Origin of the sequence: Halorubrum sp. PV6, assembly GCF_003990725.2 — an archaeon.
GTDB lineage: Archaea > Halobacteriota > Halobacteria > Halobacteriales > Haloferacaceae > Halorubrum.
This window is the reverse complement of record NZ_CP030064.1, coordinates 1,064,669-1,179,334: the sequence shown is the minus strand read 5'-3', so window position 1 is coordinate 1,179,334 and position 114,666 is coordinate 1,064,669. Positions and strand designations below refer to the sequence as shown.

Here is a 114,666-nt window from a genome sequence, read left to right as displayed (position 1 = left end):
CTTGAACTCGCCCATCGCCTGGCCGGTCGACCGAGCGAGTTTCGGGATCTTGTTGGCACCGAAAAGCAGCACCAGCACGAGCAGGATGATGAGGAGTTCCGGGCCCGCCGGAATGCCGCCGATCAGTGGAATCGAAGTTACCATCTCTACACTTCTGTAACTCTCTGGCGATTATAGTCTTTTTGCCTCGATGAACGGGACACAACCGCCGCGCGACCGGCCACACTCTCCTGATCACGGTCGTTTCGACCGAAAGCGAATCGCCGCACCGCCACGCTACCACCCGAGCGTCGGTCCCGAGGTCGAAACGATGATACCGCGGCGCACCGACCGGAAGGTATGACCGACGTTGGCGACGACGCCCCGACGTTCACCGCCTCGCTCGTGACCGACGACATGGAGCCGTTCGACCTGTCCGACCACCTCGGCGACGAGCCGGTCGTCCTCGCCTTCTTCCCGGCGGCCTTCTCGAACACCTGCACGGACGAGATGGAGGCGCTCCGAGACGGGTTCGACCGTGACGACTGCACGCTGTTCGGCGTGAGTACCGACCTCCCGCACGCGCTCGACGCCTACCGCGTGCAGTACGACCTCCCGTTTGCGCTCGTCGCCGACCCGGCCCACCGTGGGATAACGGCGTACGACGTCGTCGATTCGTTCGACCACATCGGCGTCGACACGGTGGCACAGCGCGCCGTCTTCGTGATCGACGGCGACGGCGTCGTGACGCACCGCTGGCTCGCGGACAATCCGGGACAGGAACCCGACTACGACGCCCTGGCGACGGCGGTCGACGAGGCATCGAAGTAAGCGCCGGCGGCGAGTCCCCGTCTCGGGCGGGGAACAGTGACTGTACCGGGGTGAGAATACGAGCGATCGCCGACCGCTGCGACTCGTCTACTTATAAGTAATACCGTCGGCGGACGCGACTACTCGGCGGGGACGCTCTCGTCGTCTTCCGGTTCGTCGGCGTCTCCACCTTCGTCGGCACCGTCCGCTTCGCCCGCGCCGTCCGCTTCGCCCGCGCCGTCCGCTTCGTCGGCGTCACCCGTTTCCTCGGCCGCCTGCTCGGACGCCGTGTTTACCGCCTCGGGCACGATGTCGACGGAGGCGACCGTGTCGTTCGGATCCAGATTCATCACGATGACGCCCTTCGTGTTCCGGCTCACCGTCGAAATCTCCTCGACGCGGGTCCGCATGATCTGTCCGGCGTCGCTCATCGCGAGCAGGTGGTCGCCGTAGGTCACCGCCTCGATGGCGACCGCCTGGCCGTTTCGGTCGCCGGTCTTGATGTCGATCAGCCCCTTCCCGTTGCGGGACTGCAGGCGGTACTCGTCGAGGTCGGAGCGCTTCCCGTAGCCGTTCTCCGTGACGGTGAGCACCCAGTTGTGGTACTCGTCGTCGATGGCCGCCACGCCGGCGACCGCGTCCCCCTCGCGGAGGTCGATGCCGATGACGCCGCGGGCGGTCCGCCCCATCGCGCGCGCCTCCGACTCGTCGAACCGGATCGCCATCCCGTTCCGGCTCCCGATGACGATGTCGCGCTCGCCGTCGGTCACCTCGACGTCGACCAGTTCGTCGCCGTCTTCCAGCCGGATCGCTCGGATGCCGGTCGTCCGGATGTTCGCGAACTCGTCGACGGCGGTGCGTTTGATGTACCCGTCGCGGGTCACCATCGTGAGGAACTCGTCGTCGTCTAAGTCCTCGGTGTTGACGACCGCCTCGATCTCCTCGCCGTCGTCGAGGTCGAGGAGGTTGACCGCGGACTTCCCGCGGGCAGTCCGGGACATCTCCGGGATCTCGTAGGTCTTCAGTTCGTAGATCTGCCCCTGGTTCGTGAACACGAGGAGGTAGTCGTGGGAGTTGGCGGCGAACACCGACGAGACCCGGTCGCCTTCCTTCAGATCGGTGCCGATGATCCCCTTCCCGCCGCGGTTCTGCGCCCGGAAGGTGTCGAGCGACATCCGCTTGATGTAGTCGTCTTCGCTCATCACGACGACGCACTCCTCCTCGGGGATGAGGTCCTCGTGTGTCACGTCGCCCACGTCCTCGATGAAGCTCGTGCGGCGCTCGTCGCCGTACTCGTCTTTGATCTCCCGCAGTTCGTCGATGATCACGTCGTCGAGTTCGTCGGGGTTCGCGAGGATCGTTTCCAGCCGCTCGATCCGCGCGGTCACGTCCTCGTACTCGGATTCGATCTCCTGGGTCTCCATCGACGTGAGCGAGCCGAGCTGCATCCGGACGATGTGGGCCGCCTGCGCCTCGCTGAACTCGTACTCGGCTTCGAGCGCCGCCTTCGCGGCGTCGCGGTCGTCGGAGTCCTGGATCGTCTCGACCACGTCGTCGACCTGTTCGAGCGCTTTCAGGCGGCCTTCGAGGATGTGCGCCCGGTCTTCGCGCTCCGCGAGTTCGTGTTCGGAGCGCCGACGCACCACGTCACGCCGGTGTTCGACGTAGTGGCGGAGCGTCTCTTTTAAATCCAACACCTGCGGCGAGCCGTCGACCAAGGCGAGGTTGATGACGCCGAAAGTGCGTTCGAGGTGGCTCTCTAACAGCTGGTTTTTGACCACAGAGGCCATCGCGTCGCGTTTGAGTTCGACGACGACGCGGATCCCGTCGCGGTCGGACTCGTCGCGCAGGTCGCGGATCCCCTCGATTGCGCCGTCGTTGACGTCCTCGGCGATGCGCTCGACGAGCCGCGACTTGTTCTGCTGGAAGGGGAGTTCGGAGATGACGATGCGGCCCTCCTCCTCGTTGACCTCGAACTCGGCGCGGACGCGGACCCGGCCGCGACCCGTCTTGTACGCCTTGTGGACCGCGTTCCGCCCGACGATGTTCGCGCCAGTCGGGAAGTCGGGTCCTTTGACGTGTTCCATCAGGTCTTCGACGGTGCAGTCGGGCGATTGGATCAGCTCGATCGTGGCGTCGACGACCTCGCCGAGGTTGTGCGGCGGGATGTTCGTCGACATCCCGACGGCGATGCCCGACGACCCGTTGACGAGCAGGTTCGGGAACGCCGACGGCAACACCTCGGGCTCTTCGAGCCGGTCGTCGTAGTTCGACGAGAAGTCGACGGTGTCGCGTTCGATGTCGGCCAGCAGCTCCTCGGCGATGGGAGCCATCCGCGCCTCCGTGTACCGCATCGCGGCCGGCGGGTCGCCGTCGACGGAGCCGAAGTTCCCCTGCCCGTCCACGAGGGGATACCGCATCGAGAAGTCCTGAGCCATCCGCGCGAGCGTGTCGTAGATGGCGCTGTCGCCGTGCGGGTGGTAATCACCCATCGTCTCGCCGACGACGGACGAGGACTTGCGGTGCGAGGAGTTGCTGGTGACGCCCGCCTCGTGCATCGCGTAGAGGATACGCCGGTGGACGGGTTTGAGCCCGTCGCGAACGTCGGGGAGTGCGCGCCCCGCGATCACCGACATCGCGTAGTCGATGTACGACTGTTCCATCTCGTCTTCGATGCGGGCGTTCGTCACCTGCGCGGCGCGGACGCTGCCGGGGTCGACGTCGGGCGCGTCGGAGCTCATATATCCACCCACTCGGCCTCGGTCGCGTGCTCTTTGATGAACTGTTTCCGCGGCTCGACGGCGTCACCCATCAGGACGTTGAACATGCGGTCGGCGGCGGCCGCGTCGTCGACGTTGATGCGCTTGAGGTGTCGGTTTTCGGGGTCCATCGTCGTGTCCCACAGCTGGTCCGGGTTCATCTCGCCGAGGCCCTTGAACCGCTGGACCTGGTCGGGGTTGCGGTCGCACTCTTCGGCGACGATCCGGTCGCGCTCCGCCTCCGTCATCGCGTCGTACGTCTGGCCGCGGTAGCGGACGCGGTAGAGGGGCGGCTGGGCCGCGTACACGTAGCCGGCCTCCAGGAGTGGCTTCATGTGGCGGTAGAGGAGCGTCAGGAGGAGCGTGCGGATGTGGGCGCCGTCGACGTCGGCGTCCGTCATGATGATGATCTTGTTGTACCGGGCGTCGTCGATGTCGAACTCCTCGCCGATGCCGGCGCCGATGGCGGTGATCAGCGCGCGGATCTCGTCGTTCTCCAAGATGCGGTCGAGCCGGTGTTTCTCGACGTTGAGGATCTTCCCTTTAAGCGGGAGAATCGCCTGGTTCTCGCGGTTACGGCCCTGTTTCGCCGACCCGCCGGCCGAGTCGCCCTCGACGACGAACAGCTCCGCTTCCGAGGGGTCGCGGGTCTGACAGTCGGCGAGCTTTCCGGGCAGCGCGGTCGATTCGAGCGCCGACTTCCGCCGGGTCAGCTCCTCGGCTTTCTTCGCCGCTTTGCGCGCTCTGGCCGCCTCGGCGGCCTTGTGGACGACCTTCTGTGCGGTGTCGGGGTTCTCCTCGAAGAACGTGCCGAGCTTCTCGTGGGTCGCGGACTCGACGATGCCGCGGACCTCGCTGTTGCCGAGTTTGGTTTTCGTCTGTCCCTCGAACTGCGGGTCGGGATGTTTCACCGAGATGACCGCCGTGAGCCCCTCGCGAACGTCCTCGCCTTTCAGGTTCGCGTCGAGGTCGTCGACGAGACCGTGCTCGTTGGCGTAGTCGTTGACGGTCCGCGTCAGCGCCGTCTTGAACCCGGTGAGGTGGGTGCCGCCCTCGCGGGTGTTGATGTTGTTCGCGAACGCGTGGACGGAGCCCTGCAGCTCCTCGGTCGCCTGCATCGCGACCTCGACGTGGATGTCGTCGCTTTCGTCCGCGAAGTAGATGACATCGTCGTGGATCGCGGTCCGCGTCTCGTTGAGGTAGCCGACGAACTCTCGGATGCCGCCCTCGTAGCGGAACGTCTCCTCGTCGCCAACGTCGCCCGTCGCCTCCGGGTCGCGCTCGTCGACCAGCGAGACGGCGACGCCGGAGTTGAGGAACGCCAACTCGCGCAGGCGGCTGGCCAGCGTGGAGAACTCGAACTCGGACGTTTCGAATATCTCGCCGTCGGGCCAGAATCGGATGTACGTCCCCGTCTCCTCGTCGCTTTCGAGATCGCGGACGCGCTCGAAGCCGTCCTCGACGGGCTCTCCGCGGGCGAACTCGTGGCGGTAGACCCCGCCGTCGCGTTTCACCTCGACCTCCAGTCGCTCGGAGAGGGCGTTGACGACGCTGACGCCGACGCCGTGGAGGCCCCCGGAGACCTGGTACGACTTGGAGTCGAACTTCCCGCCGGCGTGTAAGACGGTCATGATCACTTCGAGTGCCGGGCGGTCGTACTTCTCGTGGGTGTCGACCGGGATCCCCCGACCGTCGTCGCTGACGCTGACGGAGTCGTCGTCGTGTACCGTGACGGTGATGTCGTCGCAGTACCCTGCGAGCGCCTCGTCGATGGAGTTGTCGACGACCTCGTAGACGAGATGGTGGAGCCCCCGACCGTCCGTGGACCCGATGTACATCGCCGGTCGTTTACGGACGGCCTGCAGGCCTTCGAGAACCTGAATCTGGCCGGCTCCGTATTCGCTCTGCTCTGACATAGAACTTACCGGAGATAGTCGATGCCCGCTTATAAAGCCGGCGCACGCGCGCGGGCGTGTGAGCAAACTACCAGAAGGAAGCTACCTACCGCTCGGCGAGTCGCCGGACGCCGCCCGACCGTCGAGGGCCGGTCGCACCCGATCACGGACCGACGCGCGGAGTCGGTCGGGGTCGACGCCCCTGCCGCCGCCCCCGAACCGAACCAGCGTCTCCCTGGCGATGCTCTCGATGACGCGCTCGACGACGGCGTCGACGGCCGGCGTCGCTCCCTGCCGGCTCAGCGCCGCGACCGCGCGCTCGACGCGCTCGTCGGTCGCGTGGGCTGTAGCGACGGCCTCGGGGGCGGCGTCGGCCTCGGGACCGGCGTCGGGCTCGGCCGCGACGACGGATTCGGAGTCTGGCGTGTCGGACCGACCGCTCGACTCGCCCGCGGCGAGTTTCGCGCGCCCGCCGCGTTTGTTCCGGACGACGACCCCCGCGGCGGGACCGTCGCGCCACGCGGAGGCGGGAACCGCGTACCCGTCCGGGTCGAAGTCCCTGGCGTTCACCTCGCGGGCGACCGCGTTTATCGGTTCGAGGCCGATCCCCTCGAAGATGGCCGCGGCGGCGTCGGGCGGGCGAAACGCGCCGTCGGCCGGGTCGGATTCCGAGCCGATCCACACGTCGGCGCCTAAAAACGGCGGCAGGCGCTCCCAGTCGTAGTCGGTGCCGCAGTGGTGCGTGGCGACGCCGAAGAACTCCACGCGCTCCGGGGTCGGAACCGCGTCGCGGAGGGCTTCGCGGTCGAACCGCTCGCGGACCCACCTGACCGCGGGGCGAAGGGGAAGCGGGACCGCGTCCGGGTCGTCGTACGTCGTCTCCGCGTCGCCGAAACGGAGGAGCCCGGAGTCGTCCATCTGGAACCGGAGCCGCGTCCCGTCGACCAGTTCGAGGAGCCAGAGGTGGCCGTCGAGGACGTCGCCGTCGACGACCTCGCGGATGTCGGGGAGCGGTGGAACGGGGTGCATGGGGTGTCGCGTCGTTCTGACCTGCGTGACGGAAGGGGTTGGCTCTTGGGGGTCGCGTCTCGGCGACGCCGGGGCGTGGAGGTATTTATATACGCCTCAGGTCAGTCGTCCGCGGGTGCGTCCGGGCGGTACGCCTCGCTTATCGCCTTCCACTTCCCGGAGCGGAACCGCCAGTAGTTGATCGCGGCCGGGATCGTCGTCTCGGCGACGAACGCGAGGTAGACGCCCCACAGGCCGATTGCGGGGAGCGCAACGGACGGGAGCGTCAGGGCAGTCCCCGGCACCCCAATCGCCGGCGTCGCCTCGTAGGCCCCGACGTACGCCAGCGGGATCGAGACGCAGAACATCCCGAGGAACTGGCTCGCGAAGGGAATCTTCGTGTCGCCGGCCGCGTCGAGCGGCCCCGCCGCCCCGCCGGAGACGCCCTGAAAGACGACCGCCACGCAGGCCGCGTAGACGAAGGTGACGGCGATCGGTACCTCGGGGCTCTGCGGGGTTTCAGCGAACAGCGCCACGATGTCGGTCGCAAAGACGGCCGTCACCGCCGCGAAGACGACGTAGGTCGCCACCGAAAAGCGGATGATGTCGGTGGCGTACGCCTCCGCTTCGGCGGGGTCTTCGCCGCCGAGCTCCTGCCCGACCAGGCTGGAGGAGGCGAGGCCGAAGCCCCAGCCGGGGGCGTTCATGATCCCCCAGATGCGGCGAGCGATGACGAACGCGGCGACCGTGTTCTCGCCGAACACGTCGAGGATGGCCAACATCGGGAACTCCGCGACCGTCCACACGAGGTTTCGCGCGCCGACCGGGAGCCCGATCTCGACGAGGTCGCGGAACATGTCGGGGTTGCGGTACGACCCGAGCGGGTCGATGGCGATCGGGAACGCGCCCAGGCCGGGGAGCCGCCCGCGCACGAGGCCGACCGCGAACGCGCCGACGGCGAGGACGTTGGAGAGGACGGTCCCGACCGCGGCGCCCTCGACGCCCCAGCCGAGCCCGAAGATGAACGCGGCGCTGAGGACGATGTTCGCGACCGCGCCGCCCGCCCGGACCTGCATCGCGGTGTAGGCGTCGTCACAGCCGACGAGGACGCGGCTCCCGACGAGGTTGAGCGCGGCAAAGGGGACGCCGAGGCCGACGATCCGGAGGTAGTCGGCGCCGAAGGCGATCGCCGCCTCGTTGCTGCTCAACACCCGGATGAGACGGGTGGGTGCGGTCCAAAATATCGCGGAGACGGGGATAGTGATCGCGACGGCGAGCACGACGCTCGCCCGGACGGCGTCGCCCAGTTCGTCGTACGCCTCCGCCCCGAAGCGCTGGGAGACGAGGGCGATGGTCCCGCCGGCGACGCCCCCGCCGAGCGCGAACGCGAGCCCCCAGTACGGGCCGGCGAAGCCGACGCCGGCGACGGCGCTGGTGCCGACGGCGACGCCGACCATCGCCACGTCGACCGCGTTCTTCGACATCCGGGCCACGCCCGTCACGATCCGAGGCCAGGCGAGGTCCGCGGTCCGGACCACGCGGTGTCGGTCGATCAGCCCCACCCTTGCGAGGGCGAAGCCGATGTAGAGGATCAACGCACGGAACGGGTTCGGGAGGTGGACCACTGCGGATACGCCCCTTTTCCCGTGGTCGCTAAAGGGATTTCGTCACGCGGCGGTCGTTTCCGGATCGGTCGTCACGCGGTCGCGGCGGCTCACGCCCCCGACACGAGGTACACGGAGACCGCGGCGAAGACGATGCCGAGCGCCTTCCGGGCGCCGAACGACTCGCCTAAAAAGAGGAAGCCGATCACCGACGAGAAGACGAGAAACATCGCGAAGATGGGCGTCACCACGCTCACCGGCCCCAAGGCGAGCGACCGGTACAGCGAGAGGATGCCGATCCCGAGGAAGACGCCGGCCGCGAGGACGTGGAGCATCTTCGGCGAGGTCAGGTGGGTCGTGAACCCCTGGTCCGTGGACGCGAGGACGCCGACGGCCATGACGATGAGGAGAGAGTTGGAGACGACGACGGCCACGTCGCTCGGGACCGCGTCCGGCCCGGTCGTCGCGACGCGCATCAGCGGCGAGACCAGCGCGTACGCGCCCATCGCGAGCAGAGCGTAGGGCAGATACGAGTTCATGTCCGGAGGTGAGCGCCCCCGAACAAGTGCCTATCGACCGGGGTCAGCGACGACCTCGGACCGCTCGCCCTCCGGCGCGTCCCCCATCGGAGCCGACACGGTGACCACCGTTCCGGTCGGCTCGCGGTCGGCGAAGGAGACCCGGCCGCCTATCGTCTCGACGCCCCACTTGACGATCCACAGGCCGACGCCGCTCGCGTGTTCGAGGGGCGTCTCGACGCCCTGCGTCAGCACGGCCCGCTCGGCCGGGGCGATTCCGGGGCCGTCGTCGGCGATGGAGAGTTCGATCCAGCCGTCCGCGGCCGACGCCTCGATCCACACGGACGGGCGGTCGGCGTCGTTGTGTTCGACCGCGTTCGAACAGAGGTTCTCCACGACCGCCTGAAGCGTCGCCGGGACGCGCACGTCCGGCACCTCGTCGCAGACCGACACCTGGGCGCGGGGCCACCGGTCGCGGAGGTCCGCGGCGGCGTCCTCGATGATCGTCGCCACCGGGAGCGGCGGGTCCGGCTCCGAGACCGGGTCGAACAGGTCGCTCGCGGCCTTCGTCCGCTCGCTGAGCTTATAAATGCGCGCGGCGCTCTCCTTGACGACCGAGAGCGCTCGCTCGTCGCCCGGCGTCGTCTCCAGCCGGTCCGTGTACCCCTGGATCAGATTCGTCTCCGTTCGGATGTCGTGGCGGAACACCCTGTTGAGCACGTTCAGGCGCTGCTGTTGGATGATGTACTCGCCCACGTCGTGATACACCGCGAGACGACCGACCGCTCTCCCGTGGTCGTCGGTCACGTCTCGCACGGTGACCTCGTAGGGGCGCCGACCGTTCTCTCCGACGATCGAGAGCGGCCCGACGTCGCCCTGCCCGGTTTGAAGCTCGTCGTAGTGCGGGACCACCGCCGTCGCCGCCTCGCCGATGGCCGTCCGCCTGTCGACCCCGAAGACCTCCGCCGCACAGCGGTTCAGGTCCAGCACGTACCCCTCGGTGCCGACGACGAACACCGGGTCGTGGAGCTGTTCGAACACGAGCTGGCGGGCTCGCCGCCGCGGCGCTGGGGTCAGGGTCAGCAGCCGGAACCGCGAGAGCGCGAGGAGGTAGGCGACGCCGGAGACCGCGAACGCGAGCGGCGTCGGGTCCAGTCCCGGCACCGGAACCGCTCCCGAGAGGTAGACGATGCTGCTGATCCACGGCGCCGCCGTGCCGACGAGCAGCGCCGCGCTCTGCCCCTGGAACGGGCGGGCTTCGTCGCGGACGAGCTGGAGGATGGGGATCGACCCGATGATCCCCAGCAGGTAGGTGTAGCCGGCCATGACGTAGTACCACGGGCCGGGGTCGACCCGGAGGAACGACCCGACCATGGTGTCGGACACCTCTCGGTCCACGACGACGAGGCCGTACGGGTCGCCCGTCGCGACCACGAGGAGGGTGACTGCCGGGGCGACGCAGGCCGCGGCCACGACGCCCGGTCTCACGTACCGGTCGCGGCCGGTGTACTCCAGCGCGAACAGCAGCCACGCCACGGGCACCAGGACCACTCCGACCCACTGTACGTCGTACCAGAGGGCCTTCGCGGCGAGCGTCGCCGCTTCGAGTTCCAAGACGAGGAACACGGTCCACCACACCTGTCCGGCGAGGAGCAGCGAGAGCCACGTCGCGCCGGCGTCGGGGCGCTCTCGCCACGCGAGTATCGCCGCGGACGTGCCAGTGACCACCGCGGCGAGGAGCGCAACGGAGAGCGAACTCAGCCCGATCACACTTAATTACACGCAAAGGGAATATTAATAATTTTGTTTTCAGCGGTTGACATCCGCGACGCGCCGAGCGCGTCGCCGACGAGCGCCTACCCGATCAGTCGCACCCCCGCGATGACGGCGCCGACCAAGAGGTACGTACCGTCCGGAGCGACGCCCAGAACCGACGCGTCGTCGACGCGCCCGGCGAGCGACGTGACGAAGAGCGACGCCGCCAGACCGACGCCGAGCGCGGCGACCAGCGGCCACGCGAACAGGCCGGCGACGGCGGCGCTCGTCACGACGACCGCGACGACCCCGTCGACGCCGTACAACAGCCACCGGGTCCGGGCGACGCCGAAGACGACGGGAAGCGTCTTGACGCCGACCGCCGCGTCGGCCTCGACGTCTCGAACGTTCGGGAGTTCCGCGTCGACGAACGACCGGAGGAAGAAGTACGCGAAGACGACGGCCACCGCGGGTCCGGCCGTCACTCCGGCGAACGCCACCGGGAGGAGCGTGAGCGCGGCGGCCCACGCCGTGGCGACGACGACCGAGTTCAACACGAGCACGTCTTTCAGCCGCGGCACGTGGCGGTACCCGCCGTCGGCCACCGTCGAGCCGACGCCGGACCCGAGCCGACCGCGGGGAATCACGGCGGCGACCGCACCGCCGACGGCCCGCCCGATGTCGGGGAGCCAGTCGGAGGCGTACACGACCCAGCACGCACCGGGAAGCAGGGTGAGCGCGAGCGCGAGGGGGCCGCCGGCGACCGCGAGCGCGACCGCCAGCCCGTAGCCCAGTGCGGCGGCGACCATCTGCTGGTCCCCGTAGCGCCGGGCGAGGAGCGCTCGGCGGGGCGTCGAGGCGGCGTCCGCGTCCGCGTCGGCGACGTGGTCGACGGTGTACACCGCGAAGGTGACGAGCGCGACCACGAGCGGAGCGACGGTGAGGCCGACGCCCAGCAGGGCGGTCGCGATGAACGTCTCGACGGCCGCGACGAGCGCGATGAACGGCGCGCCCGCCGCGAAGGCCCCGAGAAGGCCCGCGGCGTCGACGCTCGTCGGCGCCGAGCGGAGCGGTTCGCCTGCGGGGGGCGCGGCCTCGCGTCGCGCCGGGGCGTCCGAAGCCGACGCGGACGGCGACGGCTCGGACGCGGGCGGTCGGGAGCGATTCAGCGATTCGGTGCCGTCGAGTGGCTCTGACGGCGGATCTGTGTTTTCTGCCATGGTCGAAGCCGGCGCGCCGCCGATCGGCGTCACCCGCCGTCAGCCACTCGAACCGCCGAACGTATCTATTCACCTGCGAACGTGTTAAATGAATGTATTTTATTAGTAGGTTTAAGTCCCGTTCGGAGTTACTCTTGTCGCGTCGCCGGGCGACCGTTACGCGGCCGCCGGGCGCGTCCGCTGTGATCCGGGTCTGTTGTTCCCCCTTCAGTACGCTTTTGAGGCGAGCGGCGCATCGTGTGGGTATGGACGGAACCTTCGATCACGTGATGATCCGCGTCGAGGACCTAGAGGCGAGCCTCGACTGGTATCAGACGCATTTAAACTACGAGGAGAAGGGCCGCTGGGAGGCCGACACGTTCACCAACGTCTTCCTTGGCCCCGAGGAGATGCACGACGACGGCGCGATGCTGGAGCTCACCTACAACCACGACGACCGCACGTACGACGTGGGCGACGCGTGGGGCCATATCGCCGTGCGCGTCCCGGAAGACGCCTTACAGGAGTCGTACGACGAACTGATGGCGGAGGGCGTCGACGACTACCGCGACCCCGAGTCCTGCGGGAACCGCTACGCGTTCGTCACGGACCCGGACGGCCACGAAATCGAGATCGTCAAGCGCGACTACGGCGCGAAGTGGAGCATCGACCACACGATGATCCGCGTCGAGGACGCCGACGAGGCGCTCGGCTACTGGACCCGCAAGTTCGAGTACGCGGAGCAGCCGAGCGGCCGCTGGGAGGCCGACTCCTTCTCGAACTACTTCATGGCGCCCGAGGACGCCCCGAAGGAGGCGATGAGACTGGAGCTCACCTACAACTACGACGGCCGCGAGTACACGATGGGCGACGCGTGGGGCCACCTCGCCGTTCGCGTCGACGACCTCGACGAGGCGTGGGACACCCTGCTGACCCGCGAGGCGCTCGACTACCGCGATCCGGAGTCGTGTGACCACAACTACGCGTTCACGAAAGACCAGGACGGCCACGAGGTCGAACTGGTCACCCGCGACTGACCGCGCTCACGGCGCCCGACCCGCCGGTGTCGGGGACGTCTGTCTGCCGTCACTTTTAAAAGAATCCCAGTATCGCTCGGAGCGCCCGCACTCACCCGTCTTCCGACCGTGTCGCCGGCACCACGCCCGTGATCTCGAACCGGGCGCCGCCCGCCGCCCCGTCGGTAATCCCGATCGACCACCCGTGAGCCGTCACCACCTGTTCGACGATGCGCAGACCGAAGCCGGTTCCCTCCCGTGAGGTCGAGTAGCCGGCGTCGAACACGTCGTCGCGGGACTCCGCCGGGATCCCCGGCCCGTCGTCCTCGACGAAGAACCCCGCCTCGTCCGTCGGCGAACCGGCGGCGTCCCCGTCGCCGAGCGCACCGACCCTGATCGCCACGTCGCTTCCGCCGTGATCGAGCGCGTTTCGCACCAGATTTTCGAGGACCTGCCTGAAGCGAGTCTCGTCGGCGTGGAACCGCAGGTCGCTCTCGACGGTCAGCGACGCGTCGCCGGTCTCGACGGTCTCCCAGCACGACTCGACCAACTCGGAGAGTCGGACCGGCTGCGTCTCCCGGACCTGTTCGCCCTCGCGAGCGAGCCGCAACAGGTCGGAGATGAGCGTCTCCATGCGCTCGTGTGCCCGCGAGACCGCGTCGAGGTGCTCGCTCTCGCAGTCGACCGCGGCGAGTTCGGTCCGTCCCTGCGCCACGTTGAGGGGGTTCCGGAGATCGTGTGACACGACGCTCGCGAACTCCGCTAACCGGTCGTTTTGCCGCTCTAACTTCTCGCTCCGGTCGTGAAGGCGGCTGGTTCGCGCCGTCGCGTTGAGCGCCGTCTCCGCCGCGGTCGCGAGGATTCGCGCGAGGTGTTCGTCGGTCCCGTCGAACACGCCGGGATCGGTCTCGCCGATGGCGATGGTCCCGTGGTCGCCGACGGGGAGGATCATCAGGCTCCGAAGCCCCGTCCCGTTGTCGACCGCCTCGGTGGCCTCGATGTCGTGGTACACTTCGCCCTCGCCCGACTCGTACGCCGCCCAGTTGAGGCTCCCGTCGTCCGGCGTGAACACCGTCCGCTCGGGGAGGATCTCCGCGACCCCGTCCGAGATGGCGACGGGGACGAGCCCGTCGGCGTCCTCGTCGTAGAGCCGGACGGTGACCACGGAAAAGCCCAACACTCCTTCCGCGGCCTCGACGACGAGGTCGGCGATCTCCGCCGGGGACTCCGCCTGGATCAGCCGCCGAGTCGCGTCGTGGATCTGCTCGACGCTCGTCTCGCGGTCGACTCTGTCGAGCGCGGCCTCCAAGTGGTTCGCGAGGATCTTGGCGATGAGCACCTCGGTCTCGGTGAAACTGTTCGGCTCCGACGACGAGATGACGAACAGCCCGTGGTCGCCGATCGGGTGTAACACGATGCTCTCGGCCGGGGTCTCCTCGTCGAGCTCCTCGTACGCCGACAGCGAGTCGACCACGAGCGCGTCGCTTCCGCAGTACGCGTCCCACGCGACGGCGGCGCGCGTCCCGGCCGGTTCGCCCCGGTCGTAGGTCGGCTGCTCGTCGAAAAACGAGGGGACCGACTCCGCGAGCGCGGCCGGTTCGAGCCGGTCCCCGGCGTCGTCGACGAGGTGGACGCCGCTCAGCCCCGCGCCGATGATCTCCTCTGCGGCGTCGACGGCGATCTGCGTGGTCTCGCTGTAGGTTCGCGCGTAGTTGAGGTCCCGCGTCCACTCGCGGAGCCGCGACAGTTTCTGCTCGCGGTCCTTCCGCTCGGAGATGTCGCGAGTGTTGATCACGAACCCGCTGACCCCGTAGTCGTCGAGGCGGTTGCTCCCGACCGACTCGACCCACACGTAGCCCCCGTCTGCGTCCGCCAGTCGGTACTCGACGGTCGGGTTTATCTCTTCGCCAGCGAGCGATTGCGAGAACCGCTCGACGACGCGTTCGCGGTCGTCAGGGTGGACGTACGAGAACGCGTACTCGCCGATCAGCTCGTCCGGGTCGAAGCCGAGGAGTCGCTCGACGGAGGGGCTCGCGTACTGGAACGCCCCGTTCGCGTCGAGCGCCGTGACGATGTCGCTCGACCGCTCGACGAACGCCTGATGTCGCTCAAGATCCGTCACGTCGCGCATGACGCCGACGAGTCGGCGGTTCCCGTCCTCCTCGAACTCGCCGAACGAGACCGAGAGCGCGAACTCGGTCCCGTTTCGGTGTTTCCCCGGCAACTCGATCCGCGACCAGTCCATCGTTCGCTCGCCGGTCTCGAAGTATCGCCCGAGCGCCCTGCGGTGTGCGTCGTGTTCGCGGTCGGGCATCAGCTTCGCCAACGGTTCGCCCTCCAACTCCGCGGGCTCGTACCCGAAGAGGCGCTCGACCGCCGGGTTCGCGAAGCGGATCCGACTGTCGGTGTCGATGGTCACGATCGCGTCCATCGAGTGGTCGGTGATCGCACGCAGGTGCGACTGCGTCCGGTCGGCCTCGCGCTCGATCCGACGCTTCTCGACGGCGTCGGCGACGCGGTTCGCGAGCATCTGGTACTGCTCGGTGCCGCCGCTCTTCTGTAAGTAGTCCGTCACGCCCGACGATATCGCCTCGCTGGCGACCGACTCCGACCCCTTCCCGGTGTAGAGGATGAAGGGGATGTCCGCGTCGCGCTCGCGGACCGCCTCCAGGAACTCGATGCCGTTTTTCCCCGGCATGTCGTGGTCCGAGATGACGCAGTCGATATCGCCGTCGCCGGCGAGACGGTCGAGCCCCTCCTCGGCGTTCAACGCGGTCTCGACCGCGATTCGCGAGTCTTCACGCTCCAGGAACGACGCGGTGAGATCCGAGAGATCCGGATCGTCGTCGACGTGGAGGACTCGGATCGGTTCACTCATCGAGTCACGGTACTCGTGACGGTGCAATAACCGTTTGGACCGCCGGAAACGAGGCAGTTCGTCGGTCTGTCACTTCGAACATCGCGTGATCGCCGACCCGGCTCCCGCCCGCTACTCGTCGGCGGCCGGTCGAAAGGCGACGAGCGGGTCGCCGTCGCCCCCGCGCTCCTCGACGGTCGCCGTCAGTCGGTCGCCGACCGCGACGGCGTCGGCTTCGGGGTCGATCCCGCGGACGATCCCCGTGAGCCGGACCGGGCCGAAGTCGGCGATGGCGGTGACGTACGGGGTGTCGGCCGCGAAGCGCGGCCCGGCGACGTGGACGACGCTCCGGGTCTCGACCGTCCCCGTCTCGGCGAGCGGTTCCTCCGTGAGCGAGTCGGCCCCGCACTCCGGACACACGCGGCGCGGCGGGAGCGACCCGTGGCCGTCCGGACAGACGAGGGCGTACCCCTCGCCGTCCGCGAGCGCGTCGAGCCACGCGTCGTGGCCCCCGTTGCTCGCGGGCGCGCTCATTCCGCCACCTCCAGCACGTGGACGACCGCGCTGGCAACCGTCCCGCCCGCGTTGTGGGCGACGCCAACCTCGGCGTCGGCGACGCGCTCGCTGTTCGGGTGATCGCCGCGCAACAGCCGGGTCAACTCCGCGATCTGCGAGCCGCCGGTGGCGCCGACCGGGTGCCCCTTCGCTTTTAAGCCACCCGAGAGGTTCACCGGCAGGTCCCCGTCCGCGGTCGTCAGGCCGTCGCGGGCGGCGCCGATCCCCTCGCCGTGGTCGGCGAAGCCGAGCGCCTCCAGTGCGAGGACTTCCGCGATGGTGAAACAGTCGTGAACCTCCGCCACGTCGACGTCGGCGGGACCGATATCGGCGTCGGCGTAGGCCGCGTCGGCGGCGTCGGCGGCGGCCGGGGTGCGCGCGAGGAACTCGCGGTCGGCGAGCGCCATCCGGTCGGTCCCCTGTCCGGTCCCCGTCACCGCGACGGGGGCGTCGACGTCGTTGTCGGCGGCGTACTCCGCGGAGACGATCACGAGCGCGCTCGCGCCGTCCGTGATCGGGCAGGCGTCGTAGAGGTGGAGCGGCTCCGCCACCGGCGGGGCGTCGAGCGCCTCCTCGACCGACACCGCCTCGCGGTACTGGGCGTACTCGTTGGGGACCGCGTTGGCGTGGTTCTTCGCGGCGACGTGTGCCAGGTCGCGGCGCGACCCGCCGTACTGGTCGAAGTAGGCGGTCGTCATCAGCGCGTACGCGCCGGGGAACGTCACGCCGGCGCGCACCTCGAACAGGTCGTCGGCGGCGATGGCGAGCCCCTCCGTCACCTCCTCGGTCGGGAGGTTCGTCATGCGCTCCATGCCGCCCGCGAGGACCACGTCGGCCTCGCCCGAGCGCACGGTCCGAACCGCCTCGCGGACGGCGACCCCCGCCGACGCGCACGCCTCCTCGTAGCGGGTCGACGGGCAGTTCACGCCGGCGGCTTCGGCCATCAGGGGGGCTTGGTGGCCCTGATGCTCTGCGAGCGCGCCCATGAAGTTCCCGTAGTTCAACTCGTCTACGTCCTCGCGGGGGACGCCGGCGTCCTCGAACGCGCGCAACGCTGCCGTCGCGAACAGGTCGCGGCCCGTTCGGTCCGGGTGTCTACCGAACTGCGTGAGGCCGACTCCGGCGACGCGTACGTCGGTCATACACGAACGATAATTTGGGACCGGTTTATCAGTGCCGGATGCGGCGGTACGACGCGTCGGGTCGAACCGAAGTCACCCGATATACCGGAGGTCGTCGTCGGGGACCGCCGGCCCGTCCTGCATCTCGCGGATCTTCCCGACGACCTCTTCCATCTCCTCGGCGCGGTCCTCCAGGCTCTCGTAGCCCACGTCGAACTCGAGGCGAGCCGCGAGCACTTCGAGGACGGCGCGGGCGCTCTTCGGGTCCACGAGGTAGCCGCTCGTCTCGCCCATGAGGCAGGCGGCGTCGAAGCCGCGGCGACCGCCGAGACCGAGGACGAGCCCGGAGACGCCGACGATACCGCCGGCCGGCTCGTCGGGGCGGAACTCGACGCCGGCCGACTCCAACCCCTCGATGAGGTCGCCGTCGGAGACCGCGCCGAGGACGGTGTACTCCTCGACGAGTTCGCCGGTCGGCACGCCGCCGAGCGCGAACGCCCGCGTCGCGCCGAACTCCTCGGCGATGTCGAGGAACGTCGTCGTGAGCGTGTAGTGGCCCGCGTTCGAGCCGGCCTGGTGGTCGCCGGTCAACACGAGCAGGTCGGCGCCGTCGGTCTCGACCGCGTGGAACTCGGCGCAGGTCAGCTCCGCGACGCCGTCGCCGTCGACGCTCACCTGCGGCGGGAACTCGGTGGTGTAGACGCGCCGAACAAGCTCGCCGTCGAACTCCTCCAGTAAGTGTTCGGCCGCGAGTTTCCCCACGTGCCCGACGCCCGGCAGCCCCTCGATCAGCACGGGGTCGTCGAGCGTCGGCGTCGCGACCTCGTCGATCTCGATGTCGTCCATACCGGATCCGTCCGGGCGGCGGTCACAAGAGGGTGGCTATTCCGGCGTCGGACGGGGGAGTCGTCGAAACGGCCGCGAACCGGCTCGCCACCGACGCGCGGTTACGACTCTCGACGACGCGCCCGGCGTCGGTACTCCCCGTAGGGGTCCTCAGGACTGAACGGTGCCGGCGCGCTGTTCGCCGTCGGCCCGTCGCACTCCGGACAGCGGTCGCCGAGCGCGTACACCGGTCGGTCGTGGGTCGTCTCCCAGTTCGCGCAGACGCGGATGTCGGATTTCACAGGTAAAAGGGCGGGCGTTCGCGTCGGTTACTCGTCGTCTTCGTGCCGTTCGCGGTGGAACGCGCCGGTGCCGCCCGTGGCCTCGATGGCCTCGCGAGCGCGTTCGGCTGCGGCCTCGAGCTGGTCCTCGGCCGTCTTGTAGTCGGGCGCGCGGACCTTGATCCGGTACTCGGGCGAGCCGACGTAGCCGACTTCGAGGTCGACGCCGTCCGGGACCTCGCCGTTGCCCTCGGCCGCGGAGAGCGCCTCGCGCACGTCGTCGACGCCGTCGGGGGCCGGGGACTCTAAGTCGACGTAGCCGGTCACGTCGACGTACGGGACGGAGACGTTGTCGCGGGCGGCCTCGACGACGGCGTCGAGCGCCTCGTCGTCGATGTCGATGTCGTCGAGCGCCTCCTCGCCGCTGATCGCGGCCGCCTCGAAGGCGTCGTAGAGGGACTCGTACTCGGCGAGCAGCGCGTTGGCGACCGCGGTGTAGCGGTCGTCGTCGACGTCCTCACCGAGCGCGATCAGCATCCAGTTGTCGGCCTTCTGCGAGTTCTTCCAGGCCTGGATCTTGTCTTTGCGCTGGTGTTCGTTGACGTCTTTGATCGAGAGATCGATCTGGTTCGACGACTCGTCGACGTCGAGCACCTTCGCGACGACCGTCTGTCCCTCACGGACGTGGTCGCGGACGTTCTTGATCCAGCCGGAGGCGACCTCGCTGATGTGACAGAGACCGCGTTTCTCCTCGTACTCGTCGAGGTCGACGAACACGCCGAAGTCGGCGATCTCGTCGACGTCGCCGACAACCAGTTCGCCGGGTTCGGGCCAGCCGCTGTACTTCATACGGGGTTTGTGAGGCGGTTACCGTGCCTCAACGGTGTCGACGATCTCGCCGTGGAGCTCGGCCTCCCCGCCGGTCGGGGTCGCGAGCGTCGTGCCGCAGACCGCACACGAGACCACGGAGGAGGCTTTGCCGAAGACGATCTGTTCGTTCTCGCAGTCGCCGCAGGCGACGGTGTGGAAGCTTCCCGCCATGTTTACTCCTGGAACGTGAGCCGGCCGGCGCGCCAGCCCTCGCGCATGTGGGCCTTGCCGCAGTCGCCGCAGCGGTACTTCAGGTGGGTCTTCTTCGTCGGCTTGTCGCCACCGGGCACCTTCGAGTACCCGCCGGCGTTGCCGATGGTCGCGAGGGCGCGGCGTCGCTGCCGCGCGTCGCGTTTCATTCCGGTCGCCCGGCCCGATCGAACCTTCTCCACTTCGTGCTCCTGGTGGGAGTCACAGTTGGGACAGTACGTGTTGAAACGACGTGGCATTTCCATGGATATCGACCTTGAGTCGCGGTTCGTCGCCGACGCATAAAACGGGTTTGGTCTGTGTCCCGGTCGGCAGTCGCCGGCTACTCGGGGGCGTCGGCGCGCCACTCGGCGACCGCTCGCACCGGCGACCCGTCACCGTCGCGGAGCCGAAGCGGGAACGCGTAGAGCCGGAACCGCTCGGGCAGTCCGTCGAGTTCACACAGGTTCTCGACGATCGGCAGCGAGTCGCTTAACAGGGCGTCGTGAGCGGGCGTGCCGGCGGGCTCGTCGCCGCCAGCGTCCGACGCGGACGGCGTCGGGTCGGGTCCGAACGTGTCGAGGCCGACGCCGGCGCCCAGCTCGCGGCAGCGGGCCGCGGCGCCCGCGCTCAGGTACGGGTGGTCGCGGTAGCGGTCGGTCCCCCAGCGGGCCGCCCACCCGGTTCGGAGCACGAGGAGGTCGGGCGCGTCCTCGCCGGCGTCCTCGGCGTCGAACCGGGTAGGTTCGGGGAGCGCCGCCGGCTCGATCGGCTCTCGCGGGTCCAGCGGGCGGCAGTCGACCAGCATCGCGTCGAAGACGTAGCGTCCGGGGTCGGCCGCGTCGACCGTCTCGCCCTCGGGGAGGGTGTGGCGGGGCGCGTCGACGTGCGTTCCGGCGTGGGTGCCGGCCCGCAGTTCGCTCGTCGCGTACCCGTCCGACTCGTGGGTGGCGTCGGGCGCGAGCGTCACCGCGGGGTCGCCGGGGTACGTCGGCATCCCCGTTTCGATAGGGCGCGAGAGGTCACGGAACACGGGCGAGGGTCGGTCCGCCGGCGGTTAAATCGGTCGCCGGCGCGGTCCGGGGATCGACCCGATCAGTGCTCGACGAACTCGACGAGGATCCCGCCGGTCGAGCGCGGGTGGAGGAACGCCACCTCGTGGCCCCACGCGCCGGGGCGAGGCGTCTCGTCGACGAGGTCGATACCGCGGTCACGGGCCCGGTCTAACGCGCCGGCGATGTCGTCGGTCGCGAGCGCGACGTGGTGGATCCCCGGCCCCTCGCGGTCGAGGTAGTCGGCGATGGCGCCGCCCTCCGTCGGCTCTAACAGTTCGAAGTAGCCGCCGTCGTCGAGTTCGAGGAAGACCACCGACATCCCGTCGAACGTCTCCTCGTGGGCGACGGGCGCGTCGAGCAGGCCGTCGAACAGCTCCGTCAGGCCGGCGGCGTCGCGGGTCGCGACGCCGACGTGGTCGAAACGCATGGCTGTCGGTTCCGCGGCCGGTGACTTATAACAACCGAGCGGGCGACGGCGCGGGCCCCGCCGGTATCCAAAGGTTTGGGTGGCTGCCGACGAAGGTCCGGACAGACACAGACCAGTGAGCGACTCACAATCCGACGCGACAGAGCAGATGTCGTCGCGGAACATCCTCGGTTCGCTGCTCGAGAGCGGGCTCCACGAGATGAACCGCGAGCGGTCCGGACTGCTGCTCTCGGGGCTGTCCGCGGGCCTCGACATCGGATTCGGACCGCTGATGATGGCGGTCGTGTTGACGCTCTCGCCGGGGACGTTCGGCGATCTCACGACCGAACTGCTGCTCGCCAGCGTCTACTCTATCGGCTTCATGTTCGTCATTCTCGGGCGCTCGGAGCTTTTCACCGAACACACGACGCTCGCGGTGATCCCGGTCCTCGACAGGCAGGCCTCGGCCCGCCAGCTCGCCCGGCTCTGGGGACTGGTGTACGTCGGGAACATCGTCGGCGGCGTGTTGTTCACGCTGCTCGTGACCCTGCTGATGCCGGAACTCGGCGTCGTGGACCCGCAGTCGTTCGAGACGATCGCGCTGAAACTCGTCGATCACGACCTCGCGTGGCTGTTCGTCGGCGGCGTCTTCGCCGGCTGGCTGATGGGGCTGTTGGCGTGGCTCGTGACGGCGGCCCGCGACACGACCGCCCGCATCCTGCTCGTGTTGATCGTCACCGGAACGATCGGGCTCTTACACCTCCCGCACTCCATCGCGGGCAACGTCGAGGTGCTGTTCGGGCTGGTCGTCTCGGACGCGATCACGATGGTCGATTACGTCGGGTTCCTCGCGTTGGCAACGGTCGGCAACGCCTTCGGCGGCGCGGTGTTCGTCGCCCTCTTAAAATACGGGCACGTCGTCCGCGGCGCGAACTGAGCGCGCTTCGCGACGCGCCGACCGTCTACGGTCTGAGCGGGCCGAGCGTTCGGGGTTCGGCCCCGAGGCGGCTCACCGGCCGGGCTTGTACTCGCCGAACTCCTCGCGGAGCACGTCGGATATCTCTTGGACGGTCGCGTACGCCTTCACGGCGTCGACGATGTGCGGCATCACGTTCGCCGAGCCCTGCGCGGCCTCGCGGAGCGAGGCGAGCGCGTCGTCGACCGCGTCGCCGTCGCGGTCGGCTTTGACCCCTTCCAGCCGCTCGCGCTGGTTCTGCTCCTGTTCCGGGTCGACCTCTTCGAGGTCCATCTCCGGCTCCTCGTCGACCTCAAACTCGTTGACGCCGACGATGACCCGGTCGCCATCCTCGATCTCGCGCTGGCGCTCGAAGGCGACGTCTTGGATCTGCCGTTGGACCCACTGGCTCTTGACGGCCTCTAGCATCCCGCCCCGGCGGTCGACCTCCTCGATGATCTCGAAGGCGTCCTCCTCGATCCCGTCGGTCAGGTTCTCGACGTAGTAGGAGCCGGCGAGCGGGTCGATCGTGTCGGCCGCGCCCGACTCGTGCGCGAGGATCTGCTGGGTGCGGAGCGCGGTGCGAACGGACTGTTCCGTCGGGAGCGCGAGCGCCTCGTCTTTCCCGTTCGTGTGGAGGCTCTGGGTCCCGCCGAGGACCGCCGCGAGCGCCTGATACGACACGCGAACGACGTTGTTCTCGATCTGCTGGGCGGTGAGCGTGGAGCCGCCGGTCTGGGTGTGGAACTTGAGCTGTTTCGACTTCGGGTTCTGCGCGTCGAACCGCTCTTCCATGATCTGCGCCCACATCCGCCGGGCGGCGCGGAACTTCGCGGCCTCCTCGAAGATGTTGTTGTGCGCGTTGAAGAAAAAGGAGAGCTGCGGGGCGAACTCGTCGACGTCGAGGCCGGCGTCGATCGCGGCCTGCACGTACTCGATCCCGTTGCCGAGGGTGAAGGCGATCTCCTGGGCCGCGGTCGACCCCGCCTCGCGGATGTGGTACCCCGAGATGGAGATGGTGTTGAAACTGGGGGTCTCGGCGGCACAGAACTCGAAGATGTCGGTGATGAGTCGCATCGAGGACTCCGGCGGATAGATGTAGAGGTTCCGCGCGATGTACTCTTTCATGATGTCGTTTTGGATGGTCCCGCGGAGCTGTTCGCGGGGGACGCCCTGCTCGTCGCCCATTGCGACGTACATCGCGAGCAGGACGGCGGCGGGGGCGTTGATCGTCATCGACGTGGAGACCTCGTCGAGCGGAATTCCCTCGAAGACGGTCTCGAAGTCGTCTAAGGTGTCGATGGCGACGCCGGAGCGCCCCACCTCGCCCTCGGCCATCGCGGCGTCGGAGTCGTACCCCATCTGCGTCGGGAGGTCGAACGCCATCGAGAGCCCGGACGAGCCCTGATCGATGAGGTAGTTGAACCGCTCGTTCGTCTCCGCGGCGGTCCCCATGCCGGCGTACTGTCGCATCGTCCAGAGCCGGCCGCGGTGCATCGTCGAGTAGACGCCGCGCGTGTACGGCTCCTCGCCCGGATTCCCCAGGTCCTCGCGGTAGTCGTGGTCGGCGACGTCGGAGGGGGTGTACAGCGGATCGACCTCCTGGCCGCCCGTGTCGGTGGTGAACGACTCCTTGCGCTCGCCGAAGCGATCGACGGTCTCGCCGTAGGTCCCCGACTCCCACGACTCCTTGGCGTCTCTGATCGCGTCCAGTTCCTCAGGATCGTACATTATCAGATCGGTCGCCCGAGCGGGACTTAACAGTTGGCGGTCGTGGTGACATTGCCCAGTCGCCGACGGACGCTCACCCCGCGGTGCGTCCGCACACCGGCGGACACGTCCCGGCCGCCAGCGACCGGTTTCAAGTGTCGTGCGGTCCAATCGCGGACATGGACGTTCTCTCCGACCCGGCCGAGCGCTTCCTCGCCGCGACGGCGCCGGAACACACCGCGACGCAGGCGGAGATGGCCGAACTCGCCGACGAGTGGGGGTTCCCCATCATCGGCCCCGAAGCGGGGGCGGTGCTCCGGCTGCTCGCTCGGCTCACCGACGCCCGCAGCGTCTTCGAGTTCGGGTCCGGCTTCGGCTACTCCGCGACGTGGTTCCTGCGCGGCGGGGCCGAGTCGGTGATCTGCACGGAGTTCGACGAGTCGGAGGCCCAGCGCGGCGTCCGGTTCGCGGCCGACGGCGGCTACGCCGACAGCGTCACCTTCGAGGTGGGCGACGCGATGGAGACGGTCGAGCGCTACGACGGCCCCTTCGACATCGCGCTCATCGACCACCAGAAGGGCCGCTACGTCGACGCCTACCGCGCGGTCCTCCCGAAGGTCCGGACCGGCGGCGTGATCGTCGCCGACAACGTTACGCGGGGACCGATCGACTTCGGCGACCTCGTCGCGCACTTCGAGGACGGCGCGCCCCTCCCGGACCCCGAGGTCGACGGCGAAACGCGGGGGATCGGGGAGTACGTCGGCACCGTGCGCTCCGACGACGCGGTCGAGACGGCGATCCTCCCGGTCGGCTCCGGAATCGCGGTGTCGACGAAGGTGGCGTGAGGTGCGGCTGCCGTGCTGGCTGCGCTTTGGAGGCGATCGCTGCCGACCCACGGGCGGCTGCTGAGACATCGTCGACAGCACCGACGCCCCCGAACTTACCATCCTCCCGAACCCCGTCTCGGCCGAACCTATTCGGGCGTCGGTCCCGTATCCCGACTCGATGAAGGTGGGACTCATTTCGGACGTGCACGCGAACCTGCCCGCGCTCGAAGCCGTCCTCGACGACATGCCGGCGGTCGACCGGATCGTCTGTGCCGGCGACGTGATCGGGTACAATCCCTGGCCGGCCGAGTGCGTCGAACGCGTGCGCGACGCCGCCGTGGCGACCGTGCGGGGCAACCACGACCGGACCGTCGAAACGCCCGAGAGGTACCGGGCGAACCGCATGGCCGAGGCCGGCCTCGAACACGCGAAGGCGTCGCTGTCGGCCGACCAGCGCGCGTGGCTCGACGGGCTCCCCCGCGCCGAGACGTTCGCCGGCGGGCGGTACCTCCTCGTCCACTCCCACCCGGCGGCCGAGCGCGAGGACGCCTACGTCTACCCGGAGGAGTTCCCGAACCTGGACCGACACATGGGCGAGTACGACGGAATCGTCCTCGGGCACACCCACGTCCAGGGGACGCGCGCGGTCGCCGGCGGCGTCGTCGTCAATCCGGGGAGCGTCGGCCAGCCGCGCGACGGCGATCCGGACGCGGGGTACGCCGTCCTCGACACCCAACGCGACGAGGTCGACCTCCGCCGAGTCGCGTACGACGTCGACCGCGTGAGCGAGGCGGTCGCCGACGCCGGGCTCCCGGAGCGAACGGCCGCGAGGCTTTATAAAGGCGAGTGACGGTGCGTCGGGTCGCGCCCGCGGACGGATGTTATTTCACGGCCAGACGCCGACGACGAGGAGGACGTTCCGCGCTGCGGTCGCGAGAGACAGGACCCCGACGCCGGCACACATCAGCGTCGCGACGAGGCGGCGCGTCCCGCCCGCGACCGCGACCGGAACGCCGATGAGGACCATCCCCGCGGCCTTGGTGAGTACCATGCCGGGCACGAGGCCGAACGCCGCGATGAACGCCGCGCCGACCGGGGACCCCTCGACGTACTGGCCGCCAGAGATGGCGACGTACGTCGAGGCGATGTCGGCGGTGGCGCCGACGACGAGGAACCCGACGGCGGCGGCGAGTCGCGAGAACACTGCCACACCGGACGGGTTTATTCGTAATAAACTTCTTGCCGCTCCTGCGCTCGACGAGACCGACGCGTCTCCCGCCGAGCGCTCGAAACGAGGCAACGATATTTTACGTCGGCACGGGACTCGCGGCTCGATCCTACACCGCCCACGGGATGGTCGCGCCGCGCGCACAGCACGACTTCATTTAAACCGCAGCGACGCGTATCCGTGTGTAATGAGTTCGTCCGAAACCGAGTACGAGGTCGCAGTCGTCGGCGGCGGACCGGCCGGGTTGACGACCGCCCTGTACGGGGCCCGACTGGGCCACGAAACGGTGCTCATCGATCGCGGCGGCGGGCGCGCGGCGATGATGGCCGACACCCACAACGTGATCGGCGTCACCGAGGAGGTGTCCGGCAACGAGTTCCTCGCGACCGGCCGCGAGCAGGTCCAGTCGTACGGCGGCACCTTCGAGCGCGGGTTCGTCACCGACATCGAGCGCACCGAGGACGACCGCTTCCGACTCTCGACGAGCGACACCGAACTGGTCGCCGACCGCGTCGTCCTTGCGACGGGATTCTCCGACGAGCGCCCGGACCCGCCGCTGCCCCGGACCGGCAAGGGGCTCCACTACTGTCTCCACTGTGACGCCTACATGTTCGTCGACGAGCCGGTGTACGTGATGGGCCACGGCGAGGCCGCCGCCCACGTCGCGATGATCATGCTGAACATGACCGACGACGTGGACATCCTGACTCGCGGCGCGGAGCCGACGTGGAGCGAAGAAACCGCCGCCCAACTCGACGCCCACCCGGTCGATATCGTCACCGAGGATATCGCGGGCGTCGAGAACGACCCCGACTCCGGCTGGCTCGAAGCGCTGGAGTTCGAAGACGGCACCCGCCGCGAGTACCGCGGCGGCTTCCCGATGTACGGCTCCGACTACAACACCGCGCTCGCGGAGGGGCTCGGCTGCGATCTGACCGACGGCGGCGAGATCGACGTCGACGACCACGGCCGCACCAGCCAGGCGGGCGTCTTCGCGGTCGGCGACATCACGCCCGGCCACAACCAGGTGCCGGTCGCGATGGGGCAGGGCGCGAAGGCGGGGCTCGCGATCCACAAGGAGCTCCGAGAGTTCCCGCGGTCCGCCGACGAGATCGAACGCGACGGCCCGGTCGCCGCCGACGAGGTGCCCGCCATCTCGCCGGAGCTCATGGCGACCGCGGTGGCTCACGAGGGCCACGCCGGCGGACCGCGATCCGATGCGAGCGCCGAAGCCGACGCGGAGCCGCCCGCGGCCGACGACGACTGAGCGCGCCGTCCCGAGTTCGTTCGAGAGAGCTCAGGCACCGGTCGCGACCCCTCGATACCGGCCTTTTTTGATCCGGTGTCTCCGAGCGACGGTATGGGAACCATCGACGCCGACTTCGCCGACGAGACGGTCGTGGTCACGGGCGGGTCGAGCGGGATCGGTCGCGCGGTCGCGCTCGGGTTCGGCGACGCCGGGGCGACCGTGATCAACGCCGACGTGCGAGCGACGCCGAAAGACGTCGGCGCCGAGACGCCCACCCACGAGGCGATCGAGGAGCGCGGCGGGGCCGCCGCCTTCGTCGAGACCGACGTCTCCGAGCCGGCACAGATCGAGACGGCCATCGAGGCCGCCCGCGAGTTCGGCGGGGTCGACGTGATGGTGAACAACGCGGGGGTGCATCGCAGTCGCGAGTTCCTCGACGTCACGCCCGAGGACTTCGAGTTCGTCCACGGCGTCAACCTCAGGGGCGCGTTCTTCGGCACCCAACTGGCCGCGAAAGACATGATCGACCGCGGCGTCGAGGGTGCGATCGTGAACACGTCGTCGACGACGGCCGAGCGCGCGGAGTGGGACCACTCGCACTACGCGACGACGAAGGGCGGCATCCAGATGCTCACCCGCAGCGCGGCGCTCGAACTCGACGGGCACGGGATCCGAGTGAACGCGGTCGCGCCGGGACCGATCGCCACCGAAATTCGGGAGGGCTGGGCCGAGGAGGCGAGCGAAATCGCGGACACCGGCGGGCTCCCGTCTCGCGCTGGGACGCCCGAGGACCTCCCCGCTGCGTACCTCTATCTCGCCTCCGAGGGCGCGGGATACGTCACCGGCGAGACGGTGTGGGTCGACGGCGGCGCGAGTCTGTGATTCCTCGGATGATGGGTGACGCTATCGACCCCTAACGAGCTGTTCGAGAAATGCGCCGGCCGGGACCCTCGCGAGCGAACGGCGTGAGCGAGCGAGGGTACGGGCGGCGCACGACCGAAGGGAGTTTGCTGAGCGAAGCGAAGCAAACGTCGACTGACGAAGTCAGTCGGAAGTGCGCCGGCCGGGATTTGAACCGGAATCAGACGTGCTCGCTCGCCGTCGAGGTGCTCGCTTCGCTCGCACCTCGCACCGCTCGCTGCGCGCGACTGATAGGGTTCAAACCCCTTGGCGCATCCTCTTGCACGGACTCACTCGTCGCTGTCGCTCCTCGTTCGTAGTGTGCGAGAGGATGCGCCGGCCGGGATTTGAACCCGGGCCATGAGCTTGGAAGGCTCAGGTCCTACCACTAGACCACCGGCGCGCGCGGGTGCGTCCGTCGCTGACGCATCTACACGTAGGCCGAACTGTTCTGATAAACGTTCCGTGTTCTCGTTGACGGCGCCCCTCATCGATACTTAAAATCCCACAGTATCGCGGGCCGTTTCCGCCAGCTTAGAAGCGTTTTCAGGCGCTCAAAAGCCGTTTGGGTTCATAAGTACATCCCAGTCCAACGTTCAACCGTAAGGTGACGACAATGTCATACCAATCGAGCAACCCCCTCGTCGACGAAGTGGAGTTCGCCCTGGACGGCCCGTGGGCGGCGTACTGGATCGCCTTCCTGCGTGTCGTCACCGGGTGGTGGTTCTTCCACGCCGGGATCACGAAGGTGATCGAGAACGGGCTGTCGTTCACCTACGGGACGGCATACATGCAGGGGATGACCGGCACCGCCCTGGGCGGGATTCCCGTCTGGATGGGGAACAACCTCGCGTGGCTCATCGAGCCGGGGGTGCCCCTCTTCGAGACGCTGATCGGGCTCGCGCTGATCGCGGGCGCGTTCACCCGGCTGGCCGCCTTCGGCGGGGTCATCTTCATGGTCCTGTTCTGGGTCGGCAACGCCGGCTTCGGTCACGGGCTGGTTAACAGCGACTTCATGGGTCTGCTGCTGATGATGACCATGATCATGCTCTCGGCCGGCCGGTACTACGGCCTCGACGCGGTCATCGAGAAGCTGTCGTTCGTCGAACAGCACCCGAAGCTCCGGTACCTGCTCGGTTAAGAGGTGACATCAAATGACAGACATCATCGAGAAAGCGGCGATGGCGCTGAGCGCGGGACTGATGCTGTTCGGGATCGCCGGCATGGGGCTCATCGAGACCCTCGCCGGCAAACCCTTCAGCCCGGTCCCGGTGACCAACGAGGCGGGCGACGTGATCGCGTCCCCCCTGTTCACGCCGCAGCTGCGGACGGGGCTCGTGCTGGCCGGCATCGCGGTGCTCGGTCTGTACGCGGCCTACCAGATCGTGACGCCGCTCGCCGAGGACGCACAGGCCGGTCACGAGACGGTCGCCGACTGAGGCGACCCCGAACCCGACCGTTGTAGAATCGCGACTACTGTTCTGCGCTTCCGTCCGCCAAACCCTCCAGCGACGGCTCAGAGTCCGGTGTGACGCCGCCGTCGGCGCTCACGGAGGAGTCGCTCTCGCCTGCGGTCGCCGTCCCGAAGGTGAACTCGACGGCCGACTCCCCCTCCGACCCCGATCCCGACTCCGCGAGGGAGTCGTCGCTCGCCGCGTCGACCCCCGCGGCGACATCGAACGCGTCGGTCATCCCCCGGAGGTCGCGCGCTCGCGACGACAGGTCGTGCGCCTGCTCGGAGACCTCCCGGAGCGTCACGGCCTGCTCTTCGGCGGTCGAGGCGACGGTCGTCGCCTCGGCGGTCGTCTGCTGGCTCACACCCGCGAGGTCGTCGACGGCCCCGGTGACTTCGCTGACTGACGACGCTTGCGCGTCCATCGCCGCGGATATCTCTTGGACCCCGTCGTCGGCCTCGGTCACGCGCTCGTCGACCGCTTCGAGCGCCGCCTCCGCCTCCTCGACGGTGTCGACGCCCTCGCCGACGCCCTCGCGGATCGCGGCCATCTCGGCGACGCTCTCGTCGGTGCGCTCCCGAAGCCCGTCGATCAGGGTCTCGACCTCGGCGGCCGACTCCTGGGTCTCCTCCGCGAGCGATTTGACCTCCTCGGCGACGACCGCGAACCCGGAGCCGGCGTCGCCCGCGCGGGCAGCCTCGATCGACGCGTTCAGCGCGAGGAGGTTCGTCTGGTCGGCGATCTCGGAGATCGCCTCGACGATCTCGTCGACCTCCTCCATCTCGGCTTCGAGCCGTTCGACCGTCTCGGCGGCCGACTCGGACCGCGATTCGATCGCGTGTAGTTCCTCGACCGCGTCGCCGGTCGCCTCGCGGCCGCGGTCGGTGAGGTCGCTGGCGCGCTGTGAGGTCGTCGCCACCTGGTCGGCCGACGCGGCGACCTCTTCGACGGTCGCGGACATATCTTCCATCTCCCCGGCGACGTCGGCGAGTTGGCGGCTCTGTTGTTCTGCGCCCGCCGAGATCTCGTCGACCGCGTCGCTCGTCTCTCGCCCGGCCGCGGCGACCTCGTCGGTGCCGTCCGTGACGGCCTCGCTCTTTGCGGCCACCTCCTCGGCGAACGCGTCGACCTCGGCGATCGTCGCCTCCAGTTCGTCCATCGCGTCGTTGAACCCGTCGGCGATCTCCCGGAGCGCCTCGGGGTCGTCCGACCGCGCGTCGAGCCGAGCGGTGAGGTCGCCGTCCGCGCACTCCTCCATCGTCGCGCCGAACGACGCGGCGCGCTCTTCGAGCGTCTGGGCGAAGGCCTCGCTCTCCGCCTTCGCCGACTTCGCGCGCTCCCGCTGGGTCTCCGCGGACTCGATCTGGTCGCGCAGCGAGTCGCGCATCGTGGAGAACGCGCCGTACAGGTCGCCGAACTCGTCGCGGCGGTCGGAGTCGAGGTGCACGTCGAGCGCCCCCTCCTCCAGCGCTCTGGCGCGGTCGCCGAGGCGGTTCAGCTCGATGACGGTCCCCCGACCGAGCGTCGCGCCGAGGAGGCCGAGTCCGACGACGGCGACGCCGACGATCAAGAGGAGGTTCCGGCCGATCATCCCGGAGAGCGCGTACGCCTCTGAACGGGGGACGTGGATCGCGACCGACCAGTCCTCCGAGGGTACCGGCGCGTACGCGACGAAGTACTCGGTCCCGGTGGCGAAGTCGAAGGTCGTGGACGGAACGAACCCGACCGGCTGCTCCGAGTCGAAAAACGCCGACCGAACGCGCTCGCCGTACCGCTGGCCCGCGACGCCCTCGCGGTCGCCGGCGGCGATAGTCCCGTCGGACTGGACGACCGTCGTGAACGTCCCCGCGGTCGGCTCGCGGAACTCCGCGACCACCGGCGCGAGTTCGACCTCCATGACGAGGTAGTCGCGCATCGGCGTCAGGGCGACGTACGCGACTCGCTGGTCGCCGTTGACCTGATACGTCGGTGTCGTGGCGACCTGGTCGCCGTACAGGAGGTTGTCGTCGAACCACGGCTGAGCCGTGATGCCGTTGCCGGCGTACGAGGCCTCCTGACTCGACGCGATCACGGTTCCCTGCTTGCGGTCGACGTGATGGAGGGCGACCACCTCGGAGACCGCCCGCGACATGTGCGAGCTGAGGTAGCGGCTCGTGACCGCCGGCTCGCGGGTGAACGCCTCGTTGTCCGCGATGTCGCTCACCGTCGCGCGGCGCGTGCTGGTCCACACGTCGAGTTCGGTGGCGCTTAACTCCGCGACGGCGGTGAAGTCCTCCTCTGCGGTGGCTTCGAGCTGGTCGGTCGTCTCGGCGTAGGTGACGGCGCCCATCGCGCCGATAGCGGCGATGATCACGACGACGACGATAGCAAACTTCGCGAGATAGCTCCGAGCGATCACGTCGGGACTCACGCGACGCAGGAGGCGCTGTAAACGCGTCGAGCTCATTGTATCGACTCGCTCGGTAGGGGCTATTTAATCCCCCTCCACCAATATCACGGGCGATAACTACGGGGTCGACGCGGTGACCGTCGCATAGCAGTTCCCGCTCGAAACCTCGAACGAGACGGTTTCGAGCGCGCTCTCGGCGAGGTCCGCCTCGAACTCCGACGGCGCGTAGATGTGATAGTACCGCGGGACCGTCTCGCCGCCCGGAAGGGTCCAGTCGACGGTCGTATCGAACCCCGCATCGCGCTCGAAGCGATCGTGAGCCGTGCTCCACGTGCTCACCAGCGCGATCCCGCCCGGCGCGAGCACCCGCGCGAGCTCGTCGAGGCTCCCGATCCGCGCCGCCCGCGACGGGAGGTGGTGGATCGTCGCGACGTACACGGCGAGCCCGACCGCGTCGGTCGCGACCGGGAGCCGCGCCGCGTCGCCGTGGACGAACGACGCCGTCTCGTCGTAGCCTCGCTCGCGGGCCCGGTGGACCGCCCCCCTGAGTAGTTCGCGGCTGAGGTCGACGCCGACCACCGCGTCCGCGCGCTGGGCCAGCAGTTCGGCGTGCCGACCGTTGCCACAGCCAACGTCGAGCGCGCGGTCGGCCGAGCGATCGGTCACGAACGACTCGACTTCGGGCCACGCGTACTCCCGCGTCTTCGAGAAGTGCCCCGCGATGCGGTCGTACGTCGACTGCGGGTCGACGGACGACTCGCCGTCGAGGGTCGGGCGGGAGTCGTCTCGGGAGGCGGCGTCCGGAGACGGCGCGTCGCTTCGCTCAGGATCCATATCGGGCGGTCGGTCCGGATCGGTTTAGGTCTCGTGGGCGCGGCCCGACGGTGTGGGTGTTCTCGACGATTACGCGGGCGACCCGACGCGGCTCACAGCGCGTTGATGACGAGGAACACCGCGAGCGTCAGGAGTAGCAGCACGACGACGTGTTTCACGCCGTCACGGACCGACCCCTCGCCGAGCTGCCCGGCGACGAGCCCCGAGCAGATCGCCTGGATCGAAGCGGCGTGGAAGAACAGCTGTTCGTAGGCGGTCGCGTTGATGTCGCCGAGCCCCTCCGTGATCCCGCCCGGCGCGTTCGGCGTACCGGGAAGGCTCTCCGTGCCGGCGCTGGCGCCCGACATCGCGGCGTCCTCTATCGCGGGGATGAACGACACCGAAAGCGAGGCGATGATCCCGAGGAACACGAGGAAGGAGATGTAGATGACGATGAGGTACGTCACCATCACCTGCTGGCGCTCGCGACGGAGCGCCCACGTCGCGCGCGACTCGTCGGCCGCGATGCGGAGGACGGGCGCGACATCGCCGCTGGCGCGCATCGCGTTGGTGATCAGCGCGACGGCCCGCGAGGTCATCGGCGACCGGACCCGCAGTTCCAGCCGGCGGAGGGCGGTCCCCACGTCGGCGCCCCAGTCGATGTCGCGCCGGGTGCGCTGGAGATCCTCGGACAGCGCCTCCAAGTTCGACTTGGCGACGCGTCGGAGGCTGCCGACCACGGAGGTGCCCGCCTCGTTGACGCTAGCGAAGCGGTCGAGGAAGTCGGGGACCGCCGCCTCGATTTTCCGGACGCGGCGCTTCCGGATCTCGTAGACGATCGCGTAGCTCGCGAGGACGAGCGCGGTCGCGACGACTATCGGTCGCTCGACCTGCGCGACCATGGCCGTGGGCGGGCCGAGGGTGATCGGGAACGCGGTCACGAGCAGGCCGCCGAGCGCGAGCGGCACGGTCAGGAGGAACACCGACCGCGGCGCGGCGAGGACGCTCTCGACCGGCGAGGCGGCCCACTGGCGGAGCCACCGGATCCGGTCGAACAGCTGCAGGCGCTCCCGGCTCGCGTGCCACGGGTCGGTCGCCGCGTCGTGTGCCACGCCGCCGTCCGCCTTCGCCCCGTCGCCGAGGGGGATCGTACCCGCGTCGCGGTCGGCCTCGGAGTCGGTGTCGGCCAGTTTCGAGAGGTTGACGCTCTCCGTCCCGCCGACCCCCTGCGTGACGCTGTCGACGTAGACGACGAACCCGAACGTCGCCAGCGGCACCGCGACGTAGACCACGGCGCGCAAGAGCGGGAGCGTGTCCTCCAACACGAGGCCGATCACGACGAGGATGGTGATGAAAAACAGCGGCCCGGCCACCAGCGCGGTGACGTACGCCTCCGCGAACGTCGAGAGCAGTTCGAGGTAGCGCTGCTGTTTCGCCTCGGCCTCCTCTTGGTATAACTCGTACTGGTCGTTGAGGAACGTCGAGATGGACTGGCCCGTCCCGAGGACGGAGGCGAGGTTCTCCGCGAAGTCGGCCAGGTCTTCGCTGGGCGTGCGCCGGGAGGTGCGCTGGAGCGCGGTCAACGCGTCGGTGCCGAAGGCGTTCATGTCGCGCACGGCGACCGACAGCTCCGTCGCCGCCTCGCCGTACACCGCCTCGTTTTTCGCGAGGGTGTCCATCACGCGCGGGAACGGCATGCCGGACCGCGAGAGCGCGTACATGAACGCGACGGTGCGGGGAAGCGTCGCGTCGATCTCGGTCCCCCGCGCGTGGGCTCGCTGGTTGAGGAGCTCCCACCGCCCGTAGTACACGCCGATCGAGAGCGCGGAGCCGAGCGTCGCGGACGCCAGCGTCAACAGGAGGAACAGTTCGGGGAGTTGCAGCGACGTGAGCCGCGTCAGCCCGGCGACGAACCCGAGCGACGCCGGAAGGGTGGCTCGCAGCGTCGCCTCCGTGACTTCGAGCGCCGAGAGGAGCCCGGCGGCGGCGTAGACCCCGATGACGCTTCCGGCGACGCCGAGGACGGCCGCGTACAGGAGCGTCTTCGCGGCGTACGCCCGGTGTGTCCCCGCGATGTGGGCCGCGCGCAACAGGTCGCGCTGTCGCCGGCGACGCGGGCCGTCTTCGCCGACGTACTCGCCGAAGACGAGCATCGCGATCCGGGTGACGACTAAGTTGGCCCCGTCGTCAACCGATGGCAAGAGCAGGGCGAGACAGGCGGCGACCGCGGCGACGAGCGGGATGTACGCGATCATCCGCCGTCGGGGCGCTGTTCGGTCGGGCCCCTCGTCTCCGGCCGATCGACCTCGCCGTCGGTTCGCTCTTCGAGCTGGTCCATCACGCGCTCGGGGTCGGCGTAGTACTCGTTGACGAGGGCGGTGAACGCCCGGTAGTCGGTGACGTCGAGCGAGCGGAGCAGCGTGAGGAACTGCTCCCGACGGCGGACCTCACGGAGCAGTTCGGACCGAGACCAGCCGCGCTCGTCGGCTATCTCCGTCATGAGCGACGAGTCGTTCCGGGTGAACTCGTCGGTCTCGGGGTTCCACTGGAACGCCGACGAGTAGTCGAGTTCGCCGGTCCGCTGGTCGATGCCGCCGATCTCGCCGATCGTCTTCGCCCGCCTGACCCGCTGGTCGCCCGAGCGGGTCAGCGTCTGGATCGAGAGCATATCCAGCGACTGGACCATCGCTCGCGGGACGTTGATCGGCTCGTTCTCCAGGCGGTTGATCACCGTCTCGATGGAGTCGGCGTGCATCGTCGAGAAGGTGGTGTGGCCGGTGTTCATCGCCTGGAACAGCGTGATCGCCTCGTCGCCGCGCACCTCTCCCACCACGATGTACTCCGGCCGGTGGCGGAGCGCCGAGCGCAGCAGGTCGTACATGTCGATGTCGGCGCCCTCGTAGCGTCGCTCGCGGGTGACGGAGGAGAGCCAGTTGTCGTGGTACAGGGAGAGTTCGCGGGTGTCCTCGATAGTCAACACCTTCGCGCGCGGCGGGACGAACATCGACACCGCGTTCATCGAGGTCGTCTTCCCGGAGGCGGTCCCGCCGGCGAAGATGAGGCTCTTGTTGTGCTCGATACAGAGCCAGAAGTACGCCATCTGTGCTATCGAGTACGTGCCGTACTCGATCAAGTCGATCGGGGTGAACGGGTCCTCGGCGTACTGCCGGATCGTGAACGCAGAGCCGCGCGGCGTCACCTCTTCACCGAGCGAGAGTTCGGCGCGGGAGCCGTCCGGGAGCGTCGTCGACACTATCGGGTCGCCGACGGAGACGTGGCGTCCGGACTGCTGGGCGAGGCGGATGACGTAGTTGTCCAGCGCCGACTCCCCGTAGGAGACGTTGGTCTCGATGTCGGTGTACTCGTCGTGGTAGACGAAGATCGGCAGGTCGTAGCCGTCACACGAGATGTCCTCGATGTGGGGGTCGTTGAGCAGCGGGTCGACCTTGCCGTAGCCGCGGAAGTCGCGGTAGAGGTAGTACACCAACGCGTGGAACGTGTCCATCCCGACGTCGACGCCGTACCCCTCCAACAGCCCCTCGAGTTCGGTCGTGAGCGTCTCCACGTCCGCGCGGCCGGTCCCCTCGCGGTATAAGAGCGGGTCGCGGATGTCGTCGACCACGCGGTCGAGGAGGTCGCGCTCGAAGCGGTCCAGATCCGGTTCCACCGCGTAGTAGCGGTGTTCGCTCTCCTCGTCGTTGTAGGTGATCACGACGAACGCGTACGGCGCGTTCACCCAGTAGCGGTCGACCTCGGTCTCGCCGTCCGGGACGACGAACGAGGAGAGCGGGCCGTCGTCGCCCGGTCTGAAGGGACGCACGTCGATGTCGACGCCTCGAAGCACCTCCAGCGTCCGGGAGAGACGCCTCCGGAGAGCCTCGAAGCGGTCGTCCGTGTCACGCGCGTCACTCGCCATTATCGGTATGCTGTCGTATGTGCCGTGAGGGTTTATAATCCCCCCGGCGGTCGGCGGTATCCGATCCGCCCGTTACGTTCATACGGCGCGACCGCTAATGTGAATATAGGCAATGCGGCGTGATTATTTCGATCTGACGGTCGAGGGCGTGGACGCCGGCGCCGGCCAGCAGGGCACTCCGCTGGTCCGGATCGACTTCCACGGACCGGACGACCTCCTCCGGGACCGACTCGTTGGGACAGGCGGCGACCTCCTCGACGCCGAGGACATCGACGTGGCGTTCCGGCTCCGCGAGCCGCTGTCGTCCGCCGACGACGCGGAGGGCGTGGTCGCCGTGACCAACCGCTACACCGGCGACTTCATCCTCGAACTCAACGAGACCGCGACAGACGTACTCCCCTTCATCCACGCCGCTCGCGACTCGGCGGGCGACGACGACGCGCGCTACCGGGTCGAGATCGAGACCGACGGCGAGCGGCTCGTCGCCTACGACAAGGACACGTTCCTCGTGTACGACCACGAGGGGAACCTCCTGCGGAACGAGAGCCTGATCCCGTCCGGCGTCGAACTCTGACCCGCCCGGTCCGCTATTTATAGGCTGACGTTGTCGGCGACGATTCGCACCGACTCCTCCGGTCGCAGGTCGAAGGTTCCGTCGCCGCGCCCGTCGTTTACGTCGCACTCCACGTAGCCGTGGCTCCCCACGGTGACGAGCCGTTCGCCCGGCTCGACCGCGCCGAATGTCTCCGCGACCGGGGTGAGTTCGTCGTTGACGCGGACCCACTCACGCCCGCGGACCAGCTCGCCGGGCACGTTCGTGACGACGTTGCCGAACCGATCGACGACCAGCACTTCCCCCTCGACGGCGACGGGGTCGCCGTCGTCGTCGCGCTCGACGCTCGGCTCGGGGAAGGCGAGGTCGACCGGGTCCGCCGCCGGCGAGAGGTCGTCCGCGTCGGCGAGCACGGCCGCGACCATCTCCGGCGTCTGTGCCCTCTCGTCGGCGTCGAGCGCCTCCCGAATTCGGGCCGCGACGGGCGCGAACACGTCCCGACCGTGGAACGTCTCGCTGGCGGGGTCGTCGGTGTCGACGACGAACGCCTCGACGCCGTCCTCGCCGGCGAGCGCTCGCGCGGGCGGCATCGCCAGTCCGTTGTCCGGCGCGACGATGACGTGGGCGCCCGCCCGCACGACGAGCGCGTCGCGGTCGGTCCCGACGCCGGGGTCGATAACGGCGCAGTGAACCGCAGGTGGGAACTCCGGGAGGACGAACCGGAGCCAGAAGGCGGCCGCCCGCGGGTCGCCGCGCGGGAGGTCGTGAGCGACGTCGATCATCTCGGCGTCGGTGTGCCGGCGGATCACTCCCTTCATCGCGGCGGGGTACGGGGAGCCGAAGTCGGACGTGAGCGTGAGCATATCGGATACGCCGTCTGGCTCGTTCTTAAATGGCCGCCGTCGGCGCGCGGCGAGTCGCGAGTATTCGCGAGCGAGGCGCCGGTGGTCCGTGGCGCGCGAGTGTCGATCCGACTCCGTTGAAATCCGCCGGAACTGCCGGAATCAGCGTGCGAGATACAGCGTATCTATCCGTTAGAACTCATCTTTGGACCGCTCATCTCTTCAGATACCATTCGCTGTAATGCCGACCGAATATGATAGTTTTTTTCTACCGGATCAGTTTCATCCAACGCCTCTTTGAGATGCACCTTGACCATGGCTTCGCTCATCTGACTTTCCTGTTGGCAAATGTCCATGTCGGCAGTACCATGCTACCAGATATAGTTATACGCGCCTAGTTGAGGAATAGACGGCCCCTCGATGCGCTCCGATGCTACTGTATTCGCGCCCACATGCAGCAGCGCCTCAGTGAACTACCACCGCTGAGGATCATGAGAGAGCCAGGCTAGAGTGGTTCAGCCTCGCCCACTTGTGGGGTCGCTCACTAGCCGAGATGCGTAGTTCGAATTGGGCTTCGGCCCGCTCGGCCAGCGGTCGTTTCGGATACAGCCGTGTCGTTGGCGGTGTGGACACGCGTTTTCGATCACCTCAGTAACGTGTTCATACCGTCATAAGGGGTTACTCTAATGGCTGCTTAGATGACACGACCGTTCGCTTAACGACGGGTTAAGCGTCTGGTTGGGTGTTCATACATATTATCTAACATTTGTATGAGTGGGACACCCGACTCGTGGGCCGTCGGTCATTCGTCCAGACGGAACCACCTAGGCGGGACATCATACCAATGACCAAAGAAACACGATATCATCTCTCGCGGCGAAACGTTCTCGCCGGTCTCGGCACGATCGGCGTCGCATCCGCCGGTGCTGGACTCGGTACGACCGCTTTTTTCAATGACACTGAATCCGTCGAAGCCTCTTTCGAGGCTGGTCGTCTTGACCTCGTCGTCGAGTATTTCACCGCGTTCGATCAGGGCAGGGCGGGGACTGGAAGCGATCAAGGCGTCGTCAACGGGACACAGGAGGCCGAGTACACCTACACGCTCGCCGACGTGAAGCCCGGTGACAGCGGCGTCGTCGCACTCTGTCCGCGAGTCGTCACAAACGACGCGTGGCTCTGGATCGGGAACAACGACGGTCTCGTTGACTACGAAAACGGACAGAACGAACCCGAGGGGGATGTCGACAGCACTGGTGGCGGGTCGATCGGGACGGCAAACACCGGCGCCGGATTCGGCGAACTGAGCGAGGCCATCGAGGTGACGGTCTCGTACGCGGAGAGCGTCTCCCGGTCGGGCGACACGGTGGCGTGTGAAACCACGCGCGAACTAAACAACCCCGAGGGATACACACTGGCGAACCTCGCAAAGGACTTCACCGGTGGATTCCTTCTCGACGGTGATCAAGACGAGCCGTCGCCGGACGACGACCCGACGCCGTATCCCGGCTCGGAAAACGAGACCATCCAACAGGGGCCCTGCCTCTGTATCGAATGGGTGCTCCCGACCACCGTCGGCAACGAGATTCAGTCTGACGGCGTCGAGTTCACCTTCTCGCTCGCGGCAGAACAGGCCCGGCACAACGACGCGCCCGTGACACCGTTCGTCGACGCATTTGTCGGGGCGGGCGGTTCCATTCAAGCCGCAGTCGATGCGGCCTCGCCCGGTGACGTCATCGGCGTTGCGGCGGAGACGTTCACCGAGCAGGTAACCGTCTCGGTGGCTGATCTCACGCTCATCGGTCGCGGAGGGGCGACAATCAACGGTAACGGTGGGAGTGCGCCGGTCACGATTGCCGCAGACGGCGTCCGTCTCGACGGCTTCGAGATCACCAACCCCGGCGGGCTCATCGGCATCGCAGTCGACCCCGGTGTCAACGGCGTCACCATCTGCAACAACCGGATCTTCGACATCGGCCCGACAGGGAGTCTCGGTGTCACCGGCATCGTCTTCGGGACCGAGGCGACCGGCGGGCACGACGATGTCGTCGTCTTCAACAACATCATCGAGACCCTTCGGCAAGAGGACGACGGGAGCTTTGCGACGGTCAACGGCATCCTGTTCAACACGGGGAACAGTCCGGGCGCCATCACCAACGTGTCGATCAGGTCGAACGTGTTCAGGGACTTCGAGAGTACGACGGCACCGCTCGGGATCGTCGTCCAGCAAGACACGGACGGTGTCACCATTGCGGACAACGAGTTCCGTGACCTCCTCGCAGACAACAGTCTGGGTGCGGGTTCCTTCGACACGTTCGCGCAGGGACTCAACGTCGCGAACTCGGCCAATACGGACTTCCTCGTCTCTGGAAACGTCTTCGGTGCCGATATCCTGAGCAACGACGGCTTCTATCCGGAGGCGGTCAAGATCGAACCAAATGTGGACGTGAGCGGTATTCAGATCACGGGCAATGACCTGTTGACTGCATTCGGACTCACCAACGCCGCATCGGGCACCGTCAACGCGGAGACCAACTACTGGAACGACCCCGCCGGGCCGAACGCGACGACCGGGCAACTGAACGACGGAACGGTCGACAGCAGGCCGACCGCCGCGAGTGTCTCACTCGGGCTCGTCGATTCGGACCCGTTCCTGAGTAGCTCCGTCCAGTGATGCGCTGACGAGTCGGCTACCTCGCTCCTCTTTCGGCACGTGCGCGCCTCGACTGCCGGGAGCTGAGACGCTCAATAGAGTCGTCGATTTCCAAGCGCGGCGCTACTGATCCGCGGGCGCGTCGCCGTTCGTGTCGGTCTCCGCGATCCGGCGAATGCGCTCGACGCCGCCGATCTCTTCGATTACGTTCACGACGGTCTCCGGCACGAGCGCCTCCCAGTCCCGGCCGTGGATCATGCGTTCGCGGAGTTCGGTGCCCTCCAGCACGTCGCGGCGGAACATTGGGGAGCCGCGGACCTCGACGCCGGCCTCCTCGAACAGGCGGACGACGAGGGGGTTGTTGGAGTACGCCACGTCAAATCGTGGCGTCATGCTCTGGACGTGGCTCACCCAGACGGAGTTGCGGTCTAGGTCCTCGATGGGGACGACGTAGGTCGTCACGTCGAGGGGTTCGACGGCCTTCGTCACCATCATCACGCGCTCGCCGGCGGTGAACGGGTTTCGGGTGGTGTGAGAGTCGCCGGCCGAGCCGATCCCCAACACGAGTTCGTCGACGTCGGCCGCGATCTCCTCTATCATGTGTCGGTGGCCGTCGTGAAACGGCTGATACCGCCCGATGTAGAACCCGCGCATGAGTACACGTAGCGAGAGCCTCATTTATAAACCTCGTGGGAGCGGTCGAATGCCGATTTCAGCGGCCTCGAACCGCACAGAGCCGGTTTTTTCGATCCTGTGTGAATCCTCCGCGGGGAGAAAGTATATCAGTAGCCGACCCGTCGTTTTCAGTAGCGAAATCCCGATTCTATGAGCAACGAAAAGGAGGAAAACGACCCGTCAATCGACGAGCCCGAAGGACCGGATGAGTCCGGCGTCGGGACCGCGGATTCGGCGGGGAACGGCGAGGACGCCCGCGACGACGGCGGCCGGGCGCCGGCTGACGACGGCGTCGACGAGGCCGACGGCGCCGACGACTCGACCGGCGAGCAGCCGGCCGTCGACGACCCGTCGGATCCCGACGAACTCTGGGACGACACCGTCGTCGTCGACGACCCCGTGTCTGACGACGTCGAGGCGGGCCACGAGGAAACGAACGGCGCCACCAGCGAGGATGGCGTCGAACCGACAGCGGAACGCGGCATCGACGACCTCGGCAGCAGCGTCGAAGTCGAGGGCGCCGACATCGACGACGACCCCGACGAGGACGACCTCCTCGGGGGCCTCAACATCGACACGACAGCCGAACTCGAAATTCCGGACCGGCTCGTCGACCAGGTCATTGGGCAGGAACACGCCCGCGACGTGATCATCAAGGCGGCCAAACAGCGCCGCCACGTGATGATGATCGGCTCGCCGGGGACCGGCAAGTCGATGCTCGCGAAGGCGATGTCCGAACTCCTCCCGAAAGAGGAGCTGCAGGACGTGCTGGTGTACCACAACCCCGAGGACGGCAACAAGCCGAAGGTCCGGACGGTTCCGGCGGGGAAGGGCGACCAGATCGTCGACGCGCACCGCGAGGAGGCGCGCAAGCGCAACCAGATGCGGTCGCTTCTCATGTGGATCATCATCGCCGTCGTGCTGGGCTACGCGCTCATCATCGTCGGCCAGATCCTCGTCGGCATCATCGCGGCCGGGGTCGTCTACCTGGTCTTCCGCTACCTGAACCGCGGCTCCGACGCGATGATCCCGAACCTGCTCGTGAACAACGGCGACACGAAGACCGCGCCGTTCCGCGACGCGACCGGCGCACACGCCGGCGCGCTGCTCGGCGACGTCCGGCACGACCCGTTCCAGTCCGGCGGGATGGAGACGCCCAGCCACGACCGCGTCGAGGCGGGCGCCATCCACAAGTCGAACAAGGGCGTGCTGTTCATCGACGAGATCAACACGCTGGACATCCGCAGCCAGCAGCACCTCATGACGGCGATTCAGGAGGGCGAGTTCTCGATCACGGGCCAGTCCGAGCGCTCCTCGGGCGCGATGGTTCAGACCGAGCCCGTCCCGACCGACTTCGTCATGATCGCGGCCGGGAACCTCGACGCGATGGAGAACATGCACCCGGCGCTCCGGAGCCGTATCAAGGGGTACGGCTACGAGGTGTACATGGAGGACACCATCGAGGACACCCCGGAGATGCGGCGGAAGTACGTCCGCTTCATCGCTCAGGAGGTCGCGAAGGACGGGCGCCTGCCCGAATTCTCGGCCGAGGCCGTCGAGGAAGTCATCCTCGAAGCCAAGCGCCGCTCCGGCCGGAAGGGCCACCTCACCCTCCTGTTCCGGAACCTCGGCGGGCTCGTCCGCGTCGCCGGCGACATCGCTCGCGGCGAGGACTCCGAGCTGACCACCCGCGACCACGTGCTGCAGGCGAAGGGGCGCTCGCGCTCCATCGAACAGCAGCTCGCGGACGACTTCATCGAGCGCCGGAAGGACTACGAACTGCAGGTCTCCGACGGCTACGTCGTCGGTCGCGTCAACGGCCTCGCCGTGATGGGCGAAGACTCCGGGATCATGCTCCCGGTGATGGCCGAGGTCGCGCCCTCGCAGGGGCCCGGTGAGGTCATCGCCACGGGCCAGCTCAAGGAGATGGCCCAGGAGTCGGTCTCGAACGTCTCCGCTATCATCAAGAAGTTCTCCGACGAGAACATCTCGGAGATGGACATCCACATCCAGTTCGTACAGGCCGGCCAGCAGGGCGTCGACGGGGATAGCGCGTCTATCACGGTCGCGACCGCGGTCATCTCGGCGTTGGAGGACGTGGGCGTCGACCAGAGCCTCGCGATGACGGGCTCGCTGTCGGTGCGGGGCGACGTGCTCCCGGTCGGCGGCGTCACCCACAAGATCGAGGCGGCCGCAAAGGCCGGCTGCACGCGGGTCATCATCCCGCAGGCGAACGAGCAGGACGTGATGATCGAAGACGAGTACGAGGACATGATCGAGGTCATCCCGGTCTCGCACATCAGCGAGGTCCTCGACATCGCCTTGGAGGGCGAAGCGGAGAAGGACTCGCTCGTCTCCCGGCTCAAGTCGATCACCGGCTCGGCCCTGAAGGAGGGCGGCGTCTCTAGCCCCTCCAGCCCGAGCCCGCAGTAGGCCGGCTTCCTCCCACCCTTTTTATCCCGTCGGAGCCGAACGTCGGGCGATGAGCGGAAAACCGACCGTCGGCGAGTACATGACCCGCGACGTGGAGACCGTCAGCCCCGACGAGACGGTACTGCGGGTCGCAGAGCGGATGGCCGAGAGCGACGGCCACAACGGGTTCCCCGTGACGCAGGGCCGCACGGTCGAGGGGTTCATCTCGGCGGCCGATCTCCTCCTCGCCGACGACGAAGCCCCCGTCTTCACCGTGATGTCCGACGACCTGATCGTCGCGCACCCGGACATGAAAGTGACCGACGCCGCGCGCGTCATCCTCCGATCCGGGATCCAACGACTCCCGGTCGTCGACGACGCCGACAACCTCGTGGGGATCATCTCGAACACGGACGTGGTTCGGTCACAGATCGAACGCGCCACGCCGAGCAAGGTCGGGAAGCTCATGCGCACCCTCGAACAGATCCACGGGGTGGCGCTCACGGAGGAGCGCCGCGAGGTGGAACTCACCGACCTCACGCCGACCCAATCCCGCGTGTACGCCGACGAGCTGGAGGGGCGGAAGTACGAGCTGGTCCGGGGGTTAGCGGAGCCGCTCGTCGTCATCGACAACGGCGGGACGCTCCACCTCGCCGACGGCCACCATCGCGTGATGGCGGCGCACGACGCCGGCATCGAGGAGATGGACGCGTACGTGATCGTCCCAGACCACGCGGTCGACCTCGGCATGGCGAAGACCGCCAAAAAGGAGGGGCTCGACGACATCACCGACATCGAAATCGTCGACTACGCGCGCCACCCCCTCGTGGAGACGACGAAACGGCTCCAGTAGGCCCGTCTTTTTCCGTTCTTTCCTCGCCGACAGATTTTTGAGAGCAGCCGGCGAAGGTAATGGTATGAAATCCAAAATAAAACGCGCGCTGTCCCGAGCGAAGTACGCGGCCGTCGGCGCGGCCATCGGCGCGGCCATCGGCGGTCTGGCCAACAGAAACGCCGCGAGCACCGGCGGCGCGCTCGGCGGGCTGGCGGGCGCGACTATCGCCGACTTCCGCAGCGGCGCGGACGGCGTCTTCGCGGAGCTGCGACCCGGCAAGGAAGCCGACGCCGAGGCCGACGACGACTCGGCGGCCGTGATCGAACTAGCCGACGAGTAGCGACGCCGCCGACGCCGCGCCCGCGCTGACACCGCCGTCACCCCGCGACCGTTTTCGCCACGACCGATCCGATTTCTCCTCCCCGACGCCGTTTCGGGAACGCCTATACGACCGGACGCAGTAGCCACGGGCAATGACGAACACCGACGACGACGCTGGCTGGTTCGCTGGCGGGCCGACGCCGGAGGCCGCCGCGGCCATCGACGGCGAGGCGGTCCGGAGTCGGATCGCCGACGGGGAGGCCGACGCGCCGCGCGACTGGCCGGCGCTCGCGGTCGAGTCCGGCTTCGCCGACTCGCGGGACGACTACTACGACCGACTCCACGAGGCGTCCGTGGCGGCGACTCGCGAGGCGGTCCGCGAACGCGAGCGCGCCGACGACAAACAGCTCATCCACGCGGTGCGAGCGATGGACGACTGCGAGCGCACCGCAAACGAGCTGGCCGAGCGCGCCGCGGAGTGGGCGGGGAGCCTCTTCGACGACGCCGAGCCGGGAGTCGACGGGGCTCGCGCGGTCGCCGCGCGCGACCCGGACGGCGAGTTGGAGCGGCGCGCCGTCTCGCTCGCCGAGCGCGTCGCCGACCTCGCGGACGAACGCGACGCGCTGAGCGAGACCATCGATCGGATCGCGCCGGCGGTGGCGCCGAACCTGACCGAGATGGCGGGGTCGGAACTCGCGGCCCGGCTGATCGCACTCGCCGGCGGCTTGGAGTCGTTAGCGAAGAAGCCCTCTGGAACGGTGCAGGTCCTCGGCGCCGAGGACGCGCTCTTCGCGCACCTCTCCGGGCGCGCCCCCTCGCCGAAACACGGGATCATCTACACCCACGAGTACGTGCGGAACACTCGCCCGGCGGACCGCGGGTCGGCCGCGCGGGCGCTCGCGGGGAAGCTGACGCTCGCGGCACGCGTCGACCACTACGCGGGTGAGCGGCGCGAGAGCCTGCACGAGGACCTCCGCGACCGGATGGCGACGATCCGGGCACGCGCGGAAGACGAGAGCGACGCCGCGACGGAGGGCGACGAATGACCGATCCCGACCTGCCCGCGGGCGTCGAGCGCCGCGAGTTCGACGGGGAGGCGCGGCTCGCGACCCGCGGGCCGCCGGTGTACGGCGAGCCGACCGCGGACGGGTGGCGCGCGTGGGACCCCGAGCGCTCGAAGCTCGGCGGCATGCTCGAACTCGGGTTCGACACGGGGCTGACCGGGGGCGAGACGGTGTTGTACCTCGGTGCGGCCAGCGGGACGACGGTCAGCCACGTCGCGGACTTCGCGGGCCCGACGTACGCGGTGGAGTTCGCGCCGCGCCCGGCGCGGGACCTCGTCGACGCCGCCGAGCCTCGGGACCGGCTGTTCCCGCTCTTAAAAGACGCGCGGACGCCGAGCCGCTACGCGCACGTGGTCGAGAGCGACGTCGACATCGTCGTCCAGGACGTGGCGACGCGCGGGCAGGCCGAAGTGGCGGTGCGAAACGCCCGGTTCCTCGCGGACGACGGGCGACTCCTGCTCGCGATCAAGGCGCGCAGCGAGGACGTGACGGCGGCCCCCGAATCGGTGTTCGAGAGCGCCCTCGACCGCCTTCGAGGGGCGTACGAGATACTGGAGACTCGGCGGCTCGATCGGTTCCACGAGGACCACCTCGGCGTCGTGGCGACGCCGGACGCGACGGCCCAGCGCTGACGGCGCTCACTCCCACAGCGCTCCCACTCTCTCGTCGATCCACGGGAGCACCACCCCCTCAAGGACGCGGGTGAGATCCGTTGGATACGCACGGTCGACTGCCGCTTCCGTGCCGGCGTTCGGAAGCGGGTGGAAGTGGTCTCGCGAGCTGTGCGGCTGCTTGTGTCTGTCCCATCGGCATCGGCGGCGCTCGCCCGAGTGAAATTCGACGTACGAAACGTGGAAGTCGCCGTTCGTGTACGCCCGAATTTCCAGCGTAACGTCGGTGATGTCGGGCGGATAGTAGCGCTCGTCGAGCGAGACGACGAGACTCTCGCTCTTGTTGGACGGGAAGAGTGACGTGTGCTGCACTTCCTCCCGCTGTCCAAACAGTCGTCCGACGTATCGGAGCGTTTCGTCGTCGACGGCCGCGCGAGCGGCGTCGTCCGCCGTCACGCGGTGTTCCCTTCCGTCGACGGTCCGTCGGCTCGCCGCCGTCGAACGGCCTCCAGTCGACGAATCCGCTGTCGGACCGTCCGCCACTCGCTCAGCTCGGCCCAGACATCCTCGACGCCGTCGAAGTCCGCGTGATCGAGCGCGTTCACGTCGGCGGGCGAGTCCGCCTCGAACCGATCGCGGAACGCTCGTTCCCGCGTCGTCAGGTCGGCGAGTTTGTCGCGCAGCTCGGTCGACGAAAGCGACGCGAGCCGGTTTCGGCGCCGCCACTCGAAGTACGATTCGTTCCGCTCGTACGCGAGAGGCGTCTCGGATCTCGCGGTGAGAACGCCGATATCCGCGAGGCGCTTGAGATGCCGGCGAGCCGTGTCCGGGGCACACGACGCGCGTTCCGCGATCTCGGAGACGCCGGCGGGCTCGTACAACTGGAGCGCGACCCGATACACGCGATCGTCCGCCGGAGCGGACGACAACTCCTCGCTGAAGCCAGAGGCGAGGTCGAATTCGGCCGGAGGTCCGTCGGCGGTCATACCCGGTCTTTGCCACTGAGACTAAATAAATCTGTAGCAAGCGAGTTATTTGGTCTCACCTGACTGGCTGTCGTGACGTATCGACGGCTACGGGTGAACTCGGACGCGTCGAAGTCACTCTCGCGTCGCGACAGCGCAGCGGCTCGGCGTGGCGCGGTTCACCACGTCGGCGGCGAGAAGCCGGCGTCCTCTAAGATGGGCTTCCACCGCTTTTGCACGGAGAGTCGAGAGACGTCCATCGCGTCGGCGACGGCGGACTGCGGGCGCTCCTGGCTGCGGATCAGCGCGGCGGCGTAGAGGCTGGCGGCGGCGGCGACGCGCTTGCCGCGCTCGTCGTCGGGGGCGCGCGAGAGGAACAGGTCGGTCGCCGTCGACAGCGTCTCCTCGTCGAGTTCGAGCGTCTCGCACGCGTCGGCGAGCCGGTCGAGCCACGCCGCGTTGTCGACCCGGTCGCTCGCTCGGTACATGGACCGAGGTTGGGTACACCGGTTTAAAAAGGTCGCGCGGCGAGCGCGGGCACGGCGGGGCAGGGTGACCGCGACCCGCCGCGCCGCCGGCCTCAAGTTCGCGCCGCCCGTACCCCGAGTATGTCGACGCACGCGTGGACCGAATCGCGGGTTCGCGAGCTTCACGACGAGCTGGTGGCGCTGTACGAGCCGGTGGACCGCGTCGCCGAACACGGCGCCGACCCGACGGCGGAGCCGGGCGAGGGCGTCCGCCAACTGGTGACGACGATTCTCTCGCAGAACGTCGCCGACGCCAACACGAGCCGCGCCGCGGCGGCGCTTTTCGACCGCTACGACGACTTCGCGGCCATCGAGGCGGCCGACCACGACGAGCTGGCGGAGACGATTCGCGTCGCGGGGCTGGCCGACCAGAAGGCCGCGCGCATCCAGCGTGCGCTGACCGCGATCCGCGAGGAGACGGGCGGCGCCTACTCGCTCGCGTTCCTCGACGCGATGGCGACCGACGACGCGAAGGGGTGGCTGACGGCGATCAAAGGCGTGGGGCCGAAAACCGCGAGCGTCGTGTTGAACTTCCACTTCGGGAAGCCGACGATGGCCGTCGACACGCACGTCAAGCGCGTCTCGAAGCGGTTCGGGCTGGTCCCGGAGTCGGCGTCGAACGAGGCGGCACACGACGCGTTAGACGAGTTGGTCCCCGACGAGCTGATCTACCCGCTTCACGTCCTCCTGATCCGACACGGCCGAGAACACTGCTCGGCGCGCGGCGCGGACTGCGACAATCCCGTCTGTGAGGCGTACTGCGACTGCGAGTACTGCTGATACGCCGGAAAAACTGCCTTCGGAGACGGTAAGTCGCCTCAGCGTCGGTTCAACGGCAGAACACGCGAACCTACGTGTGGGGTGGTACGCACCATTTTATATGTCGTATTTGTGCTGTCGGTTCGTCAGGTTCTTGAGTCGGTTGCGCGTACGCTGGGTTGCGCGCGGGTTGCCGAGCCAGGCCAAAGGCGTAGCGCTTAGGACGCTATCCCGTAGGGGTCCGCCGGTTCGAATCCGGTCCCGCGCACTCAGACGGTTCCGCTGTCTCCCGGTTTTCACTTCGGCAGGAGATCCAATATGGACGACCTGCCAATCATGCTCTCACACTGTCCCAAATTCACCGTTCATTCTAGGGGCGGCTCACAAATGAAGACTCGACTGCTGTGGAGAACGGCGTATCGCTCCTGTTCCTGGTCATACACCACCCGTTCGCCTGTATCTGCAGCAACATTAACGAGACCAACAAGCGTCTTCATTTCAACAACATTCGGATCTTGAAGATCAAGCTGGTTGGGGAGGGAACCAGCGGATATCCACTCAGAGTACTCGGAACGAACTAGTTGATCGCGTTCTGTTGTTGACAAGGTGATCACCCCGCGGCGGCGTGCAAAGATACTGATACTCAGACCGGCGGTGCTAAGTAGAAACACGACCGGGCCGCCAAGACTCCTGAGAGGTGAGTACTCACGTGTGGTGGTGAATGCTTGGGTTTGGCTGCTTGTATTCTCCACTTCTCCCGGATCATTGACAACGAACGTATCTCCATCTGGGAGCAATCGAAGTTCATCAGTGAACTTACGATTGACCGGCTGACCATTAATCCGGCCAGTCATACGAGTCTGTGCCTGTACAATTACGACCGGATCTCCTGGTATCTCACCAAATGTCTCCTCGACTCGTTCTATCTGAACTCGCGTCTGGTTCATATTGAACTCAAACGCGGTACTTGTAGTGCCTCCTGGATCTATGTCTGCCGCCGTGACACTCCCGATTTGATCAGTCTGTTGCCAAAATACAATATCGTCGTTACGGCTCTGTACGGTTGATTGGAGCGTAATGTCAACATCTACGTTGCCATCACCACTTGCAGCGTACTGGAACTGATACTCTCCAGAAAGGACCGGGGAAATGAGTGGAAAGTACGCCCGTTGATTCTGTAGGCTCTGTCCTGTGTCGTATACCGGATTTTGTCCAGTCACCGTTGCGCCGTGGTCAAACGTCGCGGTTCGACTCCACTGTGACACGACTTCGGTTTCGGTCTGTGTCTCTGGACTTACGTGGGTCGTATAACTAACCCACAGGCCCGCTGTCATCAGCAAAATGAGTACGGTAATAATAAGAAGGTACTGAGTATCAACCGTGTCTCGAATTCGTAGAATAGTCTCATTGTCGAGTTGGTCGCTCGTGTCAGTCATTACGGGACCCTCCAAGCAGACGGTTCCCACCAGAACTCACACCCGGTGAACCGCGAACCTGCGGACGGTTACTGACAAACCGTGCCGCAAGCAGAAACGGAAGCGCCAAGATCATATCGAGAACGAGGATCGGGGCTAAGGGATCGACTTGGTAGAGGGACTCAACGACCGACGAGGGTATCACAAGCGGGTATCGATACTCTTGGACATACCGTCTGTATGCACCCGTTTCAGGAGGTGCTGACAAGCGGATCGTGGCGTTTGCTGATTCACTTGGTCGGATGCGTCCGCTGCTGGTCCCGTTGAGTACCTCAACACCGTCACTAGCCGACTCGACGTAATATTGAACTGGCAGGATAGTTCCACCTGGAACGCGATATGTCGTCGTTTCTGTCTCACCTGCAGCGATGACGTTCGGACCGGGTAAGTCGGCTTCGGCGCTCACAACCCGATATTCTGTTGGGCCAAGCGGAGCAATAGCACTTGCGGTTGCCGTTGCGATGACAATCGCTCCACAAAATAAGATTATTTGACGCGGCCCAACAGACGGTCCTTGCACGCTATTGTGGCCGGTAGAACGATCTTGGAGTGCTGTTCGATCTAGACGCCCGCCACCACTACCGCTGGCTAACAGTATAACCAGCCCAGCAACACCGGCGCCAGCCCACATATGAGCCGGAACGCGTTGCTGGAGCCCGCCACCGATACTCCGAATTGCGACGACACCTGTACCAAGTTCTGGGATAGTAACGAGGTTACCAGCTGCGCGTACACCGACACCAACAATTTGCGGATCGCGAACTGGCGGTTCTCCGGCTGACTGGTCAGTAAATGGATTCGCGTCACCCTGCGTTATGTATCCCCGATCGGTTTCACCAACAATGCGGTGTGTGGTCAGGCCACCCCCGTTTACCTGCTTAGCTCGATATACAATTACGTCACCTGGTGATAGCTCTCCGACCACCTCTGGTGGCAGTGAAATGAACCCATCACCAGGTTCAAGCGTCGGTTCCATACTCCCCGTTTCGACGTATCCGAGCAAAAGTGGCTGCCCAACTACTTGTCCAGCAAGAAGGGTGATCGCAAAAAGGATGATAACAGCCTCAATCAACCGCTCTGCTGTTCCCCGCATTCATTGTGAAACAGTTATCACGATGATATAAAAGTTGGCGATAATCGGATTCACTCTTGGCGCAAACACCGAGACTCTCTCCTCGAAGAGAGCTATAGAAGGGCGAGTGGTGACGGTACCTACCGTGGGGCCATGCAGCGAGCCTCACTCCCGGCGGCGAATGCGGATGAAGGCCACCGCCGCTAAGACTGCCAACACGGCCGCGATCCCGAGGGTCGGTAAAAGACCGATTCCAGCGAGTTCGCTGTCCGGCGGCTGGTCATCCGACGGCGTCGCGTCGTCAACGTCATTGGCCGGGTCGTCGGCACCGTCGTTGGTGTCGTCAACCGGCTCGTCATCGCCCTCGCCGACCGGCTCGTCTGCGCCGTCGTCCACATCGTCGGGGGTATCCGGATCCTCGATATCCTCCTCGGCGTCGCCACCAGTGTCGTCAGCGCCGTCGCCGCCGCCGCCGCCACCGCCGCCGCCGCCACCGCCACTGCCACCGCCACCGCCACCGCCGCCGCCACCACCACCAAGATCCAGCGTCGGCGCGTCGGGATTTATCGTCACTGCGAATGGCGAGAAGCCTGGTGTCTCCGCGACCACGGTGACTGTGTCCCCGGTGGTGCTCTGGACGGCCGTGGGGAGTGGCTCCCACGCCGTACCGTTGTACCGTTCGAGCGCGAGGTCGGAGGCCGGGGTCCCCGTCGAGACCGCCGAAGCGTCGATCTCGATCGTGATCGTGGCGTCGACGTCGGGGTTAGCCGGAACCGAGATGTCGGTCGCACCGACGACCGCCGACCCCTGCGGGGAGTTGCCGTCAGCGACATCTTCGACGGACCCCGGGGCGAACGCGCGGACAACGATGTCGTCACTAGCCCCGGCCGCCGGATCTGCGGTCACCGACTCGATGGCCGGGGCGTCGCTCCCGGAGATGGCGTTCGGGATTTCGACCTCCTCACCAAAGTCACCCGTCTGCGGCGGGCCGAGGACGACGACCTCCCGAGAGACCGAATCAGAGCCGTTGGGGGCACGCGCAGCTTTCTCTTCGACGGTGAGCGTCACGTTGTACGTCCCAGGGTCGGTGAAGATATGATTCTCCTGCGGGCCGGCATCACCTGCGATCGTCCCGTCGTCGAAGTCGTAGGCGTACGCGATCGCGTCGCCGTCGCTGCCGGTGGCGTTGAACGTCACCGGTTGGCCGGCGGTGGGCGTGCCGGTATCAACCGTGAGGACCGCATCGGCGATCTCACTGACCTCCGCGACGACCGTCAGGGTGAGATCGGCCGCTTCGAAGTCCCCACGCGTGTCGACCTCGAACCCTACCGGGGCGGACTCGCCGGTGTCGAGCCGGATCGCGTTGTCTTGGCCCTCGATCGGCGTGCGACCGCCGGGTGCGGTCCCGCGGTAGAAGTCGAAGTCCTCGGCGGCCCCGCCCTCGTCGCGCACGTAGACGTACGCCTGCTGGCCCTCCGCGTCGCCGGCAGTGTTGGTGTTGACCACCACGAAGACGCCGTCGAAGTGCGCGAGCGCGTCGGCCGGCAGGCTCCCACCCGGCACGGCCGCATCGCCGTCGAGCTGGATCGACACCTCCCCGTCGTCGCCGACTTGGGCGTACGCGCCGTTCGGCCCGTTCGCGGGCTGGATCGCGACACCCTCGCCGATCTCGGCGGCCTGGGTGCTGGCGAGGGGTGCTGCGGCTCCGAGGAGGGCGAGCAGGGCGAGTGCAGCGACGAGGGGGCGGGTGTTCACGGATGAGTTTTTTGTGTTTTCTATGAGATGTATTCGTTGCTCCCGCTCTCGACAGTAGTACCAGAAGCACTACTTCAGTGCTAATGCGTTTACATACTGTTGTGCGGTGGTCTCAATTTGGGATCGGTGATTGAAATAAAATAATGGCTGAGAAGCTTAACCGGCGAGAATGTTACCGTTCACTCTGATTTTGACCACGCCATTATCCTGCGATAATTGTGTCGCTTTGGCGTCACTTCCCCCACTAGTGACATCGTTTACACGGCCAGCTAATGAGGATGTAATCTTCATTTCTGCACCCGGGACGAAGTCGTTGTCAGTGATGTCGAACTCGCCGCCGCCGCTCATACTCCCGGTGATCGAATCCGTGCCACCGGCAGGCGTCGCGTTGAACTGGTTGTTCTTGTAGACAGCAGTACCGGAGTCGCCGACGTTCGCGTCGGTCCGGGTACCGTCGTTGAACACGCAGTCGAGCAGTTCGAACGTACCGCCGTTATCGTACAGTCCGTTCGCCGACACGTAGCGATTGCTTCCACCCGAGGTGGTGTCGCTGAACGTACAGCCCTCGAACGTGATTGTACCGCTTCCGCTGACGTCGACGTACCCGGTCGGGCCGCCGGCACCGGACCGGGGCCGGGGATCGTAGGTCACGTCGATGTTGCGAGCGGTTCCGCCTTGTCCGGCGAAGTCTAGGAACGGTTCTCCGCTGACAGACTGCTCGTCTGGATCGTTGGTGAAGACGAGGTCAAGGTCCTGAACAGTGATGTTGTCCCCAGCTAATTCGACATCGGTGCCTCCGCCGGCCATCCCGGTGTAGGTGATCGTCGGCTTGCTGAGACCCTTGATGACAGCACCGTCGCGGTCATGAGTGATGGCGCTGTCAAAGATCTGACTTCTCAGCGAGCCGTACTCGCCGTCTTCGAACAGCGCGACGAGGGCAGACTTAGAGCTGCTGCCGCCCGCGCTCCCACCCTGGACACCGGGCTTGAGCACCTCGTTGACGCTGGCGAACTGCTTGTCGCTACCGACGATGTCCGGCGTGGCCCGGGTGCCCGCATCGCCGCTCACCTGAACCGAGTTCACCGAGTTCTCGGTGAGCAGCGACTCCATCTGAGCGGCCGTGTCGGTCTCACCGTTGACCGAGTTGGGACCGGTGAGCTTGATTTCTTTGGCGTTGCTCACAGACGTATGTGGTCCTGCAGTATCGTGGTTGTCGACTTGGTTATTTTCAATCATGAAGTCCGCATCTAGTGTCGACCAGATTCCATTATCTCCTGCGGTGTCCACGTAGTTACCGGTGAGCGTCACCGAACCACTGCCGCCGTTCGCTGCGATCGGTCCGCCGAGGACCTCGGCGTTGGTGACGGTGGGGTCCGCACCGCCAGCGACACGGAGCGGCACGTTGCCGGTTGGACCGCCGGAGATGTCAATCGTGACGCCGTCGACAGTCGCGTCGTCACCGTTGACGATGAGGTTTCCACCGCCCGGATTACCGCGAGCAGACAGGTCGTCGGTGATCTCTAGATTCCGGACGGTGACACCGCTTCCAGTGACCTCGATGAACTTCTCACCGCCGCCCAGACTCGTCGGCGTTTCAATTTCCGGCGTGCCGTCGAAGCCAGTGACGGTGACGCCGTTCATCCCGATATTAAGCCACTTATCATCATTATCTTCCTCAGTCGCGATGTAGTCTTTACTAGCATCCCACTCGGCTGGATCCTCGGTAACAACCGCATTACCTCTGATACCGATCACCGAGTCGGCGGTGGCTTCGCCGAGAGCTGCTGAGAGCGTTTCGAACGTATTCGGCTCGTCACCGTCCCCGTCAACGATGTACTGCGGCTCGGGAATGCTCTGCTGCGGCGCGGAAGCGTTCGCGTCCGCATACAGAACAGCACTGTCGAGCAGCTGCCCGCTCACGTCGTTGTTCAGCGTGTCGACGGTCATCCCCACCACGACCTGCTCGCCGACCGCGAGTTCGACCGAGTTGTCCGCACCTTCGAGCGACTCCCCGTTCGACCCGTTCGTTGAGGTGCCGGTCGACCGCGTGACGCGGAAGGTAACCGCCTCGCTGTCGTCCTCGAAGTAGACGCTGACCGGCTGCGAGCCCTGATTGACGACCCGGAACAGGTCTTCGAGTTGGGTGATCGCGTCTTGGGCGACACCCTCTCCAGAGCCGCTGTTGCCACCGTCGAGTTCGATTTCGACCGTATCGTCGCTCTCCGTGTTTACGTACTTGCCCGCATTGTTACTACTGAGTGGCTGGATCGCGATGAACGAGCTCCGATCGCCCGCGACCGCGACATCCACGTTGCGCTCCGCCTGTACGCTGGTGAACGCTTCTGTACCGAAGGCCGCGCCCCCACCCGCCGCGGCCGCGCCAATGCCGATAAGTAGCTTCCGCCGTCTCATGATCCACCTAACTCTGTGGGTGGACACCACTTCGTTTTCGGTTCGTTGAAACGTCGAAACGAGCGGTTTCGATACGATAACCGCTCGGTGAGACCGCGTAACGAGTCGTTTACGGGGACCGAAACGACGCACGGCGGGAGTGTCACCTGAGACGCCTCGCGAGGGGTGGGTGTTTTGATAACTTCGCGAATGTCTCCCAAAAAAGACAAAAAGGCTATATATTTGGTTGGAAAACATTAGCGTGACTTGATGAACCTGTCCTCCACCGACTGGCTGACATCCGGTGCCGGCGTTGAGTTGGACGAGGAGGTGGTCTTCTCCGTGTTGTCGAACCGACGCCGACGGTTCGCGCTCCACGCGCTCTGCCAGCACGAGGACGCGGCCGACCTCGGCTGGCTGGCCAAGCGGGTCGCCGCGTGGGAAGCAGGGGTTTCCCTTGCCGAAGTGGATTCAGACTCCCGAAAGTCGTGTTACGTGTCGCTCCAGCAGAGCCACCTTCCGAAAATGGACGAGGCCGACGTCGTCTCGTTCGACAAGCGTGCAGGCGTTGTGCGTCCGACGCCCGCCGCCGAGGAGCTCGATGTGTACTTCGATGTCGTCACTGAGCCCGAGATCCCGTGGCACGGCTACTACCTCGGCCTTGCGGCGGTTGGGGCTGCGTTGTTGTCGGCGCTATGGACCGACGCGGTACTGTTTAGCACGTTACCAGACCTCGCATGGATGGCTTTTCTCGTTGTCGCGCTCGTCGTCTCCGCGATTGCACATACCTATGTTGCTCGAGGAAGAAAGCTTGGCGCTGACGGACCGCCGCCGGAGGTGGATGAGTGAGACACCGGCGGCTGATTCTCGCTCTGTTCGTTCTCGCGACAGTCATCACCGGGACCGCCGGGTACAGCGCGATACAGGCCGAACGGTCTGTCGATGTCGCCGTCGCAGACGACGAAAGTGCCTATCTGGCTGTTGAGAGCCACAATCCGTCAATAAAAAACGGGTCGACAGGAGGCGCATTGCGTGTCACTAACCAATTTGGTCGAGAAATTGATCTCTCCGTCCAAGAGGTCGATACCTCGGGTAGCGTCGCATACGGCTCACTGGGCAACTCAAACAGCGAAGTGACGCTTGGTGCGGACGATAGTGTTCAGGTTTCGGTAAGATGTAACGGAACCAGTGATGGTGGCCTAAGTGTGATGCTGTTCGCGGTGGGCGAAAATAACGAACTCTCTGTTAGAATGATGCAGGAAGTGGATGTCACCTGCGAGTGATCACCAATTTGGCCTCATAGGCCACTTGTGAGTGGTTGTCAGCAGTGCTAAACTTCTTTGTGGGCATTAGGCTCGACAACATCTACGAATGCAACGTTTCCACGCACCTGTTGCATCTCAACAGTGACACGGTCCTCGATCTCGTCTCAGGAACGATCACGACATAGCCACGCTCAACCTTCGCGGCCTCTCGCCACACAAAGTCTAAGTTGATCTCGTCTAAACAGCGCTGAGGCGGTCGTTTTCGGGCATAGAACACTTTGAAAACGCACCGCCTCACCTTTCAATCCGTATCTGAACACCGCCGACATATTCGACGGTTACTCTCTGCCGATATAACAAGTGGAGTTGTTATAACCATATTTATATTGTTTACTCTCTGGTGGTGGTACATGAAGCGGACCCAGGCCGTTCTTCTAGCTGCACTTGTAGTAACATCACTCCTCGGTACACCAGTCGTAGCCGGTGGAGGACAATCAACACAGGCAGGGTCAGTTGGTCAGTTAACAGCAGACAAACCGTCGAATGGTGCGGCAGTTCATGCGCCGCTACAAGCAACGACTGAGACAACCTGTGACTTCCCACTCAACAAAACAGACGCCACAGGAACTACTGTAACGCTTACTGAATCGCCAAGTCGGATCACAACGACAAATCCGTCGGCTGCTCAAACTCTCTGGGAGATTGGTGCTCAAGACCGTGTTGTTGGGGTTACCCAGTTTGCGACGTACTTGAATGGGACTGAGAACAAAACGAACGTTTCTGCTGGGTTTGGCGTTAGCGTTGAAAAAGTGGTAGCGACCAACCCAGACCTTGTATTAGCACCAAATGCATCAGCGGGCCAAGTCGAAGACCTACGTGAGGTCGGACTCACTGTCTATCACTTTCCAGAAGCCACCACTATCAGTGATATCGCAAAAAAGACAGAAACAATAGGGCAGCTAGTTGGGAACTGTCAAGCAGCCAGCAGCACGAATGAAGAAATGAATTCCGCTGTTGATAATGTCACAAACCGGACTGCTGATTTTGATCGCCCTGACACACTGTATCCACTCGGAGGTGGATATGTCGCCGGTGATGAGACATTTATTGACGAGATAATGAGCATTGGTGGCACGAATAATATTGCCGCCGCGGAGGGTGACGGCTACCCACAATTAAGCGCTGAAGTCGTGATTGAAACCGATCCCGAGTTACTACTTGTCACAGACCCTGAGGCTCCACTCCTTGATGAAGAGCCATACGCAAGCACAACTGCTGGACAGGAGATGAATTATGTCGTAATGAACGAGAACTATCTTAACCAGCCTGCACCGCGTAGTGTGATTGAGTCGGTTGAAACGCTTTCACGTGAAATTGAGTCACAGCAACCTGCTGGTAATAATGATTCTACAGATACTGAGACGTGTGGCTTTCCGGTTTCGCTGACTGATGCTACAGGTACGACCATCACGCTCAAGGAGCGACCAGACCGTATCACAACGACGAATCCATCAGCCGCTCAAACACTTTGGGAGATCGGCGCTCATGATCGTGTTGTTGGTATTACGCGGTATGCAACGTACCTGAATGGGACTAATGATAAAACGGATGTGTCCGCTGAATTCGGCGTTAACGTTGAGAAAGTAGTTGGTACTGAGCCAGACTTAGTGCTGGCACCAAATGCGTCAGCTGGTGATGTTGCCTCGTTACGCAGACAAAATCTGACTGTCTATCACTTCCCAAAAGCGACTTCTGTTGCTGATATTGCAGCAAAAACAACGCGGACTGGGCGTCTCGTTGGCAACTGTGATGAAGCAAATCGTACGAATGAGGAGATGAACGCAACTGTCGACCGTGTGAAGAACCAAACAGCTAATCTCAACCGCCCGGATGCACTTTACCCTCTCGGTGGTGGATACGTCGCCGCAGATGACACCTTCATCAATGAGATTATGCAGGTCGGTGGCACTAACAACGTCGCTGCCAAGAACCACGCTGGGTACCCGCAACTCTCTGCAGAAGTAATCTTAGAATCAGACCCAGAACTGCTACTCGTTACCACGCCTGACGCTTCAGTTCTTGATGAGAGCCCGTATGCTAGTACAACCGCAGGGATTAACGACCGATACGTGGTGATGAACGTAAGCTATCTCAATCAACCAGCTCCCCGTAGTGTGATTGAATCAACGGAGACACTTGCAACGGCTGTAATAGAAGATAAGAATATTCTTAGCCGAGAGAGTAGCCCCGCTGGGAACGATCAATCTCTGGTTGACCTCTCTGAAGGCGCTGGGAAAGTCCAGAGTGTAGGTCTCACTTTTCGGCCAAATTCAACAGCGAGTAGAGTGACCGTCTCAGAGTCGACAAGCCCAACTGGAAACTCATCAACGCCAAGCAACACTGTTGCGACCTACCTCGATATTGAAGCAGATACTGATGTGAGTAAGGATATTGAGTTGAAAGTAACTGTTAGTAAGTCTGCGCTTGGCGACATCGCTGTTGAAGACGCCGTTCTTCTACACTATACAGACGGGTCTTGGAAAGAACTTGCTGACTCCGAGTCATCACGCAACAACAACGAGGTCACAATTACGGCCACGACTTCTGGACTATCCCCGTTCGCAGTCGCGGCGTCCAACGCTGCAACTGACAACACTGAGAGTAGTGACACCGGCAGTGAAAATGAGGGTGATAATGGTACAACCAGTGGCGGCGATAGTATCGCTGATACTGATGAGGACGCTGGCGGGAGTGTCGCAGACGATGACAGCAGTACTAGCACCGGCGAGGGTGACTCTGACGACAACAGTACCAGCAATGAAACCGACAATAGTAGTACTCCTCACGGCGACACCGCTGACGACGACACTACGACGGGTGACAACACCAACAACTCCACTGCCAGCGACGCCAACAACACCACGACCAACGACAGTACTACGATAAGCGACGGCACGAACGATGACACTACCAGCGACAGTACGCCTGGGTTTGGCACCCTTGCCGCGCTCACGGTACTTGTTGCAGGAACACTGCTCGCAGCTCGTGGAATCGACTAATGTTCACAGCGGGTCGTCGTCGACGAACCGCGCCGGGACCACCTGACGGAGCAGGCGCACCGGAGCCCTCGCGAGGCCGCTCACGAGGAGGAACCCGACGAAGATGACGCCGAATCCGGCCAGCGACTGAACCGAGAGCGTCTCCCCCAGCAACGCCCAGCCGCCCACCGCGGAGACGACCGGGACGAAGTAAAACAGGAGGTTCGCGCGCGTCGCGTCGGTCTCGTTGATAAGCGCGAAGTACGCGAGGTAGGCGATCGCCCCGGAGAAGACGCCGACGTACAGGAGCGCCGCGAGCGCGACGGGCGGCACCGACAGCCCGGAGACGGACTCGCCGGCGCCGAAACTCAGCGCGTGCGAGAGGACCGCCGCCAGCGGGACGCCCCAGACGGTGCTCGCCGTACTCGAGAGGGTCGCGTCGGCACGGCGGATCAGCACGGCGCCGAGCGCGCTCGTCACGGCGGCGCCGAACAGCAGCGGGACGCCGAGGCCGCCGCCGGAAAGCGCCGAGGGGTCGGGGTCGGCGACGAGCGCGACGCCGGCCAGCCCGAGCGCCATGCCGGCGAAGCCGCGGGCGGAGAGGCGGTCGTCGCTGAGCAGGAGCGCGGCGAACACCGGGGTCAGAATCGGGTTCAGGCTGAACACGACGGCTGCCACGCCGCTCGACACGTACTGCTGGCCGACGAAGAGCAACGCGTTCGTCAGGCCGATGACGATCACGCCGGTCGCGACGATGCCGACGACGTCGCCGGCGGTCCGCGGGCGCAACTCGTCCCACGAGAGCCGCGTCGCCGCGAACACTGCGAGGACGAGCGCGCCGATGTCGAACCGGACGGCGACGAAGAACAGCGGCGGGATGTGTGCCAGCCCGGCCTTCGCCGCGACGAAGGTACCGCCGAAGAGGACGGCGGAGACGAGAAACAGCGCACCGGTGCGTCGCGTGAACACGTTACACCAACACCTCGGCTGCGCTTTCGGACGAACGATTGAATTGCGTCGAGTTTCTCGTCACAATAATGTCTAGTGGCCGGACACGTATAACGAAATCCGGAAAATATTCCGCGGCGAGAAACACCCGGCACGTCGCGATGATCGTTCACGGCGTGAAAGGTCGGCGACGAGCGAAGCCGGTTTATCCCGGTGGGCGCTGGATCGGGTATGGAGGCCCCGCTCGAGGAGATCGAGTTTCTCGCCCGGTCGACGAACCGCGTCGAGGTGTTGCAGCTGCTCGCGGCGCGACCGCACACCCGGCGAGAGCTCGCGACGGCCACGGGGGCGTCACAGGCGACGCTGGGGCGGATTCTCGAAGACTTCGCCGAGCGCTCGTGGGTCAGACGCGACGGGAGCGAGTACGTCGCCACGGCCACCGGCGAACTCGTCGCCGACGGCGTCGAGGCGCTCGTGTCCGTCTTAGAGACCGAGGCGAAACTGCGGGACGTGGTGGCGTACCTGCCGACGGCGGAGCTCGGCTTCGATCTCAGCCACCTCGCCGACGCGACGGTGACGGTCCCGACGCGGACGCGCCCGAGCGCGCCGCTCCAGCGCGTCCTCGACGCGATGGCGGACGCGACGACGCTACAGGCGTTCTCGCACACGCTCAACGAGCAGAGCCTCGCGACGGCCCTCGACCGAGTGACCGCGGGCGAACAGACGTTCGAGGCCGTCCTCTCGGCCACCGCTATCGAGGCGCTCGCGGCCGACGACACCCTCTGGTCGCAACTGCGAGCGTTGGCCGAGAGCGACGACGCGGAGATCCGCGTCCGGCGCGAGGAGGTCCCGGTCGCGGTCACCGTCACCGACGGGACCGTCTACCTGCTCGTCCGGGACAGCGGCGGTATCCTGCGGGCGTCGCTCCACACCGACGACCCCGCGGTCCGCGAGTGGGCCGCAGACGCTTTTTCAGGCTATTGGGAGGCAGCGAGCCCCTTCGATCCGGCGGCCTTCGAGGAGTGAACCAGCGCGGTGGCGGGTGCATATCTTCCCGTGTTGATACTGGTGCCTGTGAGTGCTGACAGTGGCTAATAGAGAGCCGTTCAGTCCTTGACGGCTCAAAACCCTCGGCGACCGACTGGACGCGCTTGCGAGATACAGAGAGTATGTACAGCAAACAAGAGAGACCCACTAGAGTGGGGTAGAAATACACACTGTGGGAAATATCTTATATCTGCCTACCGTTTGATAAAGATATGTCCGAGGCGACGCTGGACGGTCGTGGACGCCTTACACTCCCAATAGAGATCCGAGAGCGGTACGGTGAACACTACCATATCGTCCAACTACACGACGGCATCAAGCTGATTCCAATCGAAGATAACCCACTCGATGCTCTCCGTTCGGAGTTTGCGAACGTTGAGAAGACGGCCGAAGAACTCCGCCAAGAAGCACGTAACGCAGCGTTGGACGAGGCAGGGCGCTGAATATACGCGGAAACCGACTTCCTTCTGGCACTTATCAACGATAAAGATCGGCTTGGTGACGCCGCAGAGGCTGTTTACAACGACTATCTCCAACCAAGAATTTTGCCGATGCCCGTTTAAATTAAACCTTGCTCGCGCTCAGTCGCCAGCCGTCACGACCGCGTAGGTGAACGCGACTGGAATCGCGGCGCCGAGCGCGCCCATCGGGACGACCCGTAGCGACACGCCGGCCAACAGGAGGACGCCGACGGCGAGGCCGGCCGCCGCGGCGCCGACAAGCAGGACTGCGCCGACTCGCTGCATGTTCGGCTACCCGCGGCGGACCCGTATGTACGCGTCGGTCTGTGACCGCGTTGGCTCGCGAGCGTGACCCCCGAGCGCAACGCACTTGTCCGCAGATCGCGTATCGTCGCCAATGACTGCTCGTGACGCGGAACTCGTGATCGAAACGTGGCAGTTCCGCGAACGGGCGCTCCCGCGCGTCCCCCCGGCTGGGTGGGCGACGACCGACCGGCTCCGTGAGGCGGTGTGTCTCGCGGTGGTCTGTTCGGTGGACGGGGTCGAACGCGTCGAACCGTATTCTGGGCCGGCCACAGAGCGCGAGCGGTTCGACGCGACGGTGATCACGGAGTCGGTCGACGACGAACACGTGCAGTTGCTAACGCCCGCCGGCGACGAGTCGGAAGACGGCGAGTCGACTGCGGCGTCGAGCGCGACAGACGCAGACGAGAAAGATTTCGAGGAGACGACCGAGCAGTTCGACTTGGACGAGGCGCTCGACCGTTTATAAGGGTCGGCGTGCCGTCAGTAGGCTGTGCGTCGAAGACTGCGACGGTCTACTCGCTGCTGGGCGACGACACGCGCACCACCTGCTTGCCGATGTTGTCGCCCGAGAAGAGCCCGAGGAAGGCGTCGGGAGCGTTCTCCAACCCCTCGACGACCGTCTCGCGGTGTGCGAGCTCGTCGGTGGCGACCCAGCGCGCGAGCTGCTCGCTGGCCTCGCCGAACCGGGTCGCGAAGTCGCCGACGAGCAGGCCCTCGATCCGCGCTCGGATGGGGATGACCTGCGGGAGCTTCCGCGGGCCGGTCGGGACCTCCTCGTCGTTGTAGTGGGCGATCTGTCCGCAGACGGCGACCCGCGCGTCGAGGTTCAACTGCGTGAACACGGCGTCGGTGATCGGCCCGCCGACGTTGTCGAAGTACACGTCCACGCCGTCGGGTGCCGCCTCGTCGAGCGCGGCCCGGTAGTCGTCGGTCGTCTTGTAGTTGATCGCGGCGTCGAAGCCCAGATCCTCGGTGAGCCACGCCGTCTTCTCGTCGCTGCCGGCGAACCCGACGACGCGACAGCCGTTGCGCTTGGCGATCTGGCCGACGACCGAGCCGACCGCGCCCGCCGCGCCGGAGACGACCACCGTGTCGCCGGGCTTGGGCTCGCCGACCTCGAGCAGGCCGAAGTAAGCGGTCCGACCGGGCATGCCGAGGACGCCGAGGTAGGCCTCGGGGTCGGCGACGGACGGGTCGACGGGCGCCACGTCGCCGGCGTCGAGGGTCGCGTAGTCGGCCCACCTCCCCTCGCCGGTGACGAGGTCGCCTTCGTCGTACGCGTCGCTCTCGCTTTCGACCACTTCGCCGACGATGCCGCCTCGGAGCGCGTCGCCAACGTCCCACGGCTCGGCGTACGACTCGACGTCGCGCATCCGACCGCGCATGTACGGGTCGACCGAGAGATACCGGGTCCGGACGAGGAGTTCGCCCGGATCGGGAGCGGGAACGTCCGTCTCGTGCAGTTCGAAGCTGTCCATGTCGGGCTCGCCGGCCGGTCGCTCGGCGAGAAGCCACTCGCGGTTGGTGTTCGTCACAGTCCCCGTTGGGCCATAGGGTGGAATAGGGTTTGGACACCAGCAGCGAGGGTGGTCGACTCAGGCGGGGTGGGTAGCTATTTATTAGTCCCGACCCGACGGGCGGGCATGGACGACGCGGTCGCAGACGGCGGACGCCGCGAGAGCGAGAGCGACGACGAGACGCCCCTCGAAACGATCGCGGCGGGTGCCGTCACGCTCCTCACGCTCGGCGTCGCGTTCGGGTTGCTGGCGCTGGGAAACCCGTTCTTTTGGGTGGCGTTCCCGGTGGGTTTCGGCGGCGGGATGCCCTTGGCGATCGGGTTGGCGCGGTGGTACGAGTCGAAGGAGAAGGCGACCGGCGACGGTTCGACGGAATCGCAGAGCGACACCGACGCGGCGCTCGAATCGCTCCGGAACCGATACGCGCGGGGCGAACTGGACGACGAGGAGTTCGAGTCGCGCGTCGAACGACTGTTAGAGACCGAGTCGGTCGCCGAGGCGTCGTCCTCGGTCCGGCGTCGGAGGGAGGCGGCCGAAGCCGACGAGGGGGCTCCGACCGACGACGCCGTAGAGCGAGAGCGCACCTGAATCTGCAATCCGGCGAATACGCTCCGCAACCGCCCGGCCGCCACGGGTAAACCGGCGCGCTCAGTCCTCTACCGAATCTCTCGATAATACGAAGACCGTGTACGCCGCGCCGAGCACCAGGATGGTGATGAGGAGTATCGGAAACAGCGTTTCCAGTTGGGCCGCACTCACGCCAAACATACCAGTTTTAGCAGGCGCCCGCATTTCAATGTGTCCGAGCGAGAGACGGGGTAACGCGCTCGCGACTCGACTCCCCGCGGTGAGACGCGCCGACCGAACGGTCGCGTGCCGGGGCGCTACGCGTCTCCGAGCGGGATCACTGTCTCGCCGCTCCGTCGGTTGACCTCCGTGCCCAACGCGGCAGACCGCTCGGCGAGCGTCTCACGGACCCACTCGGCGACGCCGTCGTCAGCGAGCGTCGCCGCCTCGTCGACGATTTCGGTCGGCTCGACGACGAGTTCCGCGAGGTCGCCGTCGCGCACGACCACCTCGAAGAGCGCGCTCCGCTTGTTGAAGACGCCCTCGCGGTCTCGGTAGCTGACGTAGTCGTCGACGAAGTCACCGGCGTCGTAGATGATCGGGCACCCCCGGTACACCTCGACGCCCTGCAGCACGTGTGCGCTGTGGCCGTGGACCACGTCGACGCCCTGCTCCACGAGCCACCGGCCGAACCGCTCGTGAACTCCGCGCGGTTCGGTTTCCCAGTTCGGCCCCCAGTGTAACGAGGCGACGACGAGGTCGGGTTCGTGTTTCGCTGCGCGGTCGAGAATTTCGGTGACGAGCGAGCGCGTCGCGGGCGCGAAGGGGTTGAGCGGCGCGAACGCGGTCCCCGGCGTCGACGCCCCGGCGCCGAACTCCGGCGCTTGATCGGTAAGGCCGAAGGCGGCGACGGTCAGCCCGCCCGCCTCGAAGACCGCGGGTTCAAGCGCCGCGTCTCGGTCCGTTCCGGCGCCGGCGTGCGCGATTGCCGCGTCGGCGAGATGCTGGGTGGTGTCTCGGAGCGCGCGCTCGCCGTAGTCGAGCACGTGGTTGTTCGCGAGCGAGACGAATCCGGTTCCCGCGGCCTCCAAAGCGGAAACAGCGAACTCCGGGTCCGCTCGGAAGTAGTACACCTTGTCGGGCCAGCGCGTGCCGCGATCTGAGACGCAACATTCGAGATTCCCAACGAGCGCGTCGAGTTCTTGCAGTCGCGAGCGCGTCGAGCCCCAGATGTCTTTCGGGTGGACGCCGTCCGAAGTCCACCGCTCGTTGACGCTCCGTCCGAGCATGAGGTCGCCGACGAACCCGAGGCGTGCGTCGATGTCGGCGGCGACGTGGTCGTCGCGGTCCGCCCCGTCATTTGTGCGCCGACCGGCCGGTAGCACGGCGCAGCCGGCGAGTCCGGCGACGCTCGACGCCAGCACGGTCCGACGCGTTCGCATCGCGTGGAGGTTCGACGACCGCTGGTTTGAAGCCTGCGGCCAGTCGCAGAGTGAGGTATCTCACAGGCGGAACTGGCCGATGGACGCTCGCAGCCACGATGCTGGTCCTGTGGCCGGTAACAACGTTGAGTGAGCCGTCCGATTGACTCGCTAGCTACCCAGACCAGAGGTAGCCTTTTGTACAACTGAAAGAAGGTAATGACAGAAAATAGTATGAGTAACACAGAGTCTGAAAGAGTGGTGTCCGTGTCGTCGCGAGGACAAGCGACCATCCCGAAAGAGTTTCGCGAGGAGTTGGGTATCGACACGCCTGGCCGTGTGAAGTTCGTTCGGACCGAGGAGGGAGACATCGTTGTGCGCCCTATCCGGTCGGTTACAGACCTGCGTGGGATTCTGGAAGACAAAACCGACGATCAGGGGCGCTCTGCGACCGAGCGCCTTCTGGAGGAACGCGAAACCGACAACGCCAGCGAAGCGGCGTTGCGGCAACGCTACACCGGTGACGGCGAGGGAGACGCGTGACGAGCGGCACTGAACCGCCGGAGTCGATAGTCTCTGACGCCGAGCCACTCATCGCCTACTTCTGTGACGATCCGGGGAGCGACACCGTCGAAGCGTACGTCGAGGCCGTCGAGGGCGCAGCAGATGGGTATATATCTGCCGTTACTCTCGCCGAAGTTCATTATATCGTCCGAGCAACCGACGGCGAGGAACGTGCTGATGCCGTCGTCGATGTGCTTGAGCAAAGCGGCATCAGTCGAGTCGATACCGAACACACGTGGCCGTTGGTGGCCGAGTTCAAATTCAGCCACGCGCCGGCGCTCGGCGACGCCTTCGCGCTCGGGACCGCGGCACACGTCGACGGAACGCTACTCGTCGGTGCCGACGACGATTACGACAGTATCACCGAGGTCCCAATCACTCGGTTTCGGACCGAACCGGCGTAGCCGAATAAAAGGGTCAATCGCTTCAGTACTCGATCGCTGCCGAGTACCGATCGAGGACGAGAACCATGGCTGCGCCAGCGACCGCCGCAACTGCGAATCGCGGCGCCGCCGCGCGCCACGTCTCGCCGCTCGCTGCCAACCGGACCGACACCTCGACGAGGGGCGCTCGCAGCGCCCCGACGATCAGACTGACCAGAAAGGCGAGCGTCGCGGCCCGAGCGCGTGAGAGCGCGTATTTGACGGCGTGTGCGATGGTGAACACGCCGATGACGCCACCGAGGAGGAAGGCGACGACTGGGGGCAGCGTCGCGACGAGCGCGTCGGGGCCGTCGCCGGTGGCCAACGCGGTGAGCCCGTCGAGCGCTTGGCTCACCTTTCCGGACATGTACTCGTACTGCCCGAGGACGACGAGGAGCAGCGACCCGGAGATGCCCGGAAGGATCATCGCGCTGACGGCGACCGCGCCGGCGACGAACACGACCGGGAGCGAGCTGCCGAGCGCCGTCGAGGCGTATCCCGACGCGAGAAACGCAAGCGCGAACCCAGCGATGGCCGCCGCCTGCCGACGCGGCGTGTCGAGTTCGACGTCGCCGAACAGGATCGCCGCGCTCGCCGCGATCAGGCCGAAGAAGAAGCCGTAGGTCGCGACGGGTCGGGTGCCGAGCAGGTAGCTGACGCCGCTCAACACGGCGACGACTGCGGTTCCGATACCCGCGAGCAGTACGACGAGGAAGGCGCCGTCGATCTCGCGGAACGCGGCGCGCGCGTCCGGGACGTTGAAAGAGCAGACGCCGACGACCAGCCGCCGGAGCCGCGAGGGGTCGACCGCGGTGACCGCCGCGATCAGCCGCTCGTAGATGCCGACGATGAGCGCGATGGTGCCGCCGGAGACGCCGGGGATGGCGTCCGCGCTTCCCATCGCGATCCCCTTGAAATAGATGGTAAGCCATGCGCGAACCCCGGACATAAGACGCTACGCGGTAGGGATAAGCGCGGTGAGTGAACCGATTGCGGTGGCAGTCTGTGCGGGTTTCGCCACAGAGGTCATGTCGGACGCGAGCAGCGAAGGTGCGCCAACAGAACTCGTTGTGGTCGTCTCATTGGTGGTGTCTACTGATTCCGAATCGGTAGCGCTCGTGTTTGTGCTGTTCGTCTCACTGTCACCGAGTGTTGTTGTTTCGAGTTCGACCGTGGCCGGTGCTGTATCTGTGCCGACAACCTGCGCTTCAGTCACGTTCACCTGTCCACGCTGCAGGCTCGGTGTGCCGTTCTCAACAGAGAGCCCAGTCGAGAGTTGATACGGGCCAACCGCGCGAACGCTAGTGTTCGTGTAGCCGTTCTCGGGTCCAAACTCATCATACCCCGTCGTGGAGTACGGCACTGTGAGCTCGAACTCACCATCGGTGTTGGCCTCAGCGTACTGCGTGTAGGTGAACGTTTGGCCAGAGGGTTTCTGCATCTGGACGGTTGCTCGCACTTCGTCGCCAGCGTCGGCACCAGAGCCCTCGATCGTCGCCCCCGGAACCCGCTCGAACGTCTTCACGAAGTTGTCTCGGACGGCCGCGAACCTGGATTCACCGAGGATGGATTCGGTGTTGGTGCCTTCGGACACGAGCTGTGAGAGGAGTTGTACCTGCCGGGCCGACGCCGACTGCCCGAGTGCCTGTGAGGCGTGGACGAGCCGGTGGTGTTCAAGCGCCTCAACGCGCTCGGAGGGTAGATTGCTGATGCCGCCGATCTGGGCGCTGCCGTCCTCCTCAACGTACTCGCGTGCTGCAGTCATATTATCAAACTGCCGGACGGTAGTCTGTGGGTCAACTGGGATGGTGTTTACCGCAGCCTGTTGACCCTGTGCACTCACGGATGTCGTCTCCCAGTCAACGACGACTGGCTTGGGATCGACCGCGCTGCCGTAGTGTTCATACAGGCGAATCATCTGGCTTTCGTGATAGCGCTGGGTGTTCACCTGCATAATCGTCCGGAACCCGCCCTGCTGGGTCTGCTGATAGAGCACGCGGTTAAAATCAGAGCGCGTCTCGTTGCCCGAGTAGAACGTGACGGGCGCACCGAATTTGGAGTTCGGCGACGCCATCTGACGGTCAACCATCACGTAGCGAGTGCTTTCGCCTTCGGTGCTTTGGCTGGCGAGGACCTCACGGGACGCCTCTTCGCTCGGTGCGAGGAGGTAGTCCGCCGCTTCGCCCGCGTTCTGCTGGAACGGGTTCGCGTTCGGGATGCGCTCGGCGCGCGTGGTGATCCAGTGACCGTAGTCCCACCACGACTGCACGCCGTACGCGCCCTCGGGGTACTCGAAGTCGCCGTCGGCCGGTCGCTCGTAGGTGCCGTACAGCTCCATGGGGTTGTCGGCGCCTTCGAGTTCGCCCGGCGTGGGCGTCTCGTCGTTCATCCACTGGAGGCTGTCGTCCCACTGGACGACGCCGCCAGGGCCGGTGTTCGCGCCGGCGGCCCAGACAGGGGTGGCCATCGCGACCAGCGGCACGATGAGGACGACGACTAAGGCGACAGCGACCATCGCCTGCCACCCCTCGATGGAGCGAACGTCGTTGAGCGACCGGAGGCTGATTGCGTCGAGCGCGGCTTGGAGAAAGTACGCCGCGCCGACCGCGACGATCACGGCGAGGTAGTAATTAAAGCGGACCTGCGTGAAGGCGGCGCTGCCGATGAACGCCGCCCAGACGACGAAGTAGAGCTCTTCGGTGTCGTACTCGACGAGGAAAGTCGCGCCGACGAGGAACCCAGCAGCGATGATGAGACCGATCACCTGCCAGCTCACACCGACGAGGCCGCCGATGGCGTCGTACGCTTGGGGGACTGCGTAGACGGTGCCGACCACGGCGAGTGCGGTTGGGATGTAGAGGGTGTGGTTGATGTCTTTAGAGCGGTAGAGGGGTCGCGCGAGAATGTAGAGGACTGCGGCGAGTGCGAGGAAGAAGGCGAGGCCGTATTGGGAGAGGACGAAGCTGGTGAAGTCGGTACTTTGGAGCGGGGGTTGGCCTTCGCCGATGGTGCGGAAGGTGGCGCCCGCGCTGAATCCAACAAAGTTCAGGAGGTTACTTGTAAGCGTCGACCACAACGCGGGGATCGCGAGCCAGACGACGCCTGCAGACGCAATGATAAGGCCGCCGACTGCAGGCGGATAACTCGTGGTGTCGAGACCGCGTGACTCCCACTCACGGGCGAGCCACGCGAGGAAGGTAGAACCGACCGCGACGCCAAGTGGGAGAATAACCTGTGTGAGCGAGTAGCTGGTGACACCGAACGAGAAATTATCGAGCGGAATCACTTGCATGAGTCCAGCGACGCCCATCGACACTGCACCCGCAAAAGCGATCGGCTCAGGACTCGTGTCGTGATACACGTCGCTCGTGATCTTGATCGCGAGGAAGACACCTGTAAACCCTACCATGAGGACGCCGGGCTGCCACGTCCACATGTAGAGGCCGAGCGCGACGCCCGCGGCGGCCGCGTACGCAGCAGGGCGTGTGATCGCGTCCCAGTCTCGATCGACAACGAGCTCCCAGACCGGCGCCTCGCGCTCGGCGACCGCAAAGGCGACGAGGAACGCGAGGACAGCGAGACTCTGGAAGAGGACCTCGGCCGCGCTGTGGTCTGGGAAGCCGACAAGACTGTAGCTGAAGAAGGTGCCCGGCAGGAGCGCAAGGACACCGACAGCGACGATCGCGGCGAAGCGATCAACGAACCGACGCGCGATGAAGTAGGTCGGGATCGCGACTAGCGTGCCAGCGATTGGGGCCATGATAAGCATGACCTCTTCGGTGCTACCCATGATCGGGCGGGCAATCCAGACGCCGACGGCCATGATGTGGTCCCACAGTGTGCCGAACTGCCCGGCCGATCGGCCGACAGGAAAACCGGTCCAGACATCGAACGGGAGCGTGCCTGGCCAATTCTCAAGGAGGTAGCTCGTCTCGCGGAAGTGGTACCACGCGTCGTTGCCGCGGAAGTACACCTCGCCGTTTCGAACGAAGTTGCCGTACGAACGGAGACGGGTCCACAACATGAAAACCACAGCCCCGAGGAGGAGCGGGACGTGGTACCACCGCTGGAGAACGTCGAGAGTCGATCCCTCATTGTCTCCGACGGAGTCGGTTTGCTCGCTCATTACACGATGTCACTCCCAAAACGTCTATAAGACTTGTTATATACCGCCCAGGTGCGGGTTCAGAATCCTTATTGATCCGGGCGTGAAAGTCGGGGCTAATGAAGGTCTCCGTCGTCGTCTGCACGTATACGATGGATCGCTACGACGTGTTCACGGAGGCCGTCGAGAGCGCGCTGGCGCAGACGTACGACCCGATCGAGGTTGTGCTCGTGATTGACGGCAATCCCGACGTGTACGAGCGGGCGGTCGAGGATTTCGGTGACCGCGAGAACGTCGTTATTTCCGACAACGACGAAAATCAGGGCATCTCCTACAGTCGGACGCGAGGCGCGGAGCTGGCGTCTGGGGAGATCGTCGCGTTCATCGACGACGATGGCGTGGCCGAGGAGGATTGGATAGAGAACCTCGTCGACGTGTACGAGGAGACAGACGCGATCGCGGTCGGCGGCGACGTGCGCCCGAACTGGCAGGGCAAGCGGCCGGACTTCTTCCCCGAAGAGTTCTACTGGCTCGTCGGCTGTGTCGAGCCTGGATTCGCCGAGGACGGCGAGGAAGTCCGAAACACGTACGGGTCGAACATCTCGTACCGGCGAGATGCCTTTCTTGAGGTCGGCGGGTACGACCCGAACACGGGGCGGAAGGGTGACAAGCATCTACAGGCGCACGAGGCGCCCGTCGGAATTCGGCTGCTGGAGGAGTTCGGACAAGGGATGGTGTACACCGAGGACGCCGTGGTGCACCACACGCTGTTCGAGTACCGTGGCGAGTTCCGGTGGCTGGTGTTCCGGTCGTTCTGGCAGGGGTACTCCAAGCGTGTGATGGACCTTCTGTATCCCAACGCGCCTGACGCTAAGGGGGACTATTTGAAGTGGTTACTGACCGATCGAGTGCCGCGACGTCTGGAGGGGTTAGTCCGGTCACCGTCGGCCGCCGCGGTGACACAGCTCGGAGCGATCGGAGCGTTTACCGCGGCCGTCGGACTCGGGTATCTGTACGCGATCGCGACGCCGGATCTGGTCGGGAAAGCGAATCAGTAGCCGAGTCCTCCACAATTTGTACAGGAGTCGTGATCAGCGATACCCGAGATCACGAAGGTGCTCCTCCACGTCGGTTTTGACGGACGATTCGATCTCGATATCGGGCTCTCGGGTGTGTTCATCTTTCGCCGAGGCTTCCACCCACGGGACCTTCCGAACTTCTGGATGGCGAAACCCTTCGGGATGGCCGTAAGCCTTCCACTCACCGAAGGGCTCGCCATGATCAGACGTGATGACGACCTTTTCGGCGTCGATGTTCTCTCGAAGTTCCTCGACATCGTCGAGCACCCACCGGAGCGTCTCCTTGTACGCCTCGTAGACTTCGTCACGGGAACCGCGGCCTTCCTCGAGGAGTTCGTAGCCGGGATTCTTGAGCCCGGTCGCCCCTCGTCCTTCTCGATATGCGGCACCGATGTAGGGAAGATGTGGTTGCGTGTAGTGGGTGATGATGCGGTTTGCGTCGCCGTTCCGTCCTTCCTCGATAGTGTAGTCCGTCATCGGTCCAGAGAGCACAGAACCGTACGTTTCGTCGTGATTCGTCTCCCAAACCTCAATTTGGGAATGAAGCGCATCCTCATTGACGGTAGACCATGAGGAGATATCTAACGGGATGGTGTTGTTGGCTGGCGGTCGACCTCCGCGTTTCAGTATCCCTCCACTAAACCCGTTGCCCGAAATATACATTGTACCCTCAATCTTTCCTCGGTGTGAATCCGTTAGTGTATTTACCATCCATTCGGCGGACTGACTGCCGACTGACCAGACGCTATCGGCATTCTCGATGAAATCGTACTCGTCGTCGACTTCGCGTAGGGTGTCTACGCGGCACGCATCTAGGATGACGAGCAGATCCCAGTCACTCTCGTAGACGTTCCGTCCGAATGGCCACCGAGAGGTAACAGCATACCAAATCGAGAGGTAGAGTGTAAACACAAACGCTCTTCTGTAGGAGATTGTTGATACTGCCGAGCTGTCGCTGTCGAGTCGAAGAGGACAAGCACACCGCGTCAGCGGTGTCCGACACGAATGATTCCGCTCGATGTGTTTGGGTCGGAATCGGTCGCAGCGGACCTGCTCCAACAGGTTCGCTGGCGTGACGGCGTTTCCTGTCCTCGCTGCCGTTCTGACCGAACGGTCAGAAACGGCAGCTATGGGCAGTTTCAGCGGTGTCTGTGTAAGGATTGCGGCCCCACGTTCAATGATAAAACTGGCACAATCTTCGCTCATTCGAAGATCGCACTCCACAAATGGCTGTTTTCCATCTACGCGTTCTTGCGGTTTAACACGAGTCTCAGGCAGTTACAGTGCGAAATCCAAGTCACCTACAAAACGATCCACAGGCGTGTCGAGCGCTTCGCCGAAGCGCTCGACGTGCCGTCACTCGATCTCCGTGGTCCGGTCGAAATTGACGAGTTCTACGTCTCTGCCGGCTTGAAACGCCGCGAGCGCGACCGTTGGTCGCGCTCTCGCGGCCTCGCACGACGCGGACGCGGAACGTATGAGCAAGACAAACCGCCCGTGTTCGTTCTCGTAGATCGCGGCACCGAGCAGCGCTACGTTGTGCCAGCGAAATCCGCAGACGAATCGACGGTCCGGCTCCTGCTGGCGGCCCGTCAGCAGGAGCCTCTCACGGTCTATACCAACGGATTTTGCGCGTACGATCCGCTTGATGAAGATGAGCGATTCGACCGCGAATACGTCGTTCACGGAGATGGTGAATACGCCGACGAGACGGTCCACGTGAACACCTGCGAGAGCCACGCGTCGCTGGCGCGACGGTGGCTCTCGCCGCATCGAGGCATCTCAAAAGATCGCCTCACACAGTATCTCCGAGCGTTCCAACTCAGACGAGAACTCTACCGCAAACCAGGACGAAAAGCGCTCAAACACGCCGTCAAAGCTACTCTCTGAAATCAACAATGTGCTACACAAGAGCGATCTTTCTATTAATTATTAATCTGTCTTACATATAATCCGTTAGTAATTCAAATAAATATTAAGAGTTGATGAGAGACCTGCGGATTATTATCGGTGGAATCTTGAACATAGGTGATCCAAAGAAATAGGATGAACCAAGTCTCCCACCCCTTCCCAAGTATTGCGGTCGCCCACTGGGGAGAACACGTCAACGGTGGTGGCGACCGTGTCGCTTGGGAACTTTCACGAGTGTTTGACGATGCGATGTTATACGTAGGTTACCAAGACGAGAGTATTGAACCTCCAGATATCGAGACAGAGAAGCTTATTAATGGCAGGTTATCGGAAATGGCTCTAAAACGTGGTGGTATCGCGCGAATGATTGCACACATGCTCGGCTGGCAGATCGCCGAACCGCTCCGAGACCATGACGTTCTCGTGACGAGCGGTAACGAGCCGTTGTTCTACGTCCCGCCGACCGAACAGGTCTGGATAGCATATATCCACCACACGAACCGCCGCCAGTCCGACCAGATTCACGAGGTCGACACCGGCACATTTGCGCCTCTAAAGCTTCTCCTATACTACGCGATCCGTGTCGCATTCGACCATAACACGCACAAACCGGACCTCTTTCTCGCCAACTCCGAGCAAGTGAAACGTCGGATGGTCCGATACTGGGGAATTCCCGAAGAAAAAATAGATGTCGTCTACCCACCAGTGGACACCAATTCCTATTCGCCTGACGACGCAGAGACCGCAGATTACTATCTCACGCTCTCTCGGCTCGACTGGCACAAGAGCGTCGACGACATCGTACGCGCGTTCGACGGTCTCGACGGGAAACTCGTCGTCGCTGGCGACGGTCCTGAGCGTGACGACCTCGAACGAATCGCGAGCGAAAATGTCGAATTTGCAGGATACGTTAGTGAGGAACGAAAGAAAAAAATGCTTGCCGGCGCGAAAGCGTTCATTTTCAACGGCCAAGACGAGGACTTCGGTATTTCTCCCGTGGAGGCTCTGGCCGCTGGAACGCCGCTGTTAGGTGTTGAGGAAGGAATGACGCAGTACCAGGTTGTCGACGGAAAAACGGGATATGTATTCGAACGAGACGAGTCGGGGCACACGATTCGCACAGCGGTTCAACAATTTGAGGATACCGGTGTCGACTGGGATGCCTCAGAGATCGCGTCTTTTGCGAATCGCTTCTCTGTCCAGGCGTTTCACGATCAAATGCACGAGGCAGTCGATCGTGCAGTCGAGATTGCGGAAGTGACTCCGGAGTGGTACTCGGAGATCGAAGTTACGGCGTCTAATTGCGAATACGACGACACAGAAGAGTAAGTGTGCTTTGCGTACTCACCGAATGAATCTCTTAGCGAACATCAGCAGCGGACCGTTTCTGTCAATGCCGAACAGCGCGATGATGAACATCCCGTAGGAGACCGGACGGAATGGATATCGAACGATAGCGAGTCCGAGGTGTTTCAGAGCCTTCCAGCGGTCTCCGTTGGATTCGTAGTCCCGGCCGATGACGTGGTGATGATACGAGTAGATACGGCTACGGGTCAAGAAGTCGAGGTCGGCCGCGCATTTTTTCACTTTCTCGAAAACGGCGAGGTCACCCTCGATTCGGCTGTCGAAGTCCTTCGAGATGCTGTCGGGCTGTTCGCGCTTGTCGACGAGAATCTCGTCGACGTAATCGACTTCGTAGTATTCCGTGATGCGTAGCCAGAGATCGTAGTCTTGGCGGCTCGGTAGGTTGGTGTCGAACCCACCGACTTCCGCCAGTATATCTCGTTGAACCATCACCGTCGAGGTGGGATGGACGCGATCGCGCTCCAGTTCGTCGACGTAGATCTTACCTCTCGCTTCAGGATATCGTTCCCACTCGCTACCGTCGAGTTCGTACTGGACAAATCCAGTGTAGACAAGGCCGAGCTCGTCGTCGTTTTCGAATACCTCACGCTGTTTCTCCAGTTTAGTGGGTTCCCACGTATCGTCGGCGTCAAGAAAGGCCACGTACTCGCCATTGGCGTGCTCAATGCCGGTGTTTCGGGCGGCAGCAGCGCCTCGGTTCTCTTCGTGCGTAAGGAGGCGTACTCGGTCGTCGTAGGCGTTGACGATCGGCTTGAAGTCGGCGTTCGACGCGTCGTCGACGACCACGACTTCGTATCTCTCCAAACTTTGTTCCGCTACGCTATTCAGTGCAGCCTCGATCAATTGAGGCTGGTTGTAAATAGGTATAACAACACTCACTTCTGGCGATCGCTCCCTCTCCCTTTCTCGGATGCCCATCGGTTGGACTTAGATAATCTTTCTACTCTTATTATCGTAGTGTTCAGATAAGCTGATTCCATGCGAAAGCGAACGATCTGAGCCACTCGTCAGCAGTTTCTGCTTCGGCGTTGCTAAAACAGTTTGAGAAACTGATAGTTCGACGTTTTATTTCACGAGAGACACGTTCGATACTGTTCCGATTTCCATGTCGTTCGTATCTGAAATCGAGGTCGTGTTTGCGACAGGCTCGCTGAAGTGAAGCTGATCCATCTACGAGAACTGTTGCGTCATCTATGTCGTGTTTATCACGGAGCTCAGCAAAAAACCGATCTGCCAGAGCGTTATTTGTCGTTGGTTCAAGCTGTGTATGGAGCAGATCGTTTGATTCGGGATCGACAGCAGCGTACAGCCAATATTGTTCATCGTCAAGTCGAATCACAGTCTCATCGACCGCGACGTGATTCGGTCTCCGACTAGATTCCGGCTGTAGATCGGCCTTGTGAACCCAGTTATGAACGGTGGAACGAACCCGATCAAAACCGAATATCTCAAGAAATGAAACAGTATTCGAAAGCGATAATCCAGACAAATGAAGCTGAATACTGAGCTTCATCAACAGCCGCGGTGTTGCTTCTCGCTCCACAAACTCTAAGTCGATCTCGTCTAAACAGCCGTTGAGGCGGTCGTTTTCGGGCATGAATCACCTTGAAAACGCACCGCCTCACCTTTCAATCCTTATCTGAACACTGCCATCTGGCGAGCGCAAAATTATAATATTGTTCGAACTCATCAAAGTAAAGCCAATCAAGAAGGTGGCGCTGGGTAGATAGGACGTGATCTTCTTGCCAGTATTCGTGAATGAAGGACATCAAATCGGGGGCAGCATCCTTCTGACACAGTTCCACCCGATAAGAACCGAATCTTCGCTCTGACATTAACGCACTATTTGCCACCACTTATTTTATAGCTGGCCTTATCACCGAAGGATTGCGATCTAACGATTGTGGAATTCATTGTTTAAACCTCATAGAACTGAATATCACTTGAGGTACATCTGATACATTCTTCTCTGTTGAATCCGCAGAAGACGCAGAATGGCGTCGCTCTGAAGGTAGAAGCGAGCGGAAGATTAGAATATAACGCTGGTTCGTGTGTCATTCTCGATATCCACTGCCCTGATACACTGGCTTCATGATATGTAAACCGAATGTTGATTTGACCTTTGTAACACCCAGATAATCGAGAGTCTCGCCGTCGACAAAGGCTATGGCGACCAATCTCTCCGTCCGGCCCTGCTTGCGCCACCGGTTGTTTGCTGTGCACGACCACACCCATAACGCACGGTTGGATAGCGAATTACACGGACAGTGCTGGATAGCTGAAACTTCTTTTTTGGCCATCAAGCATCGATTCGGCCCCGCTGTCCACTCTCGAGCGTGGTACCGCGAGTTCCACAAACTCGTGGAGACTGCCGTAGTCTACAACCTCAAACAGGTTCTCAAATAATGAACCCAACGCCGTCATCGGATTCAACAAGGCAGATACATTCCAAGTGTAGAGGCTGGACTACGATCTACTGTTTTAGTCGAGTTATGTGCTCTGTTGAATCGGCTGTGTTGAATCGCTGTAAGGCGGAGAGATTCACTGTTTGACGAAGCGTTTAATCTTATAGACGACACACATCAGCGCGATTTCGCGGAACTCACGGAACCAGGACCGCGCTCGCACGGCGAAGCCGAGCGAGCGCTTGACAGCTGAGTTCACGGTTTCGGTCATAGAGCGCTGATTGTAGCGGTTATCGTCGATTCTGGCGTTGTGTGCGTGGTCGTACGGTGCGAAGATGCGGTGCTTGATCAGCGGTCTGATCCCGAGCTCACGCAGACCTTCGCGGAGCGATTGCTTATCGTAGCCCTTATCGGCCGCAAGAGACCGCAGATCGCCCGCGTTCCGGCGAGCGATCTGCTCAGCGAGGTCTGCGTCGCTTCCTTCTCGGTTGGTTGAGCAGTGAACGTCAAGGACGGCTTGCGATGCTGTATCGACGAGTTTCGTGACTTTCAGCTTCTGAACGCGGTAGCTGATTCGCTGGCAGTAGTGGCGGCTGGCTGGTGAGCGGTCGTAGAACGTGGCGTCGATCGCGGCGTGTTCAGAGAGATCGTGCAGCTGCGCCGACTGGCGCAGCAGCACTCGACAGACGCTCATGCTGATCCGGTCGAACGCCTTACACAACGTGGACGGCGCGGAGAGATCGGCCGCGCTGAGGCCGATCTCCCCGGTTATTTGTGGCATCTCTTTGAGCAAGTCGATCGTCATACGGTACGACGTATCGAGGTAAATCCGGAGACAGTGGAGGGAAACGAGTGCGTAGTCGGCGAATCCGCCGCCACCGTCCGGGGCGGCGGATTCGCCTCCATCGCCAGTAACTCTTTGAGCAACCGGCACAACCTCCCCGATGAAGCGGGAGATTTGTGTCATAGGCAACCGAATCTTCCCGCTTCAACTCCTTTGATTTAGTGGCCTACCCCGCTGCTGTATGGTGATTCAACACAGCCGTTGAATCCGATGATTGGGCGGGATCGTCTATCCACAGAACTGGAATATTCCCGAATTAGTTGGCTGTTCATTCGGCATATTTGACCAGTATCTGGTGTGTAGGTGGATCTAACAAAAGCACCGATCGAGAGATCACTTTTGACAGCTGTTTTTCTGGCTAACTCTATGGCCGATTTCGATGCCTTCTGCGGATTCAACAGAGCAAATGATTCAGATAAGTTTGATATACCACTAGGGAACGCAGATTAGAGAGGGAACGGGACAAGACCGACGACATTATTCCAGTCGGCGACGGAAATCGGACAACTCACCGCTATGTCATCGTCAGATCCCGAACCGGTCTCCAGAAGTGAGAAAATCGACGCCCTCCGCGATGTCGCGCAGTATAATCCGAAGTATACAGCCGCGGTCGTCACGCTGGGCATCATCGCTGCGGTCCTCGAGGGTGTCGGCCTGAGCTTCATCCTCCCAATCGTTGAGCTTGTCCAGCTCCAAGACCCCGCCGCGGAGGCGGAAGGGATACTCGCGGTGTTCGTCACCGCCTATCAGGCGCTTGGGATCCCGTTCACGTTGGGATACGTCGTGATTGGGGTCTCCGGCGTGATGGTCGCGCGGTACACAACTAGTTTCGCAGTCGCGTGGTTCCGGGAAGCACTGCGAACCTACTACATCCGAGATCTTCAGACGCGGGCGTTCCGGAACGCGTTAAACGCGCGCGTGGAGTATTTCGATAGAGAGGGTTCCGACGACATTTTGAACGCGATCGTCACACAGACGAACTACGCTGGCCGGGTGATTCAACACTCGATTCAGTTCACCCAGGAAGTGTTTCTTGCCGGCGTGTACTTCACCGTCGCGTTGGTGATCGCACCGACGTTGACGATCATCACCGGTGTGGTCCTCGGTGGATTCTCAGTTTTCTTCCGACGAGTACTCGACTCGGGGTACAACGTGGGAGAGAAGGTTGCCGAAGCGAACGAGATGCGACAAGAGGCCGCACAGGCTGGAACACAAGGCATCCGCGACGTGCGGATTTTTGGGCTTGCAGAGGAACTCTTCGAAGACTTTACCGACGCAATCGAGCAGTTCACGCGATCGCGGATCGTCTTGCGGCGCAACGAAGCCGCGATCAACAATTTCTACAACCTCGTCGTCGCGGTGTCGGTGTTCGTGCTCATCTACCTTGCGTTAACATTCGCAAGTCTCTCAGTCGGCGAACTCGGCGTGTTCCTCTTCGCGATGTTTCGGCTCGGGCCGAAGGCAAGTTATGTGAATACGCTGTACTACCGGGTCGAAAACAACCTGCCACACCTCGTCCGCACCGTCCAGTTCACCGACGAGCTGGCGATGTACAACGAACCAACCGAGTCGAGCCAGGAAGTCCCTGAAGAGATTCAAGAAGTCGAGTTCGACGACGTCCACTTTTCGTACGACGACGAAGAGGATATCCTTCGCGGAGTTGACTTCACAGTTGGGAAGGGCGAGTTCGTCGGGTTTGTCGGACAGTCGGGAGCAGGGAAATCAACGATCGTCTCGCTGCTTGCTCGCCTCTATCCGGTCGATGACGGGGAAATCAGAGCGAACGGGATCCCGATCGACAAGATGGATATCTCGGAGTGGCGTGATCGACTCTCGATGGTCAGACAGGATCCGTTCATCTTCAACGACACGCTGCGGTACAACCTGACGCTGGGGAATCGGGAGGTGGCGGACGCAGAACTCGATCGCGTGTGTTCGATCGCGAAGGTTGACGAGTTCATCGACGAACTTCCGGACGGCTACGACTCGCTTCTTGGAGATGATGGGGTTCGACTGTCGGGGGGCCAGCAACAGCGCGTCGCACTTGCGCGGGCGCTCCTCGAGGATGCCGACGTGTTAATCCTCGACGAGGCGACGAGCGACCTCGACTCGAACTTGGAAAAGCAGGTCCAGCAGGCGATCGAGGAGATGGACCGAGACTACGCGATCGTGACGATTGCCCATCGGCTGTCGACGGTGAAAAACGCCGATCGGATCTACACGATTGAGGAGGGCAGAGTCACAGAGACTGGACAGCACGACGAGCTCGTGGCAGAAGGCGGAAAGTACGCGGAGCTGTACGGGATCCAATCGAGTCGGTAACACTCCAAATCGGATTTACAATAAGAGACAGAGATCTCATAGAATTTGTCGAGGACTATTCTTGTCAAAGAATCTTGATTGGAAAGGGAAGGTCAATGATCAAATCTATATCCTTCTAAATAACAGTTGAGCTATGGAGATTGATGGTACCCGAATCGGTCCAGACTCTCCGCCATTTTTCATTGCGGAGGCAGGTGTCAACCACAACGGAGAGCTAAAAAAAGCAAAAGAACTCATAGATGTCGCTGCTGATGCGGGAGCAGATGCAGTTAAATTCCAGACGTTCACCGCAGATCGATTAGTTACTCCTCATGCCGATAAAGCGGATTACCAAACGGAGACAACCGGTGAAGGAGGCCAATATGAGATGCTAAAGCAATACGAACTTGACCGAGAATCTCATAGATTGCTACTGGACTACTGTTCCAAAAAAGACATCACATTTCTCTCAACGCCATTCGACCGCGAGAGCGCAGATATGCTAAAACAACTGGGGGTTGGCGCTATTAAACTCGGGTCAGGAGAGCTCACTAATATTCCGTTAATAGAGCATGTTGCTAAGTTTGATTTACCACTGATTGTGAGTACAGGAATGGGGACATTAGAAGAAGTGGAACAAGCATATGAGGCGATCCAATCAGTAGATGTGGGAGCAGATATCGTCTTTCTCCATTGCACGTCAACATATCCTTGTTCTCCGGAAGATGTGAATCTCAGGGCGATGGAAACGATCAAAGAGAAATTGGATGTATCGGTAGGGTACTCAGATCATACCGTTTTGCCAGAGACACCGGCTTTCGCTGTCGCCGCTGGCGCTTCCATACTTGAAAAACACTTCACACTAGATTCGACGCTACCAGGACCGGATCACGAAGCATCACTTGAACCAGAAGGATTGAACCACGCAGTAGATTTAGTTCATACTGCGGCACAAATTAGGGGCAACCCAAGGAAACAACCAACCGAAAGCGAACAGGAGAATATCAGAACAATACGAAAGAGTCTTTATGCCGCATCAGACCTCGATTCAGGTGACTCATTGGAGGAGAGCGATATCGCAATTCTTCGACCTGAAGACGGACTTTCACCACAGTGGTATGATTCCGTTATTGGAATGAAAATAACTCAAGATATACCTCAAGGCAAACCAATCACTAAGTCAGATTTGGAGATAGAGGAAGGTGGTTTGTAATGTTTGAGGGAGATAATACAGTACTCGTTATCGGTGCCCACCCAGATGACGAAGTTCTCGGGGCGGGAGGGACAATCGCTAAACACGCAAATTCCGGAGATGACGTTCATATTCTCATTGTTACGGAAGGTACAACTCACCAGTACGGCGATACAGAACTGATCGAAGAAAAGAAAAAACAGGCAAAATTGTGTGCTGATACTCTCGGAGCTTCCACAGTTCATTTTGGAGATCTACCCGATATGAAGTTAGATCAAATACCACACGTGGAAGTAAACTCAGTTATCGAAGATATGTGTGATAAAGTTAATCCAGATATCGTGTATACTCACTCTCGAAGAGAGGTAAACCTAGATCATCTTGCTGTTCATGAATCAACCGTTGTCGCAACACGACCTGGATCAGGTGTTTCAACAGTACTCACATATGAAACGCCATCATCAACTGATTTTGCTACAGATATAGATGGATTTAATCCAACATTATTTACGGAGATTGAAGAGTATCTGGGTTTAAAGACTGATGCGTTTGATTGTTATGAGACTGAAGTTCGAGAGTATCCACATCCGCGTTCAACTGAGTCAATCAGAAGCATCGCAAAAGCACGTGGTGCCGCTAGTGGTCACAGAGCTGCTGAGGCATTTGATATTTTACGGGCATATCGGTAATCACTCATTCAGTCTCAGTTGGTGACGCAGGAACTCCGACGACCGTTCACTCATTCAGTCTCAGTTGGTGACGCAGGAACTCCGACGACCGTTGTTCCTGAGGGAACATCCTCAGTTACTACAGACCCAGCACCTACAATCACATTCTCTCCTATAGTTACGTCTTCTACCACAGTTGCATTCGGGCCGATATACGAGTTCCGACCGATCTCAACCCCTCCAGCGAGAGACACACTTGGTGTTATCGTAGCGCCCTCTCGCAGAGCACAGTCATGAGATATATTCGCACAACTGTCGACAATAACATGGTTACAGATATCACAATGTGGACCAATATATGATTGACCATTTACCGTTACTCCATCACCAAGTGTAGATTTTCCGGAGATACTTGAAGAGGGATGGATCGCATTAAAAAATTCATTATCAAACTTTGAAAGGTCTTTTGCGAGGTCTAATCTGACACCAGGTTGGTCACCAAATGCGATTAGACATTGAATAGCTTCTTTTGACCGCTCAGAGATCGCATCTAACCCACCAATTACGGGGACGTCTGTGATCAATTTACCATGTAGAGATGGATCATCATCCACAAAAACAACGTTATCAGAGTCACCGCTAGCACGCAAGATGTCTAAGACAACTTTACCTTGTTCCCCAGCACAGTAAATTACTTTCATTTGGTCTCAAGTAGAAAGTCACGTGCGTTAATAAATGTATCACCGATAGAAAAGTCATAGTTACTAACGAGTGAACCAGCTGAAATAGGGTCATCTCCTTCTACTTGTACTTCTGTTAGTTCAATAGTGCTTTCCCATACCTCAACGCCAAGACAACCTTCATCTTGATACATTATTTCACCAGGGCAACCAAATGTTGTGTTACCTTCTGGCGGATTCGCCCCCCAAATAGTTATTTTTTTATCCCGAAGATAAGAGAACGCGCCAGGGTAAGGTCTCGATTGTCCACGTATCCAGTTATATACTACATCTGGTCGCTGGTTCCAATCGATAAGTCCGTGATGAGGCTCACGCTTCGGCCACCACGTCGCACGCGAATGATCTTGAGAGGTACTCTGAACGATATCGTTACTAAACTCCGGGTAGTGTTTTCGCATTAATGTCCGCCCTGCTTTGATCATTTTTTGATAGAGTGAAGAGGCATCATCCTCAATATGAATTGGTAGCGGTTCTTTTCCCACTATATCACCGGCATCAGCCTCTTCTACGAGATGGAAAAGGGAGAGCACAGTTTCATCAAGACCTTTGATAATAGACCAAGCCAGGGGTGCCCTTCCTCTTCCTCTAGGCAGCGGTGCGGGATGCATTCCAAGAGCCGCTACGGAAGGTATCCTTATTACTTCAGAATCAACCAATCGGGACCATCCGACGACGAATAGAAGATCTGGTTCATAGTCCATAATCTGTGATTTCACTGAGTTTGTGTTAACAGATTCCACCCGATGGAGCGGAATTTCGTTACCCGTAGTGAACTCAGCAAGATCTGTTTGGTCTGCAAGTTCTTCTTGTTCTGATCGGGTATAGACCGCTTGAACATTTGCTCCAAGAGAGTTTAGCTCTTCCAAACAAGCCTGACCGAGTTCGTTATGAGTGATAAACACGACTCGCATACGCCGAATGTGTTTTGCTAGCTTATGAAATCTGGGAAGCTAATAGGTCAGGCGTTTTCGGATGAGATCCTCATTAAGATCCACTTCGGATAGATGATCAGCAATCAGGCGACCTGCCCCGCCATAATCATAGGGATTCTCGTATCGTTCGACTCGTTGTTGGAATTCAGGGTCATCTAGACACATTCTTATCGCATCTCGGATCTCTGAAGAATTATGGGCAACAGAAAGAGTGTTTTCAGCTCGTTCCCGTCCCTCTTGTCGAGGTCCAACATCCACAACCGGTAAGGAGAAAGACGGGGCTTCAATGATCCCGCCTGAAGAGTTTCCGACCATCACATCCACCGCATCCATGATTCCAAGATATTCCCGACGCGGTAGACTTCGAAACGTCCGAATTGGAGTAGTATCATCACGAGACTCGATCTCAGATATGATTGTGTCTCCACCGGCGTCGGAGTTAGGGTAAATGAGGATAACCTGTGCATCGAATGATTCTACCGCATCAAGTGTCTCAGCCATCTGGTCTCCTGCTTGATCTGGCTGTGTCGTTATTGGATGCTGTACAACGAGTATCGACGGTTTTCCGGGATCTAGATTGTATTTTTCAAGAACAACTTCTGGATCCATATATTCTCCAGCAAGAATGTCATCGAGACCTGGAGCACCGGCAGTCATGATACGCCACTCTTCTTCACCCATTTTTCGGATACGTTCTGCACTCAGGTCAGAAGCCGGAAAATGGATATGAGCAAACTTCGTGATCGCATGTCGAATGCTATCATCGATGACCGCGCCATACATTGAATCACCGCCATGGATATGAGCGATAGGGATATTCATGTGTGCCGCTGCGAGTGCTCCGGCAAGAGCTTCATCACGATCACCAAGTAATAACACAATATCCGGATCTAAGTCGTTGAAAGCATCTGTAAGGCCCATCACTCCGACACCTAGTGATTTAGCCATCGCCGTACCAGAATCCCCATCAACCTGCATGAGTACTTCTCGATCGACAGTAAAACCGTCTGCGCGAATATCGTCGACAGTCATGCCGTGCTTTGGGGAAAGATGCATTCCGGTTGCGACGACTGACAAAGAGAGAGCCTCGTGATTTTGGACCGCTTCCATAGCCGGTTTTAACAGACCGTACTCAGCGCGCGTCCCTGTTAACACAGCTACATTTCGAGTATCAGTGGTCATTTTGGAAGTTGGTTAATCCTCACAACCAGTACCATTCTTCATCAAACTCCGTACAAGTTCTAATTCCCACGGCTCATCGATATCGAATGAACGTTTTGGAGGCATTTCATAGCTAATAGTTTTTGGAGTATAAAACGATTCGTGGGAACGCCATGCTTCAGTAGTCGCAGCGAATATTGCCCCGTTTGGGTGCTGAAGTTCCGGTATGTCCTGACTACGCGTCGGTTGATCGGTCCAGAGCAGATCATAGTCGAAGAACTCGAAAAGGAATTCATTCTCGTCAGTTGCCACTGCCCACTGGGGAGGAGTAACGTATTCCGAGACACTTATACAGGAATATCCACCTGACTTCTCCAAGCGGGTTAGTGCTCCATCAATATCTTTCGAACGGCGAAGTGGAGAAGTAACCTGAAGCGAACAGACTTGATCAAACTGGTGATCCTGCTCTTTCGTTATCCAATCCAAAGCATGTGTGATCGTTCCAGCTAACGAAGCTGTATCCGTGGCAAGTTTAGCGGGACGCTCAAACGGGACGTTACCTCCATATTCCGCAGCAACTTCCGCAATATCAGAGTTATCGGTAGACACGATCGCATAGTCGATCTTAGTGGCATTGTCTGCCTGCTCGATCGTATGAGCGATGAGGGGTTTGCCACCGACCTCGCGAACGTTTTTGTTTGGGACTCTCTTTGAACCACCTCGGGCAGGGATTACTGCTAATGTGCGGGTGGACATCTTATGTCTCGGGAATGTCTTCGATTGACTCGACGAAGTCGATTATTTGATCCTTAGAGAGGTGTTCAGTCCCCGCAGACGTGTATTCGCCATCAACTAGATCCGCCTGAGAGTAATTCACTTCTTCGTATCCGGAGACGTCGATCTGTGGAAGGATCACGTACATATTCTCCAGTTCTCGCGCTTGAGCACTTTCATCCATTGAGATGAGTTTCTCATGAACGCGTTCTCCAGGTCGCGCACCGATAACGTCAATCTCGATCTCACCAGAAGTGTATCCGAATTTGGAAGCATATTCCTCTACCATGGCTTCGGCAAGCGTACCAACGCGGAAGGTTGGCATCTTGAGAACAAACACCTCACCGCTGGTCATCCGGTCATGGGCTTCAACGACGAGGTCAGCTGCCTCATCGATAGGCATGATGAACCGCGTCATTTCCGGATCAGTTACCGTTACTGGTCCACCCTCACGGATCTGATTTAGGAACAGTGGGACAACAGAACCGCTGGAACCGAGCACGTTTCCGAACCGAACACAACCGAATCGCGTATCACGACTTCCTTTGTACGTGTTCGCAGCGATGATGAGCCGTTCAGAGAGAAGTTTTGTTGCCCCCATCACCGATGTCGGATTCGATGCCTTATCCGTACTTACTCCGACGAACGATTCAACTTCCTCCTCAAGCGCAGCTCGAATAAGGTTCTGTGTCCCATCGACGTTCGTCTGAACAGTCTCGAACGGATTGTACTCATTCAATGTGACGTGTTTCAACGCCGCGGCGTGAAACACGATATCGATATCCTCAACAGCAAGTTCGAGCCTGTCTTGATCTCGAATATCTCCGAGAAGATAACGGACTGGAGCGTCGTCGCCAAGCTCCTTTTGGAGAGTAAAAAGCGCCTCTTCGTTGTTATCGAAGACACGGACAACAGATGGATCCTCAGCTAGAATTTCCTGAACAAGGCGAGAACCGATGGACCCGCACCCGCCAGTGACGAGAATATCTTTTCCTTCGAGGGATGTCATACATTGATTCCCTAAGCGCGTGAGTAAACCGCTTTCGAAGTACCCCAGTGGTTACTGATCCACCGCTTCGATCACAGCATCAGCGATTCGGTCTGTCTCCGCTGTGGAAAGGGTCGGATACATCGGTAACGAAAGCACACGGCTTGCGATATCCTCCGTAACAGGTAGATCCGGAGTATCGTTCTTTGTTCGCATATAATATTCAGTCTGGTGGACAGCTGGATCCCAGTATACTTTGGAGGAGATCTTGTGATCCTCCAAGGTCTCGATCACGTGATTGCGATTGATCCATTTAGCAAGCTCTATCGTATACAGTTGATAGACGTGGGTTCCCGCGTCTGGGGGCGTGTGTGGTTGTACTCCATCAATGTCTACAAAGTGATCACTAAGTTCGTTGGCGACCTGCTGACGGCGCTTAATGAGCTCATCGATCCGATCGAACTGAGAGCATCCCAACGCGGCTGTGAGATCTGACATTCGAATATTGGTTCCGATTTCAGCGTAGTCGCCGGATTCTGAACTCTCGAAGTAGTCGCTTGACGCACGGCCGTGTGAGCGGTACAGTTTCACCTGTTCTGCGAGTTTGTCATCATCAGTAACGACTGCACCACCTTCACCCGTGGGAACAATCTTGTTTTGACAGAAACTCAACGCTGCGGCGTCACCAAAAGAGCCGAGTTTTTGCCCGTCAAACTCGGCACCAAGAACCTCTGCTGCGTCCTCAACGAGAGCGAGATTGTGCTCAGCCGCAAGGTCGGCTAGTTCATCGATTCGACAACTGGTTCCGTACGGGTGAACGGGAATAATCGCGGCAGTTGATTCCGAGAGATTGTCTTCCACTGAGGCAGGGCTGAGTCCATATGTATCCGACTCAATATCGGCGAAGATCGGCTCTGCATCGACTAATCGAACTGCGTTGGCAGTTGCGATGAATGTGAATGCTGGAACGATAACTTCATCATCCTCACCGATTTCAAGCCCATGAAGTGCGGCGACAAGCGCGGTTGTTCCCGAGTTGACGACGAGAGCGTTATTTACATTCAAAAACTCTTCAAGTTTCGACTCAAACTGATCGACGTATGGTCCTTTTGCCCAGTACCCGCCTCGCTTGATTGAATCTGCTACTGATGCGATGTCATTCTCATCCCACGGGATCTCGAAGAGTGGTATTGAGTCTGGTTTCCGGGTCATGCTTGTAATTGATTTTGATCCATATTAATTCACTGTTGTTAACCCCAGCAACTAGTCTGAGATGATGCACAATCAGAGGCGTAGTGTTCAAATGAGCTGATTCCACACGAAGGCGAGCGAGTTGATCCAATTGTTCGCAGTTTCTGCTTCAGTGTTGCTGAAACAGTTTGAGAAACGGGTACTTCCGCGCTTTAGCTCAGGGAAGACATGTTCGATGCTGTTCCGATTTCCATGCGGCTCGTATCTGACATCGAAACCACCTTTATCACAAGTTCAGCGCAGTGGAACCGGGCCATCAACGAGAAAAATCGATTCATCTGGCTGTATTGAATCGCCGTAAGGCGAGGTGATCCACGGTTTGACGAAGCGTTTGATGTTATAGACGACACACATCAGCGCGATCTCGCGGAACTCACGGAATTACGACCGCGCTCGCACGTCGAAGCCGAGTGGGCGCTTGATGCCGAGTTCACGGTTTCGGTCATAGAGCGCTGATTGTAGCGATTTTGTCAATTCTGGCGTTGTGTGCGTGGTCGTACGGCGCAAAGATCCGATGCTTGATCAGCGGTCTGATCCCGAGCTCGCGTAATTCTTCACGGAGCGATTGCTTGTCATAGCCTTTATGAGCCGCGAGCGACCGCAGATCGTCCGCGTTCCGGTGGGCGATCTGCTCAGCAAGGTCTGCGTCACTTCCTTCCCGGTTCGTTGAGCAGTGAATGTCAAAGACGGCTTGCGGCGCTGTATCGACGGGTTTTGTGACTTTGAGCTTCTGAACGCGGTAACTGATTTGCTGGCAGTAGTGGCGGCTCGCTGGTGATCAGTCGTAGAACGTGGCGTCGATCGCGGCGTGTTCAGAGAGATCGTGCAGCTGCGCCGACTGGCGCAGCAGCACTCGACAGACGCTCATGCTGATCCGGTCGAACGCCTTACACAACGTGGACGGCGCGGAGAGATCGGCCGCGCTGAGGCCGATCTCCCCGGTTATTTGTGGCATCTCTTTGAGCAAGTCGATCGTCATACGGTACGACGTATCGAGGTAAATCCGGAGACAATGGAGGGAAACGAGTGCGTAGTCGGCGAATTCGCCGCCACCGTCCGGGGTGGCGGATTCGCCTCCATCGCCAGTAACTCTTTTACCAACCGGCACAACCTCCCCGATGAAGCGGGAGATTTGGGTCATGAACAACTGAAGTCTCCCGCTTCAAGTCCTTTGATTTAACGGCTCACCTCGCTACAGTATGGCGATTCAACACAGCCCTTCTAACCCAATAGTGAGGTTTCTCGATCAACGGTTGCTTATTTGAGTTCCACCCTATGCGATAATAGTTATTGATTTACCTCTAGGTAAGATACTGCGTCTGTTGATGGAGATAAATGCTACAGAATACGAGTCACTTGAAAATGAGTTAGACTTATTCTCAATCCGGGTCGACCAGATACCAATCTGGGAACGAATACGCACAAACATCTTCCGGGAGATCGCCCGTAAAAAAGGACGCGGGCAAGCTCATACTCAAAACGGAGATGGAGTAAAAGACTACCTCCACGGCTTCTCACTATGGCTGAAAAATACCGTTAATAAAAACCCGTATTTCGCCGACGAACACGACTTCATCTTCTTCGGCCACCAACGCAGAAAGCTCGAAGAAGACAGCTATTGGTGGGGCATTTATTGCGATCCGATCCATGAGCAGGAGGAACTCGACTACGTCCACATGGAAGAACCGTACCTCTTGTCACATCGGAGCCCCGCGAAGACGAAGAACCTCAGATACCTTGAGCTTATACAGTACGGCGGAACGCTCCAACGGAAGCTCGGCCTACGCTTGCCGTCACTTCCCGACGACGTCGTCTCACAGCTTCGAGAGGCCGAAGCCGAGATTCGACGGCGTTTCAACGTTGAAGTCGATGTCGTCTCGGAAGCACGAGGAGCACTCCACGTTCGGAATACGACACTCCCGCAATACGAACGATTGTTAGACCAAGTCGACCCCGAAGTGGCCGTCATCGTCGTCTCATACGGGAAAGAAACGCTCATCGAGGCGTGTAAGCGAAAGGAGATTCCAGTCGTTGAACTCCAACACGGGGTTATCTACGATCACCACTTTGCGTACTCCTTCCCAGAAGGTGAGACTAAGACGACATTCCCCAACTACCTCCTGACGTTCGGTGAGTTCTGGAACGAGAACGCTCGGTTCCCGATCTCGGACGGCCGCGTGATCCCCGTCGGTTACCCGTACCTCGAACAGCGACTCAACAAGTACGACGATGTCGAATCCACCGAACAGCTCCTGTTCATCTCACAGGGAACGATCGGCCGCAAACTCTCGCAGTTCGCCCTGGAGGTTCACGAAGACGATCGGATCGATCACGAGGTCGTCTACAAGCTTCACCCTGGGGAGTACGATCGATGGGAAGACGAATACCCTTGGCTCGCAGAATCGGACATGCGGGTGATCGACGAGTCCGAACCACCGCTCTACCGGCTCTTCGCGGAGTCGAGCGCGCAGGTCGGGGTCGGATCGACCGCCGTCTACGAGGGGCTCTGTTTCGATCTTGAGACATTCGTGTTCGACGCGGACGGCGCAGATGTGCTCGAACCATTAGTTGAAGATGGGGTTGCCTCAGCGATCGGGTCAGTAGAGGAGCTTGCCACGAGCCTCCATTATAAAAATGGACAGGAATTCGAGCGAGATCGCTTTTTCAAGCCGAATGCTATCGACAACGTGATCGAAGAATTGAAAAATATTAAACAAAATTTACAGTAATTCGGCTATTTACACCAGATTAGATATATCCCATATCACGAAGGTGGTCTTCCAGTTCCTCAGTTAACTTTTCCTCTTCAGGATCCGCTTCAAACTCTTGATCGTTGCTTTTCGACCATTGGTCTAGTAAGGAAGAGAGAGTACCATACTTTGTAGAGTGTTCGTTACTAACATCTCGTTCCTCATCAGGTAATATATAGAGATTCGCCTCTCGATCTGTTCGGACTAATTTGAAGTCGGTTGTTCGTGCGGCCGTAACAAGCGAGGTTGGAAGGTGAGAAAGATCAACGTCAGGGTTGTACTGACGGATCCGCTCGTAATTCTGTTTATTATCGTCGTCGACCGTTCCCCGTAGATCTTGACTGACCGCTATCTCACGGGACTGCTCTCTGAGATCGTATCCTTGGAATTGAGACGTGTCCGCATCGACTATAGAGAGAATCGTCTGCATTAGGTCAATGTGTTGAGTCGGCCGATCGACGTGCCGGTCTACGTTATTGAGCCCATGAGTGACCATCGGTACGTGGATCAACCCATCGTGAAGAACCATATGGTGGCCGAGAAGTCCGTACTCACCGAAGAGGTCACCATGGTCAGCAGTAATAACGACGATCGTGTTTGAAAAACGATCTTGAACGTAATCGAAGAGTTTGCCGACACAGGAGTCGGTGTATTTGATTGTGGCATCGTACATCGCGTAGAGCATTTCCCATTCGGCTTCCGTCAGTGGAACTCCATCAGCCATCCACTCGTACAACTCATCGTGCATTTTTTCCGCGAAGGCTACTGCTTCGTCGGTTGTGTTCTCGAGTCCGGCGGTATACTCGTCTTGATACCTTTTAGGAGGAATATATGGGTGATGAGGATCGTTATAATGAATATAACAAAAGAATGGATCATCATTTGATGATCTCGATCGTAACTTTTGTTTTGCGATATCCGTTGTGAAATAGGAGTTGGTCTTCGAGTGATCGCTCTTGTTCGTACTGAGTCCAGGTCCGTGTGCCCGACTTTTGAAAAGATACTTAAAGAAGCTCCGTCTGAACTGGGGAGACAGTATATCCGAGAGACTGGACGGATTGGAATGAACGAACTCATCAAATCGTTTATCGATCCCTTTCGCTTTTCCCGCATATCCGTTCTCCGAAATCCCGAAGGTATCGTATCCTTGTGCCGCTAGAAATTCAGGAACGGTCTTCATCGATTCCGGAATTCGATATCCCGACTTAGTCCCTAACATCTGATGACTGGTGGGATATAATCCCGTTAGCATCGATGGTACTGAGACGGGCGTTCTGGTACTGTGAGCGATCCCGTGTTTGAAATTATTTCCGTTCTTACTCTCGGCGATTCTGGCTATCTCGGGTGTCGTCTCACGATGATATCCGTGGATCGAGGTGTGATCAGCTCGAACGCTGTCAAGAGTGATCCAGAGGATGTTCGGCTTAGGCGGATCCATTAGTGGCCCGTCAATCCGCTCAAGTTTAAGTGTTACAAATGCTATCCGGCAGATAATGAAAGCAGTATTGAAAGAGATCTGGAAAAGATACAAATCAATAGCAAGCGAACTGACTCGCCGTTGGTATACGTTTAAAGTCAGAGAACGGGCCTCAAGTGTTGGAAAACAACTCCGAGTAAACGGCCCAAGCAACGTCAATTCAAACACGTCATTAGGAGACAACGTCAATTTCAACGGGATCGAAGTTCGAGGCGATGGTGAATTAACTATTGGAGACAATTTTCATTCCGGACCAGATGTTCGGATTTTGACTCGTAACCACAATTACGATGATGGTGATGCGATACCGTATGACGATACGTATATCAGAAATCCAGTACGTATCGGAGATAACGTATGGGTAGGGGCTGGAGTTACGATCATTCCGGGTGTTGAGATTGGAGAAGCGGCGATCGTACAAGCGGGATCAACCGTCGTTGAGGACGTTCCGAGCGGTGCTATTGTTGGCGGACATCCTGCGGAACAATTTTCGGAACGAGATATGAAACATTATAATCAATTAAAAGCTAAAAATAAACACTACTAGAATATAATATACTGGCAAAGAACATAAATCAGACATAGTAATGGTAATGCCAGAATTTCTTCATAGGACATACAACATAGATCTGTGCAAGTCACCCATCGTCTACGAGAGACTGTTTCGATCTGGAGGCGTTCATGTTCGAAGTGGACGGCCGGATGTGTTCGGGGCGTTCGTGGAGGACGGGGCGGCGTCGATGATGAGCAGCGCCGAGCTGGCCGTGCAGTTGGGTTCGAGCGCCGCGAATCAATTTGATCGTGAGTGGTTCTTTAAATCGGATTTGGTGACGAATATTCTCAATGAGTTAGAGCAAATCTATGATTCACATAGCGAGTGAAGCGGTGGATGTCGTGGTTGGCATAGCAAGATGGTAAGAACATAATGCCAGTTATGAGAGTCTTGTGTGAATTATAGTAGAGAAACTGTCGTTTCTTGACGAGAAAGGAGACTTTTCAAACGCTCTTCGGAAGTAGATTGTTGGTCAGGTAGAGCTGTCGCTGTGGAAGCGTAGCGGGCAAGGGTGACGCGAACGCGTCACCCGAACGCAATGTTCCCCTTTGAATTGCTGAGTTCAGAGGCGAGCGCCGCGAACCTGCTGGAGCAGGTTCGCTGGCGCGAGGGCCTCTGTTGCCCGCGCTGCCGGTCTGAGTCAGTGATCAAACACGGCAGCTATCGAGAGTATCAACGATATCTCTGTAAGGATTGCGACCGCACGTTCAACGACAAGACTGGCACGATCTTCGCGCACGCGAAGATCGGCCTCGACAAGCTCTTGTTGGCGTTCTACTCGTTCCTCCGATTCAACACGAGTATCCGCCAGTTAGATGCTGAAATTGACGTTTCATATCGTTCACTTCGCTGGCACGTCGAGCAGTTCGCCAGAACGCTTGACGCGCCAGACATCTCTCTCGTTGGCCCGGTCGAGATTGACGAGTTCTACGTCTCTTCTGGATTGAAAGGCCGCGAGCGCGACCGCTGGTCGCGCTCTCGCGGCCTCTCTCGACGCGGACGCGGAACGTATAACCAAGACAAACCACCCGTGTTCGTCTTCGTGTATCGCGGCAGCGGTCAGCGGTACGTCATTCCGGCGAAATCCGCCGACGAAGCGACTGTGCGACTCCTTCTCGACAACCACGAGAAGGAGTCGTTGACCGTCTATACTGACGGATTTCGGGCCTACGACCCACTCGACGATGACGAGAACTTCCACCGAGAATCAGTAATTCACGGGAACGGCGAGTACGTTGATGGAGACGCACACGTGAACACGTGCGAGAGCCACGCGTCGCTGGCGCGACGGTGGCTCTCGCCGCATCGAGGCGTCTCAAAAGAAAAACTGACAGCGCATCTCAGACCGCTCCAGCTTCGGCGACGAATCCTCCGTAAACCGGGTCGAGAGGCGCTGAAAGAGATTGTCCAAGCAGTTCTCTGACTCACCAACAATCTACGTCACAAGAGCGTTCATCGATTAATCAAGAATCCAGATAAGATTCGGTAATTCGAAAATTCGGCAATTACTTATACACTGACGGTACAACAGTTAGTATACTTGTGCCGACCGTCTCGATAGTAATACCGACTTACAACCGGTCCTCCGTTCTAATGAGAGCGATAGATAGCGTCTTGGCACAGACATACGAGAATTTTGAGATAGTTGTCGTTGATGACTGTTCGACAGATGACACAGTAGAGGCACTGGAAGAGTATGACGACGACCGCATTCGGTACATCCAGCACGACAAGAACCAGGGTGCGTGTGCCGCCCGGAACACAGGCATCAAGCAGAGTAACGGTCAATATGTGGCATTTCTTGACAGCGACGACGAATGGGACCTGACAAAATTGGCGAAGCAAGTCGACTGTATGGAGAACACATCGGACTGTGTTGGTGTCGTCTATACTGGATATCGCGTGAAACGCTCCGACATCGTGGAGCTGGGACAAGTGCCATCGAAGCGCGGAGATATCCACCGAGCACAGCTAGCCAAAGATTGGGTGAGTCCGACATCTGCAGTGATGGTCAAGTCGGAGTGTTTTGATGAAGTTGGCATTTTTGATACGGGTCTAGCTGCCAGACAAGATTATGATATGTGGCTTCGATTATCTTATTCGTACGAGTTTGAATACGTGAAGGAACCACTAGTGACGCTGCACACTAACCGTAATAATAGAATAACAGACAATATTGATGCTCGGATGAATGCCCATCAGATACTGCTTAAACGCATTCGCGCTCGCATCGTGGAATTTGACTCTATTACCCAGCATCAAATTCTTTCTAGCCAGTATTTCAATATAGGTCGGTATCTCCAGAGAAATGGTCAAGATCGCCGGGCAGCGAAATTTTTTATATTATCAGTTGCTCATAACATATTTAATTTTACTTCTTGGCTCTGCTTGCTGCTCCTACTTTTGCACCTAAACCCCGATTCAGGAATATTGTTGAAGATGAAGAATAGTGTGAAAAAAATCAAGTTCAAATATAATAGATTAGAGATTAATGGGTGAAGGAATGGAGGAATCTCAGGTGAGGCCGGGGATCTGGCGGCTACCATTTCGGATTCTACTATTCACGCTACCGTTTCCAAGTGTTGCACTTCTAACTATATCTGGAGTTGGGTTTGGACTCCAGATGGTTCATGTGTCACTAGTAGTAGCCTCGATAGCGCTCGTAGTTGTATTTGTACGAGAAAAAAGAGTTTTATTAACTCGGACGGTCGGGTTATTTTCATTATTTCTATTCTGTGTTATCATAGCATCTTACATGTGGGTACACATCACACCAACAACCCCGTACTTTTCAGGTCTGTCTCCTTCTATCGCTGGGCAGTTACTATATTGGGTCTCCGCAATCGGATATCTATTAGTTGCGAACGTCTACACTAGTTATGTTTCGGATTTCGAAACGCTATACCAGGATTGGGGCTGGTTTGCGGCGGGAGCTACTGTTGCGATTCTGGTGGGTGGATACGAAATAATATCTTACTACAGTATCATCCCATTCCCTCACAATATCGTATATTCGAATCCTACATTCGCTCTCAATTGGGGCTCCAAAATAGCGGGTATCAAGCGCTTTACTTCCTCATTTCCCGAACCATCAATGTTCGCACTATACGGATCGGTTGCTCTCGGTGTGATCTACGGCCTTCGTCGCCGAGTCCTGTTAATTGTTTTTACTACTGGAATGTTACTAGCACTTTCTACGTCTGCAGTTATTGGCATTATGGGGGCAATTATCGGATTCCTGTATCTGAGCGAGGTAGATTATCAACGAGTTATAAAATTGGGAATCACATCAGCCACATTACTTACTATTGTCGTTATCATCTCAGAGACCCTACGGCAGGCACTATACACAACCACAATAGGTAAAATAAATACACACTCTGGAAACGCAAGACTAGAGATATTGCTCACAGGTTTGCGTGCGTGGGTAGAATCCCCTATATTCGGGTGGGGTATCGGGGCAGCACGAACGACCGATGGATTATCAACACTACTTATTTCTTTCGGAGTACTCGGTGCGGTTCCGCTAGGCTGGTTTTTTCTTAGGACGCTCTTTCTCCCGAGAGAATACCGACTCGCGAGAGGTCTTCGGATCGGTCTGTTCGCTGGGCTCATCGTACACCTAGTGGCAGTGCCTGACTGGATATTCCCATTCATTTGGGTTTTGGCTGGTGCGTTGTGGGCTTTCCCGCCAGAGAGCCATCTGTTATTCCACAATCGTAGTACCAAAGAGAAATCTACAATAAAATCGGTATGGGAATCAGAATAGAAACAAAACCGCGATCCCATGAAATATTTTAAACAATAGTTAATCCTCGATATAAGAAAACTAGACACTTGGAACCAAAGATAGCAAATACAAAATCACCTATGTCAGACAGAATTCAAGTCGGAATTAATGGTCGGGTACTGGTGAAGCCCAGTCCCGGCGGAGTCGGACGATACACGCACCGCCTGCTCGCTGAACTCACCGCGGGTAGTGTAGATAAATACGAGTGCTTGCCAGTTGCCATCGGGGCAGAAGATGTGTTGAACCTCCCAGATGGTGTTAAGACCGAAGGAGTAGTACCGGCTCACAGTGGCCCACGAGCACACCTCTGGGAGCAACTGACCCTCCCCCGTATTCTCGCTAGCGAGGAGTACGACGTGTTTCACACACCGGCAGGAAATCCACCTGTACTATCTCAAACTCCTCTAGTTACGACCATTCACGATATATCGCCGATCACGCACCCGGAATGGTTTACAAAATCCTACGCCGCACTCTATCGGATCTTGACGCCCCTAGCGGTGCGGGTATCCGACCGTATTATCACTGTCTCGAAATCCGCCCGAAATGAGCTCATCGATATCTATCCAACAGCAGCGAATAAGACCACAGTCATCTACAACGGTGTCGAGGGGCGTGACACAGTGGATTCGGAACCAGTTGATTCGCTTGAAACCGGGCAGTTTCTGTTATTCGTTGGGTCTGTCAATCCACGAAAAAACCTCTCGGGACTGCTCCATGCGTACCATCACTATCGTCAGAGAACCTCTGACCCGTACCCACTTGTGCTAGTGGGACCGGATAACGACGTGTTCGCATCCACTGATCTCCCAGCAGTTGATGGAGTTCACCGCCTCGGGTTCATGAGTGAATCCCAACTAACATGGCTGTACGACTCCGCCGCAGTATTCTTGTTTCCATCGCTCCACGAGGGATTCGGCCTTCCAATTTTGGAAGCGATGAGCGTCGGTACGCCTGTGGTGACATCGGATCGCGGGGCGATGGCCGAGGTCGCCGGTAATGCCGCCCACCTCGTTGATCCAACCGATCCGACTGCTATCGCGGATGGAATTGAAGATGTACTCGAGGATATAGAGTATCAGTACACTCTCAGTCAGCGAGGAAGAGATCGAGCCAGCGAGTTCACTTGGTCACAAACTGCTCACCAGACTGCAGAACTGTTCCGCGACGTTGCCGATGACGCATGACTACCGACCAGTCACCTTTTGTATCGCACCTTTCGAGATAGTGTATGACGCGGAACGAATTCATCCCCTAATATGAGAGTACTTCAGGTAAACAAGTTCTATTATCCGGATATCGGCGGTATTGAGCGTGTCGTTCAGAACATCACTGAAGGATTGCCCGACTCGTATTCGACTCGTGTTCTCGCATCGCGTCCCAGAGGATTCGGAGGTGCCGAACGACACAACGGAGTCGATGTGGTAAAAACGTCGAGTTTAGGAACCCCACTCTCAGTACCACTATCGCCAACATTTCCCATACGCCTCCGTGCGATGGTTCAGGACGCCGACATCGTACACCACCATCTCCCGAATCCACTCTCTACCGTCTCGCACCTTGCCGTCGGCGCAGGTGACGCGCCGGTCGTCGCCACTTATCATAGCGATATTGTTCGTCAAAAGAAGGCGCTCCGCGCATATCATCCCGTCCTCAAGCGGTTTCTCGACTCAGTTGACCGTATCATCGTAACGTCCGATCGATTACTCGATCACTCCGAGATACTTGAACCATTCACGGAGAAATGCGATGTCGTCCCGTTGTCGATCGATCTTAACGCCATCGGCGATGAGAATCCATCTCCCCTCGATATCAAGACACAGGAAATGAACATCCTTTTCGTCGGACGCTTGAATTATTATAAAGGTGTAGAGTACCTCATCAACGCTATGACCGATGTTCCGGCGAACCTGCTCGTCGTCGGAGATGGCGAACGGCGGACAGCATTAGAACAACGTTCCCGCGAGCGCGGCGTGGCAGATCGAGTCCAATTCCTCGGCCACGTCTCGGACGAGCGTCTTGCGAGCGCGTACCGCACCGCTGATCTCTTCGTCCTGCCATCGGTCGAACCGAGCGAGGCGTTCGGTGTTGTCCAGTTGGAAGCGATGGCGAGGGGATTACCAGTTGTGAATACGTCACTTCCGACGGGTGTCCCTTGGGTCAGCGTAGATGGCGAAACAGGCCTTACGGTTGCGCCTCGTGATGCCAGTGCTCTGGCCGATGCGATGAACGACCTGATCGACGACGATGATCTCCGCCAGAAGTACGGTGAGCAGGCTCGCGAGCGAGTCAAGCAACTGTTCACGCGCGAGCGGATGTTGGAGCAGATACAGACGATCTACCGGCGCGTAGCCGAAGAATCGAAGACGTAATTACGACACTTACTCGACACATAGGTATGAACGACAAGCGCGTCTTGGTCACGGGCGGGGCGGGGTTTATCGGCTCGACCCTCGCGAACCGCCTCGCGGCCGACAACGACGTGATCGCGGTCGACGACACGTATCTCGGCGATCCGGACAACCTCGATTCGAACGTGGAGTTCGTCGAGGCCTCGGTGCTCGACGACGACTACCCCGCCGACGTGGACGTCGTCTTCCACCTCGCCGCGCTCTCCTCGCGGAACATGCACGAGAGCGACCCCCAGCGCGGCTGCCGCGTCAACGTCGAGGGGTTCGTCAACGCCGTCGAGCGCGCTCGCAAGGAGGGCTGTGAGACGGTCGTGTACGCCTCGACCTCGTCGATCTACGGGAGCCGCACCGAGCCCTCGCCCGTCGACATGGACGTGGAGGCGCACACCGCCTACGAGGCCTCGAAGCTCGCCCGCGAGCGCTACGCCGAGTACTACGCCAACCACCACGAGATGGACGTGGCCGGGCTCCGCTTCTTCTCCGTCTACCAGGGCTTCGGCGGCAACGAGGAACATAAAGGCGAGTACGCGAACACGGTCGCGCAGTTCGCGGACGCGATCGCGAACGGCGAGGCGCCCGAGCTGTTCGGCGACGGCAGCCAGACGCGGGACTTCACGCACGTCTCCGACGTGGCCCGCGCCTGCGAGCTCGCCGCCGACCACGAGTTGACAGGCGTCTACAACGTCGGCACTCAAGAGGCGTACTCCTTCAACGAGATGGTCGCGATGATCAACGACGCGCTCGGTACCGATATCGACCCGGAGTACATCGAGTGCCCCTTCGACGGCTACGTCCACGACACGATGGCCGACTACTCGAAATTCCACGAGGCGACGGGGTGGGAGCCCGAGATCGGCTTCCGTGAGGGCGTCGAGCTCGTCTGTGCGCCCTACCGCGAGGCGGATACTCCCGGGACGAACTAGGCCGGATGCGACACGAAGTGTCTCTCGTTCAGATAACGAGTTCCACGACGAGCCCCATCTCGATGAGAGTTGAGTGACGGTTCGACAGCTCCATGCGCTCATCAAGGAGGCCGAGCTTCGGCCCCAACAGGTCGCAGATCGTCACGGACTCGATGTCGGTGAAGTGTACGAAGCACTGACGTACTACCACCGAAATCCGGAGGCAATGCGGCACGTCGAGGCCCGCCACGGCCGCGCTGTTGCGGAGGCGGCGCGGCGTTCGTCGGTTACCCCGACGGACTGAGGTACCGTCTTCTCGTCGATGAGAATATCGAGTATCTGATTGTCCACAAACTTCGAAACGATGGCCATGACGTCAAGCAAGTCGATGACCTCTCTGAATTCGGGAAGGGTTCGTCTGACCGAGAACCCGGCCATTTTTCGAACTCGAAACCCCGCCTAATTCTCACCTACGTCGACGATTTCGTACTCTATCTCGATACTTCCAGAGCGGTACTGTACATAAACGACGTGACGATTCCATCGGGAGAGATCGCCGATGAGATCTACCGGGTGCTGGATCAATACCCGCAAGCAGAGATTGATGGCGTAGTTTACGTCGAAGCGTGGATCTGATCCGCAGAAATTTGCTTTCCAAGAGTTGAGTCAAACAGAATGCTGTTAACCAACAACCACCCTCAAATGGATTTAGTGTTGGTTAAGTCTAATCCGTCAATCCAGAGTACTCCACACAGATTCAGAAAACTACCGTTCAGCCGTCACCAGTAGAACCATCGTGAGAATTCTCATCGGTCTCTTCGTCAATATACTGCCAATCTTCAGTGTCCAAACAGCCTTCAAGATATGCCTCGCCGTCTTCAGTGATCATGTAGACGCCATTTCCGAGATCGTTAATAAGGCCCTTTTCGGCTAGTATCTTACACCGACGATGAACCTGTACACGAGAATATCGTATTGGCCCCTCTCTTTTCATTTTCGTTGGGGAGCCGGATTCATTTTCAGATAAATATTCTAAGATGCGGTCGTCCGCTGCAGACATCCATTCACCAGCATATCTCATATGTTACCTTGGAGGACCCATATTTAATAGTAGTCCGGGTAGTTACCCAAAGAACTTCCAGTACATTAAAGTAATTTCAGTACTGGGTAGTAGCTACAGAGCCCGGTGACAAAGACTCGGCTAGTGAGAAATTGTGGAAAACCCCGGCCGCGGTGCTCCAACACCCGGCCGGGACGGGTTCTGTGCCCAATCACAGAACCATGCTAATGCTGGCAATTGCGGGGCTTAAGCCCTGCGAGACGACAGACAGATCGAACAGGGATACCTCAAGTTGTAGTCTGTGTGGAAACACAGCCGACGGCTACGACGCTGCCGTCGACGGCCCACTCTGTACAACGTGCGCTACGACGCCCAACGTCAATAAGGGAACTGCGGAGGGCCACAATGCCTAGCCAAAACACCGAGAGCGACGCCATTTCGCTTGCCGATCTCTCAGCCACCCATCGCGACCTGCTCTGGGTACTCTCGCAGACTGGCCCCAGCGAGAGCGGTCCACTCTACCACGCACTCACCGACTACTACACCGACGGCATCGACCACACCTGTGTCTGTAACACCCTCGAGGAACTCGTCGAACGCGACCTCGTCACCAAACAAACCAACGACTCCCAGTATCGACTTACCGAGTCGGGCCGCCGCGCACTCTCCGCGCGGCAAGCGTGGCAAGCTGGCACTCACAACGCCGAGGGAGGGAACGAATGACGCGCCCCGAGGACCCACAAGCCGCAGATCTCTCCCAGCTCACACGTATCTCACTCGACACCAACCACCCGATCTGCCAAGTCTGCGGCCAACCGCTCCACGAAGGCGACGACATCACTGCCTACGCCTACTGCGCGGCCGGCGACCCCGCGTACGCGATCGGCTACATCATGTGCGGATCAGATGTCCACGAACACCCGACCGTCTTCACCCGCGGTGTTCGCGAGTACGTCCTCACGGGCCACATCGGGACGTGTTCAAACACCCACACGCAATCCACAACGTTTGTCCTCCTCGATCCGACTGCGGTTGTCACGAGTCCCACGACAACCGCTGAGCCATACGTCCACCCGGACGCCCCAACACCACGAAACCCAACCCAGCCAACACAGCGGGAGCCAACCCCGCTTCTCACGGCTGTCCGAGAACACGCCCGCTCTGATGGTGGCTCCCCACGCGAGGGGTCGGAGTAATGCTGGCCGATCTGACCTACCGGCCCACTACCAGCAGGTGATCGGCTGTGGGAACACGCCAGCCTGCGGCCCGCAAGCGAGGGGTCCACCTCGTCAGCCACACCACGGACATCTCCACTGAGGGAATCACCTGTCCAGCAGTCTCACCCAGGCTGACCGAGTGGGTACCAGAGCTACTCGACAAACTTCGGCCATTCACCGAGCGGACCATCCGCGAGCACGCCACCACGGATCCGTGGCGGACGAGCTCCCAGCTCCTCGCCAAAATCCTGCCAGCGTGGCACCACGCGGACACCCCATGGACCGACGACGTCGCCGAAGCCGCCGCGTACACTCGGGCGATCACGACACTCGCGCTCACCTACGGAGACGAACCCAGCAGTACACGCAGTCCGTACCACCAACAGCGACACGCTAACCTTACCGACACAGTCACCAGCATCGGGACGGGCCGTGGTCCAGTCAACGCCGACCTCGGCGCGCTCGCGAAAGGACCAGTTGCACTCCATCAGGAACTCGACGATCAGCCACGTGCCCTCACACTCCTGTTGGACGGCGACGCGTGGACCAGCCTCACAGACCGCCGCACGGGCGTCCGCGCACTCGCGGCGATCGCCGTGATCGCCGACGGGTTCGACGTCAGACTCGTCGCCTCCCCTGCGGTCCAACGACATCTCTCGAAGCGGTATCCCACCTGGACCGAGTGTCACCTCGATCTTACTGCCAGCCGGGATCGGTCCCCCCATACCGACCCCGCCCAGACTGCCGCGGTCGCGTGGCAGGCCATCCGTGATCTCGACACCGAGCCAGGGAAACGCCGCCTCCTCGGGAACCTCAAGACAGAATACGCCCGGAGCTACCGGGATCTCACCACCGATCACGCGATCGATGTCGCTGACGGTACCATTAGCAGGTATGTCCTCGAGCTCGAAGACCGTGAGTTAGTCACGGTCAACCGCCGTGGCCAACATAATACGGTCCAACTCACCAATCTGGGACACCAGGCCGTCAAGCAGTGTCTCGACGACAACAACGACCTCGTCCACCCGGATCAGCGCCGGCTCGATGGGTGTCTTACTGCGACCCCTCAACAATCCACAAGTACAGTGTCGCCCCGCCGAGAAGGGGAAAAGACACCCACTCCCGACGATTGGATGGCGGCAACCGGCGATCCAGATGAAGACGCCGAGTACGTCCAGTGGCTCAGTGGCCCTGCAAACGCCGCAACCCACCTCCACGAGCGATTCACCACCGTCGCCGACGACGATGCCATCACACTCGTCGACGACCAACCGCATCCGTTCGACGACGGCCGCGTCGCGTACCTCAGCCACACCAACGATGAAACCCTCGTCGTGCTCCAGTGGGGTGGGCCCTTAGCTACCCTGGGACGTCTCGCGGGAGCCTTACTGAGCGAGAAAGCCCTCTCGAAGATCCTCACTCCATCACAACTCGGTCACGAATTCGAAGCGATCGACGACGACACCCAAGCGTATCCTGTCGAGCGCATGCTCCGCCGTGGTCACCAAGTCGGCTGGTACAGCGACACAGAAACCACCTACGGCGCGTGGCGTGAGCGAATCACAACGGTTCGAGATCGGCTCCTCGCACAAGTCGCCGAACTCACGAACAGTAACGACACCGCCGCCCGTGCCAACCTCTTCGAAGATCTCCACGGGCTGATCGCCTCAGCGACCCAGCTGTATCACGCAGTCGGAATCGATCTGACGACCACCCTTAGAGTGCCCGATACCGACGCCCTCGCACGCAACCCCACCCACCTCCAGGACCTCTGTGAATTCTTCGCCAAAACGGCGCCTAAACAGTCCGTCTACGGTATTCACTCGGGCTACCGCATGCTGTTCGAAGACCGGCCCGCAAAGCTGTGCCGGCGACTCCCGTACGAAACGGACCACGACGCGACGATGGATCTCACGATGTCGTGGGTGGTTGCTGGCCCGACGATCACCGCGCTCCACGACGACATTACTGCGGCACTCTCTACAGAACTCACGACGGTCCGAGAAGCAATCGCCGACGGTACCGAACACGCACCGACACTGGAAATCCCAGTCGTTGACGGCACAACTTACCCGGCGATCCGGCGGGTGATCGACGAGGTCGCGATGACCCACGACGTACAGTGGACACCCCGCGAGCGACAGCGGCTCGTGCGGCTGTGTCTCCGTTCGTTCGGCCCGTCGGACACCAACCAAGCGTGTCCATACGACGTTGTGGAGAGCCTACAACGGACACTCACTGAGGCACAAACGCCGACGCCTGCCGACATCGAACGCGCAGCAACCACCCTTCCGGCCACACGCTTCCGACCCGATCTGACCCCGACAGCGACGAGGCTGTACGCAACGTTGCTCAGAGCGGACCAGCCACTCGGCCGCTCCGAGCTGATTGACCGGGCCGGTATCTCCGCGAGCAGTTACGACCGGCGATTGAGCGACGTTCGCGACCTCGAACGCGTGAGTGCCGTTCACGTTGACGGCCACCGGCAATGGATCGTCGACGACGCCTCTACACAGGCCACGGCGCGTGTGCCACCATCGGTGTGGCCGTCCAACAGGGGATGTACAACTGTCCCGCTGGCGACGCATCGACAGCCCACGACACCCGCGCAAAACAGCGCTTCAACTGTCGGCCGTAGCGGGTGTAACCACGACGACACAGCGAACTGGTGGCAGATTCAGACACCCACAGCAGCAACTCCATCGGCGCCAGTCTCCTACTACAACCTCGGGTGAACAGTGCAACCAGCCGACCCGGAAAGGCAGAATGCTTATCATTGCCTGACTTGAATCCTCGGATCATGAAAGCAGTCGTACTCGCGGCCGGCAAGGGCACGCGCCTCCGCCCGCTCACGGATGACAAGCCCAAGGGGATGGTGGAGGTCGACGGGAAACCCCTCATCACCCACTGCTTCGATCAGCTCATCGAGCTCGGCGCCGACGAACTCATCGTCGTCGTCGGCTACATGAAGGAGGTGATCATCGACCACTACGGCGACGCCTACGAGGGCGTCCCGATCACCTACACGCACCAGCGCGAACAGAACGGGCTCGCCCACGCGCTCCTCACGGTCGAAGAGCACATTGACGACGACTTCATGCTCATCCTCGGCGACAACATTTTTGAGGCGAATCTCCAAGACGTGGTCCGTCGTCAGCGTGAGGACCGTGCAGATGCCGCCTTCCTCGTCGAGGAAGTCCCCTGGGAAGACGCCTCTCGCTACGGTGTCTGTGACACCAACCAGTACGGAGAGATTACGGACGTCGTCGAGAAGCCGGAGGACCCGCCGAGCAATCTGGTGATGACCGGCTTCTACACCTTCTCGCCCGCCATCTTCCACGCGTGTCACCTCGTCCAACCCTCGAACCGCGACGAGTACGAAATTTCTGACGCGATCGATCTCCTCATCCAGTCTGGTCGGACGATCGACGCTATCGGCCTCGACGGCTGGCGTATCGACGTCGGCTACCCCGAAGACCGCGACCGTGCCGAAGAACGACTGAACGAGGAAACCGACGCCGCAGACGAAACGGAGAAAACTGACGTGGAAGATGCGCCCGACACCATCGTTGACTCCTAAGACTCACTGCGCACGTAACTGGCGCCGCTGCTGTGAGCAGGAGCACGGTCCCAATTAAGAAGTGCGCGATTGCGGGGACCATACGAATGATCCGATAGAGAACAGAAAAAACCCGCAGTTCACAGCGCTACCTCATCCTACTCTCTCGGCGTGGCCCGAGAGATCGGAACTCTCCCGCCATCACGAGATGGCTTTGTCGTCTCAAACGACTACATGTCTTGGTTCCACCCAGCAGGTACGGCAACATTACTTCACGCAAGAAATTATTCCTTGAAGCAAGAATTATATCTATCGCCTCGCAAGAAGACGTATTCCTGACACAGCGTCCACCGATGGCCCCCCTTCGTTCGATGACCCGTTTAGCGGGGATAATGTCGAACAGCGTATCTATGGGACTATCCTCCAGACCCGAGAAGCATCAACGGCGAGTACTATTGCCGAGCGGGTAGAGTGTGACCCGAAGACTGCTCGAAAGTACCTCAGCTGGTTCACGGATCTCGGCATCGTCACACGTCATAACGGTCATCCAACCACCTATGAACGCAATGACGCATACTTTGAGTGGCGACGCATCAACCAGCTCGCTGCAGACCACTCCGTCGAAGAGTTACAGGGAAATGTTCTCGAGTTGACTAAACGAATTTCCGACTACGAGGACGCGTACGACGCTGCAACACCGGCTGCGGTTGATGCCGTGGCTATGGCGGAGGCGAGTGACGAACGAACGATCGACGTCGTGTACAGTGACCTCGCCGACTGGGCAACCGCACGGGAGGAACGTGAGCGCTACGAACGCGCTCGCCAACAACGTGCCAGCGCCGACGGCGGACAAGTCTCCGGGTAGCTCCCTCGATGGTGCCACCAACAGGTGACGGCGGAAGCCCTGCCCCAATTGATCGCCCGATCCTCAACTTCCTCCAGACTGCTGTGTTGAATAGATGCTGAGTCACGGTTACAGCGGCTCACACAATGGTTCTATGTTGGTAATGGCGAACATCAAGACGATTTCACGGAACTGCCGATACCAGCCAAGCGCTCGCACGGCATCGTCGAGCGAGCGCTTGGTTGTCGAGTAGGATGTTTCGGCCATCCACCGCTGAGAGTAGCCCTTTGCCCGGTTCAGAGCGTTTTTCGCGGTTGCGTTCGCTGACGAGCCGCGATAATGAACGAGGTAATCGATGTCGTGTGCGGCGATTTCGTACTCGGTGTGCCAGTCTTGGAAGCCGTTGTCGGCGGCGACGGACTGTAGGTCGTCCGCGTTTCGGCGGACGACCTGCGGTCCGGTCTTCGTGTCATGCTTCCACCGCGCTGTGATGTGAACGTCGAGAACAGCTAGTGATTCCACATCAGTCAATGTCGTCACTTTCAGCGTCTGTATCGTCCGTCCTGCCCGCTGGCGAACGTACGAGGAGGCACGTCGCCGGTCGAAGAACGTGCTGTCGAGCGCAGCGTGTCTGGACTGCGGGTGCTGCTGCGCGGAAACGCGCAGCAGCGCCCGCCATACCCACATTTTCAGCCGATCAAACGACTTGTAGATCGTGCTGTAGTCTGGGAGATCGTCTGGATCTAAGCCGAGTGCGTCACGAATCTCGGCCATATACTTCAGCCGATTCGGCGTTTCTCGGTAGCTGTGGCCGTCTTCGAGCCGAAGACAGTGTAGCACAACGTGTTTCCAGCGGGCGAACCCGCCGCTGGCGGGCTCACCCGCGTGCTTTCCCAACGCTTGTTTGACTAGGCGGTAACACTACTCAACGAAGTCGAGGAGATCGACTTCCATGGACAGAATTGATTTCCTCGGCTTCGTTCTTCTGCTCCGTGATAACAGCTGATTAGATCGCTATTCAACACAGCACTCTCAAGAAGAATCGTGTTCGGTATAGTCATCGTACCACTCGAAGATCTCATCTTCATCAATGCGCCAGTGTCCACCCTGCCCCATTTTTTTATTACAAAATCTTCGAAAGCTCACAATCATGTCATGGTCAACCTGATCCGCACCAAATACATCACAAAGCATCGCCGCAGCCAACTGGGTTGGACCTGCACCACGATACCCCCAACTGAGGCTGCCAGATGGTGAATAATCATAGAGGTCGGTTTGTGGATCCAAGTGGTGGCCATTCACCGTAACGACACGCCGGTTTTCGGTCGTATATCGGCCGTCATACACCGAGTTGAAATAGTGATCGGAGTCATATTCGAGGCTGCTACCGTCTTCGTTGAGGCGTTCTGTGGCCTTTTCGATGTTCTTTCGGATAGCCTGTGTTGATGTCTGCCGTTCTGTTGCCCAATTGGGGACGGTCTTATTGTGAATTTCAACCAGCCAATAATCAAGTGCTTGTGTTGGCGTGACCCCTTTTTTGATCAGTTCTGTTAGTAATGTCCCCATAAACTGGGTCGCATGAGCCCAGTCCTGTGGGACCTTAATTATCCATGTATCACCCTCCCGAGAAGGCCTCTCAGTAAAATTCCTGAAGATCTCATTTGCCATTCTTGAATGCATCTTGTGAATAAGTGACAAATCTGATACAAAGTCAATTTTGTCACTTAGCCCTTCTATGAGTATTCCCTCACGATCGTCAAAAATGATGTAATTAGATGACTGCCAGAGAAGATGAATATCATCGGTGCCAGTTGTCGCACACCCGAGAATATACTTCAGATTTGCTTGTAGTGTATTTTGTGCATTTTTCAAGTCATCGTTGACCAGCGTTAATTTCTCGAGAAATTCAGTTTCAATACCTAGATCTGGATCTTCCACGATATTGGCGGAATGTTGACGAAGCGTATTCTTGAGTATCTCTTTGTCGATTGGGTGATTTACATTCATGCCCTCATGTTCTTTTTTGAGTATGAAAATATCGACGGTACGGTGATTGAGTCGATTAAGTGAGCCTCTGAACATATAGAATACTCAGCGTCATTGCGTCGCCGCTAATAGAGGCCCGATGCAACATCGCACCTAGGCAGCAATTGTACCGATAAGCGCTGTTAACGGTAGCCTTAGTCCAACAAAGAGAAGTCTCAAATTGAATATATAATTTGTATGTGTGTTCCAATTGTAAAGTATACCAACCTCAAGTACCGTATCTAGAACTAATTCCTTCGGAAGAGTTATATCTAATCGCATTTTATCAGTCTTTTACACAGGCTCAAAATCGGACAGAATAGGTCACCAAAATCAACTATACACAGTTGGCTGAGGCTGACAACGGGCCTAATTGGATGAGGAATCGGATCTATAAAGACAACAAAAAGACAAATGAAAGACCGTACACAATCGCGAGAAAACAAACGAACAGCCGTCAAACTGTCCACGAGCAAGGACGCCGAGATCGATCATCACGGGCAAGGAATTGACACGCTAAGTTCCATCCTCAACACAGACGAACAGAACTCGTTTCGCCGGAAGCTCACTCAGCTGGTTTGCCACAATTTGCGAATCAGTTTCTTTTTGGGTGTCATTTTTGCAGGAGGGGGGTTTGCATTAATCCAACTCCGCTATCTGGCTGAGGTCGGTATTGCGTACTTCCTCGGGCCAGGAGCCGGAAGCGAAAGTCTCGTCGATGTGATAATTAACGGCCAACTGATGCCAAACATCATAACGCAACTGAAGCCAGTGGTAGCTACGGGGCTGCTCACCGGTGTGCTCTTGCCGGGAGTCCTCCTTCTGGGTGCAATAATGGGGTTGGCGGGAACCACTAACATAACTCGGGTGCTTCGGGGGTATGCACTTGTCACGCCGTCACCGGCACTCGAAGACGATGTCAGTGTGACTGTCCAGTCTGTGGAGTCTGGCTCTAAGATCACATATAGCACGTCGACACCGGAACTCAAGCAAGCGATGGACTGGTTGTATCCGGAAACGACGGCAACGACAACGACACCATCCTCGACAGTGTCAGCAGCGTCTTCACCCGAACGGGTATCGATTGTTGAGTTCTATCACGCACCCTCTGGCGTCTCGCTAAGCGGCTTCAAGGAGACGCACACAATTGAGCGACTGATGCACAAGCTCAGTGGCATCGATGCTGACTGGACGGTACAAATAATGGTTGGGAATGGCGTCAAGCCGTATGAGGCGTCCTACACCGACGAGACACTGACGCCGGTCAAGCGGGCGCTCGCATCGTCTGAGGCTCGTGATTTCGACCCTGACGCACCAGAACATGATCCGGTCTGGACAGCAAATCTTCGCCTGCTGGCCGTCTACGATGACACTAATTCTGAGTCGGTCAAAGAGACACTGTCAGCACTCGCCAAAGAAGGTGTGGTTACGATCCCTGGAACAGCACCGATTGCAGGAACACATAGGGACATTCCGGTCTCGGAGCTAACTGAATTATCTTCGTCGACAGGCAGGCGTGGTGGTGTGCGCGAGAAGATCCGTGGTGACAGTGTCGGTGATGTCGTGGCTGATATCGAAGACCGAACCATCCGGACGAAGCGCCGCCACTCCGGACAACTTCGTTCACAGACGGTTGGTCTCCGTGTCCCGAAAGCGGGTCTTCGGAGCCTGCTCGAGGTCCGGGAAGATGTCTTTGAGTCGATCGACGCTGAGTTTACCGGGGATCCATACGGCGAAACCACCGACTCGATGACACGCGAGCAGGAAGGGATCTTTTTGCAAGATGCCGATTCGGTGTACTATGCCACTGAGCACAACGAGAACGAATCCAGTGGGGATAGCGAGATCGACTCAACGACGTCACCGGGTGATACAGAACAATAACACCCAACCAGCCTACCAGTCGGCAGTCCCTCACTACAGGGTGGCGGCGCTGTCGGCTCGTCTGAACCGTCATATTGGTTAAGCACACTCTCAGCGATACCCAGCGGCTAAAATCCAGTAAGACCTCCGCGACTCACACCATGTCAATTTACGATCCACACGCACTGCCGGGCCTTCTCGTTGGCGAGGAAGCGACGGCCACTGATGGCCCACCGCGACCGGTGATCATTCCTGAAGAGGTTCTTGATCGCCACTGCCTAATCACCGGACAAACCGGTGCCGGAAAGAGCTCGACAGCCACACAAGGTATCAGGACTGGACACACATCGACGGACGGTGCAACCATTGTTCTTGATCCAAAAGGGGACGGCTGGCCAGACATGATCGGCCGCGCATTGTATCATGACCAAGTCGTCTACGGGTCGCGTGACGCCGAGGACGCATTTGAGGATGTCTTATATTTCGATAGCGAGATTGGCCTACCACAGGCTCCACTGTTTGATATTCGGCTACAACTCGACGTCGGCATCAGTCGGATTGATGCGGTGACAGCCGTGATTGATGATCTGTTAACGACCCTTGAGATCGTCTTTGAGGGTGATGATGACGCCGTCCGGGCCCCGGACGTGATCCGAAATCTCGTGATGGCGTTATTTGACCCCGAGTATGGGACTGATGCGTTCGGGCTCTCGACGTTGTATGACGCAGTTATCACGCTCAAAACTGAACGAACCGTTCCGGAAGCGAGCCCAGAGTGGCTCAAACAACTCACAAAGAGTCTCACAAGTGGACCCGATCGCCTCTTTCGAGCAATCGCAGAAGGGGCGCAGACCCGCGTGGAGAAGCTGTTCCGAGATCCGTACCTGCGGGCAATGTTCGATTCAATACCGGAAACCAGTACGGATGGCTTTCGGTTGCATCGATGGTTGGATGAAGATGTCGTCATCATCATCGATCTCAGTGAGATTACGCCGCGCGCACAACGCATGATTGCGAACACACTGTTGTTTTCGCTCTGGCGTGCGCTCCGTAGCCGACAGGCAGCACTTGGCCCCCGAGACGAGCCCGCGTTAGTCACACTCTGGATTGATGAGGTTCCCCAGCTCCGTGTCCAGGGTGTGTTATCAGAGCTCCTCGCAATGGGACGCGGGTTCGGGTGCTCAGTCATCCCACTTCTTCAGTTTCCACAGCAACTGCGTGCTGGAGCAAGCGACATGGGTGACCGCTCATACCGTGAACTACTTACCAACGTTGGGTCCATCCTCAGTGGCCAAGTGATGGACGCACCGGGGCTTGCAGAGAAACTTGCTGTTCGTGACCGATCGCCTGCCGAGACACAGGCGTTGCTTGGTGAATGTCCCGATGATCGGTGGATTGTCTCACCGGCCACGGATCGGTCACTTCCGACCCAACGGAGTCCGACGGCAGTGATCAATGACCCGCCGCTTCCACCGGGGCATCCAAACGGGCAGGCTCCGTTCACACCTTCCGTTGAAGCCGACTTTTCACACGCATGGTCTCAGCTTCGGGATCACACTCACGACGACTTTGGAGTGACACCAACCGGCTATCACACTCGCGAAGAGCCACAGACGCCGGCAGAAGACATTAAGCGTGGTCTCCGGCATACACTATGGTTAGGTTCACAGTCACTCCCAGAGGGGGTTGAGTACGCGACGAATAAAGATAGTCTTCGCTGTGCAGACTGCGGTTCACAGTTTTCGCCGCGGTTCGAGCGGTTGGTGGATGCAATCCGTCACTGCCAGGATTCAACTAAGGATGATGCGACATCACTTCCAATTACCGATATTTGGCTCGAAGACGTGACTGTTGAGCGTGTTCGCGCCTGCCCGTTGTCGATTACCGAAGTCATGTTCCTCCGGCTCATGGAGCGCGCTCGACGGCGGGCGATCGACTCGCGTGCCTGGGACGTGCGCACCGACTCAATGTACCCACTTCGCGCAACTGTCGGACTCACCGGCCCGGAGCCAAAAGACGAGCTCGCTGAGGCAGGCTACATCACACCGCAGTCCGAACTCCAAGGCGAATATTACCGCCTGACACCGAAAGCGCGGACGCTACTGCAGCGGCTCCGAAATGGCGCCGACCCACCCGAACCCAAACGCGGCGATCCCGAAGAATCAGTCCTACACATCAAAGGCGTCGAGCTGGCGGTGCAGGCGCTCGAAACAGTCCGTGATGAGCCGGCAAGTCCGGTCGAACAGGTCGAACGGTACTGGGTCCCTCCTGAGTCAGAAGCGCGGATCGATGTCGTCGGGCTTGACGGCGACGGCCAGCCGCATATCTGTGTCGAAGTTGAACGCGAAACACATGATCTGTCGACAGGCGTGCTCACCGATGCCGATGCGATGGCGGCGTGTGACCCTGCGGTGAGCTTGTGGGTCGTCACCAACCGCAGACTTGGACACACCGTTGTCGATCACCTTGCGCATCCTGCGACTGGGGAGCCACGGATTACCCTTGACGCCCACGGCGTCCGGAGCGACACAACAGCGCTTACAACGTATGATCTCGATGCCCCTGGGTGTTCGACGTTGGTGACGTATGGCCAGGTTGACGCGCAGACGATTCGTGACGCGATCGGCTCCGAGTGATGGTTCCTCGCGCGTCACCGCGACGGTGAACAATGCATACCGATGGCGTCTGTGTCACCGAGCGCTTCACGAAGAGGCGCTTAGTCAGTCCCAGATCGTTTTGTACCCGGCGTCACCGATACCACCGTCAGCTGTGAGGATCGCAGTAGTCTCTTGTGCGCGATGACTGGCGACGATCAGGCTGTCGTGGATGTTAAAACTCGACGCAGACGGGCGCCTCGGGCCTGTATTCATCGGGAGAACCGCCGCCTCGTTCGCCGAGAAAGACGATAGCGATGAGTTCCCCGCGTGTGAACCGTGCTTCGTACGACCAGTGAAATCCGTCTTCGATGCCGTCGCTCCGTCCATGGAACTCGAAACTGCCGTGCATATTGTGATCGAGCCAGAACTCCTCGTCGACGGTCCGGGAGTTCGGCGCTCCAAGACCGATTCCCCGTTGGATGCGGTCACCTGGGTCGGCGTCATCACAAAACGAGGCGTACTCGTCCCACGATCCGAAGCCATGATCGGCGGCCACCGCCTGCTTTTCCTCAGACGTTTTCTCACGGAACTCTCGCTCGCGTCGCAGAAGCCGTCCGTCTGCGGTAATCTTGTACGCTCGCATGGCTGGCCGACCAATGTCTTTCGTCTGCCACCCGATATCGGACGGACTAGCCTCGGCTGGGAACTTCGGTAGCCTGACGCCATCTGCGACCAGCACGTCGTCGTACAGGCCCATGCTAGGGTATCTTTGAACGCCGACAGACAAAACACTCTCCCAACTCGATACGGCTGTCTCGACGGTCCGCCGGTGATCGACGGGGACGACCAGCAGACACGTGACATCACGTATGTAGCCAAGATGGTGGATACGAAGCGGACGCTGCTAACGTCGGAGGCGGCCAACAGCAACGTGGTGAACGTCAGGAGTTCGAACAACGCCGGCGCTAAGACTGTAGCGGCCTTCTTGTACTGAAACCCGGAGAACGATCGCCACAACGGACCCGAACAACTATTATGAACACGATAATATTATCGCACGCATAATGATAAACAGAGAAACTGAACTCGAATGGCTCACGTCGCATCTCTCACGAGCCGAGCGACAGCTCCTCGTCGTATACGGGCGACGGCGGGTAGGGAAGACGACGCTGGTGACGACGGCGCTTGACGCACTCGAAGACACGTCAGTCTACTATCTCTGTGACGAGCGGGGCGCAACGCACAACGCTCGGCGATTCGCGGCACAGTGCGCTGCTGCGTTCGACGATATCACTC

107 protein-coding genes, 2 tRNA genes and 4 pseudogenes (2 of these 113 only partly in view) are annotated in these 114,666 nt (G+C 61.1%); 54 read left to right on the top strand and 59 right to left on the bottom strand.

Going from position 1 to position 114,666, the window contains the following annotated elements; genetic code table 11:
* A protein-coding gene (locus DOS48_RS19585; RefSeq protein ID WP_127117345.1) for a twin-arginine translocase TatA/TatE family subunit crosses the window boundary here: on the bottom strand, nt 1-144 show its 5' portion. It extends 150 nt beyond the left edge of the window; only the first 144 of its 294 coding nucleotides appear in the window; it begins with the start codon at nt 142-144; the stop codon falls past the left edge of the window.
* Between the two features lie 195 nt (nt 145-339).
* Between DOS48_RS19585 and DOS48_RS19580 the strand changes: the two genes are divergently transcribed.
* Nucleotides 340-810 (top strand): redoxin domain-containing protein, encoded by a 471-nt coding sequence (locus tag DOS48_RS19580; protein WP_127117344.1) that lies wholly within the window; start codon nt 340-342, stop codon nt 808-810.
* A 119-nt stretch (nt 811-929) separates the two neighbouring features.
* Here the strand turns inward: DOS48_RS19580 and gyrA are convergent, their stop codons facing one another.
* The 7 genes from gyrA to DOS48_RS19545 form a co-directional block, all read right to left on the bottom strand.
* Nucleotides 930-3,530 (bottom strand): DNA gyrase subunit A, encoded by a 2,601-nt coding sequence (gene gyrA, locus DOS48_RS19575; RefSeq protein ID WP_127117343.1) that lies wholly within the window; start codon nt 3,528-3,530, stop codon nt 930-932.
* Complete coding sequence (gyrB, locus tag DOS48_RS19570) at nt 3,527-5,464, bottom strand: DNA topoisomerase (ATP-hydrolyzing) subunit B (RefSeq protein ID WP_127117342.1); 1,938 nt, start codon at nt 5,462-5,464, stop codon at nt 3,527-3,529. Before gyrB ends, gyrA begins: the two co-directional genes overlap by 4 nt.
* An 81-nt stretch (nt 5,465-5,545) precedes the next feature.
* A complete protein-coding gene (locus DOS48_RS19565; protein WP_127117341.1) occupies nt 5,546-6,472 on the bottom strand; it encodes a hypothetical protein in 927 nt (308 codons plus the stop codon).
* 101 nt (nt 6,473-6,573) lie between these two features.
* Nucleotides 6,574-8,076: an MATE family efflux transporter gene (locus DOS48_RS19560; RefSeq protein ID WP_127117340.1), complete on the bottom strand. Its 1,503-nt coding sequence runs from the start codon at nt 8,074-8,076 to the stop codon at nt 6,574-6,576.
* 89 nt (nt 8,077-8,165) lie between these two features.
* A complete protein-coding gene (locus DOS48_RS19555; protein WP_127117339.1) occupies nt 8,166-8,594 on the bottom strand; it encodes an EamA family transporter in 429 nt (142 codons plus the stop codon).
* Nucleotides 8,595-8,624: 30 nt separating this feature from the next.
* Nucleotides 8,625-10,343 (bottom strand): histidine kinase N-terminal 7TM domain-containing protein, encoded by a 1,719-nt coding sequence (locus tag DOS48_RS19550; RefSeq protein ID WP_127117338.1) that lies wholly within the window; start codon nt 10,341-10,343, stop codon nt 8,625-8,627.
* 86 nt (nt 10,344-10,429) lie between these two features.
* Entirely contained in the window at nt 10,430-11,548 is a 1,119-nt protein-coding gene (locus tag DOS48_RS19545) for a UbiA family prenyltransferase (RefSeq protein ID WP_127117337.1), read from the bottom strand.
* A 245-nt stretch (nt 11,549-11,793) separates the two neighbouring features.
* Between DOS48_RS19545 and DOS48_RS19540 the strand changes: the two genes are divergently transcribed.
* Entirely contained in the window at nt 11,794-12,564 is a 771-nt protein-coding gene (locus DOS48_RS19540) for a VOC family protein (protein WP_127117336.1), read from the top strand.
* Between the two features lie 91 nt (nt 12,565-12,655).
* Here DOS48_RS19540 and DOS48_RS19535 read toward each other — a convergent pair whose 3' ends face one another.
* From DOS48_RS19535 to mce, 10 genes are all read right to left on the bottom strand, one after another.
* Nucleotides 12,656-15,421 carry a PAS domain S-box protein gene (locus tag DOS48_RS19535; protein ID WP_127117335.1) on the bottom strand — a complete coding sequence of 922 codons (2,766 nt, stop codon included), beginning with the start codon at nt 15,419-15,421 and terminating at the stop codon, nt 12,656-12,658.
* 111 nt (nt 15,422-15,532) lie between these two features.
* Nucleotides 15,533-15,934, bottom strand: coding sequence for a Zn-ribbon domain-containing OB-fold protein (locus DOS48_RS19530; protein ID WP_127117334.1), 402 nt, complete (start codon nt 15,932-15,934; stop codon nt 15,533-15,535).
* Entirely contained in the window at nt 15,931-17,097 is a 1,167-nt protein-coding gene (locus tag DOS48_RS19525) for a thiolase domain-containing protein (protein WP_127117333.1), read from the bottom strand. Before DOS48_RS19525 ends, DOS48_RS19530 begins: the two co-directional genes overlap by 4 nt.
* A gap of 72 nt (nt 17,098-17,169) precedes the next feature.
* Nucleotides 17,170-17,922: a proteasome assembly chaperone family protein gene (locus DOS48_RS19520; RefSeq protein WP_127117332.1), complete on the bottom strand. Its 753-nt coding sequence runs from the start codon at nt 17,920-17,922 to the stop codon at nt 17,170-17,172.
* A gap of 101 nt (nt 17,923-18,023) precedes the next feature.
* Nucleotides 18,024-18,203 carry an RNA-protein complex protein Nop10 gene (locus DOS48_RS19515; RefSeq protein WP_127117331.1) on the bottom strand — a complete coding sequence of 60 codons (180 nt, stop codon included), beginning with the start codon at nt 18,201-18,203 and terminating at the stop codon, nt 18,024-18,026.
* A gap of 27 nt (nt 18,204-18,230) precedes the next feature.
* Nucleotides 18,231-19,031 carry a translation initiation factor IF-2 subunit alpha gene (locus DOS48_RS19510; RefSeq protein ID WP_127117330.1) on the bottom strand — a complete coding sequence of 267 codons (801 nt, stop codon included), beginning with the start codon at nt 19,029-19,031 and terminating at the stop codon, nt 18,231-18,233.
* An 18-nt stretch (nt 19,032-19,049) separates the two neighbouring features.
* On the bottom strand, nt 19,050-19,223 hold the full coding sequence (locus DOS48_RS19505; RefSeq protein ID WP_127117329.1) for a 30S ribosomal protein S27e: 174 nt from the start codon (nt 19,221-19,223) through the stop codon (nt 19,050-19,052).
* A gap of 2 nt (nt 19,224-19,225) precedes the next feature.
* A complete protein-coding gene (locus tag DOS48_RS19500) occupies nt 19,226-19,507 on the bottom strand; it encodes a 50S ribosomal protein L44e (RefSeq protein WP_008004085.1) in 282 nt (93 codons plus the stop codon).
* A gap of 77 nt (nt 19,508-19,584) precedes the next feature.
* Nucleotides 19,585-20,274 (bottom strand): cyclase family protein, encoded by a 690-nt coding sequence (locus DOS48_RS19495; protein ID WP_127117328.1) that lies wholly within the window; start codon nt 20,272-20,274, stop codon nt 19,585-19,587.
* A gap of 62 nt (nt 20,275-20,336) precedes the next feature.
* Nucleotides 20,337-20,723 (bottom strand): methylmalonyl-CoA epimerase, encoded by a 387-nt coding sequence (gene mce, locus DOS48_RS19490; protein WP_127117327.1) that lies wholly within the window; start codon nt 20,721-20,723, stop codon nt 20,337-20,339.
* Nucleotides 20,724-20,838: 115 nt separating this feature from the next.
* On the opposite strand from mce, the gene DOS48_RS19485 reads away from it, so the two are divergent.
* Nucleotides 20,839-21,639, top strand: a complete 801-nt coding sequence (locus tag DOS48_RS19485; protein WP_127117326.1) for a formate/nitrite transporter family protein — start codon at nt 20,839-20,841, stop codon at nt 21,637-21,639.
* Between the two features lie 72 nt (nt 21,640-21,711).
* Here the strand turns inward: DOS48_RS19485 and DOS48_RS19480 are convergent, their stop codons facing one another.
* Nucleotides 21,712-23,388, bottom strand: coding sequence for a methylmalonyl-CoA mutase (locus tag DOS48_RS19480; RefSeq protein ID WP_127117325.1), 1,677 nt, complete (start codon nt 23,386-23,388; stop codon nt 21,712-21,714).
* 158 nt (nt 23,389-23,546) lie between these two features.
* Between DOS48_RS19480 and DOS48_RS19475 the strand changes: the two genes are divergently transcribed.
* Nucleotides 23,547-24,212, top strand: a complete 666-nt coding sequence (locus DOS48_RS19475; RefSeq protein WP_127117324.1) for an O-methyltransferase — start codon at nt 23,547-23,549, stop codon at nt 24,210-24,212.
* 160 nt (nt 24,213-24,372) lie between these two features.
* Complete coding sequence (locus tag DOS48_RS19470) at nt 24,373-25,044, top strand: metallophosphoesterase (RefSeq protein WP_127117323.1); 672 nt, start codon at nt 24,373-24,375, stop codon at nt 25,042-25,044.
* Nucleotides 25,045-25,080: 36 nt separating this feature from the next.
* On the opposite strand, the gene DOS48_RS19465 is transcribed toward DOS48_RS19470, so the two are convergent.
* Nucleotides 25,081-25,398: a hypothetical protein gene (locus tag DOS48_RS19465; RefSeq protein ID WP_127117322.1), complete on the bottom strand. Its 318-nt coding sequence runs from the start codon at nt 25,396-25,398 to the stop codon at nt 25,081-25,083.
* 211 nt (nt 25,399-25,609) lie between these two features.
* On the opposite strand from DOS48_RS19465, the gene DOS48_RS19460 reads away from it, so the two are divergent.
* Nucleotides 25,610-26,689 carry an NAD(P)/FAD-dependent oxidoreductase gene (locus tag DOS48_RS19460; RefSeq protein ID WP_127117321.1) on the top strand — a complete coding sequence of 360 codons (1,080 nt, stop codon included), beginning with the start codon at nt 25,610-25,612 and terminating at the stop codon, nt 26,687-26,689.
* A 93-nt stretch (nt 26,690-26,782) separates the two neighbouring features.
* Nucleotides 26,783-27,553 carry an SDR family NAD(P)-dependent oxidoreductase gene (locus tag DOS48_RS19455; protein WP_127117320.1) on the top strand — a complete coding sequence of 257 codons (771 nt, stop codon included), beginning with the start codon at nt 26,783-26,785 and terminating at the stop codon, nt 27,551-27,553.
* 350 nt (nt 27,554-27,903) lie between these two features.
* Here DOS48_RS19455 and DOS48_RS19450 read toward each other — a convergent pair.
* Nucleotides 27,904-27,974: transfer RNA gene (locus tag DOS48_RS19450), tRNA-Gly, on the bottom strand.
* Nucleotides 27,975-28,187: 213 nt separating this feature from the next.
* Between DOS48_RS19450 and DOS48_RS19445 the strand changes: the two genes are divergently transcribed.
* Nucleotides 28,188-28,712, top strand: coding sequence for a DoxX family protein (locus DOS48_RS19445; protein WP_127117319.1), 525 nt, complete (start codon nt 28,188-28,190; stop codon nt 28,710-28,712).
* A gap of 13 nt (nt 28,713-28,725) precedes the next feature.
* Nucleotides 28,726-29,010, top strand: coding sequence for a hypothetical protein (locus DOS48_RS19440; protein ID WP_127117318.1), 285 nt, complete (start codon nt 28,726-28,728; stop codon nt 29,008-29,010).
* 34 nt (nt 29,011-29,044) lie between these two features.
* On the opposite strand, the gene DOS48_RS19435 is transcribed toward DOS48_RS19440, so the two are convergent.
* From DOS48_RS19435 to DOS48_RS19420, 4 genes are all read right to left on the bottom strand, one after another.
* Nucleotides 29,045-31,471 carry a methyl-accepting chemotaxis protein gene (locus DOS48_RS19435; protein ID WP_127117317.1) on the bottom strand — a complete coding sequence of 809 codons (2,427 nt, stop codon included), beginning with the start codon at nt 31,469-31,471 and terminating at the stop codon, nt 29,045-29,047.
* Between the two features lie 60 nt (nt 31,472-31,531).
* On the bottom strand, nt 31,532-32,248 hold the full coding sequence (locus tag DOS48_RS19430) for a class I SAM-dependent methyltransferase (protein ID WP_127117316.1): 717 nt from the start codon (nt 32,246-32,248) through the stop codon (nt 31,532-31,534).
* Between the two features lie 92 nt (nt 32,249-32,340).
* Nucleotides 32,341-34,482: a type II secretion system F family protein gene (locus DOS48_RS19425; protein WP_127117315.1), complete on the bottom strand. Its 2,142-nt coding sequence runs from the start codon at nt 34,480-34,482 to the stop codon at nt 32,341-32,343.
* Entirely contained in the window at nt 34,479-36,143 is a 1,665-nt protein-coding gene (locus tag DOS48_RS19420; RefSeq protein WP_127117314.1) for a type II/IV secretion system ATPase subunit, read from the bottom strand. The genes DOS48_RS19425 and DOS48_RS19420 overlap by 4 nt, the downstream gene beginning before the upstream one ends.
* 112 nt (nt 36,144-36,255) lie before the next feature.
* On the opposite strand from DOS48_RS19420, the gene DOS48_RS19415 reads away from it, so the two are divergent.
* Entirely contained in the window at nt 36,256-36,717 is a 462-nt protein-coding gene (locus DOS48_RS19415; RefSeq protein ID WP_127117313.1) for a DUF5793 family protein, read from the top strand.
* 17 nt (nt 36,718-36,734) lie between these two features.
* Here DOS48_RS19415 and DOS48_RS19410 read toward each other — a convergent pair whose 3' ends face one another.
* Nucleotides 36,735-37,559: an S-adenosyl-l-methionine hydroxide adenosyltransferase family protein gene (locus DOS48_RS19410; RefSeq protein WP_127117312.1), complete on the bottom strand. Its 825-nt coding sequence runs from the start codon at nt 37,557-37,559 to the stop codon at nt 36,735-36,737.
* 823 nt (nt 37,560-38,382) lie between these two features.
* Here DOS48_RS19410 and DOS48_RS29275 point away from each other — a divergent pair.
* Nucleotides 38,383-40,209, top strand: coding sequence for a SipW-dependent-type signal peptide-containing protein (locus DOS48_RS29275; RefSeq protein WP_210755408.1), 1,827 nt, complete (start codon nt 38,383-38,385; stop codon nt 40,207-40,209).
* A gap of 102 nt (nt 40,210-40,311) precedes the next feature.
* Here the strand turns inward: DOS48_RS29275 and DOS48_RS19400 are convergent, their stop codons facing one another.
* A complete protein-coding gene (locus DOS48_RS19400; protein WP_127117311.1) occupies nt 40,312-40,842 on the bottom strand; it encodes a nicotinamide-nucleotide adenylyltransferase in 531 nt (176 codons plus the stop codon).
* Between the two features lie 171 nt (nt 40,843-41,013).
* Between DOS48_RS19400 and lonB the strand changes: the two genes are divergently transcribed.
* The 5 genes from lonB to DOS48_RS19375 all read left to right on the top strand — a co-directional run bounded on the left by lonB (nt 41,014) and on the right by DOS48_RS19375 (nt 46,127).
* The gene (gene lonB / locus DOS48_RS19395) at nt 41,014-43,296 is read left to right on the top strand and encodes an ATP-dependent protease LonB (protein WP_127117310.1); all 2,283 of its coding nucleotides are present in this window, start codon (nt 41,014-41,016) and stop codon (nt 43,294-43,296) included.
* 49 nt (nt 43,297-43,345) lie between these two features.
* A complete protein-coding gene (locus DOS48_RS19390) occupies nt 43,346-44,128 on the top strand; it encodes a CBS domain-containing protein (RefSeq protein WP_127117309.1) in 783 nt (260 codons plus the stop codon).
* A 64-nt stretch (nt 44,129-44,192) separates the two neighbouring features.
* On the top strand, nt 44,193-44,450 hold the full coding sequence (locus tag DOS48_RS19385) for a hypothetical protein (RefSeq protein ID WP_127117308.1): 258 nt from the start codon (nt 44,193-44,195) through the stop codon (nt 44,448-44,450).
* A gap of 133 nt (nt 44,451-44,583) precedes the next feature.
* Entirely contained in the window at nt 44,584-45,477 is an 894-nt protein-coding gene (locus DOS48_RS19380) for an NOP5/NOP56 family protein (protein ID WP_127117307.1), read from the top strand.
* Nucleotides 45,474-46,127, top strand: coding sequence for a fibrillarin-like rRNA/tRNA 2'-O-methyltransferase (locus DOS48_RS19375; protein ID WP_127117306.1), 654 nt, complete (start codon nt 45,474-45,476; stop codon nt 46,125-46,127). The genes DOS48_RS19380 and DOS48_RS19375 overlap by 4 nt, the downstream gene beginning before the upstream one ends.
* 6 nt (nt 46,128-46,133) lie before the next feature.
* Here DOS48_RS19375 and DOS48_RS19370 read toward each other — a convergent pair whose 3' ends face one another.
* From DOS48_RS19370 to DOS48_RS19360, 3 genes are all read right to left on the bottom strand, one after another.
* A complete protein-coding gene (locus tag DOS48_RS19370; RefSeq protein WP_127117305.1) occupies nt 46,134-46,562 on the bottom strand; it encodes a hypothetical protein in 429 nt (142 codons plus the stop codon).
* Complete coding sequence (locus tag DOS48_RS19365) at nt 46,559-47,092, bottom strand: ArsR family transcriptional regulator (protein ID WP_127117304.1); 534 nt, start codon at nt 47,090-47,092, stop codon at nt 46,559-46,561. The genes DOS48_RS19370 and DOS48_RS19365 overlap by 4 nt, the downstream gene beginning before the upstream one ends.
* 158 nt (nt 47,093-47,250) lie before the next feature.
* Nucleotides 47,251-47,559: a transcription initiation factor IIB family protein gene (locus tag DOS48_RS19360; protein ID WP_127117303.1), complete on the bottom strand. Its 309-nt coding sequence runs from the start codon at nt 47,557-47,559 to the stop codon at nt 47,251-47,253.
* 120 nt (nt 47,560-47,679) lie between these two features.
* On the opposite strand from DOS48_RS19360, the gene nth reads away from it, so the two are divergent.
* On the top strand, nt 47,680-48,378 hold the full coding sequence (nth, locus tag DOS48_RS19355; RefSeq protein ID WP_127117302.1) for an endonuclease III: 699 nt from the start codon (nt 47,680-47,682) through the stop codon (nt 48,376-48,378).
* Between the two features lie 162 nt (nt 48,379-48,540).
* A tRNA-Leu gene (locus DOS48_RS19350) sits at nt 48,541-48,625 on the top strand.
* 97 nt (nt 48,626-48,722) lie between these two features.
* On the opposite strand, the gene DOS48_RS19345 is transcribed toward DOS48_RS19350, so the two are convergent.
* From DOS48_RS19345 to DOS48_RS19330, 4 genes are all read right to left on the bottom strand, one after another.
* Entirely contained in the window at nt 48,723-49,793 is a 1,071-nt protein-coding gene (locus DOS48_RS19345; protein WP_127117301.1) for a DUF5305 domain-containing protein, read from the bottom strand.
* Nucleotides 49,786-50,925 carry a S26 family signal peptidase gene (locus DOS48_RS19340; RefSeq protein WP_127117300.1) on the bottom strand — a complete coding sequence of 380 codons (1,140 nt, stop codon included), beginning with the start codon at nt 50,923-50,925 and terminating at the stop codon, nt 49,786-49,788. Before DOS48_RS19340 ends, DOS48_RS19345 begins: the two co-directional genes overlap by 8 nt.
* Before the next feature lie 144 nt (nt 50,926-51,069).
* Complete coding sequence (locus tag DOS48_RS19335) at nt 51,070-52,659, bottom strand: PKD domain-containing protein (protein ID WP_210755407.1); 1,590 nt, start codon at nt 52,657-52,659, stop codon at nt 51,070-51,072.
* 156 nt (nt 52,660-52,815) lie between these two features.
* Nucleotides 52,816-55,071 (bottom strand): hypothetical protein, encoded by a 2,256-nt coding sequence (locus DOS48_RS19330; RefSeq protein WP_127117299.1) that lies wholly within the window; start codon nt 55,069-55,071, stop codon nt 52,816-52,818.
* Between the two features lie 249 nt (nt 55,072-55,320).
* Between DOS48_RS19330 and DOS48_RS19325 the strand changes: the two genes are divergently transcribed.
* From DOS48_RS19325 to DOS48_RS29640, 5 genes and pseudogenes are all read left to right on the top strand, one after another.
* On the top strand, nt 55,321-55,899 hold the full coding sequence (locus tag DOS48_RS19325) for a hypothetical protein (protein ID WP_127117298.1): 579 nt from the start codon (nt 55,321-55,323) through the stop codon (nt 55,897-55,899).
* Entirely contained in the window at nt 55,896-56,333 is a 438-nt protein-coding gene (locus tag DOS48_RS19320; protein ID WP_127117297.1) for a hypothetical protein, read from the top strand. Before DOS48_RS19325 ends, DOS48_RS19320 begins: the two co-directional genes overlap by 4 nt.
* A 392-nt stretch (nt 56,334-56,725) precedes the next feature.
* Nucleotides 56,726-57,730, top strand: a pseudogene (locus DOS48_RS29650) (PGF-CTERM-anchored ABC transporter substrate-binding protein); the annotation flags it as partial.
* 21 nt (nt 57,731-57,751) lie between these two features.
* Nucleotides 57,752-58,525, top strand: a pseudogene (locus DOS48_RS29645) (PGF-CTERM-anchored ABC transporter substrate-binding protein); the annotation flags it as partial.
* Nucleotides 58,526-59,374 carry a PGF-pre-PGF domain-containing protein gene (locus DOS48_RS29640; protein ID WP_256370867.1) on the top strand — a complete coding sequence of 283 codons (849 nt, stop codon included), beginning with the start codon at nt 58,526-58,528 and terminating at the stop codon, nt 59,372-59,374. It abuts the pseudogene before it with no gap.
* Nucleotides 59,375-59,377: 3 nt separating this feature from the next.
* Here the strand turns inward: DOS48_RS29640 and DOS48_RS19305 are convergent, their stop codons facing one another.
* Nucleotides 59,378-60,322 carry a DMT family transporter gene (locus tag DOS48_RS19305; RefSeq protein WP_127117295.1) on the bottom strand — a complete coding sequence of 315 codons (945 nt, stop codon included), beginning with the start codon at nt 60,320-60,322 and terminating at the stop codon, nt 59,378-59,380.
* A gap of 210 nt (nt 60,323-60,532) precedes the next feature.
* Here DOS48_RS19305 and DOS48_RS19300 point away from each other — a divergent pair, with 210 nt between their 5' ends.
* Both DOS48_RS19300 and DOS48_RS19295 read left to right on the top strand, forming a co-directional pair.
* Nucleotides 60,533-61,327 (top strand): winged helix-turn-helix domain-containing protein, encoded by a 795-nt coding sequence (locus DOS48_RS19300; RefSeq protein ID WP_127117294.1) that lies wholly within the window; start codon nt 60,533-60,535, stop codon nt 61,325-61,327.
* Nucleotides 61,328-61,560: 233 nt separating this feature from the next.
* Complete coding sequence (locus DOS48_RS19295; RefSeq protein ID WP_127117293.1) at nt 61,561-61,791, top strand: AbrB/MazE/SpoVT family DNA-binding domain-containing protein; 231 nt, start codon at nt 61,561-61,563, stop codon at nt 61,789-61,791.
* Nucleotides 61,792-61,929: 138 nt separating this feature from the next.
* Here the strand turns inward: DOS48_RS19295 and DOS48_RS19290 are convergent, their stop codons facing one another.
* On the bottom strand, nt 61,930-62,094 hold the full coding sequence (locus DOS48_RS19290) for a hypothetical protein (RefSeq protein ID WP_158283840.1): 165 nt from the start codon (nt 62,092-62,094) through the stop codon (nt 61,930-61,932).
* Nucleotides 62,095-62,206: 112 nt separating this feature from the next.
* On the opposite strand from DOS48_RS19290, the gene DOS48_RS19285 reads away from it, so the two are divergent.
* Nucleotides 62,207-62,581 carry a hypothetical protein gene (locus DOS48_RS19285; protein WP_127117292.1) on the top strand — a complete coding sequence of 125 codons (375 nt, stop codon included), beginning with the start codon at nt 62,207-62,209 and terminating at the stop codon, nt 62,579-62,581.
* A gap of 46 nt (nt 62,582-62,627) precedes the next feature.
* On the opposite strand, the gene DOS48_RS19280 is transcribed toward DOS48_RS19285, so the two are convergent.
* The gene (locus DOS48_RS19280) at nt 62,628-63,650 is read right to left on the bottom strand and encodes an NADP-dependent oxidoreductase (protein ID WP_127117291.1); all 1,023 of its coding nucleotides are present in this window, start codon (nt 63,648-63,650) and stop codon (nt 62,628-62,630) included.
* Nucleotides 63,651-63,758: 108 nt separating this feature from the next.
* Here DOS48_RS19280 and DOS48_RS19275 point away from each other — a divergent pair, with 108 nt between their 5' ends.
* Nucleotides 63,759-64,220 carry an SHOCT domain-containing protein gene (locus tag DOS48_RS19275; RefSeq protein WP_127117290.1) on the top strand — a complete coding sequence of 154 codons (462 nt, stop codon included), beginning with the start codon at nt 63,759-63,761 and terminating at the stop codon, nt 64,218-64,220.
* 296 nt (nt 64,221-64,516) lie between these two features.
* On the opposite strand, the gene DOS48_RS19270 is transcribed toward DOS48_RS19275, so the two are convergent.
* Nucleotides 64,517-65,641: a CapA family protein gene (locus DOS48_RS19270; protein WP_127117289.1), complete on the bottom strand. Its 1,125-nt coding sequence runs from the start codon at nt 65,639-65,641 to the stop codon at nt 64,517-64,519.
* Nucleotides 65,642-65,854: 213 nt separating this feature from the next.
* Here DOS48_RS19270 and DOS48_RS19265 point away from each other — a divergent pair, with 213 nt between their 5' ends.
* A complete protein-coding gene (locus DOS48_RS19265; RefSeq protein ID WP_127117288.1) occupies nt 65,855-66,163 on the top strand; it encodes an AbrB/MazE/SpoVT family DNA-binding domain-containing protein in 309 nt (102 codons plus the stop codon).
* Entirely contained in the window at nt 66,160-66,588 is a 429-nt protein-coding gene (locus DOS48_RS19260) for a PIN domain-containing protein (RefSeq protein WP_127117287.1), read from the top strand. Before DOS48_RS19265 ends, DOS48_RS19260 begins: the two co-directional genes overlap by 4 nt.
* A 22-nt stretch (nt 66,589-66,610) precedes the next feature.
* On the opposite strand, the gene DOS48_RS19255 is transcribed toward DOS48_RS19260, so the two are convergent.
* Nucleotides 66,611-67,555 carry a DUF368 domain-containing protein gene (locus tag DOS48_RS19255; protein WP_127117286.1) on the bottom strand — a complete coding sequence of 315 codons (945 nt, stop codon included), beginning with the start codon at nt 67,553-67,555 and terminating at the stop codon, nt 66,611-66,613.
* Nucleotides 67,556-67,561: 6 nt separating this feature from the next.
* Nucleotides 67,562-70,732 (bottom strand): oligosaccharyl transferase, archaeosortase A system-associated, encoded by a 3,171-nt coding sequence (locus DOS48_RS19250; protein ID WP_127117285.1) that lies wholly within the window; start codon nt 70,730-70,732, stop codon nt 67,562-67,564.
* 98 nt (nt 70,733-70,830) lie between these two features.
* Here DOS48_RS19250 and aglG point away from each other — a divergent pair, with 98 nt between their 5' ends.
* Nucleotides 70,831-71,769 carry a glucosyl-dolichyl phosphate glucuronosyltransferase gene (aglG, locus tag DOS48_RS19245; protein ID WP_127117284.1) on the top strand — a complete coding sequence of 313 codons (939 nt, stop codon included), beginning with the start codon at nt 70,831-70,833 and terminating at the stop codon, nt 71,767-71,769.
* Between the two features lie 33 nt (nt 71,770-71,802).
* Here the strand turns inward: aglG and DOS48_RS19240 are convergent, their stop codons facing one another.
* Nucleotides 71,803-72,702, bottom strand: a complete 900-nt coding sequence (locus DOS48_RS19240; RefSeq protein ID WP_210755406.1) for a hypothetical protein — start codon at nt 72,700-72,702, stop codon at nt 71,803-71,805.
* Between the two features lie 93 nt (nt 72,703-72,795).
* On the opposite strand from DOS48_RS19240, the gene DOS48_RS19235 reads away from it, so the two are divergent.
* Both DOS48_RS19235 and DOS48_RS19230 read left to right on the top strand, forming a co-directional pair.
* Complete coding sequence (locus tag DOS48_RS19235) at nt 72,796-73,680, top strand: IS1595 family transposase (RefSeq protein WP_127117283.1); 885 nt, start codon at nt 72,796-72,798, stop codon at nt 73,678-73,680.
* Nucleotides 73,681-73,836: 156 nt separating this feature from the next.
* Nucleotides 73,837-75,030, top strand: a complete 1,194-nt coding sequence (locus tag DOS48_RS19230) for a glycosyltransferase (RefSeq protein ID WP_127117282.1) — start codon at nt 73,837-73,839, stop codon at nt 75,028-75,030.
* 15 nt (nt 75,031-75,045) lie between these two features.
* On the opposite strand, the gene DOS48_RS19225 is transcribed toward DOS48_RS19230, so the two are convergent.
* The 3 genes from DOS48_RS19225 to DOS48_RS19215 form a co-directional block, all read right to left on the bottom strand.
* Entirely contained in the window at nt 75,046-75,984 is a 939-nt protein-coding gene (locus DOS48_RS19225; RefSeq protein WP_127117281.1) for a glycosyltransferase family A protein, read from the bottom strand.
* A 43-nt stretch (nt 75,985-76,027) separates the two neighbouring features.
* Nucleotides 76,028-76,663: an IS6 family transposase gene (locus DOS48_RS19220; protein WP_127117280.1), complete on the bottom strand. Its 636-nt coding sequence runs from the start codon at nt 76,661-76,663 to the stop codon at nt 76,028-76,030.
* A 944-nt stretch (nt 76,664-77,607) separates the two neighbouring features.
* Entirely contained in the window at nt 77,608-78,438 is an 831-nt protein-coding gene (locus DOS48_RS19215) for an IS5 family transposase (protein WP_127117279.1), read from the bottom strand.
* A 393-nt stretch (nt 78,439-78,831) separates the two neighbouring features.
* On the opposite strand from DOS48_RS19215, the gene DOS48_RS19210 reads away from it, so the two are divergent.
* From DOS48_RS19210 to DOS48_RS19200, 3 genes are all read left to right on the top strand, one after another.
* Entirely contained in the window at nt 78,832-80,637 is a 1,806-nt protein-coding gene (locus DOS48_RS19210; protein WP_127117278.1) for an ABC transporter ATP-binding protein, read from the top strand.
* Between the two features lie 133 nt (nt 80,638-80,770).
* Nucleotides 80,771-81,829, top strand: coding sequence for an N-acetylneuraminate synthase (gene neuB / locus DOS48_RS19205; protein ID WP_127117277.1), 1,059 nt, complete (start codon nt 80,771-80,773; stop codon nt 81,827-81,829).
* Complete coding sequence (locus tag DOS48_RS19200) at nt 81,829-82,497, top strand: PIG-L deacetylase family protein (RefSeq protein WP_127117276.1); 669 nt, start codon at nt 81,829-81,831, stop codon at nt 82,495-82,497. Before neuB ends, DOS48_RS19200 begins: the two co-directional genes overlap by 1 nt.
* Nucleotides 82,498-82,547: 50 nt before the next feature.
* Here the strand turns inward: DOS48_RS19200 and DOS48_RS19195 are convergent, their stop codons facing one another.
* From DOS48_RS19195 to DOS48_RS19165, 8 genes and pseudogenes are all read right to left on the bottom strand, one after another.
* A complete protein-coding gene (locus DOS48_RS19195; protein ID WP_127117275.1) occupies nt 82,548-83,177 on the bottom strand; it encodes an acetyltransferase in 630 nt (209 codons plus the stop codon).
* Entirely contained in the window at nt 83,174-84,127 is a 954-nt protein-coding gene (locus DOS48_RS19190) for a methionyl-tRNA formyltransferase (RefSeq protein WP_127117274.1), read from the bottom strand. Before DOS48_RS19190 ends, DOS48_RS19195 begins: the two co-directional genes overlap by 4 nt.
* 39 nt (nt 84,128-84,166) lie before the next feature.
* Nucleotides 84,167-85,330 carry a UDP-N-acetylglucosamine 2-epimerase gene (gene neuC / locus DOS48_RS19185; protein ID WP_127117273.1) on the bottom strand — a complete coding sequence of 388 codons (1,164 nt, stop codon included), beginning with the start codon at nt 85,328-85,330 and terminating at the stop codon, nt 84,167-84,169.
* A 12-nt stretch (nt 85,331-85,342) separates the two neighbouring features.
* Nucleotides 85,343-86,065 carry an acylneuraminate cytidylyltransferase family protein gene (locus DOS48_RS19180; protein WP_127117272.1) on the bottom strand — a complete coding sequence of 241 codons (723 nt, stop codon included), beginning with the start codon at nt 86,063-86,065 and terminating at the stop codon, nt 85,343-85,345.
* Nucleotide 86,066: 1 nt separating this feature from the next.
* Nucleotides 86,067-87,092 (bottom strand): SDR family NAD(P)-dependent oxidoreductase, encoded by a 1,026-nt coding sequence (locus tag DOS48_RS19175; RefSeq protein WP_127117271.1) that lies wholly within the window; start codon nt 87,090-87,092, stop codon nt 86,067-86,069.
* Nucleotides 87,093-87,143: 51 nt separating this feature from the next.
* Nucleotides 87,144-88,283: a DegT/DnrJ/EryC1/StrS aminotransferase family protein gene (locus tag DOS48_RS19170; protein ID WP_127117270.1), complete on the bottom strand. Its 1,140-nt coding sequence runs from the start codon at nt 88,281-88,283 to the stop codon at nt 87,144-87,146.
* An 87-nt stretch (nt 88,284-88,370) separates the two neighbouring features.
* Nucleotides 88,371-88,601, bottom strand: a pseudogene (locus DOS48_RS29355) (IS6 family transposase); the annotation flags it as partial.
* Nucleotides 88,602-88,640: 39 nt separating this feature from the next.
* Nucleotides 88,641-89,463, bottom strand: a pseudogene (locus DOS48_RS19165) (IS5 family transposase); the annotation flags it as partial.
* A gap of 184 nt (nt 89,464-89,647) precedes the next feature.
* Here DOS48_RS19165 and DOS48_RS19160 point away from each other — a divergent pair.
* A complete protein-coding gene (locus DOS48_RS19160) occupies nt 89,648-91,051 on the top strand; it encodes a hypothetical protein (protein WP_244629377.1) in 1,404 nt (467 codons plus the stop codon).
* Between the two features lie 19 nt (nt 91,052-91,070).
* Here DOS48_RS19160 and DOS48_RS19155 read toward each other — a convergent pair whose 3' ends face one another.
* Nucleotides 91,071-92,510 (bottom strand): sulfatase, encoded by a 1,440-nt coding sequence (locus tag DOS48_RS19155; protein ID WP_127117269.1) that lies wholly within the window; start codon nt 92,508-92,510, stop codon nt 91,071-91,073.
* A 55-nt stretch (nt 92,511-92,565) separates the two neighbouring features.
* On the opposite strand from DOS48_RS19155, the gene DOS48_RS19150 reads away from it, so the two are divergent.
* The 8 genes from DOS48_RS19150 (at nt 92,566) to DOS48_RS19115 (ending at nt 100,226) form a co-directional block, all read left to right on the top strand.
* On the top strand, nt 92,566-93,096 hold the full coding sequence (locus tag DOS48_RS19150) for a DapH/DapD/GlmU-related protein (protein WP_127117268.1): 531 nt from the start codon (nt 92,566-92,568) through the stop codon (nt 93,094-93,096).
* A gap of 157 nt (nt 93,097-93,253) precedes the next feature.
* Nucleotides 93,254-93,430, top strand: coding sequence for a hypothetical protein (locus DOS48_RS19145; RefSeq protein ID WP_158283839.1), 177 nt, complete (start codon nt 93,254-93,256; stop codon nt 93,428-93,430).
* 210 nt (nt 93,431-93,640) lie between these two features.
* Complete coding sequence (locus tag DOS48_RS19140) at nt 93,641-94,525, top strand: IS1595 family transposase (RefSeq protein WP_127117267.1); 885 nt, start codon at nt 93,641-93,643, stop codon at nt 94,523-94,525.
* A 119-nt stretch (nt 94,526-94,644) separates the two neighbouring features.
* Nucleotides 94,645-95,601, top strand: a complete 957-nt coding sequence (locus DOS48_RS19135) for a glycosyltransferase (protein ID WP_158283838.1) — start codon at nt 94,645-94,647, stop codon at nt 95,599-95,601.
* Complete coding sequence (locus tag DOS48_RS19130; RefSeq protein WP_127117265.1) at nt 95,594-96,871, top strand: O-antigen ligase family protein; 1,278 nt, start codon at nt 95,594-95,596, stop codon at nt 96,869-96,871. Before DOS48_RS19135 ends, DOS48_RS19130 begins: the two co-directional genes overlap by 8 nt.
* Before the next feature lie 68 nt (nt 96,872-96,939).
* Nucleotides 96,940-98,079 carry a glycosyltransferase family 1 protein gene (locus DOS48_RS19125; RefSeq protein ID WP_127117264.1) on the top strand — a complete coding sequence of 380 codons (1,140 nt, stop codon included), beginning with the start codon at nt 96,940-96,942 and terminating at the stop codon, nt 98,077-98,079.
* Between the two features lie 72 nt (nt 98,080-98,151).
* Nucleotides 98,152-99,264, top strand: coding sequence for a glycosyltransferase (locus DOS48_RS19120; RefSeq protein WP_127117263.1), 1,113 nt, complete (start codon nt 98,152-98,154; stop codon nt 99,262-99,264).
* A 26-nt stretch (nt 99,265-99,290) separates the two neighbouring features.
* The gene (locus tag DOS48_RS19115; protein ID WP_127117262.1) at nt 99,291-100,226 is read left to right on the top strand and encodes an NAD-dependent epimerase/dehydratase family protein; all 936 of its coding nucleotides are present in this window, start codon (nt 99,291-99,293) and stop codon (nt 100,224-100,226) included.
* A 28-nt stretch (nt 100,227-100,254) separates the two neighbouring features.
* On the opposite strand, the gene DOS48_RS19110 is transcribed toward DOS48_RS19115, so the two are convergent.
* Nucleotides 100,255-100,416 carry a hypothetical protein gene (locus DOS48_RS19110; RefSeq protein ID WP_158283837.1) on the bottom strand — a complete coding sequence of 54 codons (162 nt, stop codon included), beginning with the start codon at nt 100,414-100,416 and terminating at the stop codon, nt 100,255-100,257.
* Entirely contained in the window at nt 100,410-100,643 is a 234-nt protein-coding gene (locus DOS48_RS29350; RefSeq protein WP_244629375.1) for a hypothetical protein, read from the bottom strand. The genes DOS48_RS19110 and DOS48_RS29350 overlap by 7 nt, the downstream gene beginning before the upstream one ends.
* Here DOS48_RS29350 and DOS48_RS19105 point away from each other — a divergent pair.
* Nucleotides 100,536-100,841, top strand: a complete 306-nt coding sequence (locus DOS48_RS19105; protein WP_321169476.1) for a hypothetical protein — start codon at nt 100,536-100,538, stop codon at nt 100,839-100,841. The genes DOS48_RS29350 and DOS48_RS19105 overlap by 108 nt on opposite strands.
* Before the next feature lie 136 nt (nt 100,842-100,977).
* On the opposite strand, the gene DOS48_RS19100 is transcribed toward DOS48_RS19105, so the two are convergent.
* On the bottom strand, nt 100,978-101,286 hold the full coding sequence (locus DOS48_RS19100) for a MarR family transcriptional regulator (RefSeq protein ID WP_127117261.1): 309 nt from the start codon (nt 101,284-101,286) through the stop codon (nt 100,978-100,980).
* 384 nt (nt 101,287-101,670) lie between these two features.
* Between DOS48_RS19100 and DOS48_RS19095 the strand changes: the two genes are divergently transcribed.
* The 5 genes from DOS48_RS19095 to DOS48_RS29345 all read left to right on the top strand — a co-directional run bounded on the left by DOS48_RS19095 (nt 101,671) and on the right by DOS48_RS29345 (nt 106,906).
* Nucleotides 101,671-101,988, top strand: coding sequence for a PadR family transcriptional regulator (locus DOS48_RS19095; protein ID WP_127117260.1), 318 nt, complete (start codon nt 101,671-101,673; stop codon nt 101,986-101,988).
* Nucleotides 101,985-102,461 carry a hypothetical protein gene (locus DOS48_RS19090; RefSeq protein WP_127117259.1) on the top strand — a complete coding sequence of 159 codons (477 nt, stop codon included), beginning with the start codon at nt 101,985-101,987 and terminating at the stop codon, nt 102,459-102,461. Before DOS48_RS19095 ends, DOS48_RS19090 begins: the two co-directional genes overlap by 4 nt.
* Nucleotides 102,462-102,508: 47 nt before the next feature.
* Nucleotides 102,509-105,217 carry a plasmid replication protein RepH gene (locus tag DOS48_RS29270; RefSeq protein ID WP_244629374.1) on the top strand — a complete coding sequence of 903 codons (2,709 nt, stop codon included), beginning with the start codon at nt 102,509-102,511 and terminating at the stop codon, nt 105,215-105,217.
* Between the two features lie 65 nt (nt 105,218-105,282).
* Nucleotides 105,283-106,062: a UTP--glucose-1-phosphate uridylyltransferase AglF gene (gene aglF, locus DOS48_RS19080; protein WP_127117258.1), complete on the top strand. Its 780-nt coding sequence runs from the start codon at nt 105,283-105,285 to the stop codon at nt 106,060-106,062.
* A gap of 310 nt (nt 106,063-106,372) precedes the next feature.
* Nucleotides 106,373-106,906 carry a sugar-specific transcriptional regulator TrmB gene (locus tag DOS48_RS29345; RefSeq protein ID WP_127118846.1) on the top strand — a complete coding sequence of 178 codons (534 nt, stop codon included), beginning with the start codon at nt 106,373-106,375 and terminating at the stop codon, nt 106,904-106,906.
* A gap of 108 nt (nt 106,907-107,014) precedes the next feature.
* Here the strand turns inward: DOS48_RS29345 and DOS48_RS19070 are convergent, their stop codons facing one another.
* Nucleotides 107,015-107,782: an IS5 family transposase gene (locus DOS48_RS19070; RefSeq protein ID WP_244629373.1), complete on the bottom strand. Its 768-nt coding sequence runs from the start codon at nt 107,780-107,782 to the stop codon at nt 107,015-107,017.
* 135 nt (nt 107,783-107,917) lie between these two features.
* The gene (locus tag DOS48_RS19065) at nt 107,918-108,967 is read right to left on the bottom strand and encodes a DUF6166 domain-containing protein (RefSeq protein WP_158283836.1); all 1,050 of its coding nucleotides are present in this window, start codon (nt 108,965-108,967) and stop codon (nt 107,918-107,920) included.
* A gap of 357 nt (nt 108,968-109,324) precedes the next feature.
* Here DOS48_RS19065 and DOS48_RS19060 point away from each other — a divergent pair, with 357 nt between their 5' ends.
* Entirely contained in the window at nt 109,325-110,794 is a 1,470-nt protein-coding gene (locus DOS48_RS19060; protein ID WP_127117256.1) for a hypothetical protein, read from the top strand.
* A 140-nt stretch (nt 110,795-110,934) separates the two neighbouring features.
* On the top strand, nt 110,935-113,409 hold the full coding sequence (locus tag DOS48_RS19055; protein ID WP_127117255.1) for a type IV secretory system conjugative DNA transfer family protein: 2,475 nt from the start codon (nt 110,935-110,937) through the stop codon (nt 113,407-113,409).
* A 193-nt stretch (nt 113,410-113,602) separates the two neighbouring features.
* Here DOS48_RS19055 and DOS48_RS19050 read toward each other — a convergent pair whose 3' ends face one another.
* The gene (locus tag DOS48_RS19050) at nt 113,603-114,127 is read right to left on the bottom strand and encodes a hypothetical protein (protein WP_127117254.1); all 525 of its coding nucleotides are present in this window, start codon (nt 114,125-114,127) and stop codon (nt 113,603-113,605) included.
* 72 nt (nt 114,128-114,199) lie between these two features.
* On the opposite strand from DOS48_RS19050, the gene DOS48_RS19045 reads away from it, so the two are divergent.
* Both DOS48_RS19045 and DOS48_RS19040 read left to right on the top strand, forming a co-directional pair.
* Nucleotides 114,200-114,364, top strand: coding sequence for a hypothetical protein (locus DOS48_RS19045; protein WP_158283835.1), 165 nt, complete (start codon nt 114,200-114,202; stop codon nt 114,362-114,364).
* A gap of 70 nt (nt 114,365-114,434) precedes the next feature.
* Nucleotides 114,435-114,666 carry the 5' end (the start) of an ATP-binding protein gene (locus DOS48_RS19040; RefSeq protein ID WP_127117253.1) on the top strand. It continues 1,151 nt past the right edge of the window, so the window shows 232 of its 1,383 coding nt (coding positions 1-232); it begins with the start codon at nt 114,435-114,437; the stop codon falls past the right edge of the window.

Coding starts and splice junctions, on each gene's coding strand:
- DOS48_RS19580 (WP_127117344.1), top strand. CDS start 340: ATGACCGACGTTGGCGACGACGCCCCGACGTTCACCGCCTCGCTCGTG.
- DOS48_RS19440 (WP_127117318.1), top strand. CDS start 28,726: ATGACAGACATCATCGAGAAAGCGGCGATGGCGCTGAGCGCGGGACTG.
- DOS48_RS19520 (WP_127117332.1), bottom strand. CDS start 17,922: ATGGACGACATCGAGATCGACGAGGTCGCGACGCCGACGCTCGACGAC.
- DOS48_RS19100 (WP_127117261.1), bottom strand. CDS start 101,286: ATGAGATATGCTGGTGAATGGATGTCTGCAGCGGACGACCGCATCTTA.
- DOS48_RS19050 (WP_127117254.1), bottom strand. CDS start 114,127: ATGGGCCTGTACGACGACGTGCTGGTCGCAGATGGCGTCAGGCTACCG.
- DOS48_RS19460 (WP_127117321.1), top strand. CDS start 25,610: ATGAGTTCGTCCGAAACCGAGTACGAGGTCGCAGTCGTCGGCGGCGGA.
- DOS48_RS19505 (WP_127117329.1), bottom strand. CDS start 19,223: ATGGCGGGAAGCTTCCACACCGTCGCCTGCGGCGACTGCGAGAACGAA.
- DOS48_RS19380 (WP_127117307.1), top strand. CDS start 44,584: ATGACGAACACCGACGACGACGCTGGCTGGTTCGCTGGCGGGCCGACG.
- DOS48_RS29350 (WP_244629375.1), bottom strand. CDS start 100,643: ATGGCCGGGTTCTCGGTCAGACGAACCCTTCCCGAATTCAGAGAGGTC.
- DOS48_RS19170 (WP_127117270.1), bottom strand. CDS start 88,283: ATGACCCGGAAACCAGACTCAATACCACTCTTCGAGATCCCGTGGGAT.
- DOS48_RS19555 (WP_127117339.1), bottom strand. CDS start 8,594: ATGAACTCGTATCTGCCCTACGCTCTGCTCGCGATGGGCGCGTACGCG.
- aglF (WP_127117258.1), top strand. CDS start 105,283: ATGAAAGCAGTCGTACTCGCGGCCGGCAAGGGCACGCGCCTCCGCCCG.
- DOS48_RS19265 (WP_127117288.1), top strand. CDS start 65,855: ATGAGTAACACAGAGTCTGAAAGAGTGGTGTCCGTGTCGTCGCGAGGA.
- DOS48_RS19275 (WP_127117290.1), top strand. CDS start 63,759: ATGGACGACGCGGTCGCAGACGGCGGACGCCGCGAGAGCGAGAGCGAC.
- DOS48_RS19220 (WP_127117280.1), bottom strand. CDS start 76,663: ATGCCCGAAAACGACCGCCTCAACGGCTGTTTAGACGAGATCGACTTA.
- DOS48_RS19140 (WP_127117267.1), top strand. CDS start 93,641: ATGTTCCCCTTTGAATTGCTGAGTTCAGAGGCGAGCGCCGCGAACCTG.
- DOS48_RS19180 (WP_127117272.1), bottom strand. CDS start 86,065: ATGTCCACCCGCACATTAGCAGTAATCCCTGCCCGAGGTGGTTCAAAG.
- DOS48_RS19385 (WP_127117308.1), top strand. CDS start 44,193: ATGAAATCCAAAATAAAACGCGCGCTGTCCCGAGCGAAGTACGCGGCC.
- DOS48_RS19190 (WP_127117274.1), bottom strand. CDS start 84,127: ATGCGAGTCGTGTTTATCACTCATAACGAACTCGGTCAGGCTTGTTTG.
- DOS48_RS19325 (WP_127117298.1), top strand. CDS start 55,321: ATGAACCTGTCCTCCACCGACTGGCTGACATCCGGTGCCGGCGTTGAG.
- DOS48_RS19095 (WP_127117260.1), top strand. CDS start 101,671: ATGCCTAGCCAAAACACCGAGAGCGACGCCATTTCGCTTGCCGATCTC.
- DOS48_RS19230 (WP_127117282.1), top strand. CDS start 73,837: ATGAACCAAGTCTCCCACCCCTTCCCAAGTATTGCGGTCGCCCACTGG.
- DOS48_RS19200 (WP_127117276.1), top strand. CDS start 81,829: ATGTTTGAGGGAGATAATACAGTACTCGTTATCGGTGCCCACCCAGAT.
- DOS48_RS19065 (WP_158283836.1), bottom strand. CDS start 108,967: ATGTTCAGAGGCTCACTTAATCGACTCAATCACCGTACCGTCGATATT.
- DOS48_RS19445 (WP_127117319.1), top strand. CDS start 28,188: ATGTCATACCAATCGAGCAACCCCCTCGTCGACGAAGTGGAGTTCGCC.
- DOS48_RS19525 (WP_127117333.1), bottom strand. CDS start 17,097: ATGACCGACGTACGCGTCGCCGGAGTCGGCCTCACGCAGTTCGGTAGA.
- DOS48_RS19270 (WP_127117289.1), bottom strand. CDS start 65,641: ATGCGAACGCGTCGGACCGTGCTGGCGTCGAGCGTCGCCGGACTCGCC.
- DOS48_RS19375 (WP_127117306.1), top strand. CDS start 45,474: ATGACCGATCCCGACCTGCCCGCGGGCGTCGAGCGCCGCGAGTTCGAC.
- DOS48_RS19565 (WP_127117341.1), bottom strand. CDS start 6,472: ATGCACCCCGTTCCACCGCTCCCCGACATCCGCGAGGTCGTCGACGGC.
- DOS48_RS19120 (WP_127117263.1), top strand. CDS start 98,152: ATGAGAGTACTTCAGGTAAACAAGTTCTATTATCCGGATATCGGCGGT.
- DOS48_RS19295 (WP_127117293.1), top strand. CDS start 61,561: ATGTCCGAGGCGACGCTGGACGGTCGTGGACGCCTTACACTCCCAATA.
- DOS48_RS19530 (WP_127117334.1), bottom strand. CDS start 15,934: ATGAGCGCGCCCGCGAGCAACGGGGGCCACGACGCGTGGCTCGACGCG.
- DOS48_RS19250 (WP_127117285.1), bottom strand. CDS start 70,732: ATGAGCGAGCAAACCGACTCCGTCGGAGACAATGAGGGATCGACTCTC.
- DOS48_RS19410 (WP_127117312.1), bottom strand. CDS start 37,559: ATGCTCACGCTCACGTCCGACTTCGGCTCCCCGTACCCCGCCGCGATG.
- neuC (WP_127117273.1), bottom strand. CDS start 85,330: ATGACCACTGATACTCGAAATGTAGCTGTGTTAACAGGGACGCGCGCT.
- DOS48_RS19545 (WP_127117337.1), bottom strand. CDS start 11,548: ATGGCAGAAAACACAGATCCGCCGTCAGAGCCACTCGACGGCACCGAA.
- DOS48_RS19415 (WP_127117313.1), top strand. CDS start 36,256: ATGCGGCGTGATTATTTCGATCTGACGGTCGAGGGCGTGGACGCCGGC.
- aglG (WP_127117284.1), top strand. CDS start 70,831: ATGAAGGTCTCCGTCGTCGTCTGCACGTATACGATGGATCGCTACGAC.
- DOS48_RS19500 (WP_008004085.1), bottom strand. CDS start 19,507: ATGGAAATGCCACGTCGTTTCAACACGTACTGTCCCAACTGTGACTCC.
- DOS48_RS19360 (WP_127117303.1), bottom strand. CDS start 47,559: ATGTACCGAGCGAGCGACCGGGTCGACAACGCGGCGTGGCTCGACCGG.
- DOS48_RS19235 (WP_127117283.1), top strand. CDS start 72,796: ATGATTCCGCTCGATGTGTTTGGGTCGGAATCGGTCGCAGCGGACCTG.
- DOS48_RS19215 (WP_127117279.1), bottom strand. CDS start 78,438: ATGACACAAATCTCCCGCTTCATCGGGGAGGTTGTGCCGGTTGCTCAA.
- DOS48_RS19055 (WP_127117255.1), top strand. CDS start 110,935: ATGTCAATTTACGATCCACACGCACTGCCGGGCCTTCTCGTTGGCGAG.
- DOS48_RS19155 (WP_127117269.1), bottom strand. CDS start 92,510: ATGGATCCGCCTAAGCCGAACATCCTCTGGATCACTCTTGACAGCGTT.
- DOS48_RS19060 (WP_127117256.1), top strand. CDS start 109,325: ATGAAAGACCGTACACAATCGCGAGAAAACAAACGAACAGCCGTCAAA.
- gyrB (WP_127117342.1), bottom strand. CDS start 5,464: ATGTCAGAGCAGAGCGAATACGGAGCCGGCCAGATTCAGGTTCTCGAA.
- DOS48_RS19255 (WP_127117286.1), bottom strand. CDS start 67,555: ATGTCCGGGGTTCGCGCATGGCTTACCATCTATTTCAAGGGGATCGCG.
- DOS48_RS19400 (WP_127117311.1), bottom strand. CDS start 40,842: ATGCGCGGGTTCTACATCGGGCGGTATCAGCCGTTTCACGACGGCCAC.
- DOS48_RS29275 (WP_210755408.1), top strand. CDS start 38,383: ATGACCAAAGAAACACGATATCATCTCTCGCGGCGAAACGTTCTCGCC.
- neuB (WP_127117277.1), top strand. CDS start 80,771: ATGGAGATTGATGGTACCCGAATCGGTCCAGACTCTCCGCCATTTTTC.
- DOS48_RS19160 (WP_244629377.1), top strand. CDS start 89,648: ATGGAGATAAATGCTACAGAATACGAGTCACTTGAAAATGAGTTAGAC.
- DOS48_RS19475 (WP_127117324.1), top strand. CDS start 23,547: ATGGACGTTCTCTCCGACCCGGCCGAGCGCTTCCTCGCCGCGACGGCG.
- DOS48_RS19115 (WP_127117262.1), top strand. CDS start 99,291: ATGAACGACAAGCGCGTCTTGGTCACGGGCGGGGCGGGGTTTATCGGC.
- DOS48_RS19430 (WP_127117316.1), bottom strand. CDS start 32,248: ATGGATCCTGAGCGAAGCGACGCGCCGTCTCCGGACGCCGCCTCCCGA.
- DOS48_RS19195 (WP_127117275.1), bottom strand. CDS start 83,177: ATGAAAGTAATTTACTGTGCTGGGGAACAAGGTAAAGTTGTCTTAGAC.
- gyrA (WP_127117343.1), bottom strand. CDS start 3,530: ATGAGCTCCGACGCGCCCGACGTCGACCCCGGCAGCGTCCGCGCCGCG.
- DOS48_RS19365 (WP_127117304.1), bottom strand. CDS start 47,092: ATGACCGCCGACGGACCTCCGGCCGAATTCGACCTCGCCTCTGGCTTC.
- DOS48_RS19090 (WP_127117259.1), top strand. CDS start 101,985: ATGACGCGCCCCGAGGACCCACAAGCCGCAGATCTCTCCCAGCTCACA.
- DOS48_RS19285 (WP_127117292.1), top strand. CDS start 62,207: ATGACTGCTCGTGACGCGGAACTCGTGATCGAAACGTGGCAGTTCCGC.
- DOS48_RS19150 (WP_127117268.1), top strand. CDS start 92,566: ATGAAAGCAGTATTGAAAGAGATCTGGAAAAGATACAAATCAATAGCA.
- DOS48_RS19390 (WP_127117309.1), top strand. CDS start 43,346: ATGAGCGGAAAACCGACCGTCGGCGAGTACATGACCCGCGACGTGGAG.
- DOS48_RS19225 (WP_127117281.1), bottom strand. CDS start 75,984: ATGGGCATCCGAGAAAGGGAGAGGGAGCGATCGCCAGAAGTGAGTGTT.
- DOS48_RS19210 (WP_127117278.1), top strand. CDS start 78,832: ATGTCATCGTCAGATCCCGAACCGGTCTCCAGAAGTGAGAAAATCGAC.
- lonB (WP_127117310.1), top strand. CDS start 41,014: ATGAGCAACGAAAAGGAGGAAAACGACCCGTCAATCGACGAGCCCGAA.
- DOS48_RS19330 (WP_127117299.1), bottom strand. CDS start 55,071: ATGAGACGGCGGAAGCTACTTATCGGCATTGGCGCGGCCGCGGCGGGT.
- DOS48_RS19340 (WP_127117300.1), bottom strand. CDS start 50,925: ATGCGGGGAACAGCAGAGCGGTTGATTGAGGCTGTTATCATCCTTTTT.
- nth (WP_127117302.1), top strand. CDS start 47,680: ATGTCGACGCACGCGTGGACCGAATCGCGGGTTCGCGAGCTTCACGAC.
- DOS48_RS19535 (WP_127117335.1), bottom strand. CDS start 15,421: ATGAGTGAACCGATCCGAGTCCTCCACGTCGACGACGATCCGGATCTC.
- mce (WP_127117327.1), bottom strand. CDS start 20,723: ATGCGTTTCGACCACGTCGGCGTCGCGACCCGCGACGCCGCCGGCCTG.
- DOS48_RS19300 (WP_127117294.1), top strand. CDS start 60,533: ATGGAGGCCCCGCTCGAGGAGATCGAGTTTCTCGCCCGGTCGACGAAC.
- DOS48_RS19470 (WP_127117323.1), top strand. CDS start 24,373: ATGAAGGTGGGACTCATTTCGGACGTGCACGCGAACCTGCCCGCGCTC.
- DOS48_RS19130 (WP_127117265.1), top strand. CDS start 95,594: ATGGGTGAAGGAATGGAGGAATCTCAGGTGAGGCCGGGGATCTGGCGG.
- DOS48_RS19510 (WP_127117330.1), bottom strand. CDS start 19,031: ATGAAGTACAGCGGCTGGCCCGAACCCGGCGAACTGGTTGTCGGCGAC.
- DOS48_RS19455 (WP_127117320.1), top strand. CDS start 26,783: ATGGGAACCATCGACGCCGACTTCGCCGACGAGACGGTCGTGGTCACG.
- DOS48_RS19345 (WP_127117301.1), bottom strand. CDS start 49,793: ATGACTGACACGAGCGACCAACTCGACAATGAGACTATTCTACGAATT.
- DOS48_RS19435 (WP_127117317.1), bottom strand. CDS start 31,471: ATGAGCTCGACGCGTTTACAGCGCCTCCTGCGTCGCGTGAGTCCCGAC.
- DOS48_RS19420 (WP_127117314.1), bottom strand. CDS start 36,143: ATGGCGAGTGACGCGCGTGACACGGACGACCGCTTCGAGGCTCTCCGG.
- DOS48_RS19175 (WP_127117271.1), bottom strand. CDS start 87,092: ATGACATCCCTCGAAGGAAAAGATATTCTCGTCACTGGCGGGTGCGGG.
- DOS48_RS19540 (WP_127117336.1), top strand. CDS start 11,794: ATGGACGGAACCTTCGATCACGTGATGATCCGCGTCGAGGACCTAGAG.
- DOS48_RS19425 (WP_127117315.1), bottom strand. CDS start 34,482: ATGATCGCGTACATCCCGCTCGTCGCCGCGGTCGCCGCCTGTCTCGCC.
- DOS48_RS19290 (WP_158283840.1), bottom strand. CDS start 62,094: ATGCAGCGAGTCGGCGCAGTCCTGCTTGTCGGCGCCGCGGCGGCCGGC.
- DOS48_RS19480 (WP_127117325.1), bottom strand. CDS start 23,388: ATGTACGATCCTGAGGAACTGGACGCGATCAGAGACGCCAAGGAGTCG.